Consider the following 115343-nt stretch of genomic DNA (forward strand, 5'->3'; position numbering starts at 1 on the left):
GTTGTGGTGACTTAATTATATCAAAGATGGACGATTCTTTTTTATATTTTCTGTAAAGAAAGAGGTTGCCCAAAAGTAGCTATTCAGCTACTTTTGGGACAACCTCTTTTTTATAATTTTGTTTCAATTCCTTTTACAGAGCACTATTTTTTATCCATTCGGATTTACTCAATATATAATGGTTATAAATTTGATTTTCTATCGTCTGTTGACCCAAATAAGTAAATCTACATTTTTCAATAACTTTATTTGATGCTACATTGTTAATTAAAGCAATTGCGTTAAGGAGATCTACATTCGTTTTTTCAAACAAATAGTTAATCAGTCCTTTCGTTGCTTTCGTTGCATAACCATTGTTATGATATTCACTTGAAACTGCATACATAATTTCTCTGTTCGGTGCAGGGAGTTCATCTTTCATACCTGTGCAGCACCATCCAATAAATTCATTTGTGGTTTTCTTAAATATTCCTAGTTTTAATATGTGATTATCTATGTTAGTCGTAGTTCTCACTGCATGAAGAAACGCTTTATTTTCTGGTATTTCATAATTTGTAACCCAATTAACTCGTTGTTCTTTTGTTGATTTCCAGTCTGGCAAAAACTTTTCTATTTCCGGTTGATTGGATATGTTATAAATACTCTCTGCATCTGTAATCGTAAACTCTTGCAGGTAAATATCTCCACAATCTATTCTAAATAACTTAGGCAAACTCCCTTTTCCCATGTTAATCACCCTTACTTACATTAAAGCTCCTTAATCTGCTTCGTAAGTTCCATAAACCGTTCATCCAGTTCTTTATATTCTTTGTCTTTAGAAGTTAAAAAGCTTAATTTACCTAATACTTCTTGTCTCTCTGTTTCTAATGTTAAACGTAGCTCTTCAATTTCATCTCTTGTTTTCGTAGGTTCTTCAAGCTGCTTTTGTATTGTATTGTTTACAAACACAAGTTTTGTATTAGTTGTTTTCTCCAGGAAATATCGATCGTGAGAAACGATAACAAGCGTTCCATTATACTCAGCTAAAGTATTTTCAAGCTGTTCACGTGAAGGAAGATCAAGGTGATTCGTCGGTTCATCTAAAATAAGTACATCTTTTTCATCTAAAATATAAGCCATTAGCTTACATTTCACTCGTTCACCCATACTCATATATCGAATCGGCTCTTTCCATTGGGAAGATTCAAACCCTAAATGTTTCATTAAATTTTGGACTTTTCCTCTTTCTTCAAATGTCTCTTTATAAAATAAATCTTCTGGTGTTTTATCAAGTGGTAAATCAAATACTTCTTGTGTTAAATAACCGATGTTTACTGATGGTGAAATCCATACTTCTCCTTCAGCAGTTTCCGCTCCCATAATCATCTTTAGTAATGTTGTTTTCCCGCTACCGTTTGGGCCAACAATCGCAATCTTCTCACCGTGCTGAATTGTAAAATTAACGTTTTCAAATAATATCCGATTATTAAATTCTTTCCGTAATTGTTTTACTTCTAAAAAACGTTTCCCTACTTTTTTATTCGCTTGAATAGAAAATTCAACCGAATAATCTTCTTTCACACGTTCAACTTTCGTTTTCTCAAGCTCTTTTTCAAGACGTTTTCGTTTCGATTTTACTTGCGCATCCATTCGCTTCGCCTTTACACGATAAAACTCTTTCACACCTTCTTGTTTTGTGGACTGCGCATGTGCCTTTTGTGACCATGAGCTTAATTCTTTTATATGAGTTTCTACTTGTTCTATCTTCTTTTGTTGTTTTTCATATTCACGCTGCTGCGTCATTCTTTTATGCTCACGTGCTTTCATATAACTCGTATAATTCCCGCTATGATCAATTAATTTCTTATCCTCAATTGACCATATTCTAGTCGCGACAACATCTAAAAAATATCGATCATGCGATACGACGATAACTGTACCTTTCATATTTTTTATTTGTTTAATAAGAAATTCCGTACTCATCTCATCTAGATGATTTGTCGGTTCGTCTAATATTAAGACATTAGGATTTTTAGCAAATCCTTTTGCTAATCGAACTTTTAGCTTTTCACCACCACTTAAAGTAAGAAAATCATTCGTTGGTACGCCCCATTTCGCAAGAAGTTCTGCTTCTTTTGCAATTATATCCTTACTAACAAAAAATTCTTTTTCTTGTTCAACATATGCTGTTGTCATATTCATTTGCAGCCATTCAACAGTACCTTTTGAAGGTTCAATCTTCCCATTTATTAATTGAAGTAACGTTGATTTACCAGCACCGTTTTTACCAATTAATCCGATAACATCCCCTTGTTTTACTGTCACATTCATTTTCTCTAACAACATATTTTCTTTTATTTCAACATAAACATCATTTAATTTTAAAATTTCTTTCATAAATACCGATCCCTTTCATTAAGGGAGAATAAAAAAAATCCTCCCAAATAAATTTGGCAGGATTAGTCGTTAAAATATTTATACCCAAATAAGCTATTGCGCAACATAAATAGCAATACCGTTGTATGGAAATTGGGCAGACTAATCCTATTTTTTAGAAATTGAAATGTATTGAATTTCAACATTTAAAAATAAGATTAGTTAATCATCGTCCACCCATCATTCCTTTCCGTCATTAGTAACCATATTGTACCATACTAGTACTGTATGAGTAAATGTAATTATATGTGCTGTTAAAAAGATTGCTTTCTTTTAGATTTATTTATCATTCCTTAACTTCATGTTGAATAAGCACAAATTACATTGATTGTAATACGTCCTTTAGGTTTCCCCAGTAATAAATTTTATATAAAAACAAAATCTTATTCGTTATCCAATAATCACTTATTGTTTTTCGATAAATTTTTATTGATTATTCCCTTGCAATAAGCTATTATATAGTTGCAAAAAATATTAATGTAAGGATTGAATTTATGGACAGGACATTAAAAATTACAAAGTTAAATATGTTTTTAAGGATTTTCCTCATCCCGATTATAGTAGGGATACTTGTTGGTATACTAACTAAATTAGGTCAAGGTATACTTCCAGGAAATTGGCATTCATTAGCTAACTTAGGAAGCGTTTGGTTAGTTCCATCCTTTTTTCTGGCTAGCTTCAGTTATTCTAAGCGTACAGCTATGCTTTCTGGTATCCTTGCACTACTCGGTATGGTATTAGGCTATTATGGTTATGCAATAGTTATTAAAAATGTAGCTCACTCTATTTATTTTATATCTGTATGGATTGTATGTGCATGTATAGGAGGAACAATCTTTGGAATTGCAGGTTTTCTATGGAAAGATACTACAAATCCACTTCATAAATTCGGAAGCGCACTTTTAAGTGGAGTTTTTGTAACGGACGGAATTCACATTCTATTAAACTTTGAAGATTACAGTCACATGTTACCTGTTGGATATACGGAAGTGATAGTCGGAATCATCTTGATTCTTGTATTAGAACGCTCTAATGCTTACCGTGTGTCTTCTTTCTTAATGATGATTCCTATCACTATTTTAGGATTAATTGGGTATAAATTATTAAGTTTGTTTACTTAATTACAATACTGTATCATGAAAAAACAAAAGACTAATTGTATTATAGTCCACAAAACATATCACGTATTCGAACATTATACTTATACATAGGATAGGATCCATGAAGCTATCTCTTTCAAAGGGGTGGCTTTTTTCTTACAAAAATATTTATCAGCTTTTTATTAAATCCTTCAAATTTAACAATCGTATTTATTAGTGCATCATTATACATACTAATATGACGTTTTACCATTTCATATAACCGCTAAAAAAAAGACTAAAAAACTTATTTCCAAAGCTCTTTAGCCTAGATCACTTATTTATACATTATAAAATTTAATTCGTACAACCGTACCTTTACCAACTTCTGAATGGATTTCTACACTATGTCCTAATTGCTTCGTAATTTCATATACGAGATATAGCCCCATTCCAGTTGATTCTTTAAAATCTCTACCATTTTCTCCTGTAAAGAAAGGTTTAAACACTCTTGGCAAATCTTGCTTCGGTATGCCTACACCGTTATCAGCAATTTCAAGTATAACATTATTACCTTCCTTACAAGCTTTCACTTTAATCTTCTCTCGACTACCAGATGAATATTTAATCGCATTTGATAGTATTTGTCCAATTAAAAATTGTAACCATTTCGCATCACTTTCTACTGTAATGTCCTTATCAATTTTAAGCTCTGGATATACAAAATTCCGGATAAAGAAGCGTTTATGTTCATGCACAGAATCATTCACTATTTTATGTAATTGTACTCTTTCCACATAAAAATCTTGTGTAAATGCTTCTAAACGTGCGACATACAGTGCCATCTCTAGCCCCTTTTTCAGCCTATCTGTTTCCTCATTTATACTTTCAAAACGTGGATCCACTTCATCCTGTGTAATTAATTCTATTACAGATAAAGGTGTTTTCATTTGATGAATCCACTGATTCATAAAAGTTAAATGATCATTATTTTTTCTCTCTTGTATGTGGAGTTGATTTTGATAATGGCGATATTGTACCTCAAGCAAGTCTTGAAGAGCAGCAGATATAGCTGCAAAATCAGATTTTTGAACAGATTCATCTAAAGATTGCATCGGGTTTGCTAATCGTTCATAGAAAGTACGATGAGTAAAGTAACGAAATACTAAATAGCCTACCATAAAAAAGGCACCTAAAAACATTGCATACAATGCCGTCGCGATATGCTTATGCCCATCAAACCAATATACGAGAAATATGGATAATAGTTGGATGACTGTAAAACAAATAAGAGGTATATGATCACGAATAAACAATCTTATCATTTTTCCATACCAGTATCCCAAGTAATATGCAATCTATATCCAACACTACGAATCGTTTCAATCGCATCCTCAATATGTAACGTTTTTAACTTTTTTCGAACACGTGTCGTATTTACACTTAATGTATTATCATCAACATAGGATTCGCTATCCCATAATTTATTTAATAGCACTTCTCTACTCACAACACGCGGATAATTTTTCATTAACATTTCTAATAAAATAGCTTCATTTCTCGTTACATCAATTTCTTGATTCTTAAGCTTCAATACAAGCCTTTCAGGATATAAACAAAGACCATGTTGCTCAACCATCCGTTCTTCTACTTTCGGTGCATAATCTCCGTAAGCACGCCTTAAATGACTTCGAATTTTAGCCATTACAACTTCGTAATGGAATGGCTTTGAAATGAAATCATCGCCGCCGTTTTCTAGCGCCATGACTTGATCCATCGTACCTTCACGAGCTGAAATAAATAATATCGGACATGTAGAAACTCCGCGAATTTGACGACACCAATAGTACCCATCAAAACTCGGTAAATTAATATCTAATAAAACTAACTCTGGTTGTTCTGCTAAAAAAATATTTAATACATTATGAAAATCCGATACAATAATTCCTTCATACCCATATTTCGCAACATGTGTTGATAATAGTTCTGCAATTTTCATATCGTCTTCTACAATCATAATTTTAACCATGTGTTTACTCCTTTTTCGATCCACAATCTTATATGCAATTATATAAATAATACCTTTTTTTATTTAATCCGTAAATTTAAAAAGGATACTTTTATACAAAAGCACCCTTCTTCTATTATTCTTACTTAATATGAAATTTACTCAAATTAAAACCTAGCTTCTCCACATAGTCCATACTTAGTTCCATTCGTGCCGTTTTAAGCGGGTCCACAACTTGACAAACTTTTAAATCGCCGGCTGCTGATAATAAAAGCGTGGCATCAGCTTTAGACATTTCTAATTCTTCATGTAAAAATGTCACCATATTACGTACAGCTCGATTCGCTGCATCATCTAGCAATTTCTCTGAAGCAATCGTCATTACTTTTTCTTTTTGAATAGCCATTGGCAATGGCCATTTCTTTCCTTTTATAATCTGAACTGTTACCGTCACCTCACCAGCAACTTCTACTCCACTAACCCCAATTTCACCATCGCCCATCGCTGCGTGTAAATCACCTAATGCTAATAGAGCACCAGTAACATTTACAGGTAATAATAATGTTGTCCCTTCTTTTATCTCTTTACAGTCCATATTTCCGCCGTGATCATGCGGTGTGCCACATGAAATACTCTCTTCTTTCGGTGCAGTACCAATTACACCGATCATTGGATTAATTGGGATTTGTAGTTCATTCGAAAACAATACATGTTTATTATGTATTGGGACAATTTTCACTGTATTTTCATGTAGCTCTTCACCCATTACACCAAGATTCGTACCTGTAGTTAAAACACCTTGCTCTTCAATTTTTATCTTTTCAATCGTTACAACTAATATGTCACCAGGTTCTGCACCATTAATATATACTGGACCAGTCGCTGGATTAATCCGGTTCCAATCTAATTCTTGGAACACAACATCTTCAGAATCAATTTGATTTTCAAAGCAATCATATGTTTCAAATATAAGGCGACTCCCAATTTCCACTTCCATACATGGTTTATTTTCGGGTGACATTGCGTAAATGATATGTTCTTTCTGAATTCGAAACATTTTATCTCTCCCCTTTTATATTGACCTACAATTACTAATTAGCTTTCTTCGTAAAAGCTCCTGTTAAAAATTAATAAATTTACATATAGAAAAGCACCTAGCTTATTTTCATACATACACTCTTTACTATAACAGGTAAAGAAAGGTGGTATCACTATGCCCCTTATTCCATATAACGAAAGCGATGTTGATTTACTAGCTCGTTTAATGCGTGCTGAAGCTGAAGGCGAAGGTCGACAAGGTGAACAACTTGTTGGCTGCGTAGTAGTAAATCGTGTATTTTGTGATTGTTTAGACTTTAAACAACTCCGTACCGTACGTGATGCAGTGTATCAAAGCCCAGGTGGATTTGAAGCTGTACAATACGGATATTTTTATCAACGTGCTCGTGAATCAGAAAAAGAAATCGCACGAAAAGTTTTACAAGGTGAGTGGCGCTGGCCAGCAAGATGGGCTCTTTGGTATTTCCGTCCAGTTGGAGCTTGTCCGCCCCAATGGTATAACCAGCCGTTTGTAGGACAGTTTAAAAGTCATTGTTTTTATGAACCTAGTGGCGACGAATGTCCGAAATTGTATTCACGGTAGTAAAATTTGCAACGCAAGTACTTAGAACTGTGGGTATTTGCGTTACTTTTAACTTTGTTTTAGCACTCTAATAATGCAATGGTTTTTTCTATACCTACCACATGTATTAATAATGGTATACGAGGACCATTTGATTGATTCATAATGAGTTTATATATAATAGTGAATAATTGTTTTTGATTTTCTTTCATTATTTTTTTATTTTCATGATGACAAATCGAATAAAATTGCTCCATTATGTTTGAATAATCTTTATTTGAACGCAGTATTTTACAAACTTCTACTAGCCATTTTTTTTGCCTTTCCTCTAATGTGTTATAAAACTCTGTATTTTTCTCCTGATTTACCGCCATTAATTTTTCAGGTTGAAAGTTTCTTATCCAATGCTCTGCACGATTACTTATCGCTCTCATTTCATCTAACGCATAGCTCCTATCTATTTTCTCTAATATCTCCTGTAAAATAAGTGAGTCAAAATTTAATAACGGCAACGTTCCTGCTACTTGATTAAATTTCGGATATTCTTTAAATCCGCTATCTACTCTAGAAAGCTTAATTGCATCAAATAAATCTTCATTTTTGAGCGTTTTATTCTCATAACTATCTTTCAATCGTTCATATTCTGTATAATTGCGAATTACATCTTCATCAAGACCGATATGAAACGCTGCGTCTGGCCTATATTTTGCAAACATAAATAGAATCACTTCGGGCAAATACACTTTTAGCAACTCGCTAGGTGTAATACTATTCCCTGAGGAACTAGACATTTTTTCATGATGCCCTTTAATTCCAATAAAATCGTAAGCAATGTAATAAGGCGCTTCACGATTGAATATTTTTCTCGCAATTTCTTTTGATACATTATAACTACCCGTTTCTGATGAATGATCTCTTCCGCCCGGCTCAAAAACAACATCCTCTATCATCCATCTCATCGGCCAATCGATTTTCCAATTCAGTTTCATTTCATTTGTATTTAATACCGATAATTCAGTTTGATTTCCGCATTCACATTCATACCGAACTGTTTTTAATACTTCATCAAAATGTGTAATCGTTGTCGCATCTTTCCCGCATTTCTCACAATATAATGTAACCGGATAAAAGCCCTCTCGCTCTTCTTCACTACACTCTCCCGTTTTAAAACTCATTAAAATATCATATATTTCTTTTCTTTTATATAAAGCCTCCAATATGTTTTTGTTATATCTTCCACTTCTATATTCAGCATGTTGATATATGAATTCCACTTCAATCCCAAATACTTGAAGCGATTCCTCAAACTCTTTTTCAAAATGCTCGGCATATGAATTATGACATCCATACGGATCTGGTATATCACAGTATGACATACCAATATACTTTACAAAAGATGAATCAACATTTTTAGGGACTTTTCTAAATCTGTCGTAATCATCCCATGAAAATATAAAACGAGTCTTTTTCCCTAAATCTTGAAGCGCCCTTACAACAAAATAAGTCGTTACGATTTCACGAAAGTTCCCAATATGAACAGAACCTGATGGACTAATTCCAGATGCGCAAACAAAAGTTTCTCTGTTTGGATGTTTTCTGATTAATTCGTGTGCTACTTCATACGCCCAATGCATATACTACTCACCTCAATTATATTTTTGTTCTCACATTTTCATTTTTTTGCACTAAAAAAACTCCCACCCCCAAGATTATTCATCTTGAGGACGAGAGTTATTAGCTTCGTGGTACCACCTCAGTTTGTTAATATGTCGCCATATTAACCTCTTCAGGTACGGCAAAATATGCTTATACCCTATCTCTATAACGGGAGATCCCGTCGCACCATCCCTAAATAAATTAGTTCCTTGCGCAGCTCCAAGTCTTTTTTCATTAAGATGTATACTGCTCTTTCTCAGCTACCAGAGCTCTCTGTACGTATTCTTTCTTAACTACTCTTCTCTTCCATGCCATTTTACATATTAGTTTTTTCATATGATAATTTAAAAAAGTTTTATTGTCAAACTTTTCCGAATCAAAAACGTATACTTATCTAAAAAAATTCTTTATCGCCTCTAATTGAATTTTATGACTACACTCATCACAACAATATACCCCTTTTGGTTTCTCTTTAAATCGCTTATATTTTTCACTGCCTTCATAAACACGAAATATATTTTTACAAGAAAAACAAACAATTTCATAAAACATCATATGCATTTTCCTCTCCAGGTATATACATTTTTTTAATCACTTAAGAAAAGCAAATTTCTATAGTACAAATCTTAATATCCTCTGACTAAAAGGTTTATCTTCATTCTTATCGAATTATATAAATATCTTATAAAGCGAGGTGAACATCTTGGACAGTAATATAGAATTAGTTGTAGATGCGAAAGCAATTTTAGCCGAAGGACCATGTTGGGATGAAAAAAAGCAACTTTTATACTGGGTTGATATTGTGGAGAAACAATTATGCATATTTAGTCCTACCGCTAATACAAACCGAGTAATTGCTCTCGATCAACAAATTGGCTGTGTTGTTCCATTAGATGACGTACTACTCCTAGCTATGGAAAATGGCTTTTATTCTATTAATATAAAAACAGAAAAACTGACACATATTTTTGACCCTGAACCACATTTATTTGATAATCGTTTTAACGATGGAAAATGCGATCCAGCAGACGGTTGTCCTACATATAAATTTTACAATAAAAATATTGGAGCTGAAACAATATGAATCGTCTCAATTACATAAGACAAGAAGAAAAGAAATATCATGACCTTTGCTATGAACAATATAAACTATTTGAAACTGGTTCTTGGCTGTACAAGCCGGTTAAAACAGTTATGGATTTAATGGATTACTTTGAAGGACAAAACAACTTGCAAGTACTTGATCTCGGCTCTGGCGTTGGAAGAAATAGTATTCCCATTGCCCAAAAGATTCAAAATGCGAGTGGTACTGTTACATGTGTGGATTTACTTGATTCTGCTTTAACAAAATTACAAACTTATAGTAAAGAATATGGTGTAATTAATAATATTAAAATAGAACAAGCAGCAATCGAAAACTACTATATCCAACCTAATACTTATGATTATATCGTTGCAGTATCCAGTTTAGAGCATGTTCAATCAGAAGAAGATTTAAAAAACGTGCTCCATTCTATGAAAGAAGGTACAAAAAGCGACGGTATGAATTGTTTAATTATTAATTCGAACATACAAGAAATTGACTTACATACAAATGAAGAATTAGATGCTTTAATTGAAATTAACTTTCCTACTGAAGATATGATACATCTATTAAAAACTATTTATAAGGAATGGAAAGAAATTAAAGTTGAAATAAAAGAATTAGTTTATAATATTGTTCGCGATGAAAGGCATATTCAATTAAAAACAAATGCTATTACGTTTGTTGTTCAGAAATAAAACTATAAAAGGTAAGGTTTTTCCCTCATATATTCAGAGAAACACCCTTACCTTTCAATTATAAATTCTTCAAAAAATTGCTTCGTTATTACTTCATCTAAAACATTATTTTTATTAGAAATACTATTCAGCTAGTAATTGAATTCATTCATTTATTAATAATTGCTTGTCGAGCTTTTTCTTTATCATCAAAATGAATAGTTGAATCTTTTAAAATTTGATACGTTTCATGCCCTTTCCCTGCAATCAAAACAATATCATTAGAAGATGCCATGTTTATTGCGTGATTTATTGCAAGTTCACGATCTACTTCTACTTTATAATTCAAATTATTATTTTGCAAAAATCCTTTTTCAATATCTTTCATTATTGCCTGCGGATCTTCCGAACGTGGATTGTCAGAAGTAATAAAAACAAAATCGCTATAACTTCCAGCAATTCCACCCATTATAGATCGTTTTTTTGCGTCTCTATCCCCACCACAACCGAAAACAGTAATAACTTTACCTTTTGCAAACTCGCTAATTGTAGAGAGAACATTTTCTAACGCATCCGGTGTATGAGCATAGTCCACTATTACAAGAAAATCTTGATTTTCATCTATAATTTCCATTCTACCTTCAATACTATTTAAGTTAGATAAGCTATCACAAATGTTTGTAAGCGGAATACCTTCAACCATTGCAACTGTTATTGCTGCTAATGCATTATAAACATTAAAACGACCTACAAGATTAAGGTTAACCTCTATTTCTCCATTAAAGGACGAAACTAAAAAACGAATTCCTTTTGGGCTTAAAGTTATGTTCTTCGCTTGAACATCTGCTCCATTATGTATTCCATATGTGATAACCTCGGCTGAAGTAATTTTTTTAAAGTATTCTACCGACGGATCATCTGCATTCAAAACAGCTATTTTTTTATCTATAGTAGATAAATCATTTCCTAATCTCGCAAAAAGAAGACTTTTTACATGCTTATATTCATGAAATGTTCCATGATAATCCAAATGATCTTGCGTTAAATTTGTAAAAACAGCTATTTTAAAGTTACATCCTTTCACTCTTTCCATATGTAAACCTTGTGACGTAACTTCCATAACACAATAATCTGCATTTTGATTTTTCATCATTTGCAAATTCCGTTGAAGTGTTGGAGGTTCTTGCGTATTAATATCAGTAGGGTACCATTTTGAACCAACCTTCACTCCGTTATTCCCCATGAGCCCCGTGTGATATCCATAATCACTTAAAATTTTTTCAAGTAAATAGGAAGTAGTTGTTTTCCCATTTGTCCCTGTAATTCCAATTAACTTCATTTTATTAGATGGATAACCATAGAAATGTGACGCAATAACTGCCATAGCATACCTAGCATCTTTAACAATTATTTTAGGTATCTCAATATTTACATCTCTTTCTACAATTAGTGCTACAGCACCATTTTTCACTGCATCTTCAACAAATTGATGTCGATCTTCAAGAAAACCATCGATACCTGATACACATATAAATAGATCTCCATCAGTTATCTTTCTAGAATCCATTTCTAACCCTGTAATTTCTACATCCATATTGCCAATAGTTTCTTTAATCAATAACAAATTCGCCAGCTCTTTTAGTTTCAAATCTCCCGCCCCCTTAAACATTTCCCCTATTTATTTTACCACTTTATATAAAATAATGGCTTAAAATCCCATACGGGTTTAAAGAAATTTATTCATCTTAAATAAACAAAAAATAAAAGAGCACTTGTTTCCGCAAGTGCTCTTTTGGGGATTTTGAGATACCCTATTAACGAAAGTTACGGTTACTTAAAGTTAATAGGTATTTCTATTATATGCTTGTCCTTTTTATTTGTGCATAATCAATATCTAAGAATTTATATTAACACTAAATAATTTTATTAATTACTGTTTTAGAATAAAGGTTATTCAACTCATTGCAAATAGCCTAAAAAAGATAAGCCAAAACTATTTTTAAAATATAAAATTATATGCAAACAATCAAAATTAACCTAAAATATATAAAGGGTATACCATTCTAACAGTTAAATGCTTAGATTTGTCCTTTTCCATAATTAACAAGGATAGAGTAACATGAAAATAGAGAACTAGTACCGTTACTAATCACATGCAGGTTCTATGAAAATTACATTTTCATACTATAAACATAAATAAAAGGGGTACATATGAAATGAATGGTTTAATGGAAAATAATTTAAGAACTTTGTTCCTTCTCTTTGTAAGTATAATTGTCCTAGTATTTCAAATTATTGTTTTTGTAAGAATAGTAAGAAACTGGTTCAAAACCAAAAATATAGATAAATTAAAAGAAGATACACAGTATATTAAGAAGCTAACTATAATATACATAGGAATTATGATAATAGGCGCTATTACAAACTTACCTTTATTCGGATTTATATTATTAGGTTTTATGTCTAATACTATTATATTAATGTCTTTAAAGATAGAATTGTCTAATACAAAATCAAATCAGTTGAAAACTGTGAAGAACTCAAAGCTCATGTTATGGTTTGTAATGAACACTGTACACTTAGTACTTTTCTTTGTTGAGGGGATAAAACTCATTAAAAGTATTTAAAGCGATACTTTGAGATAACGATACATCACTTAATTGCATTACATTGACAAATTTATAGAAGCGATCGTATCTTTTAAAAGAAACAGTCGCTTCTATAAACATATATGTATTAAGATTTATATTTTTTTACTGTACAAGGAATAGTTACGATATACAAATCTATAGCATAGATTGTAACCCAAATCCCTTTCCCTTCAGCTTTTAACTTTTTATTTAGTTGAGATAAATGCTCTGAAACTTTTCTTTTCCCCCACCTTCTAGGAAACCATTGAAAAACTTTAGGGACATTATGTTTCTTATTATACCAAGCATTCAATCTCCAGAAAGCGAAAAAAAACAAGACAATACTTATAATACAAAAAATATCAAAATATGAAATCCCTAAAATCATATTTTCTCCTCTTCTTCTTTTTCTGACATTAAAACTCCACAAAAAATATTAAACACATTTTGTTTCTAATTTTATCACTGTATTTCCCCGTATTTTAAGCGCTATCTAATCTTGTTTCTCTAGATTTATCTTTATTCAGACTTCTAGTTCATTTATAATTCCTAGTATGTTTGCCTTTATTATTTATGCAGAATATACAATTAATATATACTAATTTTTCACAGGTCTTTTCTACATTTTATCATTAAGAAATTAATTGCAGGTTTATTTGCCATGTTTTTATTTGGTTCATCAATTTCCGAAACTTGTACTAATCCATATTTTTCAAAACCTTGTTTTATAGATTCAGAATCATAGAAGAACATTTTTACGCCTTCCATTATCTCATAATAGTCTTGCTCCAACTGTTTTCCTTTTCCGTACATTGGAGCTTCTTTAGAAACAGTTGTAAAAACCATATATCCACCAGGTTTTAACTGATTATAACAATCTTTAATAAATTTCACTCTTTCCTGCTCACTTAACAAATGAAGAAGAGCATGACTAAATATCCCATCATAAGATTTATTATCAAAAGGCATTTCGTTTACCGAGCCGTGATATATACTAATATCTTCTAATCCGTTTTGTTTCGCTAAATCAATAGCTGTTTTTGAAATTTCAATCCCTGTTACATTTATATCATTATCGATAAACACCTTTGCGTTTCTGCCATATCCAATACCCGGAATTAATATATCCTTAACATTCTTTTCTAGAAAAAAATCTTTTGTCAAAATTGCAGATTCTGTAGGTTCAAACCCCCACATCGTTTGTTTCTCAATAAAACTTGATTCCCAAAATTCCATTATATTTCTATCTCCTTATTTTTATCTCATGTTTAATATCACATGAAAGACCTATTCATTTTAACGCTGCTTTTTTCACCACATGCACTATAGGTCCATTGAATATATCATATTAATAAGCCTATATCTAATTTAAAGATTGGCTGAATATCTATTCTAAATATTAACTTTTACATTTAGAAAAATAAAAAATGCCAATACTTCAATTGTATATTGGCATTTCACATAAGAAATTATCTTTTTATATTGTACTGATCTATTACTTTTTCTAACACTTCTAAAGTGATTGGCTGAGCTTTCTCTATTAATTGGTAACCAATCCGCCCATTTGGTTCAGCTGTAACTTGCTGTAAACTTTTTAAATCATGAATCCCTTTTTCTCTTAGTTGCATATATAGTTGTTGTTCCGACATTTTCGCCTTCATCAAATTCTCTTTTACAATCTCTCCATTTTCTACTATTATAATGCTACTGCCATTTAGGAATTGTTCCATCTTCTTTGATTTCAATTCAAAGAAATGAATGATAAGAAGTACGCACGCAAATATTGCAGCTGCAAATATAGATGGGACTACTTTCCTACTTAATACCGGTTCTACAATAATACGTGCAATTGATACTACTATAATGATTTCAGCTCTTGTCATTTGGCTAACAGATTTACTACCTGTCATTTTTAATGCAATAATTCCAGTTAAAATTAAAATAATGCTTTCAAAAATCATATTCATAATAGCCCAACCCTTTAATGGTGAATGTTACTAGCATTCCCATTTCATATAGCATTCTAAATGTATTTTAATTAAACTTTTTTGTAAAAATCAAACTTACATATACTGAAAAAGAACCTATTTTAATCAACCTTTTTTCAATAAGGATTTGATAATCCATCTTCCATTGTCAAAAAAATAAAAAGCACCCGAATGGATGCATATAGATTAAACTTATTCATTATTACTTTCTACACTTTCATCATCAACTGATTTGGAGTCTAACATGCTGCCTATATCAGGCGGTAAAGCTAACTCTATTCCAGCTACTGGTTGATTATCTTCATTAAACCATTGTTTCTTAAATTTAATCAATTCTTCATTTTTCTTTTTTTCATCCATATTACCCCGCCTTTTATGTACATGATATGAAACATTTTACTTAATATGTACATTAAGAAAGATAATATACTATATATACTATTTGTACATATTGGAAAAGCAAAACCTCTTCTTTGTTTACACAACTCGTTGTACCTGGTCATTTATCGATCTGTTTTGTGTTTGACATAATTATGAACGTATTCCCCGCTCTTTTTGTAAAGACGTTATAAGTGATATTGTAATCGATTTAGATAACGACTATATTTATTTACCTAATAGATAAGCCTATCCTTGTCCTTTGCCTTTATTTATTGTACATTTCTGCCCAGCATTTAATAAAACAATTAACCATACATTACGATTACTATTCTGATAACATTTTCAAAAAAGTTGTTGCCGCCCAAATGAAATACGCAAGTTGCGTCACGATATACATCGTAATTTCAAAACCTGTAAGTTTTCTTTCCCTTTTTATTTTCTTTAAATATCTATAAAAACAAAATGAACATAAGATTAGTAAAACAATAGACATTTGATATAGATTTTCCACTAAAAGAACTGCCATTCATTTCATCACCTTTCCAATAAAAAAGTATATAGTTCAAGCATATCATGTTAATGGAATTAATTACCATAATTTTCAAATCAAATGATTTTCCTAAGTAAAAGAAGTCACTTTTTTTAAATGTTTCAATACAATATTATGTAATTCACTACGCTCTATATACTTTTTCTTTTAATGTACATGCTTAGGAGGAAGTTTTACATGCAATTGATTCATAACATAAAAAAAGCGTTTCATAACTTATTTGACTACGATACGGCAAATCTAATATCCGCTATTCAATCATTAAATATTACACTTCATAAAATATCTCCTTTTATTACTTCACCACTTAACCTTGAATACGGAAGAAATGTTATCTATAAGTCTGAATTTGTGGAGATTTTAGTATTAAATTTCCCTAGCAAAGCAAAGACTCTTATTCATGATCATGGAATATCTATAGGATGTATATTAATAGTCAATGGTACGCTACAAAATATTACGTACGAAAAAAATAGCGAACGGATTGAAGAGTTTACAGAGGGAAATATTTTCACCGTAAAAAAAGATACTGTGCATAAAATGTATAATGGTACAGATTCAACAGCAATAACATTCCACGTATATTCACCACCATTAAAAGATGTACAAATATATGAGTAGTCTTTAAAAGGAGGAAATATGCAAAATTTAAAGGATCACTATATAAAGAGCTTACAAGATGGTCGAAATGTTTGGCTCTATGGAAAAAAAGTAGATGTAACTACAGACAACAATTTTGCGGGGACACTATGTACCATTTCTAATTTATTTTCGTTATTTGATGATCCCAAACAGAGAGATTCTATTGGATATGTGAGCCCAAAAACGAAAGACTTTGTTCATAAATCATTTTTAGTTCCCAATTCCTATAATGAATTATTAATGAGAAGAACTGCATTTGAAACATGGAGTTATGCTACAGACGGTGTAATGAGTAGACTATCTGATTACGCAAGATCGAGACTTACTGGCTGGTACGTATCAAGAGATTTTTATAAAAAGTTCGATGCACAGTTTCCAAATAAAATCGCATCTTATTACGAAAAAGCTAGGGATAATCACTTGTTTTTAAGTGTAGTCCAACGTGATCCACAAATAAATCGCTCAACAGAATCAATGTTAAATGCAAATGACTTAGGGTTGCTAAGAGTTACAAAGGAAACTTCTGATGGAATTTATTTAAGTGGTGCGAAAATGATAGGAACTGCTTCTCCTTATTCAAATGATTTATTAATCTACCCATTAACAAAACTGACTGACGCTCAAAAAGATTTAGCTCACTTTCTTATCGTGGCAGCCAATTCTCCAGGATTACATATGGTTTGTAGAGAACCATATGCGAATACAACTTCAAGCACAGTTGATTCCCCTATTAGCTCACAGTATGATGAAATGGATGCACTATTAATCTTCGATAATGTATTTGTCCCTTGGGAACGTGTTTTACTTTATAACAATCCAGAAGCAATTTGGGCTATAAAATCAGATACAGCTTCTAGTAGTTTAGCTTATCATCAAGCTATAGTACGATTACTAATAAAGCTAGAATTTATAACTGCGATTGCTTTTGAAATTGCTGAAGCAATTGGAGCCCACACTTATTTGCATATTCAAGAAAAACTTGGAGAATTAATTATGCAAATCGAAACAATTCGCGCACTTTTAATTGCTGCAGAAGTTGAAGGTACTACAAATGAAACAAAAACTTATTTACCAAACTTTAAATATATCGAGACTGCAAGGAATCTTGGTTCTAAATACTATCCCCGTGCAATAGAAATTTTACAATTAATTGGAGCAGGTGGCTTCATTCAACTTCCTTCAAGCTCGATTGATTTCCAGAGTCCAATAGCTGATTTATTAAAAAAGCACTTTAAAGGAACAAATATAGATGCCGAACAACGCACAAAATTATTTAAGTTAGCCTGGGATATTATTGGAAGCCCATTAGGATCAAGACACGAATTATACGAAAGATTTTACGCGGGAGATCCCATACGAAATACAGCTACACAATATGTAAATTATGATAAAAATCACTTTAAAAAGATGCTAAGTAAATATTTATGATGAAAAAGAGCACCCTTTGCTAAGAGTGCTCTTAAAAAATATATAATTATCCAGTTATATATATAATTGCTCCGGCCACAACTGCTACTTTTCTCCGTAATGGTTTCATCTTATTCACCTTTATGTTTCTAATTAAGCTTTAAACTTTTGGTATATGCTTCCTATCATATTTCTTCGTATAGGTTTCTCCATCTGGAGTAACGAATTGTAATACAATCTCACCACAAACTCCATCTAGTATTTCAAATTCACCTACTGCATTTGAAATACTGCGTTCCTTACCTTTAATAGAACCTTCATAAATTTTCACATTAAATATAGGTTCGTTATTTTGACCTATGATAATACCTCTTGAATACTTACCAACGGCAATGCATTTCTTTTTTATAATAATTAGTCACAACTATAGCTCAAATTATTACAACGGTACACACAAACAAGAGAATTATTTTACGCCTCACAACAAACCTCCTTATTCATTTTATTCTTTTTTAAATTGAAAATTTAGACGTTCCACTTGTTTGATTTCCTCCACTACTTTACGAATTCCTTCCTCAATCCTATCTTCCTTTACATTCGATACGTTTAACTTTAATAGTCTTTGTTTCGGAAAACCTCTCACATAATTTTTATCAATCGAATCAATACTGATTTGTATTTCACTTAGTCTTTGTATCAACATGTCCGAAATACTTGTTTTATGTACTTCTAAACAAGTATGGATTCCAATTGTATTTTGCTTTTTATATGTGAATAAAAGCGGGTTTTCACTATGCATTCTTTCTAATGCTTCTGCTAGTTTTTTAGATCTGTTATTATAGGAAGATTGAATTTTATTTTTATGGCGTTCGAACATGCCACTCTTTATATAAATTTCTAAAGCAGCTTGGGATATCATTGGGCTATCTATATCTAAAATTTTTTTATATGTATGGAAAGCACTCGAAATAACCGGTGGAATAACTGCTACACCAACTCGTAAACCCGGAAAAATAATTTTAGAATAACTTTTCAAATATATGACATGATTACTATGATCCAAGCTATATAACGGATCGGCTTTTGAATCTGTTTCTAAATCTGCTAAATAATCATCTTCTACTATAAATACATTGTATTTCTTAGCTAATAGTACGATTTTTTCTTTCTCATCTTTAGAATAAGAGGTTCCAAGTGGATGATGATATCTCGGTATTGTATAAAAGAATTTTATTTTACCAGTTCGAAAAATACGCTCCAATTCTGTTAAATCAATACCTTCATTCGTACGTTTAATACCGATTACAGGAACTTTATTTATTTCTAGATATTCTATATATAAATGATACGTTGGCTGTTCAACTAATATTGTTTCATTTTCATTTGAAAATGGTATAGAAGTTAATATTGCAAGTGCCTGCTGCACACCTGACGTTATAAAAATATTGTCTTCTTTCGTGAACACTTGATAATTTGCCAACTGTTTTTGAATGACTGGAATTAAAGATGGTAACCCTTTCGGTGTTCCGTATACGAACAAATCATTTTTATAAGTATCGATTGCCTTATTCATACAATGCTGAAAATCTAAATACGGGAAAACATCAGGATCTGGTGCTGAAGAAGCGAAATCAATTATCTCTTTATTTTCTATAGTACTCCCAGATTTCTTAACAACGTAGTATCCACTTTGAGGGACAGAATATATAATGTGACGCTTTTCTAATTCATGAAGCGCACGTATAACTGTTGCCTTATTACATTCATATTGTGTAACAAGCGATCGTATAGACGGTAATTTCTTTCCTTCTTTTATTTCTCCATGTTGAATCATGTTTTCTATATCATTAAAAATACGTAAATACTTATACATTTTACACCTCCTTCAGCAATTTTGTATTTAATTACATCGATTTTTCATCCATATAGCATTCATTCCTCAATTAGTTAATTTTTCGATTATCTATATCGTAAATCCCAATAGCATATGAATCATTTTCAATCCATTTCTTTACTGCTTCTGTTTTAAGTACACCTTCAATCTCTTTTTCTATTTTCTGCCCAAGTTCCCTCGTTCTTACTTCATCATCGCTAATCTTAGTTTTTATATCAATGGTAACAGGTTGATTCTTTTTATAATTTATTTGCTGAATCCCAAACCCTTCATATCCATTTTTTCTGAATACGTCATCAAATATCTGTCCAAAAACTAACTCCCATCTATGCTCTGCATTTACAATCTCCTTGTTTCTTTGAGATATATTTACTTTATAAGACATAATGCCTTGAATTTGCAATCTTTTATTAATTTCTTTTTTTATTTCATTAGCATTTTCGCTATCAGCAATCTCTAAATCTACTATTCTTGCTTTTTCATCCCATTTAACAGCACTAAAAAAAGATTCCTTCTTTACCGCTGCTGTAGCAATATCCATAACTATAGAATCTTCACTTTTGGATTCTTCCATTTCAGGCTCACAAGCACACAATAAAGCAATTGAAAATAAAAATACAATCAACTTCTTTCCTCTGTTCATTGCACTTCCCTCCGTAAATTTTCATTTACGATAACCTTTTACTTTCACATATAAATACCTTCTATAATTTTTAAATTTAACATTATTTCACATTTTCTCCTCTTAAAAAGGAAATTACAATTAATAAATAGAATATCTCCATGAATAAATAAAAAGTGAGGGATATGTCATGCAGCACTTAAATACGATTGATATTAGTAATGTACTAGAATTAGAAAATGCTCTTTCTACTTTATTAAATGAAGAGATTTCTTCAAAACTAGAGCTTGAAAACTGGTTAAAAAAGCAATCTACAGTCATTTGGGAAATTGAAGAACAATTAAGATCGCACTATATCGCCTTTCAATGTAATACGGATAATAAAAAAATAAAAGATACTTTTGAATATGATCAGCAATTTGTAAGACCTCTTTTGAAACGTTATCAAAATTCATTTGATAATAAATATTTAGAGTCTCCTTTTCGAATGGAACTTGATCCAAAAACGTATAGCTTACTAGATAAAAAAATTAAGAATGCGCAAACATTATTTTGTGAAAAGAACATTGATTTAGAAATAAGCGAAGACAAATTAGTAACCGAATACTTCGAAATTACAGGTGGTTTAACTGCATTATGGGACGGTGAAGAGAAAACAATTACTGAACTACAGTCTTACTTACAAGATCCGGATCGTCATATGCGAAAAAAGGCAAAAACGCTTATTTCCGAAAAGTTTTTATCTGTTGAAAATAAATTACAACATATATTAAATGAATTAATTGCAATCCGTCACCAAAAGGCGAAAAACATTCAATTAGATAATTATCGTGATTATATGTTTAAAAAACATGAACGATTTGATTATACGCCTGAAGATTGCTATGAGCTTGCCGAATCTATTCGTAAATACGTAGTACCACTTATCGATAAAATATATAATAAGAAAAAATCTGAACTTCAAGTAGAAAGTCTTCGTCCATGGGATTTAAAAGCAACCGCACCAAATCAAAAAGTATTAAAACCTATTGAAAAAGCGAGTGATTTAATCGAAAAAAGTTCTCATATTTTACACAAACTTGACCATGAATTTTCCGCATTACTGGAACGTATGCATAAAAATAATTGCTTAGATTTAGAAAGTCGTAAAGGAAAAGGACCAGGAGGATTTTGCGAATATTTACCTGCTTCTCAATTATCTTTTATTTTCATGAATCTCAATCATACACATTATGATGTTACTACTTTCCTCCATGAAATGGGCCATAGTATTCATAATGATTGTATGAAGCAGTTAGAACTTCAAAAGTATTTAGAAATCCCTTCAGAATCAGCTGAACTAGCTAGTATGACAATGGAATTGTTTTCGATGGAGTATTGGGATACTTTTTATGAAAATAAAGAAGAATTTATAGAAGTAAAATTAGAGTTCTTTAAAGATATTGTTAAATATTTGCCACAAATGCTTATAGTTGATCAATTCCAACATTGGATGTATGAAAATCCTAATCATACAGCTAAAGAAAGAAATGAAAAATATTTAGAATTACATAACACTTACCAATCGAATGTAGTAAATATTGAGGGGTATGAAAATTGGGTTGCAACTGGCTGGTTACCTGTGCTACATATATTCGAAATACCATTCTATTACATCGAATATGCAATTGCACAATTTGGTGCGCTGCAAATGTATAAACAATATAAAGAAAATCCTAAACAAGCACTTGAAAATTATAAAAAAGCCTTATCATTAGGTAGCTCTAAATCTTTAACGGAAGTATATGAAGCAGCTGGAATTCGTTTTGATTTTTCTGGCGAAATAATTAAAGAACTAATGTTATTTGTAGAGGGAGAATTAGAGTTACTTGAACAATTGTAAAAAGAAAGCTGTTCCTATATTTTAGGTTCAGCTTTCTTCTTTATTTTATTAATCAGCTCTATGTACTGAGAATCCCCATATCCGATTGTTGGAAATAGCTGAAACAACTTTGTTAATAATTCTTGAGTTGATAAATCTTTATTTTTAGAGAGAAATTTCATTACAGTATTATCTTCTGTTAGCATTTCTAAATATAAATCTATAGCCTGATACATTACAGGTGGTACCTTATAGAAAGTCTTTTTATGATTTACTAATACTTCATTGTATACCGAAGAATAATTTCCTAATTCAAGTTCAATTTGATTTACTTTAAATTCATCTTCTCTGAAGCTATTTAAGTATACCTTCCCTTCATAAAACGACTGTTCAAGATAAGTAAGTATGGTAAGTAAGTTCATTTGGCAGAACATATCTTCACCAAACCATAAAACAATACATTTATACTCTTTCGTAAAAAGTTTCTTTAATGGATCTATAACCTTTTTTGTGTAACTTTCTACTGAACTGTTATGTCCTGCTGCCCTTGTCTTAATAAATTCTTCATCAAAAACTAGTGTAGTAACTCGGTTTACACACATCGCTTCATTAAATGGTGCATAATCAGAATCACCCATTAGCTTTTCGTTTTTAAATTCTTCATACATAAGTTGACCATTTAATATGTTAAGTACCTCTTTATCAAATAGCTCACTCTTCCTATTTCGCAACTGTTCAACCTCTAATTTTCTAGAAATATTCATATTAAACGCCCCTTCTTTATTTAAATTTAGTTTAACAAATGATTGAATAGGCATTTTGCTAAGTTGGTATTCTTTGGGATTCATTCCAAAAACATTTTTGAAAGCTCTACTATAAGCTTCTTGGGAAGAGTAATCGTAATCCAATGCGATCTCAATTATTTTCCTACCAGTCTTTAAATCTTCTGTAGATAAATACAACCTTCTAAGAAGAATATAATGTCTAATACTGAAACCCGTTACTTGATGAAATTTAAAAGAGCAATAATAAGGAGAATACCCCATATAACGAGATAATTCATCTAATGAAAATCCCTTTTTCAAATTGCGCTCAATCCAATCAATCATCTGCTGTATATGTTCATTCATTTCCTTCACTCCTTATATAAAAGTATAAGAGAAGTGCGTTTCATTCTTTTGATATTTCTTGTGTTTTAAAACATGAGCCATTCTATAAAATCTATATATGAGTATTAGTTTTATATTTTTTACCTATCTTATTTTGACATACCTTCTATTCATTTTTCAATTTAGTGTTAATTCGTATGCTGGCAAGACCTAACTAATTATTAAAGGTCAATTTACATCATATTTCATTTTAAAGGATTTCAAAAATGAAACTAGAATTTTGTAAAATAAGATTCTTTTAATTCTCTAATTAAAAAATAAAAGTTTAGAAAGGACGTTACAATGAACAAACTAGAAAAAGAAAAACTTCAATTCATAAATGAACTATATCCGCTGAATTTTATTAACATTAAACCAATAACAAATGAGATGTATGAATGTCTCACAGATCAAGGAACATACTTCATTAGAATTACAAACTACAAAACATATGAAGAACAATTAGAAGAAGTTACATATACGAATTTTTTATACGAAAACGGTTTAGATGTTCCACCAATACTCCCTTCTTTACAAGGGAATCTTGTAGAAAAATTAACATTAGACAAGGAGCTTTTTACAGTATTATATAAAGCTGCTCCTGGTATACATTTACCAAGGTGCGAATGGAATTCTACTATATTTAAAAAACTTGGTCAACAAATCGGAAAATTGCATCGTATATCTAAAATCTTTGAAAAAGCTAAACCGGTTAAATATATTAACGACTGGTATGAGAATGAGGAATATAATTTCCTTAAGTATATTCCTCAAGAAGAAACTACTATTAGGGAAATTGCATCTAAAGTTTTAAATTCTATAAAAGAGCTACAAAAATCCACTTCAAATTACGGCTTAATTCACGGAGATTTATGGCTAGAAAATATTTTAGTTGAAAACAATTCAACCATAACAATGATTGATTTTCAAGATTGCGAAAAACATTTTTACCTATTCGATTTAGCTGTTCCTATTTATAGTGCTTTAGAATATTCATTTGCTGGAAATGGGAATATCATTGACTATGAGCATTCTATTACAAAAGCTCTATTTGAAGGGTATCAAGAGGAAAATGAACTACCTAAAGAGATGATCGAGAAGTTTCCATTGTTTATTAAATTAAAGGAGATTTTTGAATATAGCTTAATGCACATGTATTGGGATAAGGAAGAATTAACTGAGGAACAAGTACGGATAATGAATCTTTATAGGATGAAGATTGAAAATAAATATACGTATATCAAAATTTAAAAATGCTGTTGTTTAACTAAGTTTCCTTGTAGTTAAACAGCAGCAATTATTAATTATCTACTAGACAACCTTTTTTACAACTTATAAATACTGATTCAAAAGTTTGCTCAAATACACTTCATTTTGCGGCGATACTTTCTCGGTAAATCTAGCTACGCTAATAATAGGAGCCCATTGAAAGATCTCCCCTCTTGTTAGGTCGGTATTACGGCAATATATTTGTAAATACATTTCTGCTAATTCTATATGAGACTGCGCATATAATAAATATGTACGAAACACATCTGCACGAATATCACCTGAACAAGCATCTACCCAGTCTATAATACTTACATTCTTTTCACTTAAAATTAGATTAAATGGATGGAAATCGCCATGGCATAATCTAGAATCAAATTTGATTGAATGTAACTTATTCAATATATTTTCCTTTTGTTTTTCATCCAATTTATGTACAGATTTAATTTGACGCTCTAACCTTTCCTCCATTGCTTCCATTTCACCCGTATTCACACGTATAGCGTGAATCTTTTTTTGTTCATTCACACAAATATTTATATAATACTCTGCCTCATTTAGATTATTAAGCAGGAGATCACCTATACTGTCCCCTTTTACGTATTCCATAATAATTGCCTGTCTATTTTGTATCTTAGTCACTTCAAATACGTTTGGAACTGATAACCCGCATGAATACGCATATTTTTGTTTTTTTGCTTCATTCATAGACTCTGTATTTGGGAGGTAATCTTTAAATAATTTCATAATCTTATTATCATACAGATAAATTTCCGCTGTGTTCCCTTTTGCTATCGGATTTTCTAAATTCAATTCATTTCTCTCCTTACAGTAAAATAAGCTAGCACCTTATACTCCTTTATAAATTCAGTGTAATAAAGCTAAAACCCTTCTCCATGAAAATACAAAAAACTTACCACTTTCCATCCTTAAATAGAAAGTGGTAAGTTTAATTTACTAGGAATATTCGAAGGAAAATGTGGTGTATGCACTATTGAAAATGCATATCCTTGCTCAATAAATGATACTTCATTATGTTTACATTGAAATGGTACACAATTTCTCTTAAAGTTAATTTGGATTTGCTGTAAAAATGCAGGATCTGATGTTCCGAAAGAAACATGCACTTTCGGTGGTAAAGCTTTCATCTCAATCGGGATCCATGGTCTCTGCCACCAAGTTGCAACAATATATGCAGTGCCACCTATAACAAAGTTAAAAATATCCCCATCTTCCATCGTTTTCATATTTAGATTTGATTTTAACCATTTCGTAAAAACAGGTACACTTTGAACGGGAAGACCGATTTCTCTTACATATAAAACGTTTAATGGTGAATGCGGTATTAGTACATCTTCTTTAACATAACTATGTGCGATAATTTCGAGTAGATTTCCATCACCATCTCTGAAATATAAGTTGAATCGGCCGCTCTCTTCATCAATTGTATGACCATCTTTCCATTTCACAATGAGTAATCCAGACTTTTCAAGCCATCTTGCAGTTTCATGAAATTTTGAATATGGAATCTCAAAAGCAAAGTGCGCAGGTGCGATTGGTTCGTATACTTCTTGAAAACTAATTGTTGTGTATGGTGTTACTTCAAATTGAATAAAAGATGCCGTTTCTTTTTTTATTGGAAAAGATAATATGTCCTTATATACTTGTTTTACCCCTTCTATGGAAACCGTTTGTAATTTTATATCTGATATATGTGTAATCACGTTACATTCCCCCTTGTTTCTTATTATCTATTCGTATTGTATTACAATTATAAATAGATAAAATCAAACGGAAGGATTGATTTTTCAAATAAACACTACAACTTTAGTATGATTATATTAGCTTCTTTCATTGTTAATATAGTATTGTTTCCATACAAAAAAGCTGCCTTTCCTTAAATGAAAAGCAACTTTACATTAAAACACATTATGATTTTACAGCAATAATCATAAACCTTTTTGAATTTGTACGAATCCCTTTTTCAGAACTATTTGCATCAATGAACTTTTGTAAAATAGTAAAATCCTCTTCTTCTTCTCCAAATCTAGGAATAATAGGTGTATGTTTTAATAAGAAAATGAGATCTTCAGGAGTGCTATAATAATCAGTAACATCATATTCACGTACTTGCACGAGTTCAAATCCTGCATTTATAAGTTCACCCATATACTTTTCTTTTAGAGTTCCATCTCTTTCGTCTAAGCATTGTCCTCTTCCAAAAGCCTCTTTCAGGTTCAATTTATCATGTTCGCTAACTTGTTGCGTTAAAAACAAAGCACCTTTTTTCATTACTGTTGCTAATTCGGATGCTATAAATGGCGCGTGACAACTAGAAACAATATCAAAATGCGCATGTGGAAACGTTAAAGCTTCAGAATCCATTTGAAGAAACTCAATATTTTGTACATCTGCTTTTCTCAAATTGGAATGTGCTTTTTCAATCATACCGTTAGAATTATCTATCCCAACTAAAAATTTAGCCGAAGATGCTATATGAAGTACATTTTCTCCTCCGCCTGTACCAACATCTAGTAAAACATGTGATGGCTTGCATCTTTCTTTTACCTCTCTATAAAAGTCCCATGAATCTCCTACAGTTTCACATTTTATTTTACTAAAATCCCATCCATTTAATCTTCCTACTTTATCATAAAAGTTTTTGTATTCTAATTCGTTCATTTTATGTGTTCCCCTTTGTTGATACATATAAATTAAAATGAATATTGATTATTTATTCTATATTTGTAAGCCAAGCTTCATAAAACGCTTGAACAGTGCGATATCTTTTACTTTTTTCTTTATACAGCGCTTTTTTACATATATTATATAATTCTTGTGTGCTTTCCCATTTTTCATAGCTTTTATCATTTTTTCCGCCGATAAAAGCAAAAGCAATTCCGGCTAACACATACACATTCGTTTCGCTTGTAATTTGTGCATGCAGTTCATATTCCTCCGGTGCTTTAAAGCGAGTTGTTCCCCAAAAATCCTCCCCAATTTCATTGAATACAGGTGTTTTTTGAAAGAAATCAATATCACAAATCGTCAGTTTTGATTGTTCAAAATTATATAAAATACTACCGTCATAAAAATCAACCATGACATATTCTAATGACTCCACGTAAGTTGCAAACTCTAAAATTTGTGTCAATATGTTAAGTCTCTCCGTCACGGATAATTGTCTTAACTTTACAAAAGGTGAATTTGGTGAATGGTGCTTTTCAAACGGCGTAAAGTCCCAATGGTTGTGCATGCACTCCCCATCAATCCAATGAAACTTTAAACAAAATCCATTTTGCATTGGAATGGAATTAATATATGGAATTAGTAAAGGATGTTGAATTTGTTCATACACTTCTTTTGCTTTCATTAATCGCTGGATTGCATCCTCTATATTACCTTTGTACTCTAAATTGCGTGCACCAGCATACTTCAAAAAATAACGTTTTCCATTTTCAATAATACCAAAACTAATATTCCCTGAATCTTGCTGATCAAAAACAGTAAACACTTCTACATCCTTTAGCCAATCAAAATTATGATCCTCAGCCAATGTTATAGGGTATTGATTTTTTCCAATTTTAATATTTATCATGAATTGCTCCTAGCTTTGAGCAAACGTAGTTTATAGAGGTATGATACGCATACTCAAATTATTTTTACCTCATTTTTTATTGTCTTTTGTTTGTTCATAAAACATCACTCCTTTCAACTAAAGTCCCTTTATTCAACAACTACCAAAATCTTCTTAATTTCTATTATATATTATAAAATACAAATTATAAGGAAAATATATTTCATACACACATTTAGTTTACATAATATTTTTATAGTTTATTTATATGTATAATCTACATCTCCCCCCAACCACACATACTATCTAAAACAGTACAAACTGTTTTTACATTCTTCATTTTCTCGTTAAAATACATCTGAAAAGTAGGATTCACCGAAAAATTACAGAATTCTATATATAACAAGTATAGGACGGATGATTTTCAAATTCCTCTATAATAAAGGTGGTATAAATAGTGTGAAACTTAAACAAGAACAAAGACTTACCGTAAAGACAACTTTCTCTAAAGAATACAAGATTTTTATTTTCGGTTTACTCATTTCAAGAATTGGGGATTCACTATACACATTTGCGTTGCCTTGGATTGCCTATCAATTAACCGGTTCAGCTGTAATTATGAGTTCTTTATTTGCTATTAACATATTGCCAATCGTTTTATTTGGCCCTTTAGTTGGTGTAATAATTGATCGTTATGATCGAAAAAAGTTACTGTTGGTAGCGGATATTACTAATATTATTTTAGTAAGTCTTGTTCCAATACTACATTCATTACATCTATTAGAAATCTGGCATTTATACATAATTACTTTTATGTTAGCAGTTATGTCCATGCTTTTTGATGTAACAACTGTTACAGTCATTCCGCAAATTGCTGGAGCATCCTTAACGAAGGCCAATTCTTTTTATCAAATGGTTAATCAATTGGCTAGTTTATTTGGTCCAATGATAGCTGGGGTTTTCATTTCTTTTATTGGCGGCTTTCAGATGCTTTGGATTAATGTTCTTTCATTTATTGCAACATTAGTTGCTGTGATGTTATTACCGTCTATGAAAATCACAAATAAAAAATGTGAAGATAAAAATACACTTCAAAATGTACTATCTGATTTGGTTAATGGATGTAAATGGCTCAAAAATGACCGTTTAAATTTAGCTTTATCTTTTCAAGCTATGATTGGAAACTTTGGAGCAAGTGCGGTTTTAGGTGTGTTCATGTATTATTTACTATCCACATTGCAACTTACGCCGGAACAAAGTGGCTTTAATTATTCACTAATTGGAATAGGCGGGCTCTTAGGAAGTTTGATTGCAGTTCCTTTAGAAAAGAGATTGCAGCGCGGCATACTAATCCCTTTACTCTTATTTGTTGGGGCAATTAGCTTAACTTTTGCGCTTTGGAGCACATATTGGCTCGCTCCCGGAATTGCTTTCGGTGTTGCAATGACTTGTAATATTGCATGGAATACAATTGTAGCCACAATTCGTCAGGAAACAGTTCCATCAAATATGCAAGGAAGAGTTTTAGGATTTTCACGTGTACTTACACGATTAGCTATGCCACTCGGGGCATTAGTAGGAGGCATTATTTCAGCTTATAATCCTGTCTTTGTATTTGCTTTAGCTGCTTTTACTAAATTAATTGAAGTCTTTATTGCTTTATATAGTCCGATACGAAAACTATAATAGTAGGAAAGATAATTATGATTGGTTAATTGCAATTACGGATAAGTTTATAAAGAAAAAAGGCATATTATAATGCCTTTTTTCTTTACAATCATTTAACTGGATAACAAACTTCTGTAACCCACTTATTAGGATCCGACTCCATTCCTGGACTCACATGATAAATATTAAACATCGGGCCTGCTAATTCGTAACCTTCTGTCTCAATCCATTTTGCCGCAGCTTCATTTACAGCTGTCATTTGTTCATAACCTCCATTAACCGTTATAGAAGCTACATTAGTTGATTCCATATTTTTAAATGTAACGTCTTTTGTATTTTCGTGCTTTCCTAGAATACTTAGCTGTATTTCTATATCTACATCATTTTCTTTGTATTCACGATCATGGAAAACCGCAATATTATAACTCGGATGGTCAATACTAATATTCTCCATTTGAATTTCTTGCATTAATATACTCCATAAATCACCTTCGCAATTATACGATGGAATAATCTTTCTAACACTAGCTACAGTTCTTTCTGGAATTTCTTTTATTGAAACATGATAATTCATCTCAACAACATCCTCTCTCATCGTTTTCATTGAGTCTTCGAGGAGACGTAATTGTTTTTTGAGGTTAGTCATGTCTTTTTTAATTTGAGCACTACGATTTAAAAACTGCTCCTTAATACCATCTATATTATCGCATTCTATTATTTCTTTAATGGTAGCGATATTAAACCCCATACCTTTTAATGTTTGAATTTGATTTACTTTTTTTAATTGGTCTGCTGAATAAAATCGATATCCACTCAGCTCATCGACTTTTACTGGTTGTAATAATTCCACTTTGTCGTAGTGCCTCAACATACGAATACTAATGGAAGATAGTTTTGAAAAATCCCCAATTTTAAACATATTTTCCTCCTATAAATTACATCTACTTCGAAGCTCAACTTTATCTTAAACAATGACATCGTGTGAGAGTCAACTGTTTATAACACTTGAATTATATTTCTTCAATTATTTACTCGTATACCCTCTTTCGTCTTAAACCTATGAAGATTGATAATAATCCGTTCACAGCTAATAAAATTACTATAATACTTGTAAGTAAACCTATATCTGCCGCAAATATTTTTATCGTACGCCATGGTGAACTTGTACTATAAGTAAGAAGTGGGATGAAAATAATAGATAATAGTAGGGATAGACTCCCTATGAATAACCAAATTAGCTTTTTTACGCTTTTCATATGTTTATACTTTTTAATTAACATAATTGATATTATGAAAAGTATAAGTGTAACTAGCAACAAAACAATTTGTATTAATGGGATGTTTTTAGGGATATCAACCGGTTCTTCTCCATTCAAAATACTAATAATCCCCTTTTTCAATTCTGATAGTGCGGTTTCTTCTAATACATGATTTTTATTTGTTAAAATCACACCACTCCAGCCACTTTTATTTAAAGTAAATATTTCTGCACGAGCATCGGGCGTTGATCCTGAATGCCAAATCATCGTTTCGCTTTCATTTATATTTGTTGTTCTTAATCCAAAACCATAACTTTTTTCTGAATTTATTTTATAAAGTGGTGAAAGATAAAGATCCATGTTTTCTTGCTTTAAAAATTGAGGATTTTCTTGGCGATTCAAAAACATAATGAATTGAATCATATCTTCCAAATTCGCGGTAATATAGCCATATGGTGCCCCGGCATTATCATAGGACACTACACTTTTTCTTGGTATGCCAAACCACGACTGATAACCTGTTAAATAGCCTTTTTCATATGCAATTTCTTTACTTGCTGCCGCACCATTCATATTTAATAGCCGAAAAACATGTTTTTGCATATATGAGGAATATGTATCATTTGTAACTTCTTCAATAAGTGCACCTAAAACCATATAATTCACATTACTATATTGATATTTTTCACTTGGTGGAGCAGTTATTTTTACATTTGAAAGCTTCATTACATTTTCTTTTAATGCTGTAGAACTTTTGGATTGCTTATCTGATAATAATAAGCCCTCATATGTGCTTATTCCACTTGTATGAGTTAGTAGATGTTGGATTGTTATAGTTGAGGATATTTGAGAATCTTTTAGTTTAAACCAGGGGAGGTATCGTTGAACAGGATCCTCTAATTTTATTTTTTTATCTTCTATTAATTTCACGATAGCTAAAGCTGTTAAAGATTTACTTATTGAGCCGATTGCAAATGGAGTTTTACTAGTTACCTTTTTTTCAGATTCTCCAGTAATCCCCATCGTTTTTGTGAAGAATACATCTTTATTATGTACAATTGCAACAGCAACTCCTGGAATATTCTGTTCATTTATAAATTCTTCAATATACTTATCTAAATTAGCTTTAATATTGTGCTGAGCATACACTTTTGGATGAACGATACATAATACTAATACATTACAAAGAATACATATTTGGAATAATTTATAGATAGTTTTCTTCATTATACTTTAGATAGCTTTCTTTTTTTATAATTTACTAAACTAATAAATACTACTACAGAGATTGTAAAACTACTCATTATTAATAATGAGTTCCACCATTGATTCTCTGATATACGATATAAAATATTATAATCAAATATATCTTTACTATTAGGTTGGTTAAATGATTCAGTTAAAAATATTGAAAATGTAGTTTGCGAGATGAGGTAAGTAATAAATGCGATGAATATGCCACGTAAGACAAATGTATTGTATTTTCCTTTTTCATTTTGAATTTGTTTCATTTTAACTTGTAAATCAATTTCATTTATTTCTATAAAATCTTGAACAAATAATTGAGGGGTACCTAAATCATCTATACTGTCTTCACCATGTTCACGACATTCTTGAATATGTTCGAATATTTGTCGCTTAATATTTTCCCTTTCTTCTAAACTAATATCGTATTGCTTTAATTCCTTTAGTACGTCTGTTAAAAATTGCTTTTCTTTACCTATCAATCTATTCCTCATTTCAGAAGGTCTCCTTTCAAACCGCTTTTTAATAATGTTTGAATATCCGATTGCAATTCTAACCACTCATTAATTTTCTTCTCAAGACGTATTTTACCGTTTTCATTAATTTCATAATAAATTCTAACTTTACCACTGTCTGTTACTTCTTGATAAGTATTAACCCACTCTTGATTTTTTAACTTAGTTAAAATTGGATAAATACTTCCTACTCCTTTCAACTTTAAATTGTGTACTTCTAACTCTTTCATAATCTCATAACCATAACTTTTCTTTTTTGACAAAATAGATAATACACACATTTCTAAATGCCCTTTAATTAAACTCGTTCTATCCATAGGATAAATTTAACAGAAATATATACTTCATTCAAGTATATATTTCTGTTAAATGCAAAAAAACAGACAATAAAACGAAAAGATTAACAAACAACAATACCACTTATCAACTGTTTTTAATCTTAATAATCACTTTTATAATATAATAATTACACAATGAATATAACCTTTAAGGTAATTATCCTCTTACTTCAATAACCTTATCTTTATATATTTCAAACCATTGTTGCCATTCATCTTTAGAAAATTCTTTTTCTTCTCCTTCTAGAACGGCAGAAAAAAGATCTAAACAAATATGCCAACCAGCTATATCTTTCGGTGTATGATCAGTTAATTCGTGAATATATTCTTTGAGAAGTAAAAGGGTACCATTATCCTCTTTATGTATTTCAAATCGGACCCGATCTTTATTCCAAGTAAATTCAAGCACTGAATTTACTTGACACTCTATAATATCAATATTTATAAATGAACCATCCATCATGTCGAACTTTATTACACCATTTGTTTTAAGGCTTTCAATATGCAAATTGGACATCCATTTTTTTAACTTACTGTTTTCTGTTAAAACTGACCAAACCTCTTCAATCGTATATGCAAATTGACGTTCAAATTTTACAATATATCCATCACTTAGTTTCTCAATTTCAGCTATCATATTGATTGCCTCCCTATACAGAATGTATGTTCTTAATTTATTTTACACGAATATAAATATAAAATAAATCTTTATGCCAACGAAGTATTAATTTAAAGTTAATAGTGCTGAGAAAAACTTGAATTATTTCTAAATTGAGTTATATAATCTAGAGAATTAAATATCATGTATGTACATTTTCCCATTAAATATAGACTTACGTACAAATAAAAAGAGTCGCATTTGCGACTCATGAAATTATAGAATTAGCCCTTATTTTTATTGATTGCTTTACCTTTTAATCGCATCAACAATTAACGATGGAAAACCAAGTTTATCCCCTTTATTTCTAGAATCATACTTTTTCGAACGGAAAATAACACCGTCGTTCGCATCCCATTCCTTGTAATAAAACTGCCCATTTTCATCACAATATTCAAGTAAAACTACCTCAAATCCAGCACTTTCAAACATTTTCGTTAAGGTTTTATAATTATGAACAATTTTATGACTTGCTGCTGGGTGATCTTTTGGGCCAGGTCCACCTATTTGAACTATATTTTGGTACGCTTCATCTCGGAAAAATGCATCAGGAACACCGCACCGAATGTGCCCTGTTGGCTTTAAAAATTTACAACAAATTCCAGCTGCTCTTACACCTTCTTCAAACGTAAGGTGTTCCCAGACATGCTCTGCTAAAATAACTGAAATAGAGTTGTATTCAAATCTTTCTTCCCACGTAGCTTTATCTAGTAGGTTAAGTTCATCTTCTTGCGTTTGAATCCAGCCTGGATTATTATTAAACACTCCAGCTCCGACAACTACTTTAATTTCGTCTTGTTTTATTGCTATCACCTTCACTTCGTAAACATTTTAATTATTAATATATTCTATGTTTACTATTATTCTACCTTCTAAAATAAATTAAGAAAAAATGGTGATTGCTTTAACAAAAATGAGTTATGGAAACAATTCATGATGCACAATTATTTTTGTACTCTATTCTTCAAACGAATAAGCTGTACTATCTACTTTTATATTTTTCTAAATTTGCGAACTAAAGTGAACACTATACCTGCAAAAACCATCCATAAGCCCATTGTTGTACTATTAGTTGTACTGCCCCCCGTGTTTGGAAGCTCTTTATATGTAGATTCTTTTTTATTGGAATTACTGTTGTTTTGGATATTATCGTTATTACTGTTATTAGTACTACCTTTAGCTTTGCTAGCGTCTGTATCCTTCACTAATACTTTTTGTATTGCATGTACCTTATTACCTACAGAATCTGTGACACTATATATTATTTCAAAAGTACCAACTTTAGTGGTATCTCCAATATCTTTATATACTACTTTAGAAGTAAGATCACCGTCTTCTTTATCCGTAGCTGATACACCTACCATTGGATTGAATTCATCTCCCTTAGTAATTGTAGTTGTAGCAGGTACTTTTAGTATTGGTATGTCATTCTTAACTTCTTCTCTACCTGTGACTGTTACAGTTTGTTTCGCAATTTCTTCATGGCCTTTAGAATTTATAACTGTATACGTTACTATGTAAGTACCGACTTTAGAGGTATCTACTTCCCCCTCAACTTTTACTTTAGAAGTAAGATCGCCGTCTTCTTTATCAATAGCTTTTACTTTTGCCATCGGATCGAATGATTCTCCTACAGTAATTGTCGTTGCAATAGGAACTGTCAATGTAGGTTTTAGATCTGATGTTTCTCCATCTCCCTCTACAATTACAGTCCGTGTTACCGTTGCTTTCCCACCTTGAGAATCAACGACAGTGTACTCCACAATGCATTTGCCTGGTTTAGAAGTGTCTACATCACCTTTATGTTCTACTCGATTTGTTAAATCACCATCTTCTTTATCAATAGCTTTTACATTGCTCATCGGGTCAAACTTATCACCGACACGTAGTGTAATTGTTGGCGGTACTGTTAGCTCTGGGACTTGGTTTGCCTCAGTTTTTTCGTTTTCTTTCACTGTTCCTTTAATTTTTGCTGCATCAAAAGCTTTTTGGACCGTTTCAACCTCAATGGAATTTGCCCCATATTTATTTGTTGCAACTTTAAGACACGCTAATCTTAATTCAGAGAAATTAGAAGTCATATTCAATTCATCAGTATTTGCATAATAGAAAATATCAAACATTTTATCTTCACCAATACCATTTACAGTTACACCGTTATGAGTGCCACCTTGTGCAATTAAATACGCGACTTTATTAATAATACTTGAGTTGAAATGAACGCCCTCATTATCCTCTCCGTTTAAATCACTGTATTTGCTATAATCATCTGGATACGGTACTCCATTAAAGAATTTGACTGAAGATGGATTTTTCATATTACGGAGAACTGATCCACTTTGTTCTCCTATTGTCCAATTAAATTCCCCATTATTTATATATTTCTCAATAGCCGTTCCCATAATATCAGATAACGCCTCGTTAATTGCTCCAGATTCTCCAAAAAATTCAAGATTAGATTCACTAGATGTAACCGCATGTGTAAATTCATGACCCGCTATGTCAAACGATCTAACCATTGGATCACCATATATAAGCATACTAACATTGTTAATATTAGCGCTAAATGCATTCCCCCAATTTTTAGGATCATTTGTTTCTCCAGAATCCCATGCATGTACAACTGAAACTACTTTTTTCCCTTTATTATCAAAACTATTACGCTTATATTTGTCTTTATAAAAATCATATACGTTTGTCGCTAAGAAATGAGCACTTACCGCTTTTGGGTCATTGAATGTTGTTGATGTGCTAGTTGTTAATATACCAGGATAATATTTTTCTTCAAAAGTAATATCTCTATAATTTACATCATACGTCTCAATTCCTTGCCCTCTTGTATAATCAGCAAGCGCATATTTCCCGTTACTTTGTTCAGAAATACCGAATGTACGAGTTATTCCTAAATCATCTTTTCCAGTCCCAGTTAATGATTTAAAATTACTTTTTTTATTCTCCTGAATAGCTTCAACACGCTCTTCATTTACTTTTAAATCTGACTCTTGCACCATATTTTTCAACATATCACCACTATGAGCATCCACTAAATAAGTTCCAGATACATAGTTTGGTGTGGCAGCTGCAAATGTAACTTGATATGCATTTGTAGCTTGCCCACGATTTTCATCAACAAAAATAACTTCCTTAACTTCTGCCTCAGAAATAAATTGAATATCATTTCCGTACTTCGTATAAATATATTGTTTTGCTTCTTCTTTTGATAAATTAATAGGATTCTTTAAATCTTCTTTTTCTAAGTTTTGTGCACTTTCCCCTGAAACACTTTTAATAATACCCTTTTTATCTACATGAGCAGTCAATTGGTGTCCGTATACTTCTTTACCTTCATATATTTGTTGCATACGAACAAGTGTAGTCCCATCATAAGAACCACGTTTTTGAACAACTTCGTAATCTACCCCTTTGTCTCCACTCACTTGTTTTGGTGACAAAGCATGTTCCGTCTTTTCCTTAAGTGCATCTTTCACTACGTTCTCTGGCGTTTTTTGTGATGGTTTTGTAAGTTCACCTGTACGGAACGAATCCTCTTGAATATCAACTTGCATTTGATCCGTTTCCTCAGCATAACCTATCTCGTATGGTACTATGCTTGTTAAAGCTAATCCTGTTGTTAATGCAACTATAGCTATTTCTTTTTTATTTTTCATGTTATTTCCCTCTTATGATTTCCTAAAATATGAAATTACTAAAATTTATACAATCTATTTCTAATGTAAAAAGATGACTTCTGTAATCAACAAAAGTCACCTCTTCAATATGTAATATCCCTAATATATTTTTAATGCATAATTTCTATATAAAACAGAAAAAGCATTCATTAACGAGCATTTTGCATTACTTTTATTAGGTCATTTATATTTTCAACTTTCTGCTGAAACTGATCAAATCTACTATGTAACAATGAAGGATTCTTATCTTCAGTTGAAATAACTTTTTTTAACTCCTGTTCTAATATATCATATGTATCAAAGAAATTATCAAATTCTACACTTACAAGCTCTTCATTTTCACGATAAAATCTTTTTGTTTCTATATAAGTCATGTATGATTTATTTAAAAAACCTAATGAAATTAAATATTTAGAAGTGTTTTCTTGATAAATAGCAATATCACATGCTATTTTCATATCAGAATAAGTTCTTTGAACGAAAGAATGCAATTCAAAAATCTTAAACTTTAATCCATTATTCATTTCATCCCCTCCCATCCTATCTATTCTACATAAAAAAAGAATATTATACAAAGTAAAATATCAATATAGTACAAAAATAAAAAGCGAAAGAATAAATTCTCCCGCTTATTATATCAATAAATACATTTCATATTGTGCTAAAGAATTCTTTTCAAATCCAGTTTTCTTTACAAACCCTTCCAGTAAACTGTTGTTTGGAAAACTAATTAACAAGCTTTCAAAATTCAACTCATCTCTTACTACTTGTAATAATTTTGATCCAATACCACGATTTCTATACTCTTTGTCTATGAAAATAAAACTAATTTTACCTTGTTCATTCATACATATAGAACCTTTTAAATCATTATCGACATATGCACCATAAAATGTATGATTTGTTTTTTCGATATAATCCATATCATTTTGCCAGTTTATATGGAAGTGTAACCATTTCTGAATTTCAACTTTAAAAGCTGCAAATTCTAATTGTTTTACTTCAATTCCTTTACATTCTTTAAGCATTATTTTAGTCATATCTTTTAAATTATAATAAGATAGATCGTACACTTTTTCATAGCCTAATTTATTATAAAAACGAATCGCCCGGTCATTACCTACAATGACTTCAAGAAAAAGTTGCTTACACCCGTTTTGAATCGCTTCATCTTTATGCAGTTCAAATAACTTTTGACTCACACCAATACCACGGTAATTGGGATGAACTGCTAATGTTCCGCAGCGCATTGTTTTTATGTTTTCATAATCCTTTATCCCACCAAGTATTACACCAGCTGGCTTGTCACCATCTAAAGCAAGAAACGAGTGTTCTAACGAATTCCCTTCAGCTCCAAAAAATCTTTTTATAAAATCTTCTTTTGAAACTTCCATCTTAATAATATAATCTGAAAACCCATCCCTAAAAGCTTCATACACTAAATCTATATTTACTTCACTACATCTTTTGTATTGAATCATATAAAATTATCCCCCACTTACTCGTGTTAAACTTAACATACAAATACATAAAATGTACTAGCTCCACTCTACCCATCATTCTTTAATTTTTAATTCTACCATTTAATTTGAAATAAACGGGCACTTCCCTACATATCTGTCACTATTAATTTGTTTTATAACAAATGGTGCAATATCACTATTTTGAATTTTGATTCCTGGCATATCTACTAAACTCTCGTTTATACGTCCAATACCATTTCCCTCTATAACAAATGGTAATCTAACAATTGTCCAATCTACTTTACTACTTTGGATAATTTGTAATTCTTTATATTTATCTTGCATCATTTTTGATAAAAAAACTTTAAATAAGGTAGCTCCAATTTTATTTACAATTCCCTTTTGATCTCCTGTAACATTTAAAAAGCCTCCGGAAATTACAATATATCTTTTTATTTCAAACTCCTTCATTGCTTCTAAAATATGCTTCGTTACTGTGCTAAAAATATAAGATTCATTTTTCGGTTGACCTACTGCATTAATTACAGCTCCACACCCTTTAAGTAATTTGCGTATTGAAGCAAAATCACGTGCATCTCCATTAATGATCTCTATATTTTCATTTGTTATTTTGATATTATTAGAATTTCTTGTTAATATTTTTACTTGATATCCCTTATCTAGCGCTTCTTTTACAAGGAATTTCCCCGCTTTTCCGTTTGCACCCAAAATAGCTATTTTATTTGTACTTTCCAATATTAACCCCTCTTACTATCTATGATTTACTACATTAATCTCATATACACGTAAAAAAGCAATTAAATGCTCACACGCTCGTTCACATGCTAACATTTTAAAGATTTTTTGTTCCTCTTTCGTTTTATCATTCGCTTGATCTGAAGCAGCTTTTAAACATAGAAAAGGTTTGTTATTGATTTGGCACACATAAGCAAAAGCTGCCACTTCTTGATCAACCGCTAATGCTCCATATACAGTATGGAGTAAATATCTCATTTCTGAACTACGGATACGTTGATCTCCAGATAAAAATGTACCGAAATGAATCGGATCATAAGATCGTATTTTTTTTATTCTTCTTACAAGCGATTTTGTTGTTTCGATAGGTGCTGTTCTACCATTATATAAGTTAAAAACATCTTCACCCGAACCAGCAGCAGTGACATCGTGTTGTATTGCGCTCAGTGCCACTACAATATGACCATTTTTCACCTTATGTGATAAACTCCCGCATATCCCTGTCATAAACAACTCATCCGGCTGAAACTCACTAATTAATAATTGTACACAACTAGCACAACTTACCTTCCCAACACCAGTTATAACTGAAATAATTTCCAGGTCATTTATAGTATGAAAATGAAATTCCCAAGCGGCTCTTTTTTCAATGCGTTCACTTGGATAATATTGATGTAAATACGTGAGTTCTGGTTCCCATGCAGATACGATTGCAATACGTTTCATAACACGCTTCACTTCCCCTATTGTTATCATGTAAATACTTTATCTATACTTTCTCGTTCATAATCTGGAATCCAATCTTTATATTTCTCATATAAATTTCGTATTGTTTCTTTATTCTTCGCAATTACTTCACATCCTCTATCATCATAAATAAACATGATAATATCTTTTGTTGCATTAATAAGAAATACATCTGGGTCAACTACCCCCACTGAAATGAATCGTTTCAGTGGGGGCTTGAGTTCGAACGCTAGGTCTTTTCGTCTATCGCTAGACAGTTTGACGCTCTAGCATTCATGCCACCTTACGGTAACACCCCAAGTATGTTTTTGGTTGGTACTGGCAACGAAAGATTGTTTTCCCACTTGCACCACCCTTTCGAAAAAGAGCAGTTCTTCCTTATGAAAGAAGCCACCACTCAGATGACTCCGGCGTGTACTACAAGCCCCGACAAGTCGAGTACACATGGATGGTTGACGCACCCACTAAGCTATGCGCGTGGCAACAGCCTTACGTTTTTGCACTTCTAATAGAATCGGCGTTTTCACTTTCAGACTTTCCTCCAATTCTACAACTTTTGATTTTTTCAAGGTATTCAGCGCACCATTAATATCAGCATGGATACATGTTCCTGCTTTACTTTGGTACAGACCACGAGTCATTCGTTTGCCACTAAAGCGATAATACGTCTTATCATCCTTCGTCCAAACTGGAACCAAATCTTTATCAAGAAAACTAGCTTTAGAGGTATAGCTTTCTTCTTGTTTCAAAAATCGGATGCCTTCTTTTTTGCATTTATTCTCAATTGCTGCAATCAGTTTATGAAATGGGATTTGAACAAATTTTTGATTATTCTTTTTTCCCATATCAGATTTTTGTTTCCAACCAGCGTTATATCCTACTACAACCGTGTCTATGCCAAATGCTTTCACTTTTTTGAACACCAGACCTACCGTTTGTGAAATGTAACCATTTATTTGTCGTTCTCGGTTATGCCAAAGTGCAGCCATTCTATTCGTTACAACTCGTTTTGAAATTCCGTTTTCAATATTTTTCTGCTGGAGATTACGTATCATTTTGTTGAAGTACTGATTAATAGATTTTAGTTTTTTTCCATCAATTAAGAAAGTATCACCTGTATTCGTTACGCAACTTACTAATCTATCTACACCTAAATCGCAACTCAAAGCGTTACTCGTAGTCGTGGGTGATTTCTTCATTTGAGAAACGTGCATCTCATATGTGTAATGCACCTCAAAGAACCGACCTTTTTGCTTCGGTACAATCTCAATGTAGGAGATTTTTTTATGTCGTAAGTTTTTCGGCATACGTATTTTAATGGAACCGAATTTTTGCCTGAATGCAACACTCATCGGAATCATCCAAAACCCGTTCTCATCCACTTTTGGAACTTGATAGATTTCAATGATTCGTTTGTCAGTGGAACGAGAATAATTCGGAAACTTAGGGCGACCTGTAAACTTCTCAGGATGTTTCTTCCACTGTTCCAAGGCTTTAAAAAAGCTCTTTACTTCTGCATACAAGGCTCTACGAATGGCTTGAACAGAGTTTGATTGCATGCCCCAGTAGTTCATATCGGCTTGCATGGCAGTGTCCACTTCTTTTACAGTAGCCATCCTGTTATTATTCAGGTAACTTTGTTTCATCGTATACAATCCAACATTTCGCAACGCTTTTGAACTATGTGACATGCGTTGCAGTAAGCGAAATTCTTTTGCGGTAAGACAAGCTCGTCCGATATTTTGTTTCTGCGTGAATCGTTGCATGTTTTCTCTTTTCTTTTGTTTCCGTAATACTTTCACTGCTTTCTTTTTAACCATTGTTTTCACCACCTTTCTCAGATAGTTCATTAAAATTATTTCTTTCCTAAGATAATATTTGAAACGAAACGGAACAAAATGTGAATATAGTCTTCATCGTAATTCCTTTTGGCTCAAGTAACCGAATGATTATGATTATTCAATTTCGTTTTCTTACGATCTATTCCCTTCTTATTTAAGGGTAGATTGTATCGTAAGACAAAAAGAAACAAAAAAGTTCAGCCTTATTGACTCACGGCAATTCATCTCCACCTGAATTGTTGGGTTTCACCCGTAACACAAATCAGATGGAGTCTTCTTGCCGAAAAGGATAAAAAATTTCTTTTATTCCGTCCAAAACGAGGATAAAGGCCCGGAAAATCTTCATGATTTGCAGCTTGAATAAGCTGTTTATACTTTATATCGCTAGCAAAACATTTTAACGAAAATTGGTATGTACAATATAAATCAGCTTCTTCATCTTCAAATAAAAAAGGTATTGTTTCTTGCCTTATATGATACTTTAATTCTCTATTATGAATAAAACGTCTATATAGATTAATTTTCTGCGGATTTTTTACATTTTCCTTTTTAAATCGATAAACATTTGTTACTAAAAAGACTTCATCTTCTTTTGAAAATATATCTTCAAATAAGTATTTATTATATGTATAAAGTTGAGTGAAGTATTCCCTATTTATAGCGTCGGTTCTTTCTACATATAGGTCTTTCCCTTTCCCAAAATGAAAATGCAAATGATTTTCCCATTGAAAGTATATATGTGGTACTAATGTAACCCCAGGAAATGTTTGATTCATATATTCTTTTAATTGCATTCTTATACCCTTTCTACTCTACAATTTCTTTTAACTGCCAATATGATTCTTCTAGCCAAGGATGTAAAACTTTCAACTTATCTTTTCTATCCCACAAATATGAAATATATGCAAAAGCAGCATGTTCTAAAGATTTTTCTAATCCTTTTTTAACTTCTGCTAAATATGGTGGCGCTCCATTTTGATCCCATTCTATTTTATCAGCAACAAATAACACTAAATCCATTTTCGTTGCATGTTTACGCAGTGTAGTATGACAACTAATGGCATTTAAAATTTCTTCATCTTCCACTTTAAATATCTCTTTTGCAATTATTCTCGACAGCTTTTGATGAATAATCATCGGGAATTCTCGTTCCTCTTGTAATATCTCTATTCCAAATTCTTCAGCAACTTCAACCCGCTCTTCATTCGGAAAGATTGCACTAATATCATGTAAATATGCTGCCATTGCTGCCTTTTCCTCGTTTTCATGATACTTAATCGCAATTTTTCGCGCTTCATTTGCCACCCGAATTGAATGTTTGTATGTAAGTTCTTTTTTGTATTTTAATAGAAAAACTTTTATATCATTTTCAATTTTTCCAGTCGGAGTAAATGAATAAATATCTTTATATAACATCTTAAGTCCCCCTTCTTCCAAACTTTCAATATAACGTTTCATTTAGATATCCTTTTTATTTGTATTCGTTATGAATGTTTTAATCCCTTTTTATACGTTACATGAAATTTTATGTGGAATCATTGCTACAAAACACATAAATGTTTGATATTATAGTAATGTTAATGATTTGTAAGGAAAGGAACTACATAATGAATAAAAATATATTAATTATTGATGACGATAAAGAAATTGTTGAATTACTTGCTGTTTATTTGCGAAATGAAGGCTATAACATTTATAAAGCATACGATGGCGATGAAGCATTGCAAATGATTTCTACATATGAAGTTGACCTTATGATTTTGGATATTATGATGCCAAAACGAAACGGATTAGAAGTTTGCCAAGAGGTTCGTGAGAATAATACTGTACCTATTCTTATGTTGAGTGCAAAGGCAGAAGATATGGATAAAATATTAGGTCTTATGACAGGTGCAGATGATTATATGATTAAGCCCTTCAATCCATTAGAATTAGTAGCTAGAGTAAAAGCTTTGTTACGAAGATCATCTTTCCAAAATGCCACTTCCTCCAAAAATGAAGATGGTATTATCCGTATTCGTTCTGCTGAAATACACAAACATAATCATACAGTTAAAGTCAATGGAGAATATATTAAGCTTACATCTATTGAATTTGATATTTTATATTTACTTGCGAGTAATACGGGGAGAGTATTTAGTTCCGAAGAAATTTTTGAACGCGTTTGGAATGAAGATGGTTATGGTTCAAATAAAACTGTAATGGTTCACATTAGTAATTTACGGGATAAACTTGAAACAGGAATGAATGAAGAGAAGTTTATTCATACTGTTTGGGGAGTAGGCTATAAAATTGAGAAATGAAGCATTTGATATATTAAAAGATATCCCAAAGTGGAAGTTAATTTTTTGGTTCATGTTAGCTATCACACTTACCCCTATTACTGAATTAATTATATATCGCCTCGTTACAAGTGTAATTGAAAGTTCACTTACATTAAGTGAACTTGGCAAAGAATTCATTAGAATTTTTGGTTATGAAAAATATAAAGGAATAAAGGAATCTCTTTGGATGATGATCGTCTCTTATTTATTTTTATTTTCGATTTTCTCATCTTACCTATACATTTTTTACCGTCATGAAAGAAAGCTTTACTATGAAGCTTGTATTAAAAAAATGATAGAGGAAATTCGTTATATTGCAAATGGAAACTTCAATCATAAAGTTTCTATCGTAAACCATAATCATTTAGAAGAGTTAGCAAGCGGAGTTAATCACATTGTTGAACAATTGAAAGTCTCGATTGATGAAGAAAGACAGGCAGAACAAGCAAAAAGTGAATTGATTACAAATGTATCGCACGATTTACGCACTCCTCTTACCTCTATAGTTGGATACGTGAATTTAATCCACCATGATAATTATAGAGATGAAGTAGAATTACGTCATTATATACAAGTTATTTACGATAAAGTAACTCGTCTTAACGCATTAATGAATGATTTGTTTGAATATACACGTGTTCAAAATAAAGAATTAAGTTTATATTCTGTCCCTATTGATATTGTGGAGCTTCTTGGACAATTAACAGTTCAATTTCGAATACAGCTGCAAGAGGCTAATATTGATTGTCGCCCCTTTTTCCCATCAAAGAAGCTAATGGTATTAGCTGATGGAGACAAATTAGTACGCGTATTTGAAAATCTAATTATTAATGCTATCGCTTACGGTAACGATGGTGATTATATTGATATTACTGCTTATGAAAGTAATAATATGATCGCAATCGATATAACCAATTACGGCCAACCTATTCCAAGTACCGATTTACCTCATATTTTTGAACGTTTTTATCGCGTTGAGAAATCGCGTTCTACAAACACTGGTGGATCTGGACTCGGATTGGCAATTGCAAAAAGTATTGTAGAGTTGCATAAAGGAACAATTGAAGTGTATAGTGATGACAAAAAAACAACATTCACTGTAAAACTACAACCATATAAATGTTAATACAGCTTAATTTTAGGTCCAATTTCTTACGATATAAGAAATTGGACCTTTTATTTTCCAGTAACATCCAAAATTTAATAATCCTTTATAATTCTTTAGAAATTCTTTACCTTTTCTTTCTTCCTAATTAAGCATTCCTTTTTACAATATTATTATCGATGTCATAATAGGAGGATCGCTTATGCAATTCTTAAAAAAATTCGCAATTTTATTCTTATCTTTTGTTATTACAACACTTATCGTTTTATATTTTTACCTTTATGTAAATGGTCCAATTATTCAAGCTAAATCAGCTATTTTAATAGATTCTAATTCAAGTGAAGTTATTTATAAAAAAAATGAAGAAATTCCTATCCAATCAGCTACTTTATCTAAATTAATGACAGAGTATATCGTAATGGAAAAACTGAATGAAGGAAAAATACAGTTAGATGAATTAGTAAAAATAAGTAACGAAGTTTTTCGAGCAGAAACGAGTCCTATACAAGCAACTTCGAAAGATAAAACGACAGTTCGTGATTTACTTCATACACTGTTATTGACAGGAAATAATCGTTCCGCACTTGCTCTTGCAGAACATATCGCTGGAAACGAAGATAATTTCACACAGTTAATGAATGAAAAAGCAAAACAACTAAAGTTATCACAACCATCTCCGTTTCTAAACGCTACTGGAATGAATAACGATACAAATAAACTTTCAACTACAACAGCAATTGAAGTTGCTAAACTAGCAACACAATTAGTAACAGACTTTCCAGATGTACTGAACGTTACAAAACTAACCTCTTACCAGTTCACCTTCAAAGATACGAAAGTTTTCAACACCAATAAAATGATATATTCCCTTAATAAAAACATTAAACACCAAGGTGTTGATGGCTTACAAACTAGTTTTTCAACTAATGGTAATTATAGTTTTGTCAGTACAGCAAAACGAGGAGATACTAGACTTATTTCAGTAATATTAGACGCCGAAAATGAAAACAGTACTTTTATTGAAACAAAAAAGTTACTTCAGTACGGCTTTGATCCTTCTTCATACTCTGCACTCCAAGCATTTAAAGATGCTGTTACATCTTGGACTGTTTTGCTTCAGTTTAAAAATTTAATCATACAAACATTGTTGATTTTCTTCATTATTACATTTTTAATGTTTTTACATATACGCCAGAAAAAATCCGAGGATTTCAATTAGGAAATCTTCTTATATATATAAAACGGCTTGCATTTACAGTACAAGCCGTTTTTTTAACTATAGTTCTCTTCCAATTAAATTCGCTGAAACAGGCTGAAGATTTAGTTCTCTCGCCCATATAGATAGCTGACCAATGTGATGAATTTCATGTACAATTACATGTCTTAACACTTCACCGTATGTATATGTTTTATCTGTCCACGAAGCTTTTAATATTTTACATTCTAGACTAGATGACCACAACTGCAAAAAATCATCTAATTCTCGTTTATATAAATCAGATAACGCTTTCACTTTCTGGATTGATTGATACTCTTTAAACTGCGGTGCCCGATCTTCTTTTTCTTGAAGCGCATTAATCCAGCTATACTCAACATCAACAATATGAAATAATGTTTCTAAAATACTTCCAACACCACCAACACGTTTGCGGAGTAATTCTTCCTCTGAAAGTTGCTCACACCACTTAAACCAATCATCTCTTACTTGCCAATTGTATCGAAATAAAGTGTACACATTTATCTCTCCCCTACCTCGATTATCCACTTTACAGCATCTATTATATATTGCGGCTCATCTTTTTGAATACTTGAATACATTTTAAAATCATCAACTTGTACATATCCCTCTATACATTTAACCATGGACGATCACTTCTCTCCGATAAAGTTCTTCTTCAATTTGATTAATTATTTCATCTATAGATAAAGCTCCGTCCAAAACAATATCTGAATTTGGCTTTACAGTATGAAGCGCCTCCAAATAGCCTTTTCTAGTATATGTTATATAATGCTTTAAATCATTATGTATTTCACTCATTGTTTCTTCCTTAAAATCTCGCAAAATTCTTCTAGCCATTGCAATATCTAAAGGCGTATCGATAAATATAGTTACATCAATGAACTGTCGCATTTCACTATTTAAGTATGCAAAAGGATAATCTACAATAATATAATCTACCTTACTATCTCGTATAAGATGCTGAATATCCTTAATTAATGGTGTGAGTACCCATTCATCATAATTGGCTCCATCATCAATCCATTTACAAATATCAGCAGGACAGTTATCAAAGTGATAACTATCAAAATATAGCGCTTTTGAATTTATTAACTTATGAGTTAATCTTTCTGTAACAGTAGTTTTGCCTCCTCCTGAAACAGCTGCAATTGTAATGATTTTCGTCTTTTTATTCATCATTTTCCCCCAATCCCCTTTTAATTAACATAACATAATTATAGAAAACAATTATATTTTAGCTCTCCATTCATATTCTAACATACTCATTTCCCATAAATTCCAATATGTTTCCCCTACTTTTTTCGACTCTCTTAGTAAACCTTCTTTTACAAATCCTATTTTTTCATAACATGAAATAGCCAATGTATTAAAATCATAAACACCAAGCGTTACTCTATGTAGTTTTAATTCATCAAATGCAATATGGAGTACTGCTTTCATCATATGCTTTCCAATAGAACGTCCTCTCATTTTCGTATCACCAACTAGTACTTTACCAATCCTTGTAGATTTATTTATATTGTCTATTTGCCCAAGTGAAACATGACCAACTACTTCTTGAGTCTCTTCATCTATTACTTTGAATGCAAGTGTATTTTCACTTTCTATATATTTTTCTAATTGTTCTTCATTTAGGGGATATGTAAATGCATTTCCTGACCACTGTATTAAAAATTCTTCGGAATCAATCCAGTTTATTAATTGTTTGAAATCGGATCGTTTAAAAGGTTCTAATTTAATCAACTTCATTCTCCTTTCATACACCATTCTATATATCCTCAAACTTATTTCTATATATAGAATATATTTTCCTTTTATACGAAATGAAAATAAAGCCATTCATAAGAATGGCTTTACAAAAAACATAGCCTAATTATGCTACGTTTCCTATGTTAACAATGGTTCAATTGCTTCAATTTTACAAACTGAAATAATTACTGTAACTACGCCAGCACTATTAGCAAGCTTTACAACATCACAAGTGACGGAAGAAACAGTTCCTGCATAATTATTAGTTCCTGTTGTAATGCGCACTGATCTGTTTACTAACTTTCTCAGCTCATCTCTAATTCCTTGTACACAGCAACAGTCACATGCCTTATTTTGCTCTTCATGTTCTTTTTTACACTCTTCAAAAACGTCCCAACAGTCATCCTGTTTACATGAACATTTCTTTCTAGAATTACTATAACGATATCCCATAATCTCACCCCCTAATCATTTCTATTAATATAGTATGTCCACTAACTTTAAAGTGTACGAGGCAAAAACATAGAAAGGAAAAAACAAACACATGTACTAAATTATCCTATATATATAAAAACTGACCTCTAACAATTTAGAGGTCAGTTCACATTATACATGCTTTAATTTTATAATTTACTAGACTGCAACCCCTGAATAAACGGAACTACCTCAGGATTTACAAGTGACGATAAATCGCCTAATTCTTTTCCTAAATAAGCGGCTTTAATGACGCGTCGCATTACTTTAGAATTACGTGTTTTCGGTAAATCTTCTACAACGTGAATATCTTTTGGACATAATGCTTTTCCAATATGAGAGTTTACTAAACTCATTAATTCTTTCTTTAATTCACCTGAGAATGTTACATTGTCTCTTAATACTACAAAACAATGACAAACTTCACCTTTTACATCATCTGGTACACCAATCGCAGCAGCTTCTATGACATCATTATGCTTCACAAGAATAGATTCATATTCAGCAGGTCCAATGCGTTTTCCAGCAATGTTTAGCGTATCATCTGAGCGTCCTGTAATAATATATTGTTCACCATCATAAACAACCCAGTCACCATGAACCCATTTATTTTCAAAACGTGACCAATATGTGTTCACATAACGTTCATCGTCTTCCCAGAAACTTTTCGTCATACCAACCCAAGGTTTCTCTAAACATAATTCTCCAACTTCATCACGAATCGGATTGCCCTGATCATCGAGCACAACCGCTGCCATTCCTGGTAAAGAAGCGTTAAAGCTAATCGGTGCAATTGGTTTAATAAGGACGTTTCCGAAAATTCCACCAGAAATTTCAGTCCCGCCTGAATAGTTACAAATTGGTACATTACTTTTTCCAACTGTTTCAAATAGCCACATCCAAGGATCTGGATTCCAAGGCTCGCCTGTTGAGGCGAATACTTCTAAACTCTTAAGCGAATGTTTATTTACATACTCATTACCTTTTGCCATTAACGCACGAATTAATGTTGGTGATATACCGAGATGTGTAATTTCATATTTATCAACTGTTTCCCATAAACGATCTGCCTCTGGGAAATCAGGTACACCTTCGTACATAACCATTGTTGCTCCATTAATGAGAGAGCCGAATAGTAGAAATGGTCCCATCATCCAGCCCATATCAGTTACCCATAGTACGCGGTCACCTTGTTTGATATTCATTCCAAATCCTGCATCAAATGCAGCTTTTAAAGGAAAACCAGCATGTGTATGTACTGTTCCTTTCGGTTTCCCAGTTGTACCTGATGTATAAATGAGCATTAATGGATCATCACTATGCATTTCTTCAGCATGTACAAATGGCTTTTCTTTTTCTAACGTACTCCATGAGAAATCATAATTATGCGGTGTAAAATCATTTCCTGCATGACGAACGATAACAACTTTTTCAACAGTTGGACAATGTTCACAAGCTTTATCTACTTCATCTTTTAATGAAACTATTTTACCTCGGCGTGAAAAACCATCTGCAGTAATGATCATTTTAGAACCTGCCGCTTGCACACGTGTCATGACTGCATCAGACGCAAAACCTGAGAATATTGGTGAAATAATTGCTCCAATTTTCATAACAGCTAGCATTGCAACAACTGTTTCTGGAATCATCGGCATATAAATTGTTACACGGTCACCTTTTTCAATACCCGCATGTTTCAAACCGTTTGCAACGCGACTTACCCAGCTATCAAGTTCTTCATATGTAAATGATTTTGAAGTTCCATTTTCTCCCTCATACTGAAGTGCTGGTTGTGTTCTTGTTTCATCATCTGCAAGCCAGCGTGATAAAACTGATTCTACAACGTTACATGTTCCGCCATTATACCACTGTGCAAACGGCGTACCATTTTCTAAATCTAGCACTTCTGTATAAGGTTTCATCCATTGATAGCCAACTGCTTTCTCAGCTTCTCCCCAAAACCAAGCTGTTTCTTTAATAGATTGATTATAAAACGTTTCATAATCTTCATAACCCAATGATTTCATCCAACCATATAAACGCGTTTTTTCTTTATACTCTTCTGTCGGAAACCAAACTGCTTGTTTCAATGTTTTCCCCTCCTTGACTTTTTAAGCAAGAAAGCCCTAATTAGGGCTTTTAAACTGGATAAACAGGATGTTTACGATCCGTAAATACTTGATATTTACTCATATACATTTCGAATCGTCCTTTTAACTCTTCTCTTAAATTGTTTGGATGAACAATACCATCAATGACCATCTCTGATGCTAAATGGTAAATATCAATATCTTGCTTATACTCTTCGCGTTTTTCAGCAATGAAGCTATCACGCTCTTCTTCTGGTAAAGCTGCAATCTTATTTGCATATACAGCATTGACCGCGGCTTCTGGACCCATTACCGCAATAGAAGCTGTTGGTAATGCTAGGCAGCAATCTGGTTCAAAGGCTGGACCCGCCATAGCATATAAACCAGCACCATATGCTTTACGAACCACGATAGAAATTTTTGGTACAGTTGCTTCACTCATTGCAGAAATCATTTTCGCACCATGGCGAATAATACCAGCACGTTCTACTTTTGTACCAATCATAAATCCAGGTACATCTGCAAGGAACAATAACGGAATATGATATGCATCGCATAAATTAATAAACTTCGCTGCTTTATCAGCTGAATCGTGGAATAATACGCCGCCTTTCATTCGCGGTTGATTTGCAATAATACCAACTGGCTTACCATCAATACGTGCTAAACCTGTAATAAGTTCTTGAGCAAATAATTTTTTCACTTCATAGAAAGAACCTTCATCAATAACTCTATTAATAAGATCTTTCATATTGAAAGGAGCATTTTGATTTTTTGGAATGATTTGTTCTAACGTTTTATCGAATTGTTTCGGTTCTTGAGGTGTAGCCAATGGAGTCTTTTCTAAGTAGTTGTTTGGAAAATATGAAATGTATTGTCTTGCTTGTGTAATTGCATCTTCTTCTGTTTTACATAAAACATCTCCGCATCCTGATACAGAGCAATGCATACGAGCTCCGCCCATCTCTTCTAACGTTACCTTCTCACCGATAACCATCTCAGCCATACGAGGAGATCCTAAATACATAGATGCATTTCCTTCCACCATCATAACAACGTCACAAAAGGCTGGAATATATGCGCCACCAGCGGCCGAAGGTCCAAATAATAAACATACTTGCGGAACTTTACCTGATAATTTCACTTGATTATAGAAAATTCTTCCTGCACCGCGGCGCCCTGGGAACATTTCAACTTGATCAGTAATACGCGCTCCAGCAGAGTCAACTAAATAAAATAATGGAACACGTAATTTTTCTGCCGTTTCTTGAATACGTAAAATCTTTTCAACTGTACGTGCGCCCCATGACCCAGCCTTTACTGTTGAATCATTTGCCATCACGCATGCCGTACGACCATGTATTTTACCTGTTGCTGTTACAACACCATCAGCAGGTAATCCTGTTTGTTCACAATTTGCAAATAATGCATCTTCTACATATTCACCATTATCAAATAAAAGAGCTAAGCGATCTCGAACGAATAGTTTTCCTTTTGCTTTGTTTTGTTCATGATACTTTGGTGCACCACCTTGTTTAATCGTTTCAACTCGTTCTTCAAATGTATTCGATTGTTGTTTTTGGTCTAACATATTTACTCCCCCTTATACATTGGTGTGCGTTTTTCCTTGAATGCTTGTAATCCTTCTAATCTATCTTTCGTATGGATTACACCTTCATACGCTTGTTTTTCCATTTGTAATCCGGTATGTAAATCAACTTGAATACCGTTTGAAATTGCTTCTTTTGCTAATCGAACAGCAATTGGGCCATTACTCGCAATTCTCTCTGCCATTTCAATTGCTTTCTCTTCAAGTGAATGAGCTGGTACAACGAATTCTACTAGACCATATTCTTTCGCTTCTTGCGCCGAAATGCGTCTGCCTGTATAAATTAATTCTTTCGCTCTACCAACACCAATTAATCTTGGTAAACGCTGCGTACCACCTGCTCCTGGTATAATTGCAAGAGTCGTTTCAGTAAGACCAAGACTTGCAGTGTCTGAAGCAATTCTAAAATCACAAGCTAAACTTAATTCCGTACCACCACCAAGTGCGATTCCATTTATAGCAGCAATAACTGGCTGTGGTAATTGTTCAACCATTTGCATAGTAGAACGAATCATACTAACAGCATGACGAACTTCTTCTTCATTCATGCCAGCACGTTCTTTTAAATCAGCTCCGGCACAAAATGCTTTTTCACCAGCACCTGTTAGAATAACTACACGTGTATTTGACTCTTCATTTATTTGAGTTAATATGTTTTGTAACTCTTCTAATAACGCTAAAGATAATGAGTTTGCTTGTCTTTCACGATATAATGAAATCTTTACAACGTGAGGTGTTACATAATCAACTGAAATGTTTTGTAATTGTAGCATCTTCTCACCTACTTATCGTTTTATGTTGAAGCGCTCTATACACATGACTGGGTAATTGGATATTTAATTTACTTTGAATAAATTGACTCGCTCTCAATAACTTCTCTTCATCAATATTCGTTTGAACCCCTAACTTATGGAGCATATGAACTAAGTCATCAGTTGCAACATTGCCTGATGCTCCTGGTGCATATGGACAGCCACCAAGACCACCACAAGAACTATCAAATGTAGTAATACCATATTCCAATGACTTAACTACATTCGCCAGAGCCATCCCATACGTATTATGGAAGTGCATTGCAAACTGCGAAGCATCATATTTCTTTAATAAATGTTCTAATACTTTCTCTACTTGTAACGGATTCGCTACACCGATCGTGTCACCAAGAGATACTTCATAAATGCCATATGAAAATAGTTGATTACATAATTCGTCAACTGCTACGACGCTTATATCTCCTTCATAAGGACAGCCAAATACAGTAGAAACATAGCCCCTTACCTTTTTCCCTTCGAATAATGCCTGTTTTGTTATATCTTCAATTACAGCTAATGCTTCTTTAATTGATTTATTAATATTACTTTTATTATGAGATTCACTTGCTGATAAAAAAACATTCACCTCATCTACATTTTGCAAAAAAGCTCGTTCCAAACCATTCTGATTTGGAACAAGCGCTGCATATGTAACATTTGGATCCCTTTTCAGCTCAGAAAACACATCATTTGCATCTGCTAATGCAGGGACCCATTTAGGGTGAACGAATGAGGAAACTTCAACGTACGATAATCCCGACTCTGTAAGTAGTTGAATCCATTTTACTTTATCTTTTGTGCCAACAATCTTTTTTTCATTTTGTAAGCCATCACGTGGCCCGACTTCTTTAATGACAGCAAAATTAGGTAGTTTCAATTCGCTTCCCCCTATATCTCCCTATTCAATTTCTAGTAATACATCTCCTTCATTTACAAAATCGCCTTCTTGCACATTAATTTTCATAACTGTGCCAGCTTCTTCTGAAACGATTGGAATTTCCATTTTCATAGATTCCAAAATGACGACATCCTGCTCTTCCTCTACTGTATCTCCTACTCCTACAACAATCTTCCATACATTTCCTGCCATCGATGCATATACTTTCGTCATCATTTTTTCCCCCTTAATATTGTTAAATCTTATTTTTTAACAAGTTGCTTTGTTACAAAACCTGTTGTATAAATACCGCTTTTGAACACATCATCTTCTAAAACTTGAATTAACATTGGCGTGTTCGTTTTAATGCCTTCTACCTTTAATTCTTCTAAAGCATCCTGTAATTTCAAAATCGCTTCTTCACGAGTTTCACCATGAGCAATGACTTTCGCAATCATTGGATCGTAGAATGGTGTAATTGTTACTTGATTCTCCAAAAAGTGATCAATACGTACATTTGTTGGAAGCGTTAAATCTGTAATTTTCCCAGGTGATGGGAAGAAACTTTTTGGATCTTCTGCATAAATACGTGCCTCGATGGCATGACCACTACGTTTTACATCATCTTGTGTAAATGATAATTTCTCACCATATGCAATGAGAAGTTGTTGTTCTACAAGATCTAAACCAGTAATTTCTTCTGTAACTGGATGCTCTACTTGTAATCTCGTATTCATCTCTAAGAAATAGAAGTTCTTCTGATCATCTACTAGAAACTCAACTGTACCAGCATTTGTATACCCTAGAGCTTTGGCAGCTTGTACAGCAACTTCACCCATCGCTTTTCGTGTACCTTCATCTAAAAATGGTGAAGGTGCTTCTTCAATTACTTTCTGATTTCGGCGCTGTACTGAACATTCACGCTCCCATAAATACACTGTGTTACCATGTGTATCTGCTAAAAGCTGAATTTCAATATGATGTGCATCTGCAATATAGCGCTCTAAATACATTTCTCCGTTACCGAAGAAGTTTTGTGCTCTCGTTTTGTTGCTTTCAAATGCTTTGGTGAGCGTTTGCTCAGTTTCCATCAACTGCATTCCAATGCCTCCGCCGCCTGCGGATGCCTTCAACATTAATGGGTAACCAATTTGTTTAGCAATTTCAATTGCTTCTTCAGCAGTTTCAATATTTGTAGTAATACCTGGAACTACTGGGACATCTGCAGCTTGCATTGCAATACGTGATTCAATTTTACTTCCCATCTTCGTAATGATTTCTTCTGATGGACCGATAAATACGATTCCTTCTTCTTTACAGCGAACCGGAAAAGACGGATTCTCAGATAATAATCCATACCCCGGGTGGATTGCTTCAGCATTTGTCTTCTTAGCTATTTCAATAATTTTTTCAAGGTTTAAATAGCTTTCTTGGACACGTGGCCCACCTACTAAGTAAGCTTCATTTGCCATTTTTACATGCAAGGCATTTTCATCTGCCTCAGAATAAATAGCAACAGTGCGAATGCCAAGTTTTTGACAAGTTTTCATAATACGAACTGCGATTTCCCCGCGATTAGCAATTAATATTTTTTGAAACATAGTGATTCCTCCTTTTTATCTACATCCTAAATGTCTAGCAATTACGAGACGTTGAATTTCAGAAGTTCCTTCACCAATTTCTAATAGTTTTGCATCACGAATATGTCGTTCTACTTCATATTCACGCATATAGCCATATCCACCGTGAATTTGCACTGCTTGATTTGCAATACGGCTTGCTGCTTCAGATGCGAAAAGTTTTGCCATAGCCGCTTCTTTACCGAAAGGTTTATCGTTATCTTTTAACCAAGCTGCTTTATGTACTAAATTACGCGCTAGCTCTATTTCAGTTGCCATATCAGCTAATTTAAATTGAATCGCTTGGAAATTAGAAATTGATTTTCCAAATTGTTGACGTTCTTTCGCATATTGCAGTGCACGTTCAAATGCAGATTGTGCAATACCAACAGCTAATGCTGCGATTGAAATACGTCCTCCATCAAGTGTATATAAGAATTGTTTAAACCCTTTATTTACATCACCAAGTATATTTTCTTTCGGCACACGTACACCATCAAGTACGATTTCACATGTATTAGAAGCACGTACGCCCATCTTATCGTAAGGGCTTGAAATCGTTAACCCTTCACTAGTAGTCGGTACGATAAATGCAGAAATACGTTTTCTACCATTCTCTTCAACACCGTTGACAGCGGTTACAATAATTGTATTTGCATACTCTGCATTTGTAATCCAACACTTCTCACCACTAATAACATACTCGTCTCCGTCTAATATAGCTTTCGTTTGTGTGCCACCTGCATCAGATCCAGCATTCGGCTCAGTTAATCCGAAAGCACCTAAAGTTTTGCCTGATGCCATTGGAACTAAATATTTCTGTTTTTGTTCTTCTGTACCGAAATAATAAATTGGAGAAGCACCTAATGAAATTGTTGCAGCGTAACTTAATCCTGTCCCACCACAAGCACGACCAATTTCTTCAACTGCTAACGCGTACGATACTGTATCGCCACCTGAACCTCCATACTCTTCTGGGAATGGGATGCCTAATAATCCTAGTTCGCCCATTTTTTGAAATGTTTCATATGGAAACTCTGCAGTTTTGTCATAATACACAGCTTTCGGTGCGATTTCCTTTTCAGCAAAGTCACGTACCATTTCTTTAATCATTTGTTTTTCGCGAGTTAGAGTAAATTCCATTCCGCTACACACCCCTTATCGAATATTGAGTTTCGACAGCGTGCGAGTTTCTACTACAAACATTACGAATGAAAAGACAAGAACATTAGTTAGATAATTGTTATAATTCTGTCATAATTCAATTTTAAAACAGATTCTGTACTAATGCACAAAAAAATTCCTACATTGTTCTACAACAACATAGGAGTTTTCTTGTCGAATTATGTAATTTTATGTTTAATAATCTCTACCTTTACCTGAATCTGAAATCTCTACTAAAGCTTCAGGATATGGTTCGAAATATGTTTGTCTTAATAAATACTTTTCATCAAATCGAAGCGCCCATGATTTTAAAATTGCAAGTAAGCTACTAAGCGGAATTTTCTTTTCTATATACTTTTGTATTAAATTTAAAAAATGATCTTTTTCTTGTTTTTTCAGCTTTGTTTTAAAGTATCCAAAAATATGCTCACATACATTTACATTTGATGTATAGCGGGGTGTGCGCATAAATAATTCATATAAAGTCTTCTCATAATTTTCAAATACAACTTCAATCTTTTCATTTTTGTGATTTGCAATTATACGCCCTAATTCCTTTTGTTTCACCTGATTATATGCCATAAATAAATATTTATTATCCGACTGAAACGATACAAGATCTTTCATATTTTTATTATGTTTAATCATCTTGTAATATGCGATTGTAAATAGCCTTGTAAAGAAATGCTCTCTAATAATAAAATTCGACAATCTGCCTTCCTCTTCAATAGGAAGATGCGAAAATTTTTTTATTACTGCTCCGCCAAATAAGCCTGGTCCCTTTCCTTTTGCTGGCGCTTTTTCAAAACTAGAATAAATTTTCACATCACGCGTACCACAACTTGGTGAACGATTCTTTAAAATAAAACCATCCACATCCGATATCATTTGTAAAAAGTCATTTGAAAACTGCTCCATTTTTTCAGTTACATCTTCTCCTGTTGACGGTTGCACAAGTCTATTCTCACCATTTTCTTCTACAATTCGTATCGTTTCACGAGGAGTCCCTAATCCAATCTCGACTTCTGGACAAACAGGTATAAATGTAACAAATGGCTGCAAATTTCGTATTGTTACATCCGGAATCATCTCTCCATTATAACGACAAGCATCAAACTCTAAACATTTACTTACAACAATTTTCGGTTTAGCAAATTGCCGCATTTCATTACCTCCTTTGTGCTAGTCCGTATAATATAAATTGTACTAAGATTAACATTTTAAGCAAAGTTTGGTTCATTTAATTTTATGACAAATATATATCAAATAATATATTAGCAATCATTTAACTCTATTTTCTATAAATGTGCGCTCTATAATGATGGTTTAGATACTGCAAAACGAATAATATACACATACTCTGGAGAATTTAATACGTAAGAAAGGAGGGAGCTTTATGAAGAAGAAATTATCATCTATTTTAAGTGTTTTAGCACTATCTATTATGTTTTTAGGTACATCTGCACAAGCTGAATACGATGGAACTAATATGAATAGAGTTAATAACACTGACATTTCAACTCGAGTGAATGACAATAACTTAGACAGAGTTAATAATGATGTGAGAACTCGAAATGTAAATACGACAAATGATTTAAATGATAATCGTGATAGAAATAATAATTGGGCTTGGCTCGGTTTATTAGGACTAGCAGGATTATTAGGTCTTAGAAGAAGAGACAAAGAAGTACGTTAATCTAGAATGTTTTTCGTAAACAAGTACTTATTTATCAAAAATATAACAAATATAAATCGCCTTTTTAAAGGCGATTTATTATTTTACTTAAATGTAACATATGTAATTCATACTTCGACGATTAATTTCGTGGCGTTAATCCGTACAATATAAACTGAATCGTATTTTCAATTTCAGTTTTATCATCCCATTTTTCTTCAGGCAATAATAAAAACCGTGTTAATAATAAACCTAATACAGCTGATAAAGTAAGTCGTAAAACAGTAGCTGGGGGCATTTCAATAATTTCCCCTTTTTCTTGAAACTTTGCAATCAACTTTTTAAAATGTGTAAGTAACTCTGTTTCTACTAATTGTTGTATTTCATTTTTCAGTTCTGGCTGAAATGGCACTTCTTGAATTAATATTTTTATCATTGGAAAATGCTTTTTTGCAAATTCAAATCTATTATAAATCACAACTCTTAGAAGCCCTTTATATGATTCATACTCCGATTTAAATATTTCCTTTGCGAATGTTTGTACGAAAAATGGTGCAGCAAACTTCGTTAATGTCGGCATGACTACTGCTAACAATAAATCTTTTTTCGTTTTATAGTAGCGGAAGATTGTTCCTTCTGCTACACCAGCCCGTTTTGCAATTTCACTTGTTGAAGTTGAAGCATAACCTTTTTCTCCAAACATATCAACAGCCGCCTCTAATATACGCATTTGACGTTCATTTCGTTTGTCTGTATTTGTTGCGGCAATTAATTCTTCCAGCCAATCCTTCTTCATCTATAATACCCCTTTGTATCATCATTATATTTTTCGATGTTTCTTTAATGCAAATACATTCCCTACTGCAAATAATACTGAGAAAAATAGTAAAACAGTTAAATCTAATGCAATCTCTGTAAATCCTTGATTTCGAATCATCACCTGTCTCATTGCGTCAGCGCCGTATGTGAGCGGAAATAATTTCCCTAACATTTGGAGCCACTTATTCATCGATTCAATTGGAAACAAACCAGAAAAGAATATTTGTGGCACAATGACAAGCGGTATAAACTGAATCATTTGAAATTCATTATTTGCGTATGCTGATAAAAATGTCCCTAAAGTTAATGCCGTTAAAGAAAGCATACATGTAATAAGTAGCGTTAGCCATATAGAGCCAGCTACATACAAGTCTAAAATGTAAACTGAAAAACTTACGATAATAATGGATTGTATAAATGCAAAGATCCCAAAACCAATAATATATCCTACAACTATTTCCCATCTTTTAATTGGAGTTGATAATAACCTTTCTAACGTACCGCTTAAACGTTCTCTTACGAAAGACACCCCTGATAAAATAAATACAAAGAAAAATGTAAAGAAACCGATCAATACAGGGCCAAGCCCATCAAACATTGTAAAGTCTTTAGAGCCATGTAAATAATTCACTTCAGGTTTCATTATTGATATATCGTTCTTCTCTGTATTTTTTTGTAATATTTGAAGTACAGCACGATTTTTTGACGAATCACTACCTTCTAATACAATATTCATTTTTCCATTTTCTAAACGAATGACTGCATCTACCTTTTGATTTTCTAGCTCAGACATTGCCTTTTCTGTATTATATTCATAAATTGACGCTTCCTGACTTTTCATCACTTTTACTAACTGAGCGGGCATATCAACAACAGCAATATGCGGTACATAGTCCTTTTGTGTAAACACTAGCGACAATAACCAAAGTAATAACATAGGTGCCCCAAACATCATCGCTAACGAACGTTTATCTCGAAAAAATTGGCGAATAATACGAATGATTACACCGGTAACTCTCATAATTCAGCCACCTCTTCCAACAAAAAGACATCTTCAATCCTTCCTGATGATACCCGCTTTTTCAATTCTTCAGTTGTACCAGTCGCAACTAGCTTTCCTTCTCTAATTAACCCTAGGCGTTCACAAAATTCAGCTTCGTCCATAATGTGTGTTGTTACAATAATGGTAGTGCCTTTCTTTTTCAAATCATAAAATTTTTCCCAAATCGTTTTTCTAAGAAGCGGATCTATCCCCACTGTTGGCTCATCTAAAATTAATATTTCTGGTTCATGAAGGAGTGCTATTGCTAATGATAAACGCTTCTTCATCCCGCCTGAAAAATGCTGCACTTGCTTTTTCATATGTTGTGATAATTGAACAAGATCAAAAACCTTTTCAATTCTTTCTTTTTTATGCTTTCCCTTTAATCCGTACATCGTTGCCATAAAATCTGCATTTTCATATGCTGATAGTTCTTCGTATAATGCATCAGCTTGAGCCATATAACCAATTCTTTTCATTTCATTTAAATTAGGCATATTAGTATTATTAACAAGCACTTCACCTTTCGTTGCCTCATTAATACCTGCAATCATTTTAATGAGCGTTGTTTTCCCCGAGCCAGAAGGTCCAACAAAACCAAAAATTTCTGCTTTTTCAACTTGCAATGAAAGATTGTGTAACACTTCTTTTTTTCCAAAACTTTTTGATACAGTCCGTAAAATAATTGAAGGTTGTTGCACGTTTCATCCTCCTTTTCCAATAAAATGAGTGAGTACTCACTTTTATTTTACTCTTGCTTAATTATATGTCAAACTTCATTGATTAGTATGTATGTTCAATCAACGATATGAAACAATGAAACAGAGTCGACATTAGAATTTTATTTCCTAAAATCGACTCTGTTTCATTTAAACTATAAATTTTACTTTACGTTTTTAAATTCATATACTTCCTAATTCTAGCAACATCTAAAGAATATTCGATAACTAATTGCTGTAACGGTAATATAACTGTGTCGGGATATAAATGTGCATATTGTAATGTTTCTGCATATTTTTCTAATCTTTTTTCTAAATACTTTATAATTTGATCAGGATGAGTTACTAATAAACATTTACAATAATAATGTATTTGTTCCTCAATCGCCGTATACTCTTCAATTTCGTATTCTTTATGCATGTGTACACCCCTTTAAGTTTTTTACATGAATTACTTATCACACTTTTCACTCGACAAATTTTAAGTTTTTTGATTATTTACACTATAACAAACAATCAGGGTCAAATTTTGTTACTTTATGTAACGTAGAAAATTTTTAACAAAATTGTAATGTTAACTTGTATAAAATGCATATAACCTAATTTTTCTGCACAAAAAAGTCGTACAGTTCAATTTAACTGTACGACTACAAGTTCTGGCCTATTAAAAATTCTTTGCGGAATGATACTATTGCCTAATCCTCTACTCACTACCATTGATGTATTTTGTTCTACATATAAACCTGCTGTATATTTAGGTAAAACACCTTGATTTGGAGCAACTAATCCACCGATAAATGGCAATCTAACTTGCCCTCCATGAGCATGTCCCGATAAAACCAAATCCAACCTCTCATTCGTATATTCCTTTATAAATTCAGGCCTATGGGATAATAATACATTATATCTATCTGGCTGCATTTCAATTTTCGCTTTTTTAATTTCATCTATTATAATATTTCCTTCATCACGGTTTCCAGTAACAAACTCTGGATCATCAATACCTAGCAAGTTTATTTCTTGCTCACCCTTTCGAATACCTACATGTTCATTCCTTAAAACATTGACACCATATTTCTTCAACTCTTTTTCTAAACGGTTATACTTTCCAGACCATTGTTCATGGTTTCCTGTCACAAAATATACAGGATACTTCTTTACAATTTCTCGTATTAATTGCATACTAACTTCTGCATCGTATGATTTACTGCCAATTAAATCACCCGTAATCGCAATAATATCTGGGTCTATGCTTTCAATTTTTTGAATTAATACACCTTGCTTATTGCCAAATTGTTTATTGTGTAAGTCTGAAATTTGTAGAATTTTATACCCTTTAAAAGAGGAGGGTATTTTACTAGAGGTTATTTTAACCTCAGTTATACCTATTAAATTGTTCTGTAAATATAAAAAAGTAATACAAGCTACTAATATGCCAATAAACAATATGATTCTATTAATATTTCTCTTCATATTCTCTCCTTTTATTTTTATAAAACACTTATTTTATGTTAACAGAATTATATGATACATTTTGATTTTTTATTGAATATAGTACAGTACATGAAATTTCATATCGGATACGTCATATATATTTATTTTACCTTTATCCTCTTAATAATAAAAATACAAAAACGATTCTTTTCATACGAAAAAGAATCGTTTTCTAATTTTATACATCCAATAACATATGGTAAAGAACTGAAATAACTAAGAGATTATTATTTAATAGCATCAATTACAACTTCAGCCGCCTCTTTAATTAGTTGATTATCATAGGTAGCCTCTTTCTCATCTTTACTAGATAAAATTGCGATGATAATTGGTGCTTTATTTGGCGGCCAAACGATAGCGATATCATTTCGTGTCCCATAACTTCCAGCCCCTGATTTATCTGCAACTATCCAGTCGGTTGGTACACCTGCACGAATAAGTTTGTCTCCTGTAGCATTTCCTTTCATCCACTCTGTAAGAATGTTACGCTTATGATTTGGAAGTGCATTTCCGGCCGTAAAAGCTTTAAGATCCGTAGCAATTGCTTTCGCTGTACTAGTGTCACGAATGTCTCCTGGAATAGCCTCGTTTAATTCTGTTTCAAAGCGATCAGACATAGTAACACGATCACCCATCTGTCTAAGCGCTTTTTCATATCCTTTTGGTCCGCCTATTTTGTTAAATAAAATGTTCCCTGCAGTATTATCACTGTAACGAACAGCAGCCTCCGCAATTTCTCCTAGTGTCATTCCAGTATCTACATGTTTCTCTGTAACAGGTGAATAATCCACTAAGTCTTCTTTCGTATAAGTAATAACTTCATCTAATTTCATAGTAGAGTTTTGCTGCAGTAATACTCCTGCCGCGAAAGCCTTGTAAGTTGATGCAAAAGCAAACCTTTCGTTAGGTCGATAAGCGATTGTTTGTTTTGTACCAGTATTAATCGCATATACACCTAATCGAGCATCAAATTTTTTCTCAAGTTGAGAGAACTCTTTATGCGTCGCCTGATTTTTATGTTTTATTTGCCCTTTCTTTTCTTTCGCTTCAACTTGCAATGGCCCTCCTGTAAAAGCTTCGAGGCTTGTAAAACTTAAACCTAATATACTAACGCATATTCCTATTTTTAGCATCCTCTTGTTTTTCAAAATCATCATTCCTTTCAAGTTCTTAACCATTTTTTACGTACACATAATAGACAATCACCAAAACAAATTTGTTCCATAAACTTTTAAAAATTTTTAGCTAGTATGAGAGTCATTAGCAAAATAAGAGATAGCCACAATGATCGTCGCTATCTCTTATTTCCAATCTCATTTTTCTTTTATACAGACCTTTATATAAACAGTATGTCTTTCCATAAGAAAAGCGTATACGTTTTTCTAATTTTGATTCGGAACATCTGTATGAGTAGTTTCACCATTTATACGTTGCTGTTTTAAATCAAAATATACATCTAAAACTTCTTTTCCAATTATAGAATTAATTCCACTTTTATCGTTACGAAGCCACGGAACTACTACTGAGAATGCTACTTCTGGATTATCATATGGAGCATATCCAACTAACGTTAAGTTGTAGCATTCCATACGTTCTCCTTTTGCATTTCTACCAATTGGATCATCTCCACCATATACAGTTTGAGCTGTTCCTGTCTTTCCTGCTGGTTTATATGAAGCATTTTTGAAATACTTCACGCCAGTTCCATCACCTTCTTGGAATACCCATCTAAAGCCTTCTTTTATTCGATTAATATGTTCTGTCTTCATATCAATTCGATTTAATACGACAGGCTCTATTGAGCGAATAACTTTGCCAACCTCTTCTTTTATTGATTGCTCTCGTATTTCTTGTACAATTTGAGGTTGCATTCTATAACCGCCATTAGCAATTGTTGAAATATATTGCGCTAATTGCAATGGCGTATACGTATCATACTGACCGATAGAAAAATCTAGTAAAAAACCAGGCTGGCTATCTACTTTTCTAGTTTGTCCAATTATTTCATTCGGTAAATCAATACCCGTAGGAACTCCTAAGCCAAATTGCTTAAAATAATAGCGCATCGTATTAAATGCTTCTTGTTTTATATCCAATGAACCATTTGGTACGTAATTAACGCCCGCAATTTTTAAAGCTGTTTGGAACATGTATACATTCGAAGATACTTGTAGAGCTCGTAAATCATTAATATTACCAAATCCGGATACATTCCACGATTTCTTAGCTTGTGTACCTTTAAATTTCATCGGTGCATCATAAAATTGATCTCCTGGTTGTATTGCCCCTGTCTCATATCCAGTTAATAAAGTTGCACCTTTTACAGCTGATCCTAGTTCATACGAAGTTGTCATATTACCTAATGCCAAATCCTCGATTTCCATTTTCCCTTCTTTTTCTACAATCCTTTTGCCTGCCATAGATAAAATCTGTCCGTTATTCGGATTTGTCATAACAACAAAAGCTCGGTCCAATAGTGGCTCTGAACTCTTAAAAGCTCTCAAATTTTTCTCTAAACTTTCTTCCACTTTCTTTTGTAATTCCATATCAATCGTTAATGTTAAACTATTACCACTTTTTCCTTTAGAAATTATTTCTGTATTTATAATATTTCCTGATTTATCTGTAATATTTTTCACTTCTTCTTTTGTACCATGTAACACATCTTCATATCGTTGTTCAATATAACTTTTCCCTACACGATCATTACGGTTATATCCGCGTACTAAATAAAAATCTAAATTTTCTTTTGGCAGACCTTCTTCGCTACTCGTAATATTACCTAACACGGAACGAAATAAATCACCATTTACATAATTGCGCTCCCAATCAACTGTTGCATCTACCCCAGGAAACTCCGCAAGATTTTCACTGATTTGCGCATACTCTTGATTTGTTACATCTTTTTTTATAATTTGTGGTGTCAGTTGATAACCTGAATTCATTTTACTTTTAATAGCTAACACCTTTAAATCTTGTACTGTTAATTCTGCCAATTCTACTTCTGTAACTCGACTTCGTCTTAATTCTTCTATTTTTTTATCTAACTCTTTTCCCTCTATTCCCTTTTCTTTAAACTTTTCTATATCTTTTTTCGTAATCATTGCTTCCGCACGTTTCGTATTCAACTGCATCCAAAAATCTTTTTTATCGATATCTGTTAATTTGTTTATATCTTGTTCAGGCATTTCAAGTACTTTTGCCAAGTCTTGTGCTGTTTTTAAAATAGCTTCACTCGTAATTCCCTTTACCCTTGTATACGTAATTGTGCGAAGAGATTTATTATTAACAACTGTTTTTCCTTCTCGATCTAGTATTTGTCCACGTGGAACTGGGATACTAGTTGTTGTATTTTGATTGTTTTCCACTTGGTTCTTATAAGCCTCTCCCTCTACAATTTGCACTTTTCCTAGTTGAACAATAATAGCTGAGAATAGTAAAAATATGCAAAGGAACATTATATTTAATCGAATAGATATATATGCCTTCTTATTTCCTTTTTGCTTTTCCATAAATCCTCCATATATTTGCTTATATATTACGTAACGATGGCCGATTATAAATATCGTTTCGACTTTTTCAATAAACCATTGTAAGCATCCATTTCTTTTCGTTTTGCTGCGTAATTCAAAACTCTCCTTTCTTGTTTTCTCTCTATTTTTTGTCGTTTGCATTAGAAATGCTACACTGTATAACGACTCATCTTAAAAGTAAAATTTCATACTATTTATTCCTTTCTTCATGCTGTAATACTTAATAGACAACCTAAATAATTAAGTTGTTCCACATTTACAAAAAAAATAATTAACTATAATATGGAATAAGCTAAAAAGGGAGGGCTTTATGTTACATACAAAAATAAAAAGATGGAGATTTATAGCGATTCTTTCTATTGTAGGTTTTATATTAATAATTTTGTTTAAAAGTCATTTCTTTTCAATTACTATCGAAACTTCTTCAGCCGAAAGAGGACAAATACTTGATAAAAATGGTGTAATACTAGCTACAAATAAGAAAGTTAAGTCTCTATATTGCACTTTTAATGATGAAAAGATATCAAAACTAGATACATCAAACACATTAGCTTTTTTCCATCAATTTTCAAGCGAGTTTCAACATGACATTTCTGCAAAAGACATAAAATTACACTTACAACAATCTTGTAAACAGCAAACTATGAATGATATACCGTTATACTCTGACATAAATGAGAGTGAACTTACATTCGTAAATAAGAAAAAACCCAATAATGTAATAATTAAAAATGAAGTGATCCGATATTATCCCAAGCATGAAATTGGTTCACAAGTAATTGGTTATGTAGAAAATGACCTTAATTCAGAGTATATGCCTGTTGGAAAAAGCGGGGTTGAGCTGCAATATGAAAATGATTTAAAAGGAAAACCGGGTAAAACTCTTATTTTTAAAATAAATAACAAAAAGTTCTTATGGAATATTCAAAAAGTACAAAAAGGAAAAGATGTCCAATTAGCTTTAGACTCTAAGTTACAGCAAAAAACAGAGGAAGCATTAAGATCTCAAATTAAGAAAATAACTGATATTAATGCTGGTTATGTTGTGGTAACCGATGTGAAAACTGGCGCAATCTTAACTATGGCCAACTCAGCAGTGTTTAATCCAAATATATTACATACATCACCTGAAAAAGAAAACATTAAATCACTTTCGCAAAATAAAGCAATTCAAAAATTAAAGTACGGTGAATCTTGTGTAAATATGGCCTCTACTATAAAGCCACTTTCTATTTTAATTGGATTAAACGAAAAGCTCTTTCAACCTGAAGATACTTATTTAGATAAGGGTAGTTTTCAGTATGATAATCAAAATAACATTGTGAATGCACCTGGAACGCCAACTGGTGAGATTACACCGCGGCAGGCTATCATCAATTCATCTAACACATTTATGACAGCAAAAGTAGCACTACCTTTATTCAACGAAAATAATGGTAATATAGAAAAAGTAGCAAACATATGGACCGATTATTTAATGCAATTCGGTCTTCGTTCTAAAACAGGGATTGATTTACCATTTGAAGAAGACGGACAATATGAGCTTCATCCATCTAATAAATTTGAAAATGGAATCTCAGCTTTATTAAATGCCTCTTGGGGAGGAAATGAAGTACACACTCCTCTTCAACTTGCTCAATATGCAGCGACTTTAGCTAGTAAAGGTGACAAATATAAACCTCACATCGCAAGTGCTATTATTGGTCCAAATGGTAAGGAAACAAAAAAGTTTAAACCCATTTTAGAAAGTTCAAATCATTATCCGATGAACTTTTGGAATGTCGTGCAAGGTGGAATGAGTCAAAATATAGAGGAGATTAAAAAGCTGCCCTTTGACGTCGCAGGTAAAACAGGAATTACAGGTTTTCCGAATGAGCAAGCAAGAATGATTAATCATTCTCTTTTCATTGCATATGCTCCTACCAAAGATCCACAAATTGCCGTTTCTGTCGTTATTCCTGGTAGTAATTCAGAGAAAAACATCGCCGCTCTCGTTACATCAGAAATTTTAGAGTCTTGGAATACACTTCAAAAAGAGAATAAAAACAAGAGGAAGGTTCATTAAAGTGAACCTTCCTCTTTTACCATATAGAATCAATATTCGTTATTTTCCATTTACCTTCTCGATCCTTTTCGAACATGAAAGAATATTTAATATCAGTTAAAAGATACTCTTTTTGTACATATCCAGTATTACCGCCAATTGTCGATACTTTTATATATCCATCATTCTGCACTTTTTCCGGAATCCAAGCTTTTACCATTTCATTAGATACTTCATATAAAACTCGTGATTCTCGTTTTGGTTCAGCTAAAATTTTTGTTTTATTTCCAGTAATAGTTGCATATATAAAATGTGCTTGCTTTGGTTCATTACTTTCTGTCAATCCACTTGGTACTTTGTATGCTTGTTTTGTATCATTTGTAAATTCTCCCCCCATTGTAAGGGCAACTTGCAACTCATGAAAAATATCTTCATCAAACTTCAATTCATCCTTCTTATAACTCTTCCCTTTAAATAAAACTTCATCATTTAACGCTCTATTCAAGTCATTTTCGTTTTTTGCATTTGTACTTTGATATAAATCATTCATAAATTGTTTTAATGTTGGATCTTGAGCAGACTCATCTTTCGTTTTAGGCTTAATTTGAGTGCTGCTTTGGACTGGTGATTTATTATCATCAAGCCAAGGTTGTTGAACAATAACAAATAACATTGTACAAACGAAAACAACTACAATAGGCAGCGCTTTTTTACGAAACGGTCTTTTATGTTTTACAAAATCCGCTTCATTATTTTCATATATAGACTGCTTTATTTTAAAAATAAACTCTTCTTCATCTTTACGCTTCTCCATGGGACCTTTTTTTAATTTACTATACCAGTCGGGATTTTGTTTATTGTTCATCACTACTACCCTCCCCAATTAATTTTGAAACCTTACTTCTCGCTCGGCTTAATCTAGATTTTACAGTTCCAATAGATACTCCTAGTGTTTCAGCCATTTCTTCATAAGATAATTCATATTTCGCGTCTAAAATTATTATTTCACGGTGTTTTTTAGGTAGTTTTAATACAACATCCCACACTTCATTCATTTCCTCTTGATTAAAAAATTCTTTTTCTGCCGATGGGGATTGTTTATCATCACTAAAAAATCCTACTAAAGATATCCTTTTAAAATAGGAGGATTTCAAATAGTTTATTGCCGTATTTCTTGTAATTTTTAATATCCACGTTTTAATAGATGACTCCTTTCGAAATGAATTCCAATTTTTAAATACCTTTATAAATACATCCTGCGTGATATCATCTGATAAGTGTGGATCTTTCGTAATAATAAATGAATAATTCCATACATCTTGCCAATAATCGTTTATAACATATTCAAGCTCCTCATGATTACATTCTTCAATAAACTTCTGTTCCATTTCCACACCTCGAACTTATTTGAATAAACATAAAACTACCCTCGCTTTTATTATGGTTTCAATATATAGACAAGATACAAGTTGTATTTGTTCCATTAACGATGGTAACCTTTCAAAAATGAAAATAAAGACGAGGTATCAATGTTCTACAGACACAACAAAAAGCATTCTCGAGTAAGGAGAATGCTTTTTCGAAGCTTAATTATACTTTGTTTTGCATGATTTATACCTTTGTGTTAAGCAAAAAATAAATGTTGTAAAAGATTTTACTTTATAATTAATTATTATTTCCGGAAAATATGGTTTATTTTTTCACCGGGTACGTTACTCCCCCCTCTTCCTTTTACATCTTCGATCATCATGGTAACAAGCATGTCCGGCTCATTTGCATCAAAAGCTGCAAACCATCCCAGTTCTTTTCCATCTGCTTCTTTGGACTCTTTCAGTTCTGCTGTACCGGTTTTACCAGCAAGAGTTATACCATCAACCTTAGCAATTCTCCCCGCGCCATCAGGGTCATTAATGACTTTTATTAATGCACTCTTTAATATCTCTTGATTCTTTTTAGAAACCACATTTTCTTTCCAGTTCCCTTCTACTTTTGCTTCTTTTAAAAGATGAGGCGACGGAATATTCCCTTCATTTACAATCGGTGCATATGTTAATGCTAAATGAAGTGGGGTCATTAATACTTGTCCTTGTCCGTATCCCGTGTCTGCTAGTTGAATATCATTTTTTATCCCATCTCTTGCAATGATTGAAATAGGAAATTCGTATTCGATTGGTAATTTTTCATGGAATCCGTATTTCTTAAATTCATTTACATACTTATCTTTTCCCATCTTCAAGGCTTGTTGAGCAAAATAAATATTATCTGAGTACTTCATTGCCTTGTCAAAATCAATTGGACTTGCATCCTTCACACGTGTTACATAATAATTTCCCCAAGAGGAATCTTTTGTCCACTTTAGTCCTTGAATATTAAATTCTTCCTTAGGTTTTATTGTGTTTGTTTCCAAACCAATTGCACCTGTAATCGTTTTAAATAGGGAACCTGGCACAAATGCTTGTGTGAAACGATTCATCATTGGTAGTTTCAAGTCGTTATTCCATGCTTCTCGTTGGGCCTTTGATGCTCCTCTAACTATTGTATTTGGGTTATAAGCAGGGCTACTTACTAGTGCGATTGTTTCACCTGTTTTAGGATTGATCGCTGCACTAGAGCCTGCTTCATTTTTCATCTCATTATAGATTTTTTCTTGAATTGCAGCATCAATTGTTAACGTAACATTTTCCCCTGCTTTCGCTTCTTTTTTTGCTACGTTTTTAATCTCTTTCCCACTCTCATCTTCTATAAATACGCGTCCACCCTTTTCACCACGCAATTTATTTTCCAGTACTTTCTCTAAACCTGTCTTACCTATTAAATCATCAGCTTGATAACCTCTTTTTTGAAGTGATTTTAACTCCTCTGCATTCACATTTCCTATATAGCCAGTTAAGTGTGCCGCTGCTTCCCCTAATGAATACATACGAATATTTACTGGGCGAGATGATACTCCTTCTAATTCAATATAATCATTCTGTCTAGTTCCCTCTTTTAAAATACCAATTGGTACAAAGGAGTCTGGTTTTATCCATTTCGCTGTAAGCTTCTGATCGACCTCTTCTATAGACATATCCAGTAACTGTGCCACTATTTCTTTTGTTTCAGCCGCCATTTTGCCTAGTTTCTCTGGAATAATTCCAACCTCAGTCGCTTTACCATTCATTGCAAGACCTTTCCCATTTCGATCGTATATTTCTCCGCGTTTTCCATCTTCTGTTTGCATACGTACTTTGTAATCTTTTTTCATACCTGGAAAAATGAAATCTGGTGTCCAATCTACTTTCCAAGCATCTTTATCTTTCACAAGTTTTGCTTCATGGATAAATGAAGCTGTTCCTCCATCCGTATCCATCTTAACTTCAAAAAGAAAAAGTTCTTTATCTTTAGCATTCTCTCCTTTCGTTTTAATGTTTAAATTCTTAACGCCAATGCCCTCATAAATTTTTTGATATTTCTCTGTGAATTCCTTTTTAGAAATCGTTTTTTGGGCATGTTCTGATAAATGATCATACATATTTGCAAATTCTCTATCATTCCATAAATTTATATATTCTTCAAATGCTTGTTTTGGCGATTCGTTTTTATTACATCCTACCAATATAACTGCAAAACAAAAGAAAAGCAGCATCCATAATTTTTTCAATTCAATCTTCTCCCTTAGTTAAAAATGTTTATTCCTTTCTTAATAAATTAAATAAAAAATGTTGTAACGCTTAATAGACAGTATAAGTAATGAAATTGTTCCACATTTACAAAAAAATTTAATTTATGATCAAGTTACATTCGAAGGAGAAGATTTTAAGATTCTTACAAACAATAGAAGCGGATCTATTTAACACGAAAAAGGGCCCTTATTCTAAGGGTCCTTCAACAAAAAATAACTAAGTGTATACAATAAAAAAGAATTACTTAAAATTTAATTTATAGACGCTGTATATCTTCTATTCCGCATCAAAACCCATATGCTGTATGCGACTGGGGATTCGTTCACTCTAAAGCTTATTTAGAAGAGTCATGTACAGGTAAACTACTATGAATTAATTCAGCAACTTTCACATATCCTTTTGAGTTTGGATGAATTAAATCCTTAGACCAAACCGTATCATCATTAACTAAATGATGATCCCAAAAGTCAACATGATGAAGCTTATACTCTTTACTCAGTGAACGTATAACTTCGTTTGCCTCTAATAATTGTTCTTTTACTACTTGCTTTTTTTTAGATGATAAAGGAAGCCTAACTGTAAAATCTGGAAGGTTTCCTATAATAATATCAGCATCTGCTTTACTTAATATATCTATCATAAATTCCATATCGTTCTTATATTCTTGATGATTCCAACGTCCTTTTAATACATCGTTTGCACCTGCGATTAGACTTACCAAATCTGGATTAAACGTTAATGCTTTTTCCAATTGCTGCGAGCGAATTTCTTTAGTTACTAAACCACGCTTTGCAAAATTGGCATATTCCATATCAAATGCACATATTTGAACAAAATGATCTACCCAGCTTTTTAATGCAATCCTCTCAACTTCATCCCCTATGCCCTCGGTAAAACTATCACCAATCGCTACAAATCGCTTCCACATATGTATTCCCCCTTTTTGTTGTTTATATCTACACTATATAATAGTTCACAATGTATATCTATTTTCATTGTAATTTAATTGAATAATGAATCTTTTTTCATCCTGTGTAACTTTATTAAACTATCCTTGTACCAGGGTGCTTTAAATTCAAAATCAAAATAAACTCCATCCTTTTTTATATTTCTACAAAAAAGATAGCGTTTTAGGGATTATATAGATACAAATTTATTTTAGCTTAATAGCAATACAAAAAGTTCCGACGGACAAATATGAAAAAATAATGCCTTCTTCAATTCCAAGCCATCAACATAAAAATCTATAATACTTTGAAAGCTTTTATTTCAGACTATAAAATTAGCTTTTTACTATATCAAACGCACTGTCCCACATACCGCTAAAAAAAGATCCGATGTTACGCATAAAACGTGTGAACCAATTTGCTTGTTCTATATCAGATTTTGTTACAAGGTCTACTTGTAATGATTTACCTAATAAAAAACCAGGATCTGTACTATCTTTAGGCGAGATAATCATTTTACTAATTGTTACACCTTTTTTAATAGGTGCTTCTTGTTCTTCATTCAATACTTTAAATTCTTTTTTATATACGTCTTTGTTGCTCTTTGGTATTGGAAGTGAAACAGCTTGCTTCGTTTGAACAACTACATCTTTGTCTTTTGCATTTGCTACTCGCACTGTTTCATGCCCGTTTACTACTGAATCTTTTCCATAAACTTTCTTCATTTCAAAATTCGCAAATCCATAATCATATAATTTCTTCGTTTCATCAAAACGTGCTGCATGAGAGTTTGCTTTTATCACGACAGAGATTAAACGCATACCGTTTCTTTCTGCTGTACCAGTGAAACAATCCCCAGCTTCAGGGGTAGTTCCTGTTTTCAACCCATCTACACCTTCGTATTGCTTAATTAAACCTGTTAACATCCAGTTAAAGTTCGTCATATCAATTGGATACTTACCACCTTGTTGAAATGTTTTTTTAGGGATTTTTGCAGTATCTAATATTTTCGGAAAATCTTGAATAAGACGTTGTGCTAAAATCGCACAATCTCTTGCGGACATTTTATTTTTCTCGTCTGGAGTTGTCCCTTCTGGGTGATGTCCTTTTAAATCATAGTTTGTTAAACCTGTTGAGTTTACAAATTTATAATTTTTCATTCCAAACTCTTTTGACTTATCGTTCATCATTTTTACGAAATTAACTTCTTTCCCAGCAATCTCTTCAGCTAAAGCAATTGTTGCACCGTTTGCAGAATAAATTACCATTGCCTCATATAACTCTTTGACCGTATAAGAGCCTCCATTTTCTAATGGAACGTTTGATAAGGAACGATCTTGCGAAATCTTATATGCATATTCAGAGATTTTAACTTTTTGATTCCATTTAAGTTTTCCGTTCTCCACCGCTTCATGAACTAAATATTCACTCATCATTTTTGTCATACTAGCAATTGCTAATAATTCATCTGCATTTTTTTCATATAAAATTTTCCCGGAATTTGCTTCTACTAAAATTGCTGATCCTGCTTCTACTTCTATAGCAGAAACTGTTTCCGCTGATGCACTTCCAGATATAACAGTTATGCTACAAAATAGTGTAAGCACTGTTATTATTGCAATAAATCTCTTGCAAAACATACCTTTCACTTCTGTTACCTCCAATATCTTTGTACTCAAAAAAGCGTTATTCTGACATAATCCTTCAAAAATAGACAACGTTATCAAATTCTAAATATAAGACATTAGGACCACTTTCATATAGAATATTTCATCCCGCTCTTTTAGACAAACTGACACTTATTACCCACACTTTTAACACCTTTGTATTTTTCAAAATGATTCGTACTTTCATATTTTTTAGGATTACACTTAATCGACAATCTAAGTAATCCATTTGTTCCATATTTACAAAAAATAAAACCAGTGTGTCCTGATTAATTATCGAGGCAAACTGGCAGTTAAACATTTGTTTATTAGCTATTAAGGATTTTTATTATTTAATTCAGCTATTTACTATACTTATACTAGAGATGAATTTCCCTTAGTCTAGACTATTAATTTTTATAATAAAAAACTACATCCTATACAGAATGTAGTTTTTTCACAGACTTATCTATTTTTTACTTCCTTTTTATAAAAATCATATAATAGTTTAATAGATGAGCTAGATAATATAGGCATTGCCTTCTCAACTAATTCTCTATTCCAATCAAACCAACGCATTTCCATCAGCATATTCATTTCTGTATCATTAAACCGCTTCTTTATTTCCTTAGCAGGATTTCCACCAACTATTGTATACGGCGGAACATCTTTACTTACGACAGTTCCTGCTGCAACGATTGCACCTTCACCAATTGTAACGCCAGGCATTATTATAGCATTCATTCCAATCCAAGCGTCACTTTTAATGACTGTATCACCCTTCGGTTCATATGAATGTTCAATTTGCTCAGCGAATGGATATACTGTAATCCATTCTGAGTGATGATTATGATTACCACCCATTAAAATGACTACTCCACTGGCAATACAAACATAATTCCCAATAATGAGTTTATCAAGATGCCATCCCATCTGTTCAATTGGATTGAAAAGTGCTCGGGACTTAGCATCCCCCCACAAATACCTTACACAGCCATCTTCAAAATTTTGATGACCATAATAACCTGAATAATAGGAGTACTCTCCTACCTCAATGAGTGGATTTGTAACTATATCTTTTAAATACTTCGTTTCTGACCAATGATTATATAATGGATACTTCATACCTTTATTCCTCGCTTCTAAGTATTGTAGATCTTTGTAATTCACTTAGAAGCTTAATACGACTGCTACATTTTTTAGCTTTCTCAAACGACGAATCATTATATTCAAGCCTTTCTGTTATAATAAAAAAATCATAACGTGTTAAATTACATAAGTCAAATTGTAAAATGATGTACTGAAACTTAAAGTATGAATTGAAATTTAAACATTAAAACAATCGAATTTTCAAATAACAAATCCCAATTACATATGATAAAGATTTCTTAACTATACCTCTAACTTCTTTCCTGTAATAGCCGTAACTTCCTCGATATAGTCTTATTACATTTTAATTTGTCTGATAAATCAATAAATGTTAATATGATTATAGAAGATATTATCCATTAGATTTCACAGCCAGTTTTTCACAAAACGATTTCTGAATCCTTAAGTAAATAGGAGGTTTAGAACATGAAACTTTTAAGGCAATCCACAATTATTGGCGCATTGACTGTTGGAGGATTTTTATTTTCGAATACAATTGGTACGCTCCCACCTGTTTCTGCTGAATCGCAACTTATACAAAAGGAATCGCAATTTTTAGATAATTGGCGTTGGCAAAGCTATTTTTTATTACATCATAATGCAGATTTTATAGAAGAGTTAGCAGTTGGTGACTTAAAACATGGAGATACATTCGATGTTACTATATATACTGGTGGTAAAGATACTGGTATTGTAAAAATATATCAATTGAGCGGGAATGAAAATGATGAAATAAACTTACATAGATATAAAACCATTTATGACTCGGGTTTGAATCATAATTATGGTAGATTTGTAACACCTATTACTAAGGCTTATAATCCTGGAACATATGTAGCTGTTATGAAACTTGGAGAAAATTATTATTATGGAGGCAGCTTTAAAATCTCAAAATAATTAAACCTCATCAAAAAATATTAAATACTATTTTTATTAGACAAAAACCATTTTAAAAGGTCCTCTACCTTATATAAGATAGAGGACCTTTTGATTATTTTCCCTTTTTAAAGTTAAAAAAACCCTTACTTTCTTTATAAATTATATTTTTTATTCAACAACTGTTTTCACCTCATTAAGTTCTATAATCTAATATGCAATATTGCATATTCTATATGTTCACTTTTTAAAAATGCGATAATTTATCTATAAAAATATTTAAAATTAATATTGAAAGGAGAATATTACATGTCTTTCTATTCTTGGTCTCCACTTATTTTCTTAATAGTTATTGCAATTATCATTTCTATTCAAAAGACTAAGAAACAATAATTGATTATTTGGAGGTGTAAAAATGTCATTTGCAACATGGAGTGCAATTTTTATGACTTTAATCGGAGCAATTTCTGGAGCAGTCTTTGGTTCGATCTCCTCTAGAAATAAAACCAAAAATTAAATAATGACGTAAAAATGAATTTCTAATAAAACTCTATACAAAAAAGTAGCCTATAAAATTTTATAGGCTACTTTTCATTTCATCATTATTACTTAGCTAATTCTTTCGTACCCTTCATTACATCAACGAAGAATCCCCAGTTATTCACAACAGAAGAAATACTAATATGTTCATCTGGAGTGTGAACATTGAATATATCTGGACCGAATGAAATTGCATCTAATTCAGGCATCTTTTGAACGAATACACTGCATTCAATCCCTGCATGTACAGCGAAGATTTCAACATCTTTATTGTATTTTTCTTGATGCACTTTTTCAAACAAATTACGAATTTGTGAATTCGGATTGTATGGCCATTCTGGATACTCTGACTCGATTTCAAATGTTGCACCAACTAACTCGGCGATACATTTAATCTCATCTGCAACATGTTGTTTTAAACTACTTACAGAACTTCTCACTTCGTTACGTAATTTAATTTCATTTTGTAACGTTTCAATAACGCCTAAATTTGTTGAACTTTCTACAAGACCTTTAATATCCATACTCATACTTTGAATGCCGTTTGGAATTAAGAATAATGATGAAATAAGTTGCTTTTGTGTCTCTTTAGCAAATACTTTTTCTACTTTCTCATCCAATTTTGTAAGTGTAACGTGAACATCTGGATCAACAGCACGCATTTCTTCTTGTAATACTCTCGTCCAAGATTCTAGTTTTTCTTCTACTTTCTCTACATCTTCTGTACGTAATACAACTGTAGCTACACTTTCACGCGGAATTGCATTTGTTTTTAATCCGCCGTGAACTTCACTTATATCAAATTGAATATTTGCTGATAAATCGCGTAATACTCGTCCTAATACTTTGTTCGCATTACCACGTTGTTTATCAATTTCCATACCAGAATGTCCGCCTTTTAAACCACCAACATATAGACGGTATGCATCCGTATTCGCTGGCGCTTCATCCCAAATCACTGGAATTGTTTCAACAGCTTTCGCACCACCTGCGCTACTTACAAGTAATTTATGATCTTCTTCAGAATCAATATTTATAAAAATCTTACCATCAAAGTGATTTGCATCAACAGCAAAAGCCCCGCCCATTGTTGTTTCTTCTTCAGTAGTAATAACTACTTCAAGTGCTGGATGCGGAAGGTCTTGCGAATCTAATAAAGCCATCGCATACGCCACTGCAATACCATTATCAGCGCCTAAAGTCGTTTGATTTGCATATAACATGTCCCCAATGATTCGTAATTCAATTGGATCTTTTTCAAAATCATGTACTGTTGCTTGATTTTTTTCACACACCATATCCATATGACCTTGAATGATAATAGCTGGTACATTTTCATAACCAGCAGTTGCTTCTTTTTTAATAATGACATTTAATGCTTCATCTTGAATCACTTCTAAATTACGCTCTTTTGCAAAGCCAACTAAATAATCACTAATTTCCTTTTCATTACCTGATCCTCTAGGAATCTTTGAAATTTCTGCAAAATGATAAAATACAGGGTGCTTTGTTAATTGTTCTAAAGTAGAATACATTGTTAAGCTCCTCTCAAAATGACAAATAATATGTAAGTCTCTTATCATTATACCATGATTCATTATTTTCACTTTCTATTTCATACTTTAATATCCGCTCGTTAAACATTTAAATTGCATATAAAAAGAGAAAGAAAATGCACTATGCATTTTCTTTCTCTTTTTTTGCTCTCATATATTTTGAAGTACTATTATTCATTAATTTCTCTAACCGATTTATATTTTCCGTTAACGCACCTTTCACAAGAGAGAAATCTGTATTTGGTTCTTCTTTTTTTTCTTTAAAAAATGAAGACTTTTGTATATTTACTTCAGCCATCTCTTCTCCCCCTCTTCAAAAATATACAATCTTCTATTTATATTATATCGTAAATGTAAACAGCATGTACAAGTATCATTTTCTTTTTAATTCATCTTCTAATTCTTCTACTTGCTGTAATGTATCTCCTTTTATTAACGAGAAATCTGTTGTATCTTCAACTCCTACCTGGCATTCTCTCTTTTTCATTTTTGTTAATTATCATAAAATTAACAATATTAATCTACTATTTAATAATAATATTTGATATTATAAAAAGTAGATTTTATTGGAATTATAATCTAATATATTTTTGATTAAAATAATTTTTCACACATAATAGATTTAAAAACAACACACTCTATTTACACTATTATACGTCTAGATACAACAGAAAAGAATGAGGTTATTTCTAACAATGGATTCTTTGTTATTGAATTACCAAACACTCAATGGCTATTAACTCGAAATATAATAAATGATTCCTTTGATATAACGTATTTAACCAAAAATCTTTTCGAAAATGAAATAGCAAAACTAATAAAACATTAATCCTTTAAGATGGGAGTATATTTATATTGAATAAACAACAGCATTCTAGCAAAAAAAAGGAAGGCTTTTTCGAAAATAGGATATTCCCCATCATCACTGTTCTTTCAGGTGTCATTCTACTAGTGTACAAAGGGTTAGAATTTATTTCAAAGTATGTATTAATTTTAATCTTATTTACACTAATTATTGCTTCGTTATACTTATTGTTTATGAAAGAAATAGTTGGTGCTGTTATTGGACTCCTTTTTGCGGCCCTTGGGTATTATATGTATAAAATCATTTTTAAAGAAAATAGAAATAGCAGATAAGCAAATCATAAAGAGTGTATATAAAAGAGAATGCTTTTACGCATTCTCTTTTATATACTTATATGGAATTGCCTCTACAAATTTTTCTAATCGATCTACATTTTGAGTCAATGCACCTTTCACAAGAGAGAAATCTGTATTTGGTTCTTCTTTTTTTTCTTTAAAAAACAAAGACTTTTGTACATTTACTTCAGCCATCTCTTCTCCCCCTTTTCCAAAAGATACAACCTTCTATTTATATTATATCGTAAATGTAGACAGCGTGTACAAGTATCATTTTCTTTTTAATTCTTCTTCTAACTCTTCTACTTGCTGCAACGTATCTCCTTTTATTAAAGAGAAATCAGTTGTATCTTCATTATCTTCTTTAAAAAAATCATTGTCATAATCTTTTATCACTACAATCACCTCTACGTGCTAGTGTAGGAATGATTGTCCGATTTTATACAAGTTTGTCTAAATTCGCTTTACCTTTATGTATAAGTGAAAAGGACAGAAAAAAATTTCTGTCCTTATTTACTAAAATAACTATGATGTATTGTTAAATTATATACATTTTCAAAATCTCGATCTTGCAGGTTATTTTTCTTCCCATCAATAACAATGAAAACATCACTCACTATTTTTGCTGGTATAATTCCGACATTTTCTACTTGTACTGCTTTCTGCTCATTCAATTGCTCAATGTACTCTAATGAAATAATGGTACTAAATTGAGAACGGATACCGCGAAAGTTTGTATTTAATTCTTTTTCCGCTTCAAATACAACAATTTTCGCTCCAATCTTTTCCCCGTATGAATCTAAAAATGCGTTTAAACTTTTTGTATAGTCTTCTTCCATATGCCATTCCATCGTACCGAATACTGCTGGATTCACATTTTGAATAATTGTTGTGTATATTTCTCCTCTTGCTTTAGAAGCAATTAATGACCGTTTTATCGATTGAACAGTCTTGCCGATATCGCTAAATTTCGCTCCCCATATTTCTGAAATATTAGGTGTTAAAATAAATGCAATATCAACAAAAATAACCATTGCAGTGAACATTAAAAGATTTTTCCAGAGGGTTAAATCAATTCCTTTTATCATGAAATACACGGTGACTGATACTATAAACAATCCATACCAAGTCTTTCTAATTCGCTGCTTCTTCTCCTCATACAATTCTTCATTTCTCCAGTAAAAGAAAACAAGAACTAGAAAAAAGATTGCTAAAATAAATAAACCGATTCGAATGTTAGAGATCACCAATGACATCACCCTCCATTCAAAAACTACTCACGATATCATTACATGCATAAGCAGCTCTCTTTATGACAAAAGACGTGGACAAGCTTCTAAACTTAGCAATATCGCATATACATTAGAAGGTACCACGTCTTTTATCCTGAATCTACATTGTATATGTAGACAAGCATGCGTTTCAAATTTTCATGTTAAAAAGTAATATGTTTCGGAATTTCTCCTTCAGGTACTTCTCCATCCATACTTAAGTAATAATGGCGAATCGGGCGTAAATTATCGTCTAATTCATACACGAGTGGTATACTCGTTGGAATATTTAATGAAACAACACCATCACTTGAAAGGTTATCTAAGTATTTCACTAGCGAACGTATTGTATTACCGTGCGATGAAATTATCACCTTTTCACCACTTTTTAATGATGGCGCAATTTCTGAATGCCAATAATTAAGTACTCTTTTCTCCGTATCCACTAAACATTCAGTCAATGGAAACTCACCTTTTTTAAGTGCTTTATATTTTGGATCATTCATTTCATATCTAGGATCATCTTCAGTAAGAGCAGGTGGTCTTACATCAATACTTCTTCTCCAAATATGAACTTGCTCCTCACCATATTTTTTAGCTGTTTCATCTTTATTTAACCGTTGCAATGCACCGTAATGTCTTTCATTTAGCTTCCATGATTTATGTACTGGCACCCAGGCAAGATCCATCTCATGAAGTACAATCCATAACGTCCGAATTGCTCGTTTTAATACAGATGTATAAGCGACATCAAAAGTATAGCCATTTTTCTTTAATATCGCTCCTGCTTCTCTCGCTTCACTTAATCCATTCTCTGATAAATCTACATCTGTCCATCCTGTAAAGCGATTTTCAAGATTCCATAAACTTTGTCCGTGACGAATAAGTACAAGTTTTATCATAATAATTCCCCTTTCGGAAATGTGAATTTTATTGTTCCATTGCGTACACGTATAAAGTATCTAGTAATGTATCTTTTTATCCATTCACTCTATGACCAAATCATTGTTGCCAAATGTATGGATAAAATTTGTTCTTTTTCAAACGATAAAAACAGAAGTTTTTTCATTATTTTTGATCGACTGGTATTTCCCGTTTCGATATCCAAGCGTCAAAACCTGATCGGCTATTTGCCATTTCATTCATAACTTGATGCCAATTTTCTTCACACGATTCACCAAATTTTGAAAAAATAGCACCCATTTGTTGCCTTTGTACATCGCTCAGTTTTTTCTCTAAATCGGTACCTTTTTCTGTTAAAGATAACTGTTTCACACGGCGATCATGTGTAGCTTCATTACTCTCAATTAAGCCCTTTTCCACAAGTTGTCGTAATGGTCCGTGAAGAGCTTGTTTACTTATTTCTAGTAGTGATAATAACTCATTTACACTTATCCCTGGAAAGCGTGCGATAAAAAATAAAATTCGATGATGTACTCTTTGAATACCATACTCTTTTATAATTTCATCTGGCTTTTCAGTAAATGTTTTATATGCAAAGTAAAATAATGCTAATGCTTCATTCATCTGTTCTTCTTTATGTTGTGTCATCTACTTTCCCCCTGTATGTAAATTATACCACATTCTCGTAATGAATTTTTAAATCCATACTCTAGAGCTACTTTCGTTTATTACAAGACAGCAAAACAACGAGGAGATGATTCACTTGAAAACGCAATATACTGTTAGTACTTATTTATTAGACCGACTAAGCGAATTAGGAATTGAACATATTTTTGGTGTCCCTGGTGATTATAATTTGGCTTTTTTAGATGATGTAATAGCACATGAAAATGTAGAGTGGATTGGCAATTGTAATGAATTAAATGCGGCATATGCTGCTGATGGATATGCTCGTATAAAAGGAATCGCTGCTCTTATTACCACTTTCGGTGTTGGAGAATTAAGCGCCATTAACGGTATTGCTGGATCATATGCCGAAAATGTACCTGTTATAAAAATTACGGGGACACCACCAACAACAGTAATGGAAAATGGAGCACTCGTTCATCATACGTTAGGTGATGGAAAGTTCGATCATTTTTCTAATATGTATAGAGAAATCACGGTGGCACAATCAAAATTAACACCTGAGCATGCCGCTGAAGAAATTGACCGTGTGTTACGTGCATGTTGGAGTGCGAAACGCCCTGTTCATATTCAATTACCGATTGATGTGTATAATAAACCAATTAATAAACCTACGGAACCGATTTTACATAAACCAGTTGTAAGTAATAAAGATGCGCTGGATAAAATGCTTCTACATGCCACTTCAAAAATAAATAGTGCAAAGAAACCTATTATTTTAGCTGATTTTGAAGTGGATCGTTTTCATGCTAAAGAATATTTATATCAATTTGTAGAAAAAACAGGGTTTCCTATTGCAACGTTAAGTATGGGAAAAGGAATATTTCCAGAAAAACACCCTCAATTTATAGGGATTTATACTGGTGATGTAAGTTCTCCATACTTGCGTAAAAGAATTGATGAATCTGACTGTATTATTAGTATTGGTGTGAAGTTAACTGATACTATTACAGGTGGCTTCACACAAGGTTTTACGAAAGAACAAGTTATTGAAATTCATCCCTACACTGTGAAAATTACAGATAAAAAATACGGGCCAGTTGTAATGAAAGATGTTTTACAACAGTTAAGTGATGTAATTAAGCATCGAAATGAAGAAACGCTTGATATTAAGCCATTTATTTCAGAATCACTACCTATAACAGAAGAGTTCAATCCAAAAGCACAAATGGTTACACAAAAACGTTTTTGGCAACAAATATACCATTTCTTACAAGAAAACGACGTCTTACTTGCAGAGCAAGGAACACCTTTCTTTGGTAGTGCCGCTATCCCTTTACCAAACAATACTACATATGTAGTGCAACCATTATGGGGATCGATCGGCTATACGTTACCTGCTCTACTTGGTACACAGCTCGCTAATTTATCGCGGCGCAACATTTTAATTATTGGTGATGGTTCTTTCCAATTAACTGTCCAAGAATTATCGACCATGCTTCGTCAAAATTTAAAACCGATTATATTTTTAATTAATAACAATGGTTATACTGTTGAACGTGCAATTCATGGTCAAAACGAACCGTATAATGATATACAAATGTGGGAGTACACAAAACTAGCGAAAGTATTCGGAACAGAAGAAAAAAGCCTAACATGTAAAGTAGAAAATGAAACAGAGTTACAAGAAGTCTTAACTAAAATAAGTATTGATAAGGATCAGCTTACCTTTGTTGAAGTTGTAATGAGCCAAGGGGATCAACCTGAACTGCTAGCTAAACTTGGGAAGAGATTCGGCCAGCAAAATTCTTAATATAAAAAGCATAACCTAATTATATAAAAAGAAAAGGATGGAAAGTGCCACCCTTTTCCTTTTATATATACTATTTTAAGAACCTTCTCCGACTAACGTCTCGTGTGACAAGTCAAAATTCTTAATCAACCTTTAACTTTATAGCTTTTGTAGCAATAAATGTTTTAATATGCTTATCTAATATCCTTGTTCCACCAAAATCATCCTCATAAAAACCTGTTATAATAAAACCCGCTTCAATTTGGCCTTGGATTTGATCTTCTAGTGTATGCGCATATTCTATTGTTTGATTTGAATCGATGTAATCTTGAACTTCATCCTCTGGTAAATAATCCAATGTCGATGAAGGGATTGAATGTTTTACATCAAGAATACCTTTTTGTTCTTGATTATCATCAAAAATCCATAGTAACGGATTTGTAAATCCAGAAATGAGAATACCTTTATTCTTTAAAACCCTTGAAACTTCATTCCATACAAGATGTACATCTTTTACAAATAAATTAGAAACAGGATTTACAACAATATCAAAATATTCATCCTCAAAATCACTAAGGTCTGACATATCTCCTTGAACTGTTTTTAAAGTTAACCCATCCCGTTCTGCTACCTTTTTATCTTGTTCCAACTGCTTTCTTGATATATCAGTAACTGTTACATCCGCCCCAGCAGCAGCTAGAACAGGTGCTTGTTGCCCTCCACCTGACGCTAAGCAAAGTATCTTTAATCCATTTAATGACTTTGGAAACCAATCTCTAGGAACTGATTTTTCCGTAGTCACTGTAATCTCCCATTCACCTGATTTGCTTTTCTCAATAACCTCGCTACTTACAGGTTGTGTATATCTAGAACCTTCTTCAACCTTTTTATCCCATGCATTACTGTTTTGTTGAGTTGTATCCATTATAACTATTCCCCCTAGCTATCTTGTTACATTTTAAGTGTAAGATCATTTACTATTTATGTTTTTCTTTTTCTATTAACCTAACCAATAATTAATACATACTTTTCTATATTTATATTAACAGATAAAAAGTAGTAAGAAAAATAAAACATTCTAAATAGAAAAAATACAAATTTATTTTAAAAAATAAAAAGGCATTCCAAACTTGTTGACGGTTGGAACACCTTTTTATTTGTTGTTTAAATTTTTAATCTCCTAACTACAACCATTAAACAAATCAATTACAATTTATTTATTCCGCAAGCGTTAACTGCCAAGACACACCATACTTATCATTTAACCAACCAAATTTTTTACTAAACGGATAGGCACCTAAAGGCATAAGTACTGCTCCATCCTCCGCTAGTTTATTAAAAGCTGTTTCAATTTCTTCTTCCGTATTACAAGTTACATAAAGAGACATAGCTGGCGTAAATGTAAAATTATGATTTACATAACTATCTATGCACATGAACTCTTGCCCATGTAACGTAAACGTTGCATGTATGACAGTACCCTCTTTACCAGGTCCATTTTCATCGTAGCGAGAGATACTTACAATTTCTGATTGATCAAATAGTGATGTGTAAAAATTCATCGCTTCTTCAGCTTTGCCTTCAAACATTAAAAACGTAGTAATTTTTTGATTTGTGTTACTCATATAGAGACAACCCCTTGTTATGTATTTATGCAAAATATACATCAGCCAACGAAACCGAACGTATATTCCTACAATTATATTGTCAATAAAAACGATGAGTTTGTCAATTATCTACTTCCTTACTTCTTTTTAAATAATGCTGTCCAAAGAAATGATTCTCCAAACATAGTATTTGGTTGTTCAATCTGTTCCATCTTTCTAATTTCAATCACTTCAAATCCCTTAAATATCTCTCTTAATTTTTCTTCCGAATAAGCAAGACCACCTTGCAGACTCCATCCTCTATATACGTCCCAATCTGTTATTTCTGAGCCATTTCGCTCATCTAAATCGCCTGCCGCAAAACATGTTAATCCGAAATAGCCACCTAATTTCAATGAGTTTTTAATTAAATCCACATAATTTACTCTTTTATGTGGTGGAATATGATGTAAACAGCCCGAATCATATACAAAATCAAATTCATTTTGAACCTCTAAATTAAAAATTGAATTACAAATAAATTCAATTTCTACCCCTTTTGCTAAAGTCCTCTCTTTCGCCCAGTTAATACCTTCTATAGATAAATCTACTGCTGTTACATCAAACCCTTCATTTGCTAGATAAATTGCGTTTCTACCGGGACCACATCCAAGTTCTAGTACTTTTCCTTTTAAAACCCACTTTTTATTTATATACGAAACTAGGTTCTCATCTGGAACATTTTCAAAAAACGGAACATCTTTTTCTCTATTCGCATAAAATTCATTCCAAAATGGTTCTGCTGGTCTTAATAATGAATCCAGCATTTTAATAATATCTTCTTGAGTGTGCAACGTTTCATTTTCCATTTGTACCCCTCCAATTTTAATATTCAGAAAATTATTATATATCTTTCAGAACTTTAAGACAAAGAAAAAACTCCTACATTCAATAGGAGTTTTTCTCTTTAAAATCCAAGTACAGCTAACCATTTTAACAACTTCTTTTCTCGCGCTTTTAAATCATCGTTCCTAAGCTTACCTAACTGTATTTCACTAACAATTTCTCCGTCCGCCATAAAAAGAACCCTTTCTGTTTTCGCTGCTACTTTCACATCATGAGTGACTAACATAATGGTCGTTCCATCACGATTAATATTTAATAATATTTGCATTACTTCTTCTGTTGATTTTAAATTTAAAGCACCAGTCGGCTCATCTGCAAAAATAATATTTGGATTATTAATGAGCGCTCTACAAATAGAGACTCTTTGTAATTGCCCCCCAGATGCTTCGGTTATATAATGAGACGCTATATCACTTATCCCCATATTCTCCATTAGCTCTAGAGCACGTTTATTTACTATTTTCTTACTCTCACATTTCGCTAAATATGCTGACAAGATGATATTATCAAATAGGTTCAAGTTTCTAAGAAGGTTGCTCTGCTGAAAAATAAATCCTATTTCAGTAAGGCGTAATTTTGCTAACGCTTCTTCTTTCATACATGATAATTCTGTACTATCAATTTTTACACTTCCTGATGACATTTGATCCATTCCACTAATATTATATAGTAACGTCGATTTCCCAGAACCAGAAGGCCCCATGACTGATACAAATTCTCCCTCATAAATCTCTAAATCTATATTTTTTAACACGTGATAATTTGTATTTCCATCCATTGAATATGTTTTGTTTACTTGCTTTACTTCTAAAATTTTTTTCAAGTGATACACCCCTACTCCCCATTTGGCTTTACATCGTTTGTTTGCTTCATAGTAAAACTACTGAAAAGCGTTGTTGCAGTCACACATATACATAATATAGCTGGACATATTACATAAGAAACGATAGGATTCACGACAAACTTTATATGAGCAGCTCCCATAAAAGACCCTAACCAACTTACTAACATTTCACCAAACGTAGCAGCTATACATGTCCCTATCACAATGCCTAATAATACAATGACGATAGAACGTGTTATATACTGTATACGAATATCTTTACTAGAAAAACCGATATTTTTCATAATTAAAATTTGCGAAGAATCTTTTGCTAATAACATTTTAAAAAACATTGCAGTAATTAAAACTGATATCAATATCGCAATCAAAATAGCCACTTGAGTCACGAGTCTTAATTGTTTAATTGTTTCTCCTAAAGTTTGCGTTAAATAATCATCCGTATCTGTTATTTTTGCAGAACTAAATTTTTGTTTATACTCCTTCACTTTTTCTTGCAAATCAACATTAGACTTTAAATCTACATTTACTACATACCATAATATGTTTTCGTTATTATAAGAAAAGCTCGCTTTAGCTGTTTTCCCGCCATTTGTTACATCTTGATACATACCACTAATCGTTAGTGTTTTCTCTTTCCCATCAACAAATAAAACGATATGATCCCCTACATTCTTTTTTAATTCATTTGCGTTCATATAAGAAAGAGCAATTTCATTTTCATTTTTTGGTGCCCTACCTTTGATATAGTCTAATGGAAATTTAGTGAAGTCTCCCATTTCTACATTTAAGTTTTCATGTGTACCATCAGCGTTTACCATTTTAAATGTACTCGTAACAAATGTTGCATATTTTTCTACTTCTTTATCATTTTTTACATATGAAATAACACCCTTAAAACGTTTCTCTATATTTTCAGTTTGCTGTAAATCTATTCGAATATCACTTTTTCCTGTCCCCATATAATTTACAAACTTCGGTGACTGAATCGTATACAAAAAGTTAACAGGTACAACAATCATAAACACAGCTATTATTAATACGATACTTAATACGCGATATAACTTAAATCTTTTTATAACATCTTGTATACCAATAAATATATTTATATTTTTAAATTTAGATTGATTGAGTGAAAAAAAGTTTCTAATTTTTCTTTTCCCTAGTTTATCTCTTGATCGTAAAGCATCTATTGCTGTAATTCCCCTAAATTTCCGTAAAATGATACGACAGAACAAGATAACGACTAAAAATAATAGTGTTGTAATTATGAATGGCACAACATTGTGTAAAATACTTTTATCTGCCGCTCCCATATAAAGAGTGATATTCGAAGTGAATATCTTTGTAACAAATAGTGAAAGTATATATCCACATATACACCCACCAGCTGAAATAACAACATATTTTGTTACATATAGTTTTTGAATATCTTTACTTGTAATGCCGATAGCTTTCATAACACCAATTTCCCGATAATCTTCTTCCATCGAAGTAATAATCGTAAATCTAATACATAACATTGCAATTAACATTAATAATGCACTTATTATGATAAGTACTGCAGCTATTATTCCATCTGTTAATGAATTGAGTGTTTTAAATAGTGAATACGTAATAGAGGGACCTTTTTGTGGTAAGTTCGATGACTTATATAGATTTTCAAATTCATTTATTTTATTTTTGTCTGTTAGCTGGAATTCAATAAGATATTCGCTTTCTCCAAAATTTCTTTTTATTCTTTCAAAATCTTTATTGCTTATTACAAATCGTTTTGAACTAACGATTGATGGGTTCATTTGAACATCACGAACAAATGCTGAAATCGTAAATTCTAGTTCATTATTATCTTTAATAACCCATATTTTATCTCCCATACGCAAATTATATTTTTGCATATAATAAATGGGTACACCTATTTCCCCTTTCCTAACATCAACCACTTCATTATTTAAATTTAATAAAAAATCAAACTTACTATTTTGTTTAACGAAACTAATGTCCATTACACTATTATGTTCTGCTTGATTTTTCTTTTTAATAAAAATGTTAGATCCATTTATTTGAACCATCTCAGCCGTTTGCTGTTTTTTTACAAACGGATTTTTTTCTACAAAGGAATCAATTGACTTTTGATTTACTTCTCCGGCATGCATTTGTACGAAGTGCGGTGCGTTTGATACTTTAACCAATTGATCCATTGAGTTCAATAGATTTATAACGTTACTTGAAGCACTAGCCATTAAAAGACTTGATAACATGATAAACATAAATAAAATAGTAATTATCATTTTATTTTGAGAGAAATCTCTTTTTAACATTCTCCTAATCATATAAAGCTAGTTCCCTTCATTGGATAGTATTTTCTTCGTCACAACTGCTATTAATAACATTATGAAACTAATAACTAATATAGGTAAATAAATTTTCATACTGAATTCTTCAAACATAAAACCATAAACGACTTGCCCAATCGGTGCCATGCATTGGGATACCGCTGTTATAATTGCCATTACTTTTCCTAAGTTCTCATTTGGTGTTTTCTTTTGAACTACAGTAATGACATAGATGGATACAATTGTCATGATCATTGCAATTAAAATAGAAGAAAGTATAAAGAGGATAAATGGTGGATAGTGTCCTAAATTAAGAATAAATGGTGTAACTGATAGTGCCATCGGTATTACTGATAAAGCTATTAAAATCATCCAATAATACAATGTTTGCATCTGTAGCTTTTTCGCAAAAAAACCTATTGATAATGCACCTATAATAGTAGCAAAATCGATCAATCCCATTCCAATTCCATATAACGTGTGGCTACTTTCCATTGTTACTCGTATAATAATTGGAGCACCAACAACAAATAGCGGCGTCAGTATTAAATTTAGTAATGCGGCTAAAAGCATAGATTTCAAAATAAATGGTTGTTTTAAAACATATATAAACCCTTCTTTCATATCCTTTACAATTGTCGGTATGATATGGCTTTCTTGCACTCTCTTTATAAAAGGTATTGTAATAAACATTTCTAAAATCGCAGATAAAAAGAAAGCAAGACAACTTATTATCAAGAGCATTTTCAAACCAATTATGCCGTACAATATTCCTCCTAATACAGGGGCAACTATATTAGATAATGCTTGCACACCATTTACGATACCGTTCGCTTGTTCTAATTTTTTCTCTGGAACTAATTGCGGAATACTTGCCATTACAACTGGTGCGTACATTGCATTAACGATTGCTAGTAAAAACATAATTGTTCCAATCAATAGAATAGATACAGATCCAGTAAATAACAAAACTATAAAGCTTAATACAATCGCAGTATTTATAAAATCAAAAATAACCATTAAATTACGGCGATTGAAACGATCTGCTATCGCTCCGCCAAGAGGAGCTAGCAAAAACGGAATACTCGTTATCGCATATAATCCTGCGAATATATCAGCACGCCCTGTTAAATCTAGCACATATAATGACAGAGCAAAACGTAAAAGTGTTGAACCCAAAATAGTAATAATTTGCCCACTCACCATTAAATAAAAATCTTTCATCGAAGGTTTTATACTAATAGATATCATAATCACACCCTTCCTTTAATTTAGACCGACTGTCGGTCTATAATAAACAAACAGAAAAAATATTATTTCTGTTTCATTAAAACCTCCAGCATATAATTAAAGGATCCTTCTTTCGCTCCAACAGATACTTCCATCATTTTAATATAAGCTTTCACTCTCCTCATCATTTCTTCCGGCTTCCATTGGAATAACCCATCATCAAATATGACTTGCGCTGATGATAGTAATAGTTCAATCGTTTCTTGTGGGGTTCAACTTCGCAAGTTGTTACCTACATAGCACAAGCTCTGCCTACATTGACAAACCTCTCTAGGTCAAATCTATTGAGTATACACCTAACAGTATGCACAAGGAGGAGATCGAATGCTTATTAAGTTCTCCATAAAGGAATACATTGAAGACCGCTCCCTCGAGAATCTATCTAGAAGAACTCTAGAATCTTATGAGAATACACTAACAGAGTTCCGACTCTGGTTGAATGGCTGTAATGGTAATGAAGAAGAAGCCAGCTCTAGATCTATCACTCATATAGAAGATATCACGAGCCAGCACGTTAAGGGGTACATGAGGTATTGCTATCAGGAGAGACGAAACAGCCATACTACAGTAGCAGGCAAGCTCACCAATATCAAAGTGTACTTTAACTACTTAGCCAACGAGGGGTTAATTGATGAGAGAGACAATCCTATTCTCCGAGTAAAGAATCCTCAGAAAGATACTAATGTAGAGACACTTACAGAGGAACAAGTTAGGCTTATGCTCCGTCACCTCCGTAGGCGTAGACGAGTAGACGACTTCTATCACTACAGAGACTACACTCTGGTTGTCTTCCTCTTAGGTACAGGAGCTAGGCTAGGTGAGATTATGGATCTATGCTGGAAGGATATCGACCTCAAGGACGGACAAGTAGTGTTTCCTGCTACAGGTAAGGCTCGTACTCAGCAAGGACAACCACTAGGAGCTAAGCTAGTGAGCGAACTCAAGGAGTACAAGCAATACTTAGAGAACGATACTTACGGATTACCTGCCTATCTATTTACAACAAGGACTGGGAGAAAGCTCAGTAGAGAGGCCATTAAGCTGGTCTTTGTTAGGCTGGCTCAAGAATTGAAGTTCGAGTACGGTAGAGTATCAGCGCATTCTCTGAGGCACTTCTACTGTAGCTCACTTATTAAAGCTGGAGTTAGCCCTTTTGTGGTACAGAAGCTAATGAGACATTCCAAGATAGAAACAACTATGAAGTATGTAACCCTGTGGGGTCAGTCTCTACAGGAAGGCAACGAGAAGGGCAATCCCCTCAATAATTTAAATATCTAAGCATAACAAAAAAGAGTCCTGCTCTAGTTTGGCCGCCAGACAGGACTCTCTCTCACAAAATAACTATGGAGTGCATGTATAGAACAACATTACACTATGGAGTTATTTGCTCTTATTGTACTACCTATGTAGTCAATCTGCAAGTGACTCCCTCAGGAGGAATAACAATGAAGGAATTACGCAAGTATTCACAGTTTGAATCTGTAGCTGAGATGGACAAGTCTATCGAGAAGTACCTGACAGAGTACGACCTAAATGAGAGAGATCGTACAGTCCTGTGGAAGGTAGCTTGCTACTCAGTGAAATTCGTAGGGGTTTCATACTTGAAGGTGCAAACTCTAGCAGACCTAACAGGTTACGCTAAGAGGACTATTCAGCGTTCTCTAAAGTCTTTAACTGAGCTAGGTATCCTAACTCGTATTGACCAAATGCGTACTGTTCAGAGAGGTCAAGGAGCTAGTATTACTGTGATAAATCCCTTTGAGTGTCATTCCCCACAGGCACCCCTAGAGGAAGCTGTAGAGCCTACAGAGGAGTGTGTTGACGAGCCATCTCACGGGAACGAATCAATTAACTTTAAAGCTAAAACATCAATTAAAAAAGATTACGTAGAGGATATGGCTCATGAGTTAGACCAACTAGTTTCTAACGATATCCCTGTAGAGTTCGGCACACTAGCTCTCAACTATTTTGATGCTGCTAAAGTGTACAAGCTATGGAGTAAAGTACAATTAGTCATTAAGAAACATGCCTACTCGGTTACTAATCCTACTGAGTTCGCTATCTCTAGTTTGCATTCTAGTATATTGGCTAAGAAGATGAATCGTATTAGGAAAGACTTTACAGGCTATTTCTATTCAACTCTAGTGAACAAGCTGTCAGTAGCTCAAAGGCAGATCACTGGTTTCTTAAAAGATGTATTCTTGTAAGTTTAATACTTTTAAAAAATACTGTTTAGACAAAGGACGTCTCTAGCTGTGACATCGAGGTTAACTCGCTAGCATTACCTAAGTATGACCTATATTCAGAATATACGAATACTATTGGCTACCTCCTAGAGACAGCATATAATGAAAATAAACAAGGAGGAATCTAATTATGACAAACACTAAAGTATTATTCACAGAGGAAGAAATCCATCTAGCTCAGTATGTACAAATCATTAAGTCCCTAAAGATTACTGAGGCGGAGTTACCTGCAGAGATTACACTTAACCGCTCACCTAATCAGCCACCTGTGTATGCACCTATTGATGAAGCCATTGGAACAGCTGAGCAGGAGCTACTTAAGGAGTTACCAACTTTCATAGAAAGCATTCCTGATGATGTCCTACAAGAAGCTCTTATCCGTCTCCTAGAGGCAGATGACTCTAATAGTGAAGCTATCACTAAGCTAGACCTACTAGAGGAAGTAACCGAGGAGGAGGCTCATAATATTATCAAAGAGGTGTCGGTCTCTGGGGATGAGCTAGCTCAGGCGTGGGATGATTTAATTAACAAGGTAGAGGGCTATGTAGAGGACGTTCTCAAGGGTGTTACTAGATAGCTGATACTAGGAGGCGGCTATGCTCTATTGTGAGTGTAGCCTCTTTTGTCGTCCTCCAAGGGTATTTACATTGTACAGACCCTTTTCGTCGTATACTAGGTTATCTACATCTTGTAGGCGACTCCTTCATAGGTTCAACTGTAAGAGTCAATTAATTTGACTCTTTAGAAGTGTTAGCAATAGCTCTACCTAATTTAGTGTGAAGCTCTTGCTCGTAATCGATCTCGTAAGTTTTAACCTCGGTAGCTGTATTCTCCTCGATGTTTAACAACTGAGTGCGAACCTCTTTAGCTACTTCCGAGTCACGTAATAACATTCCTACTCGGAGGATTGCTCTCTTAGGGAAAAGTGCTACATTTCTATAGGTTATTTTTGTTTGTTCTCCTTTATGATGTACTATAAATCCCCCTAATTTAGACTCTACACGAGATAGACCATTTAACGGTCTATCTAAAATATCCTTAATTTCTTTTCCGTATTTCGTAATATAACCATCAGCTATTAATTCGTTTTTGTTGTTAATGATTATATTTTTAACTGTAGACATCGGAGCTTCATAGAAATCCGCAACCTGACTAGTAGTAGCCATCTCTAATTCTGGCAACAATAATAAATCCTTTACCTTATCTAAAACTTCCACTCGGTTCACTAAATTGTCACGCTCGTTAAGAGTTAATTAATTTAACTCTTAGAAAGGGAAATATTTGTCCCTCTCTCAGTAAAACAAAAAAATACCGAGAAGGCATATTCCCAGCAGTTAACCCTACCTATGTTCACCTAAGTAAAGTTAATCACCTCAGAATTGCTCTCTCGGTATCGTGTTTTCTACATATAGCTACAGACTCATGAGTGTGAGCATCATAGCAATGCCTCCAAAGATTATCAGCATGAGAGCACCTATGAGCTTGTAGTAATAATGGTACGGTCTCACAAGATGATTACATCCTTTCTAGTTCCACTCCTATTAGTCTTCCATCTATCGTGTATCTGAATTGTTTGTTATAACACTTGGTAATATCCTGTATGAGCCACTCCTCAGAGTTAGCGGTCTCAGTAGTAAACTCCGAGAGATACTCTCTACCTGAGTGTGTCCATCTCACATAACAACGGTACTTCATACTTACGTTGTCGTTACACTTCATAAGCATTCCCCCTAGTGTTATTATTGCTTATCGTTCATACCATCAAAGAGTACTGATACGTCAAACCCTGACTTGTTCTCTACGTTCCCCTTACTTAGTCGATACCTACGAGACAATCCCAACTCTTGGGCCATACGAACAGCTTCTTGGTCGAAGTTCATCTTGCTAGAGCTGCGATTGATAGCATACTCCATTCCTACAGAGTCAATCCGTCTCGTCTTAATCATTGCTACGAGGTAGCGGTCTAGCATATCCTCATCCATTTTGCTCAGAGAATATTCCTCTTTGTAGTGGCTCATGAAGTCATCATAGTATGCTTGCTCCTCCTCTGTCCAACTATTGCGGAAGTTCTTCGAGTAGATGCCATGAATATAATAATGTCCACTTCCATCAGGCTTCTTAAGGTTAGCTAGAGAGCGTTCCTTTGCTTCCTCTGAGGAATAAGTCCTCTTTTGTCCCTTCTGAGGAAGATTCGCTAACGCTCTAGCCTTTGCCTCCGGAGAGGAATATCTATGCTTCTCACCTTTCCTAGTCATATTACTTCTCCTCCTTGTCTACTGAGAATAATTCTACAGATACGCTCGTTAGGTAGATTGTCTTCTTATCATTTACCGAGATAGGAAACACTGAGCTAGACTCCTGCTCAATCCACTGAATGAAATCTGTTAGTTTACCGTCCTCTAGTTTTACATCTAACGTGCCACCTGAGTGGGTAACTATCTTTACCTTGTTAGTCATATGTTTTCCTCCTTACACTCGTAGTGATCGCTTATACTGTTGGTACATTTCTAGGTCATCCTCGTTAGTGTCCAGCTCGCTAAATAAAGTAGCTCCTTTCAATTGAGGGAATGCTACTAGGGAGACCTCTCTTAGTCTCGTAGGATTACCGCTAGAGTCTGTATAGAACGAGATAGACACCTTTTTAGCTAGTCCCTTGCGTACTCGTTCCTTAATGGAATCCTCTACAATACGTAACTTTCCGTAGAGCTTATCACCTATTACAGATACACTTTCAAGGAATCCTACTGTGTCTCTAGCTGACTCTGAGTGATCTAATTGAATAGGAATCTCATCCTCTTTGTTGAATGAGCTAGCCAAAGCCTGTAAGTCTTTAACCGTATAGTTGCGTCCTCTGTGGTTGCCTGTATAGAACAACTCAGCATCTTTCACTAAATCGTTTCCTTCCTCTGAGAAGGAGTCCACTAGCTCACCTGTATGATTAAACTTTACTAGTTTCATATTTATCACCTCTGATAGAAATAAAAAAGGAGGCAACCAATTGGCTACCTCCCTATAGGATTATTAAACTGATAACACGTTCTCGTATACGAATACTGCACCTGGATCGGTAATGTAAGCAGTAGTATAACGAGTAACACGACCAATAGTCGTTTTGTCCTCAGGTTGGTTATACGTCTCAGTAGTTAACGGTTCAGCATCAGCAATCTCACCAGCGATATTACGTTCCAATAGTAACGCTAGGTCGCTAGGGTAATTCTCATCAACGATAACGGATAAGCCTAAGAAGTCACCAATGTAACCCTCTAAGAAAGCTACGTCCTCGTTGTCTTTCTTAAGTGAATCACGAACAGATTTACTAGAGAGAAGAATAGCTTCTACATCGATACCGATTACTAACGTGTTTAACTTGTAGCCTTTCGACTTAGCTTTCTTCTTAGCATTTACGATATCAGCGATCATGTTATCCGCTCCTGTAGGTGGTACAGGTTGTCCCTCTGTAGGTGCTGTGATAGGAGCATCCCAATAGTTGCCTGATTTAACAACTCGGTTGCCTTCTCCTGCTGTAGCTGCTGCGTGAATCTTATCGTAAACTAGGTTATTCACCATAGCTACGACTGAGTTAGATAACTTACGGAATGCTCGTTCGAACTGACCATGAGTACCCCACTTTTGCATCTCATAAGAGAACGTGAACTCTAGGCCGTACTTACGAATCATCTCTAAGCGAGCTTCCTCACTAAGTCCAATACGTTTGAATCCTGCACCTTCTCCTACTTCAGGTACATCCTCATAAGAGCCATATCCCTCAGCATCCTTGAAGAACTTTACAGCTAATGAGTCGGCAGATACCTTCATTAGTAAAGCATCAGCTACAAAGCGTTTCTCTGCTAGCTCTCGTACTCGCATAGGCATTACTTTTTTTAATAAGGGATGTTGACCTAAGATTAAATCTGACATACTATATTCCTCCTGTGTGGCTACTATGTATGAGCCGATTAGTTTTATGGTAATAGCGTAGTAAGTGCTACTTAGTAGCTAAACTATTACAAAGGAAACAAAGCAGAATATAACCCTCAGGAGATCATATAAGTTTGTTCCCTTTGTAGTAGCTACGAGACAGTAACCTCCGGTAGTTTTATACCTTCAGCAGTTATCCGCCTCGTGAGTGCTACTTAATTGCTGCTAACTCGTCGTGGATACAACCCATGATGAACTGCATATGCTCACAAGCTCCTACACTAAAGTCGAACTTGTTAGCTAACCAATTTTGGAATGTACATCTGCTAAAACCAATCTTGTTAGCGAATGCAGTATTAGAACAACCTGTGAGTTGTTTATACTTCTTGTAGCGTTCTCGTGTGGCTTCATTCAAGCAAGTCTTAATTTCCTTTTCTTCGTGAGATAGTCTCATATACTATCAGCTCCTAATCAGTTAATCTATATAGGTACTAAGTTGTACCGAGTAGTTATTTAAAAAGGACTCCCTGCTCGTGAGAACAAGGAGTAAGTCCTGATTAGATGTCCCCTTAAAACATCACCTCAGGAGGTCATATAAATGGCAGAAGGCTTAACCCTCTATGTTGCTAGTAAGTCAAGAGAGAGAGGTGAGACAATGAGTATAAGCCCTCAGGAGGCATACACCTTACTAGCAACATACAAGATTAAGGTTGTACCTAGTAAGTTTTCCGTTCTCACTAGGTACTAGGGAGGAGGATGATACAATGAGTAAAACCATGGAGGAAACAATAAAGAAGCAACTCTTTTGTTTCCCTTACATATATATAGTAACAACTGTGTGACTTGTATATACAAGTGTATACCAAAAAGAGAACCAACTCCTATTGAGCTAGCTCTCTCAAGTGCTTACCTATTGTGACCATATCATCGTACCCCATTTGTCCATCTCCTCTTAGCCAATCATTGAAGACTTTCACGTTAACTCCTGTCTTCTCAGGGATGAAACTAAATGGGTCTGCTGCTAGTCCGATTGTCCCTATCAGTCTCCATGCTAGCTCTCTAGTATACTCTTCATAATCTGGAGTGATTATTCTAAAGTCCTCATATACCTTATTAGACTGGCTCACTTGCTTCTCCTGAGGTGATTCAAACACTTTGAGTACTTCTGCTGTAGTTACTTTAGGGTTAAGCGGTATAGATACACCTGCCTCCTCACAAGCACTGGCCCAGTCTCCAAAGAATCTACACGAGGCACTATACAGAGGACGATTAATTTTCTGTATAGATCCACCACCTAAGTTAACTCCTTGAGATTCTAACTCCTGTATCTTCTCAAGAATTAATTCCTTACTCCATTTGATTCTGCTCATTAGCAGTCCTCCTTAATAGTCCATCTGTAAGTTTGTACCGGTATAGGTGTAACCTGTGAGACCGCATCCTCTAGGCTTTCAAAATAGCATCTAATGGCGTTATACAAACGAGGACGGTCTCTGGAGAGTCCCTGCTCGGTGATAGGCTTATTGAAGTACTTCATCTCGGCTAATAGCTCTAGGGTAAACTGTTTAGTGTAGATCATTTAGTTTTCCTCCTCAGGGTTTGTTATTAAGATTGGCTCTAGTGGTGAGCCTATGAAGACAATGTTTAGGGGTTACTTCTCTTCTTGTATCTCTCGTTGTACTCTTTCGAGTAGTTCTGCTAGGAAGTACTTTCCGTACCTCTTGGCAATCATCTTCTCAAATAGTCGTAAGTCTCGTAGATCTTTCTTATAAGAGGGAGACCATTCAGCAATCTCTATAAGTAATTTCTTATATTCTTCTGCTATCTCTTGTCGTGTAAATTCCATTAACATTCCTCCTTAGCTTAATAAGTGGTCAATTGTTTTCTGTGATAAGTTTAACTTCTTGGGTTCGCTCTTTACATCTTCATTGGATTTCTCACTTGATTCCTTTTGAGGAGGAAACTCATTGCCGTACCTCTCAGGGCATCCACCATCGACAATCTCGACTTGTCCTTCTCCTGCATCTATAAAATATAATTGTCCACTCATATAGCTATACCTCCTGAGAATGCATCTATAGTGCGCTTGTTAAGGTTAATATAATCTTCTCCCAGCTCTCTATTGAAGAAAGAGACGGTTCTATCCATTAAGTCACCTAAGTGTACATCCTCAGGGATTTTAACTTCTTCGCTAACAGGTACAACTGCTATTCCGTCTCTATGGATATATTTCTTGTTAGGCTTTGTATTACCAAAGTAATATCTGTTAGCATACTGGTCATGTTGAACCTTTAAAAAGCCCTTCTCTTCTAACTCTGTTATATGCCTTTGGACTGTTCTCACAGAGTTACCTGTGAGGTCGGCTATCTCGTTAAATGTAATAGCTTGTCCGTTAACCACATGAGAACGCATAGCCTCAAAGGTTGCCAGCACCTTAGGTTTAACCATGAGATCGCTAAATTGGTTTTCTAACTCTTGCATTTCCATCTTAGTTATATCTTCCTCTGTTAGCTCGCCTACTTGCTTAATAAACTCGTTGTATTCAAACTCTGTAGCTAAACCTTTTAGTCCTAACTCGTTTCTCCAATTAATGAAAGTCTCCCAGTTTCTCATAGCAATTCCTCCTCAGTTGTTTTTTGTTGACGAGATAGTTATCTATGTGTTATGATTATAAGTTACCTTATTTCGTACATATATTGTATTATGTTTCAAAATAAGACACAAGATATATGTATAAATTCTTTCTTTATTTAACTTTTTTAGATTCGACAAGACATTACCCCCAAAGTCAGCCCTCATAGTTATATCTAATAAGTGCAATGTATAAAACGTACAATAACCTAAATATAGTAAACTGATAGCTACCTCTCTAAAGGCACAACAAAAAGGAGACAACCTATAATCGGCTGCCTCGTTAGTGGCTTAATAGAGGTGTCTAAAAATGTCCACCTGAAAAGAATTTTACCCTCTCAACAGCTCGAAAACCCAGTAATACCAAGGGTTCGTCCCCTTATGGGGAAATCGAACAAGAAAACTAGCTCTATGTGTACACATGCTAAAGAGAAGTACCTAGAGAGGAGTAACTTAAGAGAATACCTAATAAGGAAACCTCTAGAGAATAACTAATAGTCCTAGCTCTAGAAGAAAGAAATTAAAAGGTCTATAAGAGGAGTACTCTAGAGAATAAACTAATTAGTAATACACTGTAGAAAAGAAATAAAGGACTACAGAGGAAGATACTCTAGAGAATAACTTTAAAGATTACCCTTCTCGGTAACGAGAAAGAAAAGCCTTTAAAGAATTACTCTAGAGATGCTATCTTATTAGTCCTTTAAATTATTTAAGATCTTAAATACATAACCTAGAGAAGGATAATCTATTAGAGTATTCTATAGAGGTTATACTGCTGGTTTACCAGCTAGTTATTCTCCATTGTCCATCTCACTATAGACCTTTTTATTTCAATACCTTAGAACTACTGAGGACGCAACTCTTAGATTATTCTATCAGGGTTAGTCTTTCTCGTTACCGAGATAGGATATACTTGATAGGTTATTCTCATTAGTCTCCGTTCTCGTTATTAATTATTCAAATGACTACTAGAGCTGGGACTCTTAGTTATTCTCTATAGGCTGTCTCACTGGTATATCTTTTCTAGTGAGTAATTCTATAGAGGTTATTCTCTAGAGTCCTTTTTTTTCTTTCTCTAGTGATTACTTCTAATTTGTTAGCTATTAGTTTTACCTATCGAGTTAACTCTTTTTAGATATTGTAGAACTTGTATGACCTTTTCAGATAAATCTCATGTATTTCACTACTAGATATTAACACTTGAGGACGCCTAACAGGTAACTTAGGAGCATAATTCTACATATTACTACTTTGTCTCATCTCACTAGTTAACTTGTATGAGATAAACTACTAGGTGATACCGATTAGTGCCGGCTAAAAGTGGTGATCTACCGAGGTGGCAATCTCTCAGTTTTCTTTAGTGACAAAACGTAACCATAGAGACAGCAATCTCATTAGAATACAATTAGAGACGCCTAGGAGACCTCACAAGAGGTTTCATCCTCTGTCAGCTACATTCCTATTAGCTAACTCAATAGAACGTCTTACGGATAAAACTGAGAGGTCAAAATCTAGGAGGTTAACTTTTTTAAATTTTGTCTGATAGGTAAAACGAGATAGGCTGTCTCATTGGTAGGATACAAGGAGGATTGTCTAATGAGATGCTGACTCAACTGGTAAAACTCTAGGGGTTGCTATCTCATATATACATATATTTAAATACCTTATGAGGAGGCACTCCATAGATTGTATATAGTGGTTAATCTCCTGAGGTGCAACTTTCGGGGAAAAAATTTCTAATATATTTCGTCTACGTTTGTTAACAACCGACGTAGGTACACACCCCCCATGCGATAATACTGGAGGGGATTCTCCCACGTAGGCGCACTCACACGCATACACGAGGCAGAAACGCACTAAGGTTGTCCTTACAAGCTCCACAGTGGCTTGTACAAGGAGATAGACTGCTAGTTAGCTATAAAGGTTGCTTGGTTTGTTAGAAGCCTTACAGGGCATTCTAGAGTGTCTACCTTAATTAATGCTGACTCGTTGGGTAATGACTATCTAGTTAACATAACATTAATTATAGAACGTAACTCTAGAGGTAGCCAAACGAGGTTAAGCCTTAGAGCCACAAGGAGTTACGTACCCCCAGTAGGTATCATCTGTATATTTATCTGCATAGGATTCATGCTATCTCGTTGCATACTTATTAGACAGGAATGCTTTACTAATAGGGTTTGCCTACTCGTTTATGCATGATTGTATACACTGTGTAGAAGTACCTAACGAGGTAGCAGACTATAAGGAAAGCTACTGAGGTGAATGACCATTCATTCTAACAGGAAGATAGCTAAAAGGGATCGCATCGAGGTGGGGGTTTTACCTATTTAGTCTCCTCATCAGACACCCCTGTAGCTCACCTACTTAGCCTCTCCTACATCATCCCTACCCACGAGTCTTAACCTCTGTAGTATACTAGCTCGTCACAATATGACGACTGCTCTGTAGTTCCTATAGAAGTTATACCTTCTCAGAATAAAGCAAAAGAGATCGACTACATAGTTATCCTCCACAGATTAACTACATAATCCATCCCTCTAGTTACTTTACGTATACGAGCCGGCAGCTAATTCGGTTACCCTCGCAAGTAATCTATATGTATCGATTCTACATTGTTATTGACTTGTAGGTAGTACCTCTTATAGAATGACTACATAGGTTAAAGCTCTCTAGCTATGAACCATTGAGGTAAAACCTTTCATAGTCAAACTTGCGCTGATGATAGTAATAGTTCAATCGTTTCTTGTGGATATGAAGTCGAAAATATCCCTTCTTCAATTCCTTGTTCTAAAATTTCTGTTAATACAGGAGATAAATGAATAATAGATTGTACTAAACTTTTTTGATGCATTTCTGCATTATTCGGTTGATGAAATTGCTCAATCATTTTATCTTTTACATCCCCTGATTTTGGCGATTGCTCCATTAAAACTCGAAATAACTTTTCTAATACTGGTATATTTGGATTAGAAACGATTACTTTCGCTTTAGCAACATCTTCTTTAATAATCCTCATAATAATCTCATCCATTACTTCTTCTTTCGATTTAAAATAGTGATAAAACGTCCCCTTTGCTATTCCTATCTCTTTTAAAATGTCATTCACTGTTGTTTTCGTATAACCTTTCGTAAGAAATAATCGTTCAGCCGTTTCTAAAATTTCTTTTCTACGCTCCTCATACTCCTTAATTATTCGCATTCACGTTCTCCTTCCAACCAGACCGACTGTCGGTCTATTTTAATTATATGTTTAATTAGTAAAAAGTTTCCTATTTTATACATATACAACATCCTACTTCCAATTTCCTTTATAAATTTTTATTTCTTAACGTCCGTTCAATTTGTTTAAAACGTATCTCACGCTTCTTATCATCACCTTTCATTTTAGGAAAAAGAAGGTTTTCGTATTGGTTAACACCACAAATTACATTGATCAAACAAATACTTCTTTCTTTTGTTACAGCAGAAGCAGGTAGGTTCTTCACTTATCTGCTTTCTCTGTATATTTTTTAAGAAATCGAAAATAATACCAACAAGCTGTTTGAACTAGCAGCTTCACTCTTCTCGTAATGGGGATGCAATTTATCACAATTAGCTAACTCATTGAACTCACTGGCAGACAACCAAAATCGTTGTCTGCTTTTTGTATGAGATTTTTTGTTTTACATATACTACTTTTGAACCTGCAGACCAATACGAGCCATTTTGGTGCTTGGGAGTTCCCTTCCGGGGATAAGTATTTTTTACTTATCCCTTTTTTTGTATAGACACGTATATTTATGGCAAAACTAATTACAAGCAGATTTTCTGTTTATGCGTAGTTCTAAACAAGATTACTTTTTCTCCTATTAAAGGACGGCAGGTACGACTGCTAGTCCTTTTTTCTTATTTCGCATACTATCCTATCCCTTTTGTTAACTTCACACTGCATTATCTTCATCGTCGTAGTAAGCAATTTCCCAATAAGGATGGCAGTTGTGCATCTCGAGTTCCCATCGAACAAAACTAACAAAGTTACAAATTTCTTTTACCAAATCGGCCAATTCTTTGTTTGCAAAAGATGTTTTCATATCGTTATACCAATTGATTTTTTCATAATTCGTATCATCATCAGAGGAGCTAGTACGAATTGCTTGCTCTCGATTTTTTCCGATTAAATATTGTCCATACGTAAGTTGCACTTGTTCTTGAATTACGACATGGTTGTAGTACCCTTGTTCTACTGGTTTTGGACTATAAAATTCCCCTTATAAGTTTTAAATACGGTGAATGAAATTTTTGTTTTTTTCTTGCCATCATCCTTGTTCTATACAAACAAAAAAAGAGCCACAATATTTTGCGACTCTTTACAATTATAAATATTTAACGGCCACGTCTTTGCTGCCCTTGCTTTGTACTACCTTTTTTATTACTTGGCTTATTAAATGATCGGTTGTTTTCATTTCTTGAACTATTTCTTGAATCGTTTCTTGTGCGACCTTTAGAACCACTTCTTGAACCTTCACGGCTATCTCTTTGACGATACTCGCCTGATTTCTTCGGAGCCGGCTTTGGTACCGGTTTTCCATTTTCATCTACACGTTTTATCTTCGGTTGTTCGATTATTTCTCTTTGTATTGGTGCACCAAGCGTTTTTTCAATTTCTTCTAAATGTTTTTCATCTTTCGCTGCAACAAACGTAATTGCAAGACCTGATCCACCTGCGCGTCCTGTTCGGCCAATGCGGTGAATGTAACTCTCTACATCTTCAGGGATATCATAGTTAAATACGTGCGTTACACCATCTACATCAAGTCCACGAGCTGCTACATCCGTTGCGATTAAGTACTGAATTTTAGCTTCGCGGAAACTCTTCATAACTCTTTCACGTTTCGCTTGAGGTATATCACCATGAAGTTCAGCACAATTATAACCTAGTCCTTTTAAATTATCATAAAGCTTACTCGCTCTAACCTTTGTACGACAGAAAATAACTGCTAAAAATGGCTGATCACGATCCATAACAAAACGAAGTGCATCTGGCTTTGCACGATCTGTCGTCTCAATGACACGCTGCTCAATTGTATCTACCGTTACTTCTTCACTTTGTACTTGAATCATTTGCGGCTCATCCATATAACGCTTCGCCAATTTTTTTATATCTTTTGGCATCGTTGCTGAGAATAACATCGTTTGTTTACTACCAGGTGTCTCATCTAAAATATCTTCAATATCATATAAGAAACCGAAATAAAGCATTTGATCCGCTTCATCTAATACAATCGTTGACAGATTACTTAAATCAATTGTTTCACGTCGTATATGATCTAATAATCGTCCTGGTGTCGCAACAACTATATGTGTATTTCCTTTTAATTTTCTCAATTGCTGTGCTACATCTTGTCCACCATAAATCGCTAATACATTAATATCTTCTCTTTGAACAAGCATTTTTTTAATTTCAGTTGTAATTTGCAGCGCTAGTTCCCTTGTTGGTGCAACAATTAAAGCCTGAACATCGCTACATTCTGGATCGATTTTTTCTAAAATTGGTAACACAAATGCTAACGTTTTACCCGTTCCTGTTTTCGCCTGCCCAATAATATCTTTACCTGACAGTATAACAGGAATTGCCTGCTCTTGAATTGGGGTTGCTTCTGTAATTCCATTTTCACGTAATGTATGATTAAACGTTTCACTAATTCCTAATTCTAAAAAGTTTTTCAAATAGACCACTTCTTTTCCTTATTTTTCACATTAGCTTTCATTGTACCATTTGTTTCGCCAAATATGAAAAATAAAAAAATTCTTATCTTCTTTTTTTATATTCATCATGTACTAGTTGGACAAGTTCTTTTTGTTTTTTCTCAGAATTTATTAATGCTTCCATGTTAGTAGAAGACAAAATGAACTTCTTAACTTTTCTATTACTCCAAATTAATCTTGTATACTTTGTATCTTCGTGTAACTTTCGAAACCACTCAAATTCGCTTAATTTGGCAATATGATGTTTTAATTTCATGTCATTTCGAGGATAAAATAAAATGATATCTGCAATTACATCAAACAATAAACTCATCTTCTCCCCCCCTATACATATATATTTCAATGTTACGGAAATATAGTTATAGGGTGATAAAATTGACAACTACATTCATAAGGATCTTTTGCATATTTTACTTACTATATTTTCAATCCACCACAATTATAACGGCAAAATCTCAAACAGATGTAATCAGTGAATTCAAACATGCTTTGCTCAAAAATGATAAAGAATTAATGCAGTCATATGTAACAGAAGGAGTTAAAATACACAATTGCAATTGGTAACAAACGCTATATACAAGGAAAATATAACGTAAAGGCTTTAATTCAAATTGCAGAATCTATGAATTAAAAAAACGAGCTTTCTTATATAGAAAAGATCAGTTTTTTATTATTTTATATATTGAATCCCCCTCCATGATAGCAATAATACTTTACAGCTTTAAGGTCTTTAATTCTCTTTAAAGACTCTTCCGCTTTTTCTATATCTAAACAAAAATTCGGATTAGCTATTACTAACTCACGATTCTCATGAACAGCCGCATCTCCCGTAATTACACAATCTAAATTCGGAAAATATAATGAAATATGTCCCGAAGTATGTCCTGGGGTTGCTACTATTTGACATTCATTATTCAAAATCATTTGATCATCATGTACTTTTTCATCGACGGAAATATGTTTTATATTTTTTAACTGTTGTATAAACCATTTACCAAATTCTTTTTCTTCATTTGGCATACGTTTTAACATTTTTTCAGCTTGAGCCAACCTCTCTGATTTTATATCACCACTAATATAGTTAGATTCAATTTCACTAGCAATAATATTAATGTGAGGATATTTCACTTTGAAATCATATAAAGCCCCTAGATGATCAGCATCATAATGGGTAATAATTATATTCTTTAAGTTTTTCATCTCATACCCATGTTTTAATATTGCATTTTCAATTAAAGGTAAAAAACTTGGATATCCTGTATCGACTAACGTTAATTCATTATGTAATATAATTAAACTTGGATAAACACATTGTGTTTGCCCGTTAAATTCGAATTCAATTGGTAGTTCTATTATTTTCATTTTGCTTCCCCCATACCGCTTAATAAATGTTTAATAAATCAAATCATCTACATACATTTCTTTCAAATTCACGTTTAATGTGTACATTCTATATAACAAAGAAAAAAGCATCCGTTATGAATGCTTTCCTTATCTTACCTGTTCAACTACATAAATCAACTTGGGCCTATCCGAAACCTGATATGTATAGTCTTTATTTTTATGCATATATGTTTCTATCCTATTTATCACTTTAAACATTCTGTCTGAATTCGCACTGAAACGAGATACTGAATCACATAAAACTATTGACCCTTTCTTGTAAAAATTTATAATTTCATAAATATCTCGTTCTAAACAAACTTCTCCTACTTGCAAATCCTCTTTCGCTTCATAGTTATAAATTCCCATTCTCATCTTCCCCTCAACTTGTATTTTTTCTTACAGCATCCCCTTGTTACATAAATAATACCACGATAAAATTCTAAAACTCAAACTCATCGGCTTCATCTGAGAAAATAAAAAGCCATCACCGAAGTGACTACTTTCAAGAAGATGGGAGAAAAGAGAGGAAAAAATAATTCAAAACAAAGTAACACCTGAAATGCTAGAAGAAATACAGAATCTATAATGAAATAGAGCATTTGTGTTTTCAATGAATTTGAGCCTCTTATCAACTGTGCATTCAAAGGTTTAATGATGCAAGACCAAATGCTTTTACATCTATCAATTCAATTATACAAGTAAGAGCAGATTCGAAACTAAGTGCCGAAAAATTCCGTAATACAGAGATGATCAAGATGTTACAATGATAGAAGATGCAATGTGTGTTCAGAGGAAACAGGATTTGATGATAAAAAATCAGCCAGAGATATAGCGGCTAGAATGGCAGTAGCTGGTCTTACATCCGTCGAGAAACTCGCACCAACAGTGACTATCGGGTCATGAAAAGGATTATCTCACACCATAATTTCTAATTCACAGAATTACGCGGTGGGCGTTTAAGCTTAGGTAATCGAAAATGGAGTTCTGCTTTACAAGATGAATTAAAAAATCTTCTATCTGCTTTTGAACACGCAGGATTTTCTAAAGAAAACATTTCAGAAACTTTAGAACAACAATATAAAATGCTTGATAAACTTAAAGTAAAGTTAAGAAAGGATTGATTATTAATGAATATTCTAGAAAAATTAAATAAGGCCTTCACATTAGAAGCTTATGAATCACCAGCGAGTAAAGAGGCTATTCAAAAATTACAAAAGTTCTCATCAATAGATGTGCCATTAGATTATTTAGAAGTAATTCAACAATGTACAAATGCAGAGATTAATGTAAAAAATGAAATTTACATACGTATTTGGGGCCCTACTGATTGCATAGAGATGAATGAAGCGCATGATATTCAAAAATATATACCAAATTCACTAGCAATTGGTGATGACGAAGGCGGAATAGCATTACTATATATAGATGGAAAAGAAGGATTCGGATTATATACAGTGGGTTTTGGAAATTTAGATATTGAAGAGACCATTAAAATAGCTCCTTCATTAAAAGTTCTGTTAATAGATTGCGTCGGAGTCGAGAAATTGTTGTCATAGTTAAAAGAATAACAGTCGACGTATTGATATTGAGTTAATACTCATCATACTATCAATCTCTACAATCAAGGTGCTCTTTCATCGTATTTAAATTGAGCATCTGAAGTTGAATCAGTAGTAAAATATGCTAATCCATCAAGTTGTAAAATGAAATTAGCTGCCATTTTTAACGATGTTAATGCTCCACTAACATCTTCAATGTACTCACTTGAAAAAGCTCCTGATTGGATTATATTTTGTTTAGCACTTCTATTTGCTCTTGTGCTGTTCCAGTCAGCCAAGACAGTGACTTATTTTCCTATAAGTAAATTAAGGTCATATTTCCCGATACCAGGTACATTTTCTGTTTCTATGTATTGCCAAATATCATAAGAGTATGCTGATTTATTACCGCCATATCGCGAATACATACTATGTAACAAAACACCGCGAATCGTTACATACCCAACATTTTATTATTTTGAACAAATAATCTCCTATTTTTATGGAAATATATAATTAAGAAAGACAATAAAATTGATTAATTTCCCACTTCTTTGTCAATCCTTTTAAAAAATCTATGTTTTTGTAAAAGGAGTGTTTATATGGAAAAACAGACACTTTGGAAAAAATTCAAGAAAAGCTCAGCAAACCTCGGTAAATCTAGCGTATATGAAAGTATTATTTTATATTACATAATGAGAAAAAAAGGGTTACCTACTAAAGCGAAGTTCATCATATTAGCCGCTTTATCTTATTACGTATTAACAATCGATTTCATTCCAGATATAGCTGCTATTATTGGGATTGGCTTATTAGATGATGTTTTGGCGATCGCTATTGCGCATAAATTTGTAATGCGCCATGCAGATGCTGAAATTCGAGAAAAGAGTAAAATAAAAATGGAGTCATTATTTACTTCGGCTCAAGTATAATTAAAAAGAGCTAAGATCAATCCTCTTAGCTCCTCATTCTTAACACTATTTTAAAAAATACTATTTCACTTCATTAGCTACAAAGAATTGCTCACAAACACTGGAAATGCGCTGCAAGTCTACGTTTCCGCCAGATATAACCGCGACTACTTTTTTCCCTTTAATATATGGATCCACTTTCCCCGCAAGTAGAGCAGCAGTAGCTAATGCGCCTGCACCTTCTACAACAGCTTTCCCGCGTTGTAATAAGTCTTTCATCGCTACTTCCAGCTCTTTTTCTGATACTGTTACAATATCATCTACTAATTCTTTTACAACTTCAAAAGTTAAATTGCCTGGTATTTTTACCGCGCAACCATCTGCTATCGTAGGTGCCTCATAATGTTCTATAATTTTGCCTTTTTCATAAGATGCCTTCATCCCATGAACATTTTCTGCTTGGACACCAATTATACTAATCGACGGATTAAAAGATTTTAATGCGACAGCAATTCCAGAAATAATTCCTCCTCCACCAATTGGTACAATGACCGTATCAACATCCCACATATCATCAAGAATATCTAATCCTATTGTACCTTGACCAGCCATTACTTCTACATCGTCATATGGATGTAAGTATGTTTCACCTGTTTCTCTAATAATCTCCTCACATTTTGCCTTCGCATCATCAAAGGTTTCACCATGTAAAACCACTTCAGATCCATATCCTTTAGTCGCATCAACTTTCGCCTGCGGTGCAGAAATCGGCATAACGATTTTACTCTTAATACCAAGTAAATGAGCAGATAAAGCAATTCCTTGCGCATGATTACCAGCAGAACAAGCAATTACTCCTCTCTCTTTTTCTTGATCTGTCAGCTGTGACATTTTATTAAACGCACCACGGAATTTAAACGAACCTGTTAATTGCATATTTTCTAATTTCAAGTGAATTTCTCCACCTGTTTTACTAGTCAAATAAAATGATTTTACTAATGGAGTTTTACGAACATTTCTGTCCAAAATAGTTTGAGCTTTTTTAATATCATCTATATGCAATGGTAGTTTTTTAGTTATCATACTAACACCTCTTCCAATGTTCTCTTCCTAAGTTTTCGTAAGTCGCAGCTCCTTTATACGAAATGAAAAAGTCTTTATATATGTACCCCACTCTGTAATACATACATTTGCAAGCAATTTAACATCCTCTTCATATCACGTTCTTTATAATGATTTAAGCATGCAATTTGGATCCAATTATTCTTTCGTAAATACGCTGATTCATAATGGACAATATATCCTTGTAACGCTAACGCATCACCGACCGCTTTAGAAGAAAGCCCTCCATTTAATTGAATCGTAAGTATAATTGGCGCGGCATATTCTTTAGGTGAAACAAGTTTTAACCCTATATTAGTAATAGCTTCTTCCATATAATCATATGTCTCTTTAATTTTTGCAAATGCTTTTTCATCTTCAAATCTCTTCAACGCTTCTTGCAATGCATAAACTAAATTCCATGAATGTGAATATGGAATACTTTCATTTTCTTCATATATACCAATGTCCATATAGGTCGGTAAAGTCTCGTTTACTTTCACATTATGATTATGAAAAACGAAAGATAATCCAGTAAACGATTTAATTGCCTTTCCGCTAACACCGCTCGCAAAATATACACTCTTTAAATCTATCGGTATTGCTCCAATTGAGCTAATGCAATCTACACATAGTTTCACTTTATACTTTTCACATAATGCATTTAACTCGTCTAAATCATTTAACATTCCGGTAGATGTTTCATGGTGAACAAACCAAAGCCATTCATATTTTCCAGCTTCCATTATTTGTTCTAATTCTGTATAAATAAATGGTTGTCCCATTTCCTTTTTATACGTATCAAAATGTAATTGCGCGCGTGCTGCATGTCCAACTAATCTATTACCAAACTCCCCATTTGTTAATACTAGTCCTTTCCTGTTTAAAGAACGTAGCTGTAAAGCAATGGCATCATTCGCTAATGTCCCTGTTCCTAACATGATTTGCACACGTTCTGCTTTTGTCATTTGTAGTAAACGTTTTTTCACATTTTCCATTGTCACTTGAAATGACTTAGAACGATGCGAAATAGGCCTAGTAGAAAATGCCTTTCGAACATTTTCTTCAATATCTACTGGACCTGGTAAAAATGTGTATTCTTTCGTCATAATCCCACCAACACTCGATGCTTCAAACATAGCAGGAGTAACATACATTGGCTGGAAAGCTGCTTCTTCTGTACCAACTAACGAATGGAAAGATTTGAATCCCATTTGCTCATATAAAGGCAGTTCACGTGTTGTTGCAGAAATGAGTGCCAATTCATATCCATTTAGAAGCAAATAACGATGTAAAAAGCGAATTAACCCTAATAACGCTCTTCCATTTCGATATTCACGTTCTACTGAAAGTAAACGAATTTCATATACGTTTTCTCCATGTTCTTGCAAATAAAAATCTAAATTTGAAATTTTATTATCTAATGAGAATGGTCGTTTCCCTCGCAACGCAACCATACCTACTAACTTATCGTCATCTAAACAAATTAAATATGTATTTTCATCATGAAAACGATCAATACGAACACGCTCTTTCGTTTCTTCATGTTGCGGAATTTCTTCTACAAATGTTTTGTAATTCAATTTATGTATACGTTCAAATTCCCAAGCTTGATCAGCAACTTTATAAATTAACCCCATGCCTAATCTCCTTTATGTATTTAATAAAAATTATAAGTGGAGCTTAACTCCACTTATTAAAAATTCATTTCATTCCCGATTTACATATAAAATAAGTACAATGATAAGAGCACTTAAAATAGTCGTAACAATAGAGTAAGAATACAAAATCATGCACACCGGCAAACAAGCGATTGTAATTAACCCTGGCTTAGTAAACCCTTTAAAGATTAAATAAAATATAACGAAAACAACAACAAGAGTAAGCGCTATCAAATAATCAAATGCGATTAATCCTCCAATAAAAGTTGATATGCCTTTTCCGCCCTTGCCTTTAAATACAATTGGATAAATATGTCCAAGTAAAACAGCCAGTAAAGCTAACATTACAAATGTAGAATCTCCAAAAAGGTATTTTGCAATAGAAACTACGATTGCCCCTTTAATTGCATCACCTAAAAATGTAGCGATGAAATATCCTTTTCCATATACACGCCCCATATTTCTTGCGCCAGGGTTACCGCTTCCTTCATCCCGAATATCAACGTTATGTCTCCATTTCGTTACTATATAAGCGGTCAATATGTTTCCAAATAAATAAGAAGCGACCAAATACAAAAACTGCATACTATTAATCATGTAATCATTCACTTTCTATATGGGAATACATATACAATATTCAAGAACTATGTATATTGTACTTTTTTATCTACATCCCTTCATACATTTTAACATCATATATTTACAAATCATACAAAAATTCTCATGCAGTTATATTTTAAAATATTTATTCTTCATTAAATAATATGTTCCTTTTACTGCTAGTTCTGATTGTGGTACAAATGTAACGTCTCCCATACTTTTCTCACAGCATTTCTTAAATTCAGCATATATTTCAGGAACTAAACACAATATGCTGCCACTTACTGCAATGGAAGCTGATAAATCAAACTGCATCTTGTTATAAACATCTATTGTAATCCTTGCTAATTCCTTTCCAGCTTGCATCATAATTTCATGTGCAGCATCATTCCCATTTCTAGCTTCCCGAATAACTAATGGTGTGATTGCTGCAACTTTATCTTTTGCAGATCTATAAACTAGACTTTTTATATGAGACGATGTCAAAAGTTGAAACTCATCTTGAATTCTTAAGCTTAATGGACAAAGTGTAACCCCTTGATCCAATTGATTTACCATTCTCTTTAAAGCTTGTAATGCAATCCAATATCCGCTTCCTTCATCTCCTAAAATATGTCCCCATCCACCGCTATACTCATGTACTTCTCCTTTTCTCCCTAGACAAATCGCACCTGTGCCACCAATCGTTAAAATTCCATCCTTTCCTTCTAAAGCGGCTGCATGTGCTATCATTGCGTCATTAAAAACTTCAATTTGTATTCCATACTTCTTTTTTAGACGTAATGTTAATTCATTTATATTTGCTCCGCTTATACCTGCTAATCCTAAACAAATACAAACACAATGCTCTTTCACTACACTTATCTGGCAATGATCAATCGCTTCCATAATATGCACAAGAGCTTCTTCAAAATCTATTAATATATTTCCAAAACCACTCTTACCACTTATAATTTCCTTTCCGTCTTGATCAAAGGCGATTGCTTCTGTCTTCGTTCCCCCACCATCTACTCCAATCATATACTTCATATATGTTCACCTCATTTTCTTCATAACGGAGGGAAGGTTATATTCCCTAAAACTACAGATTGTTTTGCACCTGTTGCGCTTGGCACATTACTCGGATTACGATGATACGTTTCGTTTGCTAAAATGGCAAAGGCGATTGCTTCTTTCGCCTCTGAAGAATAGCCTATATCTTCTTGAATGAATATTGTACATTTTTCATCCTTCAATCCATACCGTATCATTTCAACAAGTGTGTTATTATAACTGCCGCCACCGCCTAAAATTACCTCATCAATTTCATAATACGGCAGAATAAACTCCTTATAATGATGAACAATTGAACTTGCTGTAAACATCGTGACAGTCGTTAATATATTTTCTTTACTATGCTTTTCATACCGCTTCAATAACTGACTTACAAACTCTTCACCAAACTGTTCTCTACCAGTTGAT

General features: G+C 33.1%; 115 protein-coding genes, 8 pseudogenes and 1 other annotated feature (1 of these 124 running past the window's edge). Of the genes and pseudogenes, 25 read left to right on the top strand and 98 right to left on the bottom strand.

Going from position 1 to position 115343, the window contains the following annotated elements; all coding sequences use genetic code 11:
• Positions 1 to 133 precede the first annotated feature (133 nt).
• Positions 134 to 727: a GNAT family N-acetyltransferase gene (locus ACTFSI_RS21145; RefSeq protein ID WP_138321949.1), complete on the bottom strand. Its 594-nt coding sequence runs from the start codon at positions 725 to 727 to the stop codon at positions 134 to 136.
• Positions 728 to 747: 20 nt separating this feature from the next.
• Positions 748 to 2376: a ribosomal protection-like ABC-F family protein gene (gene abc-f, locus ACTFSI_RS21150; protein WP_138321950.1), complete on the bottom strand. Its 1629-nt coding sequence runs from the start codon at positions 2374 to 2376 to the stop codon at positions 748 to 750.
• Positions 2377 to 2909: 533 nt separating this feature from the next.
• Here abc-f and ACTFSI_RS21155 point away from each other — a divergent pair.
• Positions 2910 to 3536 carry a DUF6518 family protein gene (locus ACTFSI_RS21155; RefSeq protein WP_138321951.1) on the top strand — a complete coding sequence of 209 codons (627 nt, stop codon included), beginning with the start codon at positions 2910 to 2912 and terminating at the stop codon, positions 3534 to 3536.
• Positions 3537 to 3835: 299 nt separating this feature from the next.
• On the opposite strand, the gene ACTFSI_RS21160 is transcribed toward ACTFSI_RS21155, so the two are convergent.
• The 3 genes from ACTFSI_RS21160 to ACTFSI_RS21170 form a co-directional block, all read right to left on the bottom strand.
• A complete protein-coding gene (locus ACTFSI_RS21160) occupies positions 3836 to 4819 on the bottom strand; it encodes a sensor histidine kinase (protein ID WP_138321952.1) in 984 nt (327 codons plus the stop codon).
• On the bottom strand, positions 4816 to 5523 hold the full coding sequence (locus ACTFSI_RS21165) for a winged helix-turn-helix domain-containing protein (protein WP_440045620.1): 708 nt from the start codon (positions 5521 to 5523) through the stop codon (positions 4816 to 4818). Before ACTFSI_RS21165 ends, ACTFSI_RS21160 begins: the two co-directional genes overlap by 4 nt.
• Positions 5524 to 5644: 121 nt before the next feature.
• Positions 5645 to 6559 carry an acetamidase/formamidase family protein gene (locus ACTFSI_RS21170; protein ID WP_138321954.1) on the bottom strand — a complete coding sequence of 305 codons (915 nt, stop codon included), beginning with the start codon at positions 6557 to 6559 and terminating at the stop codon, positions 5645 to 5647.
• A 156-nt stretch (positions 6560 to 6715) separates the two neighbouring features.
• Here ACTFSI_RS21170 and ACTFSI_RS21175 point away from each other — a divergent pair, with 156 nt between their 5' ends.
• On the top strand, positions 6716 to 7144 hold the full coding sequence (locus tag ACTFSI_RS21175) for a cell wall hydrolase (protein ID WP_001128420.1): 429 nt from the start codon (positions 6716 to 6718) through the stop codon (positions 7142 to 7144).
• A gap of 59 nt (positions 7145 to 7203) precedes the next feature.
• On the opposite strand, the gene lysS is transcribed toward ACTFSI_RS21175, so the two are convergent.
• Positions 7204 to 8757, bottom strand: coding sequence for a lysine--tRNA ligase (gene lysS, locus ACTFSI_RS21180; protein ID WP_440045621.1), 1554 nt, complete (start codon positions 8755 to 8757; stop codon positions 7204 to 7206).
• A gap of 83 nt (positions 8758 to 8840) precedes the next feature.
• Positions 8841 to 9097: a binding site (T-box leader), on the bottom strand.
• A 72-nt stretch (positions 9098 to 9169) separates the two neighbouring features.
• On the bottom strand, positions 9170 to 9340 hold the full coding sequence (locus ACTFSI_RS21185) for a DUF2197 domain-containing protein (RefSeq protein WP_000551046.1): 171 nt from the start codon (positions 9338 to 9340) through the stop codon (positions 9170 to 9172).
• A gap of 142 nt (positions 9341 to 9482) precedes the next feature.
• Between ACTFSI_RS21185 and ACTFSI_RS21190 the strand changes: the two are divergent.
• Positions 9483 to 9806 (top strand): annotated as a pseudogene (locus ACTFSI_RS21190) (SMP-30/gluconolactonase/LRE family protein); the annotation flags it as partial.
• Between the two features lie 53 nt (positions 9807 to 9859).
• Positions 9860 to 10561: a class I SAM-dependent methyltransferase gene (locus ACTFSI_RS21195; protein WP_001081006.1), complete on the top strand. Its 702-nt coding sequence runs from the start codon at positions 9860 to 9862 to the stop codon at positions 10559 to 10561.
• A 148-nt stretch (positions 10562 to 10709) separates the two neighbouring features.
• Here ACTFSI_RS21195 and ACTFSI_RS21200 read toward each other — a convergent pair whose 3' ends face one another.
• On the bottom strand, positions 10710 to 12188 hold the full coding sequence (locus tag ACTFSI_RS21200; protein WP_138321956.1) for a UDP-N-acetylmuramoyl-L-alanyl-D-glutamate--2,6-diaminopimelate ligase: 1479 nt from the start codon (positions 12186 to 12188) through the stop codon (positions 10710 to 10712).
• A 568-nt stretch (positions 12189 to 12756) separates the two neighbouring features.
• On the opposite strand from ACTFSI_RS21200, the gene ACTFSI_RS21205 reads away from it, so the two are divergent.
• Positions 12757 to 13167, top strand: a complete 411-nt coding sequence (locus ACTFSI_RS21205) for a hypothetical protein (protein ID WP_044792396.1) — start codon at positions 12757 to 12759, stop codon at positions 13165 to 13167.
• 109 nt (positions 13168 to 13276) lie between these two features.
• On the opposite strand, the gene ACTFSI_RS21210 is transcribed toward ACTFSI_RS21205, so the two are convergent.
• The 5 genes from ACTFSI_RS21210 to ACTFSI_RS21230 all read right to left on the bottom strand — a co-directional run bounded on the left by ACTFSI_RS21210 (position 13277) and on the right by ACTFSI_RS21230 (position 16065).
• Complete coding sequence (locus ACTFSI_RS21210) at positions 13277 to 13558, bottom strand: hypothetical protein (RefSeq protein WP_000600372.1); 282 nt, start codon at positions 13556 to 13558, stop codon at positions 13277 to 13279.
• Between the two features lie 218 nt (positions 13559 to 13776).
• Positions 13777 to 14406: a class I SAM-dependent methyltransferase gene (locus ACTFSI_RS21215; protein WP_138321957.1), complete on the bottom strand. Its 630-nt coding sequence runs from the start codon at positions 14404 to 14406 to the stop codon at positions 13777 to 13779.
• Between the two features lie 233 nt (positions 14407 to 14639).
• Entirely contained in the window at positions 14640 to 15137 is a 498-nt protein-coding gene (locus ACTFSI_RS21220; protein WP_001055961.1) for a DUF421 domain-containing protein, read from the bottom strand.
• A 213-nt stretch (positions 15138 to 15350) separates the two neighbouring features.
• The gene (locus ACTFSI_RS21225) at positions 15351 to 15518 is read right to left on the bottom strand and encodes a hypothetical protein (RefSeq protein WP_000343607.1); all 168 of its coding nucleotides are present in this window, start codon (positions 15516 to 15518) and stop codon (positions 15351 to 15353) included.
• Positions 15519 to 15864: 346 nt separating this feature from the next.
• Complete coding sequence (locus tag ACTFSI_RS21230; RefSeq protein ID WP_000279697.1) at positions 15865 to 16065, bottom strand: hypothetical protein; 201 nt, start codon at positions 16063 to 16065, stop codon at positions 15865 to 15867.
• Positions 16066 to 16266: 201 nt separating this feature from the next.
• Between ACTFSI_RS21230 and ACTFSI_RS21235 the strand changes: the two genes are divergently transcribed.
• Entirely contained in the window at positions 16267 to 16710 is a 444-nt protein-coding gene (locus tag ACTFSI_RS21235) for a cysteine dioxygenase (protein WP_001176001.1), read from the top strand.
• Positions 16711 to 16728: 18 nt separating this feature from the next.
• Positions 16729 to 18159, top strand: coding sequence for a 4-hydroxyphenylacetate 3-hydroxylase family protein (locus ACTFSI_RS21240; protein ID WP_138321959.1), 1431 nt, complete (start codon positions 16729 to 16731; stop codon positions 18157 to 18159).
• 139 nt (positions 18160 to 18298) lie between these two features.
• On the opposite strand, the pseudogene ACTFSI_RS21245 reads toward ACTFSI_RS21240, so the two are convergent.
• From ACTFSI_RS21245 to ACTFSI_RS21255, 3 genes and pseudogenes are all read right to left on the bottom strand, one after another.
• Positions 18299 to 18566, bottom strand: a pseudogene (locus ACTFSI_RS21245) (carboxypeptidase regulatory-like domain-containing protein).
• Between the two features lie 74 nt (positions 18567 to 18640).
• Positions 18641 to 20011: an aminotransferase-like domain-containing protein gene (locus ACTFSI_RS21250; protein WP_044792405.1), complete on the bottom strand. Its 1371-nt coding sequence runs from the start codon at positions 20009 to 20011 to the stop codon at positions 18641 to 18643.
• 70 nt (positions 20012 to 20081) lie between these two features.
• Positions 20082 to 20675: a DUF4030 domain-containing protein gene (locus ACTFSI_RS21255; RefSeq protein WP_044792407.1), complete on the bottom strand. Its 594-nt coding sequence runs from the start codon at positions 20673 to 20675 to the stop codon at positions 20082 to 20084.
• Positions 20676 to 20844: 169 nt separating this feature from the next.
• On the opposite strand from ACTFSI_RS21255, the gene ACTFSI_RS21260 reads away from it, so the two are divergent.
• The gene (locus ACTFSI_RS21260; RefSeq protein ID WP_001164188.1) at positions 20845 to 22536 is read left to right on the top strand and encodes a M3 family oligoendopeptidase; all 1692 of its coding nucleotides are present in this window, start codon (positions 20845 to 20847) and stop codon (positions 22534 to 22536) included.
• Between the two features lie 14 nt (positions 22537 to 22550).
• Here ACTFSI_RS21260 and ACTFSI_RS21265 read toward each other — a convergent pair whose 3' ends face one another.
• Complete coding sequence (locus ACTFSI_RS21265) at positions 22551 to 23645, bottom strand: helix-turn-helix domain-containing protein (protein ID WP_138321962.1); 1095 nt, start codon at positions 23643 to 23645, stop codon at positions 22551 to 22553.
• Positions 23646 to 23966: 321 nt separating this feature from the next.
• Between ACTFSI_RS21265 and ACTFSI_RS21270 the strand changes: the two genes are divergently transcribed.
• Positions 23967 to 24914 (top strand): phosphotransferase enzyme family protein, encoded by a 948-nt coding sequence (locus tag ACTFSI_RS21270; RefSeq protein WP_197225406.1) that lies wholly within the window; start codon positions 23967 to 23969, stop codon positions 24912 to 24914.
• An 81-nt stretch (positions 24915 to 24995) separates the two neighbouring features.
• Here the strand turns inward: ACTFSI_RS21270 and ACTFSI_RS21275 are convergent, their stop codons facing one another.
• The 4 genes from ACTFSI_RS21275 to ACTFSI_RS21290 form a co-directional block, all read right to left on the bottom strand.
• Positions 24996 to 25745: an aminoglycoside phosphotransferase family protein gene (locus ACTFSI_RS21275; protein ID WP_138321964.1), complete on the bottom strand. Its 750-nt coding sequence runs from the start codon at positions 25743 to 25745 to the stop codon at positions 24996 to 24998.
• Positions 25746 to 25861: 116 nt separating this feature from the next.
• Positions 25862 to 26656, bottom strand: coding sequence for a VOC family protein (locus ACTFSI_RS21280; RefSeq protein WP_138321965.1), 795 nt, complete (start codon positions 26654 to 26656; stop codon positions 25862 to 25864).
• Between the two features lie 205 nt (positions 26657 to 26861).
• Positions 26862 to 27614: a class I SAM-dependent methyltransferase gene (locus ACTFSI_RS21285; protein WP_138321966.1), complete on the bottom strand. Its 753-nt coding sequence runs from the start codon at positions 27612 to 27614 to the stop codon at positions 26862 to 26864.
• Between the two features lie 52 nt (positions 27615 to 27666).
• Positions 27667 to 28530 carry a serine/threonine-protein kinase gene (locus tag ACTFSI_RS21290; protein WP_070806089.1) on the bottom strand — a complete coding sequence of 288 codons (864 nt, stop codon included), beginning with the start codon at positions 28528 to 28530 and terminating at the stop codon, positions 27667 to 27669.
• Positions 28531 to 28968: 438 nt separating this feature from the next.
• On the opposite strand from ACTFSI_RS21290, the gene ACTFSI_RS21295 reads away from it, so the two are divergent.
• Complete coding sequence (locus tag ACTFSI_RS21295; RefSeq protein ID WP_138321967.1) at positions 28969 to 30195, top strand: MFS transporter; 1227 nt, start codon at positions 28969 to 28971, stop codon at positions 30193 to 30195.
• A gap of 91 nt (positions 30196 to 30286) precedes the next feature.
• Here ACTFSI_RS21295 and ACTFSI_RS21300 read toward each other — a convergent pair whose 3' ends face one another.
• The 15 genes from ACTFSI_RS21300 to yqeK all read right to left on the bottom strand — a co-directional run bounded on the left by ACTFSI_RS21300 (position 30287) and on the right by yqeK (position 44104).
• Complete coding sequence (locus ACTFSI_RS21300; protein ID WP_138321968.1) at positions 30287 to 31096, bottom strand: MerR family transcriptional regulator; 810 nt, start codon at positions 31094 to 31096, stop codon at positions 30287 to 30289.
• A gap of 109 nt (positions 31097 to 31205) precedes the next feature.
• Positions 31206 to 32663 (bottom strand): serine hydrolase domain-containing protein, encoded by a 1458-nt coding sequence (locus ACTFSI_RS21305; RefSeq protein ID WP_138321969.1) that lies wholly within the window; start codon positions 32661 to 32663, stop codon positions 31206 to 31208.
• On the bottom strand, positions 32663 to 33175 hold the full coding sequence (locus tag ACTFSI_RS21310) for a hypothetical protein (protein ID WP_138321970.1): 513 nt from the start codon (positions 33173 to 33175) through the stop codon (positions 32663 to 32665). Before ACTFSI_RS21310 ends, ACTFSI_RS21305 begins: the two co-directional genes overlap by 1 nt.
• Entirely contained in the window at positions 33172 to 33513 is a 342-nt protein-coding gene (locus ACTFSI_RS21315; RefSeq protein WP_016087774.1) for a PadR family transcriptional regulator, read from the bottom strand. Before ACTFSI_RS21315 ends, ACTFSI_RS21310 begins: the two co-directional genes overlap by 4 nt.
• Before the next feature lie 178 nt (positions 33514 to 33691).
• Positions 33692 to 34171, bottom strand: coding sequence for an SRPBCC family protein (locus tag ACTFSI_RS21320; RefSeq protein ID WP_138321971.1), 480 nt, complete (start codon positions 34169 to 34171; stop codon positions 33692 to 33694).
• Between the two features lie 270 nt (positions 34172 to 34441).
• On the bottom strand, positions 34442 to 35002 hold the full coding sequence (locus ACTFSI_RS21325) for a class I SAM-dependent methyltransferase (protein WP_138322603.1): 561 nt from the start codon (positions 35000 to 35002) through the stop codon (positions 34442 to 34444).
• 182 nt (positions 35003 to 35184) lie between these two features.
• Positions 35185 to 37860 carry a M4 family metallopeptidase gene (locus ACTFSI_RS21330; RefSeq protein ID WP_138321972.1) on the bottom strand — a complete coding sequence of 892 codons (2676 nt, stop codon included), beginning with the start codon at positions 37858 to 37860 and terminating at the stop codon, positions 35185 to 35187.
• Positions 37861 to 38030: 170 nt separating this feature from the next.
• Positions 38031 to 38405, bottom strand: a complete 375-nt coding sequence (locus ACTFSI_RS21335) for a hypothetical protein (protein WP_001059029.1) — start codon at positions 38403 to 38405, stop codon at positions 38031 to 38033.
• A 108-nt stretch (positions 38406 to 38513) separates the two neighbouring features.
• Positions 38514 to 39362 carry a GNAT family N-acetyltransferase gene (locus ACTFSI_RS21340; RefSeq protein ID WP_440045622.1) on the bottom strand — a complete coding sequence of 283 codons (849 nt, stop codon included), beginning with the start codon at positions 39360 to 39362 and terminating at the stop codon, positions 38514 to 38516.
• Positions 39363 to 39464: 102 nt separating this feature from the next.
• Entirely contained in the window at positions 39465 to 40100 is a 636-nt protein-coding gene (locus ACTFSI_RS21345; RefSeq protein WP_138321974.1) for an SDR family oxidoreductase, read from the bottom strand.
• A gap of 15 nt (positions 40101 to 40115) precedes the next feature.
• Positions 40116 to 40853, bottom strand: coding sequence for a 5'-methylthioadenosine/S-adenosylhomocysteine nucleosidase (gene mtnN, locus ACTFSI_RS21350; RefSeq protein WP_138322604.1), 738 nt, complete (start codon positions 40851 to 40853; stop codon positions 40116 to 40118).
• Positions 40853 to 41056: a DUF3885 domain-containing protein gene (locus tag ACTFSI_RS21355; RefSeq protein ID WP_419761938.1), complete on the bottom strand. Its 204-nt coding sequence runs from the start codon at positions 41054 to 41056 to the stop codon at positions 40853 to 40855. The genes mtnN and ACTFSI_RS21355 overlap by 1 nt, the downstream gene beginning before the upstream one ends.
• A gap of 255 nt (positions 41057 to 41311) precedes the next feature.
• A complete protein-coding gene (locus ACTFSI_RS21360) occupies positions 41312 to 42667 on the bottom strand; it encodes an RNA-guided endonuclease TnpB family protein (RefSeq protein WP_070806076.1) in 1356 nt (451 codons plus the stop codon).
• 242 nt (positions 42668 to 42909) lie between these two features.
• On the bottom strand, positions 42910 to 43482 hold the full coding sequence (locus tag ACTFSI_RS21365) for a DUF3885 domain-containing protein (RefSeq protein ID WP_241747710.1): 573 nt from the start codon (positions 43480 to 43482) through the stop codon (positions 42910 to 42912).
• A gap of 13 nt (positions 43483 to 43495) precedes the next feature.
• Positions 43496 to 44104, bottom strand: coding sequence for a bis(5'-nucleosyl)-tetraphosphatase (symmetrical) YqeK (gene yqeK / locus ACTFSI_RS21370; RefSeq protein WP_138321975.1), 609 nt, complete (start codon positions 44102 to 44104; stop codon positions 43496 to 43498).
• 191 nt (positions 44105 to 44295) lie between these two features.
• On the opposite strand from yqeK, the gene ACTFSI_RS21375 reads away from it, so the two are divergent.
• From ACTFSI_RS21375 to ACTFSI_RS21385, 3 genes are all read left to right on the top strand, one after another.
• On the top strand, positions 44296 to 44991 hold the full coding sequence (locus tag ACTFSI_RS21375) for a response regulator transcription factor (protein ID WP_001038816.1): 696 nt from the start codon (positions 44296 to 44298) through the stop codon (positions 44989 to 44991).
• The gene (locus ACTFSI_RS21380; RefSeq protein WP_138321976.1) at positions 44981 to 46138 is read left to right on the top strand and encodes a sensor histidine kinase; all 1158 of its coding nucleotides are present in this window, start codon (positions 44981 to 44983) and stop codon (positions 46136 to 46138) included. Before ACTFSI_RS21375 ends, ACTFSI_RS21380 begins: the two co-directional genes overlap by 11 nt.
• A gap of 181 nt (positions 46139 to 46319) precedes the next feature.
• Positions 46320 to 47336: a D-alanyl-D-alanine carboxypeptidase family protein gene (locus ACTFSI_RS21385; RefSeq protein ID WP_138321977.1), complete on the top strand. Its 1017-nt coding sequence runs from the start codon at positions 46320 to 46322 to the stop codon at positions 47334 to 47336.
• 57 nt (positions 47337 to 47393) lie between these two features.
• Here ACTFSI_RS21385 and ACTFSI_RS21390 read toward each other — a convergent pair whose 3' ends face one another.
• The 13 genes and pseudogenes from ACTFSI_RS21390 to ACTFSI_RS21450 all read right to left on the bottom strand — a co-directional run bounded on the left by ACTFSI_RS21390 (position 47394) and on the right by ACTFSI_RS21450 (position 58915).
• Entirely contained in the window at positions 47394 to 47852 is a 459-nt protein-coding gene (locus ACTFSI_RS21390; RefSeq protein ID WP_138321978.1) for a DinB family protein, read from the bottom strand.
• 2 nt (positions 47853 to 47854) lie between these two features.
• A pseudogene (locus tag ACTFSI_RS21395) lies at positions 47855 to 47923 on the bottom strand (alpha/beta hydrolase); the annotation flags it as partial.
• A 49-nt stretch (positions 47924 to 47972) separates the two neighbouring features.
• Entirely contained in the window at positions 47973 to 48533 is a 561-nt protein-coding gene (locus ACTFSI_RS21400) for an AAA family ATPase (RefSeq protein WP_044792459.1), read from the bottom strand.
• 51 nt (positions 48534 to 48584) lie between these two features.
• Entirely contained in the window at positions 48585 to 49124 is a 540-nt protein-coding gene (locus tag ACTFSI_RS21405; protein ID WP_041184109.1) for a GNAT family N-acetyltransferase, read from the bottom strand.
• 120 nt (positions 49125 to 49244) lie between these two features.
• On the bottom strand, positions 49245 to 49559 hold the full coding sequence (gene exsK / locus ACTFSI_RS21410) for an exosporium protein ExsK (RefSeq protein WP_000542330.1): 315 nt from the start codon (positions 49557 to 49559) through the stop codon (positions 49245 to 49247).
• 170 nt (positions 49560 to 49729) lie between these two features.
• A complete protein-coding gene (locus tag ACTFSI_RS21415; protein WP_138321979.1) occupies positions 49730 to 51670 on the bottom strand; it encodes an AMP-binding protein in 1941 nt (646 codons plus the stop codon).
• A 49-nt stretch (positions 51671 to 51719) separates the two neighbouring features.
• On the bottom strand, positions 51720 to 53261 hold the full coding sequence (locus tag ACTFSI_RS21420) for an acyl-CoA carboxylase subunit beta (protein WP_000886754.1): 1542 nt from the start codon (positions 53259 to 53261) through the stop codon (positions 51720 to 51722).
• A 2-nt stretch (positions 53262 to 53263) separates the two neighbouring features.
• Positions 53264 to 54052, bottom strand: a complete 789-nt coding sequence (locus ACTFSI_RS21425; RefSeq protein WP_138321980.1) for an enoyl-CoA hydratase — start codon at positions 54050 to 54052, stop codon at positions 53264 to 53266.
• Positions 54053 to 54056: 4 nt separating this feature from the next.
• The gene (mvaB, locus tag ACTFSI_RS21430; RefSeq protein ID WP_138321981.1) at positions 54057 to 54968 is read right to left on the bottom strand and encodes a hydroxymethylglutaryl-CoA lyase; all 912 of its coding nucleotides are present in this window, start codon (positions 54966 to 54968) and stop codon (positions 54057 to 54059) included.
• Positions 54969 to 54989: 21 nt separating this feature from the next.
• Complete coding sequence (locus ACTFSI_RS21435; RefSeq protein ID WP_001985297.1) at positions 54990 to 55205, bottom strand: acetyl-CoA carboxylase biotin carboxyl carrier protein subunit; 216 nt, start codon at positions 55203 to 55205, stop codon at positions 54990 to 54992.
• 26 nt (positions 55206 to 55231) lie between these two features.
• Entirely contained in the window at positions 55232 to 56569 is a 1338-nt protein-coding gene (locus tag ACTFSI_RS21440) for an acetyl-CoA carboxylase biotin carboxylase subunit (protein WP_440045623.1), read from the bottom strand.
• Between the two features lie 15 nt (positions 56570 to 56584).
• Positions 56585 to 57730 (bottom strand): acyl-CoA dehydrogenase, encoded by a 1146-nt coding sequence (locus ACTFSI_RS21445; RefSeq protein WP_139895431.1) that lies wholly within the window; start codon positions 57728 to 57730, stop codon positions 56585 to 56587.
• 216 nt (positions 57731 to 57946) lie between these two features.
• Positions 57947 to 58915, bottom strand: coding sequence for a YbgA family protein (locus tag ACTFSI_RS21450; RefSeq protein WP_440045624.1), 969 nt, complete (start codon positions 58913 to 58915; stop codon positions 57947 to 57949).
• A gap of 232 nt (positions 58916 to 59147) precedes the next feature.
• Here ACTFSI_RS21450 and ACTFSI_RS21455 point away from each other — a divergent pair, with 232 nt between their 5' ends.
• Entirely contained in the window at positions 59148 to 59447 is a 300-nt protein-coding gene (locus ACTFSI_RS21455; RefSeq protein WP_044792435.1) for a WGxxGxxG family protein, read from the top strand.
• A gap of 121 nt (positions 59448 to 59568) precedes the next feature.
• Here ACTFSI_RS21455 and ACTFSI_RS21460 read toward each other — a convergent pair whose 3' ends face one another.
• The 7 genes from ACTFSI_RS21460 to ACTFSI_RS21490 all read right to left on the bottom strand — a co-directional run bounded on the left by ACTFSI_RS21460 (position 59569) and on the right by ACTFSI_RS21490 (position 67012).
• Positions 59569 to 60222 carry a TetR/AcrR family transcriptional regulator gene (locus ACTFSI_RS21460; RefSeq protein ID WP_440045625.1) on the bottom strand — a complete coding sequence of 218 codons (654 nt, stop codon included), beginning with the start codon at positions 60220 to 60222 and terminating at the stop codon, positions 59569 to 59571.
• Positions 60223 to 60246: 24 nt separating this feature from the next.
• Positions 60247 to 61266, bottom strand: a complete 1020-nt coding sequence (locus ACTFSI_RS21465) for an ABC transporter permease (RefSeq protein ID WP_070806068.1) — start codon at positions 61264 to 61266, stop codon at positions 60247 to 60249.
• Positions 61263 to 61988, bottom strand: coding sequence for an ABC transporter ATP-binding protein (locus ACTFSI_RS21470; protein WP_242261038.1), 726 nt, complete (start codon positions 61986 to 61988; stop codon positions 61263 to 61265). The genes ACTFSI_RS21465 and ACTFSI_RS21470 overlap by 4 nt, the downstream gene beginning before the upstream one ends.
• A 187-nt stretch (positions 61989 to 62175) precedes the next feature.
• On the bottom strand, positions 62176 to 62427 hold the full coding sequence (locus ACTFSI_RS21475; protein ID WP_000548624.1) for a hypothetical protein: 252 nt from the start codon (positions 62425 to 62427) through the stop codon (positions 62176 to 62178).
• A gap of 209 nt (positions 62428 to 62636) precedes the next feature.
• Positions 62637 to 63479 (bottom strand): metallophosphoesterase, encoded by an 843-nt coding sequence (locus ACTFSI_RS21480; RefSeq protein ID WP_440045626.1) that lies wholly within the window; start codon positions 63477 to 63479, stop codon positions 62637 to 62639.
• A gap of 248 nt (positions 63480 to 63727) precedes the next feature.
• Positions 63728 to 64678: a class A beta-lactamase Bla1 gene (bla, locus tag ACTFSI_RS21485; RefSeq protein ID WP_440045627.1), complete on the bottom strand. Its 951-nt coding sequence runs from the start codon at positions 64676 to 64678 to the stop codon at positions 63728 to 63730.
• Positions 64679 to 64882: 204 nt separating this feature from the next.
• A complete protein-coding gene (locus tag ACTFSI_RS21490; protein WP_440045639.1) occupies positions 64883 to 67012 on the bottom strand; it encodes a peptidoglycan D,D-transpeptidase FtsI family protein in 2130 nt (709 codons plus the stop codon).
• A gap of 331 nt (positions 67013 to 67343) precedes the next feature.
• On the opposite strand from ACTFSI_RS21490, the gene ACTFSI_RS21495 reads away from it, so the two are divergent.
• Complete coding sequence (locus ACTFSI_RS21495) at positions 67344 to 69098, top strand: peptidoglycan D,D-transpeptidase FtsI family protein (RefSeq protein WP_138321990.1); 1755 nt, start codon at positions 67344 to 67346, stop codon at positions 69096 to 69098.
• A gap of 16 nt (positions 69099 to 69114) precedes the next feature.
• Here the strand turns inward: ACTFSI_RS21495 and ACTFSI_RS21500 are convergent, their stop codons facing one another.
• From ACTFSI_RS21500 to ACTFSI_RS21525, 6 genes are all read right to left on the bottom strand, one after another.
• Positions 69115 to 69942, bottom strand: a complete 828-nt coding sequence (locus ACTFSI_RS21500) for an SH3 domain-containing protein (protein ID WP_138321991.1) — start codon at positions 69940 to 69942, stop codon at positions 69115 to 69117.
• The gene (locus ACTFSI_RS21505; protein WP_044791791.1) at positions 69932 to 70465 is read right to left on the bottom strand and encodes an RNA polymerase sigma factor; all 534 of its coding nucleotides are present in this window, start codon (positions 70463 to 70465) and stop codon (positions 69932 to 69934) included. Before ACTFSI_RS21505 ends, ACTFSI_RS21500 begins: the two co-directional genes overlap by 11 nt.
• 284 nt (positions 70466 to 70749) lie before the next feature.
• Positions 70750 to 72717: a penicillin-binding transpeptidase domain-containing protein gene (locus ACTFSI_RS21510; protein ID WP_138321992.1), complete on the bottom strand. Its 1968-nt coding sequence runs from the start codon at positions 72715 to 72717 to the stop codon at positions 70750 to 70752.
• Positions 72718 to 73073: 356 nt separating this feature from the next.
• Positions 73074 to 73667 carry an SGNH/GDSL hydrolase family protein gene (locus ACTFSI_RS21515; protein ID WP_138321993.1) on the bottom strand — a complete coding sequence of 198 codons (594 nt, stop codon included), beginning with the start codon at positions 73665 to 73667 and terminating at the stop codon, positions 73074 to 73076.
• Positions 73668 to 74021: 354 nt separating this feature from the next.
• The gene (locus ACTFSI_RS21520) at positions 74022 to 75335 is read right to left on the bottom strand and encodes a D-alanyl-D-alanine carboxypeptidase family protein (protein ID WP_270365314.1); all 1314 of its coding nucleotides are present in this window, start codon (positions 75333 to 75335) and stop codon (positions 74022 to 74024) included.
• Between the two features lie 462 nt (positions 75336 to 75797).
• Positions 75798 to 76457, bottom strand: a complete 660-nt coding sequence (locus ACTFSI_RS21525; RefSeq protein ID WP_070806034.1) for a CatB-related O-acetyltransferase — start codon at positions 76455 to 76457, stop codon at positions 75798 to 75800.
• 450 nt (positions 76458 to 76907) lie between these two features.
• Here ACTFSI_RS21525 and ACTFSI_RS21530 point away from each other — a divergent pair, with 450 nt between their 5' ends.
• Entirely contained in the window at positions 76908 to 77378 is a 471-nt protein-coding gene (locus tag ACTFSI_RS21530) for a DUF5065 family protein (RefSeq protein ID WP_000771842.1), read from the top strand.
• A 584-nt stretch (positions 77379 to 77962) separates the two neighbouring features.
• Here ACTFSI_RS21530 and pepD read toward each other — a convergent pair.
• The gene (gene pepD, locus ACTFSI_RS21535; RefSeq protein ID WP_070806032.1) at positions 77963 to 79432 is read right to left on the bottom strand and encodes a beta-Ala-His dipeptidase; all 1470 of its coding nucleotides are present in this window, start codon (positions 79430 to 79432) and stop codon (positions 77963 to 77965) included.
• 142 nt (positions 79433 to 79574) lie between these two features.
• On the bottom strand, positions 79575 to 79751 hold the full coding sequence (gene spoIISB, locus ACTFSI_RS21540) for a stage II sporulation protein SB (RefSeq protein WP_076855777.1): 177 nt from the start codon (positions 79749 to 79751) through the stop codon (positions 79575 to 79577).
• Between the two features lie 557 nt (positions 79752 to 80308).
• On the opposite strand from spoIISB, the gene ACTFSI_RS21545 reads away from it, so the two are divergent.
• Entirely contained in the window at positions 80309 to 80590 is a 282-nt protein-coding gene (locus ACTFSI_RS21545) for a hypothetical protein (RefSeq protein WP_138321994.1), read from the top strand.
• Between the two features lie 36 nt (positions 80591 to 80626).
• On the opposite strand, the gene ACTFSI_RS21550 is transcribed toward ACTFSI_RS21545, so the two are convergent.
• The 5 genes from ACTFSI_RS21550 to ACTFSI_RS21570 form a co-directional block, all read right to left on the bottom strand.
• On the bottom strand, positions 80627 to 80788 hold the full coding sequence (locus tag ACTFSI_RS21550) for a hypothetical protein (RefSeq protein ID WP_167495101.1): 162 nt from the start codon (positions 80786 to 80788) through the stop codon (positions 80627 to 80629).
• Positions 80789 to 80863: 75 nt separating this feature from the next.
• Positions 80864 to 80989 (bottom strand): hypothetical protein, encoded by a 126-nt coding sequence (locus tag ACTFSI_RS21555; RefSeq protein ID WP_000588712.1) that lies wholly within the window; start codon positions 80987 to 80989, stop codon positions 80864 to 80866.
• A gap of 113 nt (positions 80990 to 81102) precedes the next feature.
• Positions 81103 to 81840: a type II toxin-antitoxin system SpoIISA family toxin gene (locus tag ACTFSI_RS21560; RefSeq protein WP_138322606.1), complete on the bottom strand. Its 738-nt coding sequence runs from the start codon at positions 81838 to 81840 to the stop codon at positions 81103 to 81105.
• Positions 81841 to 82028: 188 nt separating this feature from the next.
• On the bottom strand, positions 82029 to 82766 hold the full coding sequence (gpmA, locus tag ACTFSI_RS21565; RefSeq protein ID WP_440045628.1) for a 2,3-diphosphoglycerate-dependent phosphoglycerate mutase: 738 nt from the start codon (positions 82764 to 82766) through the stop codon (positions 82029 to 82031).
• Between the two features lie 166 nt (positions 82767 to 82932).
• Positions 82933 to 83415, bottom strand: a complete 483-nt coding sequence (locus tag ACTFSI_RS21570) for a MarR family winged helix-turn-helix transcriptional regulator (RefSeq protein ID WP_000191902.1) — start codon at positions 83413 to 83415, stop codon at positions 82933 to 82935.
• Between the two features lie 106 nt (positions 83416 to 83521).
• Between ACTFSI_RS21570 and ACTFSI_RS21575 the strand changes: the two genes are divergently transcribed.
• A complete protein-coding gene (locus ACTFSI_RS21575; RefSeq protein ID WP_138321995.1) occupies positions 83522 to 85207 on the top strand; it encodes an alpha-keto acid decarboxylase family protein in 1686 nt (561 codons plus the stop codon).
• A 121-nt stretch (positions 85208 to 85328) separates the two neighbouring features.
• Here ACTFSI_RS21575 and ACTFSI_RS21580 read toward each other — a convergent pair whose 3' ends face one another.
• The 7 genes and pseudogenes from ACTFSI_RS21580 to ACTFSI_RS21610 form a co-directional block, all read right to left on the bottom strand.
• A complete protein-coding gene (locus tag ACTFSI_RS21580) occupies positions 85329 to 86111 on the bottom strand; it encodes a class I SAM-dependent methyltransferase (RefSeq protein ID WP_138321996.1) in 783 nt (260 codons plus the stop codon).
• Between the two features lie 292 nt (positions 86112 to 86403).
• Positions 86404 to 86811: a VOC family protein gene (locus ACTFSI_RS21585; RefSeq protein ID WP_087931797.1), complete on the bottom strand. Its 408-nt coding sequence runs from the start codon at positions 86809 to 86811 to the stop codon at positions 86404 to 86406.
• A gap of 119 nt (positions 86812 to 86930) precedes the next feature.
• On the bottom strand, positions 86931 to 87641 hold the full coding sequence (locus tag ACTFSI_RS21590) for a class I SAM-dependent methyltransferase (RefSeq protein WP_000426881.1): 711 nt from the start codon (positions 87639 to 87641) through the stop codon (positions 86931 to 86933).
• 98 nt (positions 87642 to 87739) lie between these two features.
• The gene (locus ACTFSI_RS21595; RefSeq protein WP_440045629.1) at positions 87740 to 88501 is read right to left on the bottom strand and encodes an ABC transporter ATP-binding protein; all 762 of its coding nucleotides are present in this window, start codon (positions 88499 to 88501) and stop codon (positions 87740 to 87742) included.
• 11 nt (positions 88502 to 88512) lie between these two features.
• Positions 88513 to 90852, bottom strand: a complete 2340-nt coding sequence (locus ACTFSI_RS21600) for an ABC transporter permease (protein WP_440045630.1) — start codon at positions 90850 to 90852, stop codon at positions 88513 to 88515.
• Between the two features lie 6 nt (positions 90853 to 90858).
• Positions 90859 to 92106, bottom strand: coding sequence for an MFS transporter (locus ACTFSI_RS21605; protein WP_440045631.1), 1248 nt, complete (start codon positions 92104 to 92106; stop codon positions 90859 to 90861).
• A gap of 62 nt (positions 92107 to 92168) precedes the next feature.
• Positions 92169 to 92354, bottom strand: a pseudogene (locus ACTFSI_RS21610) (TetR/AcrR family transcriptional regulator); the annotation flags it as partial.
• A gap of 115 nt (positions 92355 to 92469) precedes the next feature.
• Here ACTFSI_RS21610 and ACTFSI_RS21615 point away from each other — a divergent pair.
• The 3 genes from ACTFSI_RS21615 to ACTFSI_RS21625 all read left to right on the top strand — a co-directional run bounded on the left by ACTFSI_RS21615 (position 92470) and on the right by ACTFSI_RS21625 (position 94968).
• Positions 92470 to 93423, top strand: a complete 954-nt coding sequence (locus ACTFSI_RS21615; RefSeq protein WP_000905651.1) for a tyrosine-type recombinase/integrase — start codon at positions 92470 to 92472, stop codon at positions 93421 to 93423.
• Between the two features lie 167 nt (positions 93424 to 93590).
• A complete protein-coding gene (locus ACTFSI_RS21620) occupies positions 93591 to 94352 on the top strand; it encodes a helix-turn-helix domain-containing protein (protein ID WP_440045632.1) in 762 nt (253 codons plus the stop codon).
• A gap of 169 nt (positions 94353 to 94521) precedes the next feature.
• The gene (locus ACTFSI_RS21625) at positions 94522 to 94968 is read left to right on the top strand and encodes a hypothetical protein (RefSeq protein ID WP_440045633.1); all 447 of its coding nucleotides are present in this window, start codon (positions 94522 to 94524) and stop codon (positions 94966 to 94968) included.
• A gap of 151 nt (positions 94969 to 95119) precedes the next feature.
• Here the strand turns inward: ACTFSI_RS21625 and ACTFSI_RS21630 are convergent, their stop codons facing one another.
• From ACTFSI_RS21630 to ACTFSI_RS21695, 14 genes and pseudogenes are all read right to left on the bottom strand, one after another.
• Positions 95120 to 95608 (bottom strand): hypothetical protein, encoded by a 489-nt coding sequence (locus ACTFSI_RS21630; RefSeq protein ID WP_440045634.1) that lies wholly within the window; start codon positions 95606 to 95608, stop codon positions 95120 to 95122.
• Between the two features lie 522 nt (positions 95609 to 96130).
• The gene (locus tag ACTFSI_RS21635) at positions 96131 to 96646 is read right to left on the bottom strand and encodes a hypothetical protein (protein WP_426953685.1); all 516 of its coding nucleotides are present in this window, start codon (positions 96644 to 96646) and stop codon (positions 96131 to 96133) included.
• Between the two features lies 1 nt (position 96647).
• Positions 96648 to 96848 (bottom strand): hypothetical protein, encoded by a 201-nt coding sequence (locus ACTFSI_RS21640; RefSeq protein WP_158318165.1) that lies wholly within the window; start codon positions 96846 to 96848, stop codon positions 96648 to 96650.
• A 12-nt stretch (positions 96849 to 96860) separates the two neighbouring features.
• Complete coding sequence (locus tag ACTFSI_RS21645; protein ID WP_440045635.1) at positions 96861 to 97349, bottom strand: hypothetical protein; 489 nt, start codon at positions 97347 to 97349, stop codon at positions 96861 to 96863.
• Positions 97350 to 97412: 63 nt separating this feature from the next.
• The gene (locus tag ACTFSI_RS21650) at positions 97413 to 98309 is read right to left on the bottom strand and encodes a phage major capsid protein (protein WP_440045636.1); all 897 of its coding nucleotides are present in this window, start codon (positions 98307 to 98309) and stop codon (positions 97413 to 97415) included.
• Between the two features lie 211 nt (positions 98310 to 98520).
• A complete protein-coding gene (locus tag ACTFSI_RS21655) occupies positions 98521 to 98763 on the bottom strand; it encodes a hypothetical protein (protein ID WP_001239772.1) in 243 nt (80 codons plus the stop codon).
• 427 nt (positions 98764 to 99190) lie between these two features.
• Positions 99191 to 99679: a hypothetical protein gene (locus ACTFSI_RS21660; RefSeq protein WP_440045637.1), complete on the bottom strand. Its 489-nt coding sequence runs from the start codon at positions 99677 to 99679 to the stop codon at positions 99191 to 99193.
• Between the two features lie 278 nt (positions 99680 to 99957).
• Complete coding sequence (locus ACTFSI_RS21665; RefSeq protein ID WP_127813214.1) at positions 99958 to 100152, bottom strand: hypothetical protein; 195 nt, start codon at positions 100150 to 100152, stop codon at positions 99958 to 99960.
• 12 nt (positions 100153 to 100164) lie between these two features.
• The gene (locus ACTFSI_RS21670) at positions 100165 to 100356 is read right to left on the bottom strand and encodes a hypothetical protein (protein ID WP_127813215.1); all 192 of its coding nucleotides are present in this window, start codon (positions 100354 to 100356) and stop codon (positions 100165 to 100167) included.
• Positions 100353 to 100919, bottom strand: coding sequence for a winged helix-turn-helix transcriptional regulator (locus ACTFSI_RS21675; protein ID WP_440045638.1), 567 nt, complete (start codon positions 100917 to 100919; stop codon positions 100353 to 100355). Before ACTFSI_RS21675 ends, ACTFSI_RS21670 begins: the two co-directional genes overlap by 4 nt.
• A gap of 2728 nt (positions 100920 to 103647) precedes the next feature.
• A pseudogene (locus ACTFSI_RS21680) lies at positions 103648 to 104139 on the bottom strand (TetR/AcrR family transcriptional regulator); the annotation flags it as partial.
• Positions 104140 to 104860: 721 nt separating this feature from the next.
• A complete protein-coding gene (locus tag ACTFSI_RS21685) occupies positions 104861 to 105121 on the bottom strand; it encodes a hypothetical protein (protein ID WP_070806023.1) in 261 nt (86 codons plus the stop codon).
• A gap of 181 nt (positions 105122 to 105302) precedes the next feature.
• Positions 105303 to 106655, bottom strand: a complete 1353-nt coding sequence (locus ACTFSI_RS21690; RefSeq protein ID WP_275893779.1) for a DEAD/DEAH box helicase — start codon at positions 106653 to 106655, stop codon at positions 105303 to 105305.
• A 73-nt stretch (positions 106656 to 106728) separates the two neighbouring features.
• Positions 106729 to 106998 (bottom strand): hypothetical protein, encoded by a 270-nt coding sequence (locus ACTFSI_RS21695; protein ID WP_000054528.1) that lies wholly within the window; start codon positions 106996 to 106998, stop codon positions 106729 to 106731.
• A gap of 29 nt (positions 106999 to 107027) precedes the next feature.
• Between ACTFSI_RS21695 and ACTFSI_RS21700 the strand changes: the two are divergent.
• Positions 107028 to 107231, top strand: a pseudogene (locus tag ACTFSI_RS21700) (hypothetical protein); the annotation flags it as partial.
• A gap of 129 nt (positions 107232 to 107360) precedes the next feature.
• On the opposite strand, the gene ACTFSI_RS21705 reads toward ACTFSI_RS21700, so the two are convergent.
• Both ACTFSI_RS21705 and ACTFSI_RS21710 read right to left on the bottom strand, forming a co-directional pair.
• Complete coding sequence (locus tag ACTFSI_RS21705) at positions 107361 to 108047, bottom strand: MBL fold metallo-hydrolase (protein ID WP_138322000.1); 687 nt, start codon at positions 108045 to 108047, stop codon at positions 107361 to 107363.
• Between the two features lie 129 nt (positions 108048 to 108176).
• Positions 108177 to 108437, bottom strand: coding sequence for a hypothetical protein (locus ACTFSI_RS21710; protein WP_000513518.1), 261 nt, complete (start codon positions 108435 to 108437; stop codon positions 108177 to 108179).
• A 166-nt stretch (positions 108438 to 108603) separates the two neighbouring features.
• Here ACTFSI_RS21710 and ACTFSI_RS21715 point away from each other — a divergent pair.
• A pseudogene (locus tag ACTFSI_RS21715) lies at positions 108604 to 108914 on the top strand (WXG100 family type VII secretion target); the annotation flags it as partial.
• A 284-nt stretch (positions 108915 to 109198) separates the two neighbouring features.
• Entirely contained in the window at positions 109199 to 109627 is a 429-nt protein-coding gene (locus ACTFSI_RS21720; RefSeq protein WP_044791814.1) for an SMI1/KNR4 family protein, read from the top strand.
• Positions 109628 to 109679: 52 nt separating this feature from the next.
• Here the strand turns inward: ACTFSI_RS21720 and ACTFSI_RS21725 are convergent.
• Positions 109680 to 110028, bottom strand: a pseudogene (locus tag ACTFSI_RS21725) (N-acetylmuramoyl-L-alanine amidase C-terminal domain-containing protein); the annotation flags it as partial.
• A 183-nt stretch (positions 110029 to 110211) separates the two neighbouring features.
• On the opposite strand from ACTFSI_RS21725, the gene ACTFSI_RS21730 reads away from it, so the two are divergent.
• A complete protein-coding gene (locus ACTFSI_RS21730; RefSeq protein WP_044791816.1) occupies positions 110212 to 110541 on the top strand; it encodes a YkvA family protein in 330 nt (109 codons plus the stop codon).
• A 60-nt stretch (positions 110542 to 110601) separates the two neighbouring features.
• On the opposite strand, the gene tdcB is transcribed toward ACTFSI_RS21730, so the two are convergent.
• The 5 genes from tdcB to anmK form a co-directional block, all read right to left on the bottom strand.
• Positions 110602 to 111603, bottom strand: coding sequence for a bifunctional threonine ammonia-lyase/L-serine ammonia-lyase TdcB (tdcB, locus tag ACTFSI_RS21735; protein ID WP_044791818.1), 1002 nt, complete (start codon positions 111601 to 111603; stop codon positions 110602 to 110604).
• A 74-nt stretch (positions 111604 to 111677) separates the two neighbouring features.
• A complete protein-coding gene (locus ACTFSI_RS21740) occupies positions 111678 to 113261 on the bottom strand; it encodes an aminotransferase class V-fold PLP-dependent enzyme (RefSeq protein ID WP_044791820.1) in 1584 nt (527 codons plus the stop codon).
• 69 nt (positions 113262 to 113330) lie between these two features.
• Positions 113331 to 113879, bottom strand: coding sequence for a glycerol-3-phosphate 1-O-acyltransferase PlsY (gene plsY, locus ACTFSI_RS21745; RefSeq protein WP_044791822.1), 549 nt, complete (start codon positions 113877 to 113879; stop codon positions 113331 to 113333).
• Positions 113880 to 114011: 132 nt separating this feature from the next.
• Positions 114012 to 114911 (bottom strand): BadF/BadG/BcrA/BcrD ATPase family protein, encoded by a 900-nt coding sequence (locus ACTFSI_RS21750; protein ID WP_138322001.1) that lies wholly within the window; start codon positions 114909 to 114911, stop codon positions 114012 to 114014.
• A 20-nt stretch (positions 114912 to 114931) separates the two neighbouring features.
• Positions 114932 to 115343, bottom strand: partial view of an anhydro-N-acetylmuramic acid kinase AnmK gene (gene anmK / locus ACTFSI_RS21755; RefSeq protein WP_138322002.1) — the 3' end only. Its footprint extends 737 nt past the window's final position; the window shows 412 of its 1149 coding nt (coding positions 738-1149); its start codon lies off the right edge, out of view; it ends in the stop codon at positions 114932 to 114934.

This window comes from Bacillus cereus group sp. MYBK101-2 (assembly GCF_051918845.1).
Classification (GTDB): Bacteria; Bacillota; Bacilli; order Bacillales; family Bacillaceae_G; genus Bacillus_A; species Bacillus_A paranthracis.

Excerpts from the sequence above, each read along its gene's own strand:
- ACTFSI_RS21145 (WP_138321949.1), bottom strand. The coding sequence starts at position 727 with ATGGGAAAAGGGAGTTTGCCTAAGTTATTTAGAATAGATTGTGGAGAT.
- abc-f (WP_138321950.1), bottom strand. The coding sequence starts at position 2,376 with ATGAAAGAAATTTTAAAATTAAATGATGTTTATGTTGAAATAAAAGAA.
- ACTFSI_RS21155 (WP_138321951.1), top strand. The coding sequence starts at position 2,910 with ATGGACAGGACATTAAAAATTACAAAGTTAAATATGTTTTTAAGGATT.
- ACTFSI_RS21160 (WP_138321952.1), bottom strand. The coding sequence starts at position 4,819 with ATGATAAGATTGTTTATTCGTGATCATATACCTCTTATTTGTTTTACA.
- ACTFSI_RS21165 (WP_440045620.1), bottom strand. The coding sequence starts at position 5,523 with ATGGTTAAAATTATGATTGTAGAAGACGATATGAAAATTGCAGAACTA.
- ACTFSI_RS21170 (WP_138321954.1), bottom strand. The coding sequence starts at position 6,559 with ATGTTTCGAATTCAGAAAGAACATATCATTTACGCAATGTCACCCGAA.
- ACTFSI_RS21175 (WP_001128420.1), top strand. The coding sequence starts at position 6,716 with ATGCCCCTTATTCCATATAACGAAAGCGATGTTGATTTACTAGCTCGT.
- lysS (WP_440045621.1), bottom strand. The coding sequence starts at position 8,757 with ATGCATTGGGCGTATGAAGTAGCACACGAATTAATCAGAAAACATCCA.
- ACTFSI_RS21185 (WP_000551046.1), bottom strand. The coding sequence starts at position 9,340 with ATGCATATGATGTTTTATGAAATTGTTTGTTTTTCTTGTAAAAATATA.
- ACTFSI_RS21195 (WP_001081006.1), top strand. The coding sequence starts at position 9,860 with ATGAATCGTCTCAATTACATAAGACAAGAAGAAAAGAAATATCATGAC.
- ACTFSI_RS21205 (WP_044792396.1), top strand. The coding sequence starts at position 12,757 with ATGAATGGTTTAATGGAAAATAATTTAAGAACTTTGTTCCTTCTCTTT.
- ACTFSI_RS21210 (WP_000600372.1), bottom strand. The coding sequence starts at position 13,558 with ATGATTTTAGGGATTTCATATTTTGATATTTTTTGTATTATAAGTATT.
- ACTFSI_RS21215 (WP_138321957.1), bottom strand. The coding sequence starts at position 14,406 with ATGGAATTTTGGGAATCAAGTTTTATTGAGAAACAAACGATGTGGGGG.
- ACTFSI_RS21220 (WP_001055961.1), bottom strand. The coding sequence starts at position 15,137 with ATGAATATGATTTTTGAAAGCATTATTTTAATTTTAACTGGAATTATT.
- ACTFSI_RS21225 (WP_000343607.1), bottom strand. The coding sequence starts at position 15,518 with ATGGATGAAAAAAAGAAAAATGAAGAATTGATTAAATTTAAGAAACAA.
- ACTFSI_RS21230 (WP_000279697.1), bottom strand. The coding sequence starts at position 16,065 with ATGGCAGTTCTTTTAGTGGAAAATCTATATCAAATGTCTATTGTTTTA.
- ACTFSI_RS21235 (WP_001176001.1), top strand. The coding sequence starts at position 16,267 with ATGCAATTGATTCATAACATAAAAAAAGCGTTTCATAACTTATTTGAC.
- ACTFSI_RS21240 (WP_138321959.1), top strand. The coding sequence starts at position 16,729 with ATGCAAAATTTAAAGGATCACTATATAAAGAGCTTACAAGATGGTCGA.
- ACTFSI_RS21250 (WP_044792405.1), bottom strand. The coding sequence starts at position 20,011 with ATGTATAAGTATTTACGTATTTTTAATGATATAGAAAACATGATTCAA.
- ACTFSI_RS21255 (WP_044792407.1), bottom strand. The coding sequence starts at position 20,675 with ATGAACAGAGGAAAGAAGTTGATTGTATTTTTATTTTCAATTGCTTTA.
- ACTFSI_RS21260 (WP_001164188.1), top strand. The coding sequence starts at position 20,845 with ATGCAGCACTTAAATACGATTGATATTAGTAATGTACTAGAATTAGAA.
- ACTFSI_RS21265 (WP_138321962.1), bottom strand. The coding sequence starts at position 23,645 with ATGAATGAACATATACAGCAGATGATTGATTGGATTGAGCGCAATTTG.
- ACTFSI_RS21270 (WP_197225406.1), top strand. The coding sequence starts at position 23,967 with ATGAACAAACTAGAAAAAGAAAAACTTCAATTCATAAATGAACTATAT.
- ACTFSI_RS21285 (WP_138321966.1), bottom strand. The coding sequence starts at position 27,614 with ATGAACGAATTAGAATACAAAAACTTTTATGATAAAGTAGGAAGATTA.
- ACTFSI_RS21290 (WP_070806089.1), bottom strand. The coding sequence starts at position 28,530 with ATGATAAATATTAAAATTGGAAAAAATCAATACCCTATAACATTGGCT.
- ACTFSI_RS21300 (WP_138321968.1), bottom strand. The coding sequence starts at position 31,096 with ATGTTTAAAATTGGGGATTTTTCAAAACTATCTTCCATTAGTATTCGT.
- ACTFSI_RS21305 (WP_138321969.1), bottom strand. The coding sequence starts at position 32,663 with ATGAAGAAAACTATCTATAAATTATTCCAAATATGTATTCTTTGTAAT.
- ACTFSI_RS21310 (WP_138321970.1), bottom strand. The coding sequence starts at position 33,175 with ATGAGGAATAGATTGATAGGTAAAGAAAAGCAATTTTTAACAGACGTA.
- ACTFSI_RS21315 (WP_016087774.1), bottom strand. The coding sequence starts at position 33,513 with ATGGATAGAACGAGTTTAATTAAAGGGCATTTAGAAATGTGTGTATTA.
- ACTFSI_RS21320 (WP_138321971.1), bottom strand. The coding sequence starts at position 34,171 with ATGATAGCTGAAATTGAGAAACTAAGTGATGGATATATTGTAAAATTT.
- ACTFSI_RS21330 (WP_138321972.1), bottom strand. The coding sequence starts at position 37,860 with ATGAAAAATAAAAAAGAAATAGCTATAGTTGCATTAACAACAGGATTA.
- ACTFSI_RS21335 (WP_001059029.1), bottom strand. The coding sequence starts at position 38,405 with ATGAATAATGGATTAAAGTTTAAGATTTTTGAATTGCATTCTTTCGTT.
- ACTFSI_RS21340 (WP_440045622.1), bottom strand. The coding sequence starts at position 39,362 with ATGATTCAATACAAAAGATGTAGTGAAGTAAATATAGATTTAGTGTAT.
- ACTFSI_RS21360 (WP_070806076.1), bottom strand. The coding sequence starts at position 42,667 with ATGGTTAAAAAGAAAGCAGTGAAAGTATTACGGAAACAAAAGAAAAGA.
- ACTFSI_RS21365 (WP_241747710.1), bottom strand. The coding sequence starts at position 43,482 with ATGCAATTAAAAGAATATATGAATCAAACATTTCCTGGGGTTACATTA.
- yqeK (WP_138321975.1), bottom strand. The coding sequence starts at position 44,104 with ATGTTATATAAAGATATTTATTCATTTACTCCGACTGGAAAAATTGAA.
- ACTFSI_RS21375 (WP_001038816.1), top strand. The coding sequence starts at position 44,296 with ATGAATAAAAATATATTAATTATTGATGACGATAAAGAAATTGTTGAA.
- ACTFSI_RS21385 (WP_138321977.1), top strand. The coding sequence starts at position 46,320 with ATGCAATTCTTAAAAAAATTCGCAATTTTATTCTTATCTTTTGTTATT.
- ACTFSI_RS21400 (WP_044792459.1), bottom strand. The coding sequence starts at position 48,533 with ATGAATAAAAAGACGAAAATCATTACAATTGCAGCTGTTTCAGGAGGA.
- ACTFSI_RS21405 (WP_041184109.1), bottom strand. The coding sequence starts at position 49,124 with ATGGTGTATGAAAGGAGAATGAAGTTGATTAAATTAGAACCTTTTAAA.
- exsK (WP_000542330.1), bottom strand. The coding sequence starts at position 49,559 with ATGGGATATCGTTATAGTAATTCTAGAAAGAAATGTTCATGTAAACAG.
- ACTFSI_RS21420 (WP_000886754.1), bottom strand. The coding sequence starts at position 53,261 with ATGTTAGACCAAAAACAACAATCGAATACATTTGAAGAACGAGTTGAA.
- ACTFSI_RS21425 (WP_138321980.1), bottom strand. The coding sequence starts at position 54,052 with ATGCTACAATTACAAAACATTTCAGTTGATTATGTAACACCTCACGTT.
- ACTFSI_RS21435 (WP_001985297.1), bottom strand. The coding sequence starts at position 55,205 with ATGATGACGAAAGTATATGCATCGATGGCAGGAAATGTATGGAAGATT.
- ACTFSI_RS21440 (WP_440045623.1), bottom strand. The coding sequence starts at position 56,569 with ATGTTTCAAAAAATATTAATTGCTAATCGCGGGGAAATCGCAGTTCGT.
- ACTFSI_RS21445 (WP_139895431.1), bottom strand. The coding sequence starts at position 57,730 with ATGGAATTTACTCTAACTCGCGAAAAACAAATGATTAAAGAAATGGTA.
- ACTFSI_RS21450 (WP_440045624.1), bottom strand. The coding sequence starts at position 58,915 with ATGCGGCAATTTGCTAAACCGAAAATTGTTGTAAGTAAATGTTTAGAG.
- ACTFSI_RS21455 (WP_044792435.1), top strand. The coding sequence starts at position 59,148 with ATGAAGAAGAAATTATCATCTATTTTAAGTGTTTTAGCACTATCTATT.
- ACTFSI_RS21460 (WP_440045625.1), bottom strand. The coding sequence starts at position 60,222 with ATGAAGAAGGATTGGCTGGAAGAATTAATTGCCGCAACAAATACAGAC.
- ACTFSI_RS21465 (WP_070806068.1), bottom strand. The coding sequence starts at position 61,266 with ATGAGAGTTACCGGTGTAATCATTCGTATTATTCGCCAATTTTTTCGA.
- ACTFSI_RS21475 (WP_000548624.1), bottom strand. The coding sequence starts at position 62,427 with ATGCATAAAGAATACGAAATTGAAGAGTATACGGCGATTGAGGAACAA.
- ACTFSI_RS21480 (WP_440045626.1), bottom strand. The coding sequence starts at position 63,479 with ATGAAGAGAAATATTAATAGAATCATATTGTTTATTGGCATATTAGTA.
- bla (WP_440045627.1), bottom strand. The coding sequence starts at position 64,678 with ATGGTTAAGAACTTGAAAGGAATGATGATTTTGAAAAACAAGAGGATG.
- ACTFSI_RS21490 (WP_440045639.1), bottom strand. The coding sequence starts at position 67,012 with ATGGAAAAGCAAAAAGGAAATAAGAAGGCATATATATCTATTCGATTA.
- ACTFSI_RS21495 (WP_138321990.1), top strand. The coding sequence starts at position 67,344 with ATGTTACATACAAAAATAAAAAGATGGAGATTTATAGCGATTCTTTCT.
- ACTFSI_RS21500 (WP_138321991.1), bottom strand. The coding sequence starts at position 69,942 with ATGAACAATAAACAAAATCCCGACTGGTATAGTAAATTAAAAAAAGGT.
- ACTFSI_RS21505 (WP_044791791.1), bottom strand. The coding sequence starts at position 70,465 with ATGGAACAGAAGTTTATTGAAGAATGTAATCATGAGGAGCTTGAATAT.
- ACTFSI_RS21515 (WP_138321993.1), bottom strand. The coding sequence starts at position 73,667 with ATGTGGAAGCGATTTGTAGCGATTGGTGATAGTTTTACCGAGGGCATA.
- ACTFSI_RS21525 (WP_070806034.1), bottom strand. The coding sequence starts at position 76,457 with ATGAAGTATCCATTATATAATCATTGGTCAGAAACGAAGTATTTAAAA.
- ACTFSI_RS21530 (WP_000771842.1), top strand. The coding sequence starts at position 76,908 with ATGAAACTTTTAAGGCAATCCACAATTATTGGCGCATTGACTGTTGGA.
- pepD (WP_070806032.1), bottom strand. The coding sequence starts at position 79,432 with ATGTATTCTACTTTAGAACAATTAACAAAGCACCCTGTATTTTATCAT.
- spoIISB (WP_076855777.1), bottom strand. The coding sequence starts at position 79,751 with ATGGCTGAAGTAAATATACAAAAGTCTTCATTTTTTAAAGAAAAAAAA.
- ACTFSI_RS21550 (WP_167495101.1), bottom strand. The coding sequence starts at position 80,788 with ATGGCTGAAGTAAATGTACAAAAGTCTTTGTTTTTTAAAGAAAAAAAA.
- gpmA (WP_440045628.1), bottom strand. The coding sequence starts at position 82,766 with ATGATAAAACTTGTACTTATTCGTCACGGACAAAGTTTATGGAATCTT.
- ACTFSI_RS21570 (WP_000191902.1), bottom strand. The coding sequence starts at position 83,415 with ATGACACAACATAAAGAAGAACAGATGAATGAAGCATTAGCATTATTT.
- ACTFSI_RS21575 (WP_138321995.1), top strand. The coding sequence starts at position 83,522 with ATGATTCACTTGAAAACGCAATATACTGTTAGTACTTATTTATTAGAC.
- ACTFSI_RS21580 (WP_138321996.1), bottom strand. The coding sequence starts at position 86,111 with ATGGATACAACTCAACAAAACAGTAATGCATGGGATAAAAAGGTTGAA.
- ACTFSI_RS21585 (WP_087931797.1), bottom strand. The coding sequence starts at position 86,811 with ATGAGTAACACAAATCAAAAAATTACTACGTTTTTAATGTTTGAAGGC.
- ACTFSI_RS21590 (WP_000426881.1), bottom strand. The coding sequence starts at position 87,641 with ATGGAAAATGAAACGTTGCACACTCAAGAAGATATTATTAAAATGCTG.
- ACTFSI_RS21600 (WP_440045630.1), bottom strand. The coding sequence starts at position 90,852 with ATGATTAGGAGAATGTTAAAAAGAGATTTCTCTCAAAATAAAATGATA.
- ACTFSI_RS21605 (WP_440045631.1), bottom strand. The coding sequence starts at position 92,106 with ATGATATCTATTAGTATAAAACCTTCGATGAAAGATTTTTATTTAATG.
- ACTFSI_RS21615 (WP_000905651.1), top strand. The coding sequence starts at position 92,470 with ATGCTTATTAAGTTCTCCATAAAGGAATACATTGAAGACCGCTCCCTC.
- ACTFSI_RS21620 (WP_440045632.1), top strand. The coding sequence starts at position 93,591 with ATGAAGGAATTACGCAAGTATTCACAGTTTGAATCTGTAGCTGAGATG.
- ACTFSI_RS21625 (WP_440045633.1), top strand. The coding sequence starts at position 94,522 with ATGACAAACACTAAAGTATTATTCACAGAGGAAGAAATCCATCTAGCT.
- ACTFSI_RS21635 (WP_426953685.1), bottom strand. The coding sequence starts at position 96,646 with ATGACTAGGAAAGGTGAGAAGCATAGATATTCCTCTCCGGAGGCAAAG.
- ACTFSI_RS21640 (WP_158318165.1), bottom strand. The coding sequence starts at position 96,848 with ATGACTAACAAGGTAAAGATAGTTACCCACTCAGGTGGCACGTTAGAT.
- ACTFSI_RS21645 (WP_440045635.1), bottom strand. The coding sequence starts at position 97,349 with ATGAAACTAGTAAAGTTTAATCATACAGGTGAGCTAGTGGACTCCTTC.
- ACTFSI_RS21650 (WP_440045636.1), bottom strand. The coding sequence starts at position 98,309 with ATGTCAGATTTAATCTTAGGTCAACATCCCTTATTAAAAAAAGTAATG.
- ACTFSI_RS21655 (WP_001239772.1), bottom strand. The coding sequence starts at position 98,763 with ATGAGACTATCTCACGAAGAAAAGGAAATTAAGACTTGCTTGAATGAA.
- ACTFSI_RS21660 (WP_440045637.1), bottom strand. The coding sequence starts at position 99,679 with ATGAGCAGAATCAAATGGAGTAAGGAATTAATTCTTGAGAAGATACAG.
- ACTFSI_RS21665 (WP_127813214.1), bottom strand. The coding sequence starts at position 100,152 with ATGGAATTTACACGACAAGAGATAGCAGAAGAATATAAGAAATTACTT.
- ACTFSI_RS21670 (WP_127813215.1), bottom strand. The coding sequence starts at position 100,356 with ATGAGTGGACAATTATATTTTATAGATGCAGGAGAAGGACAAGTCGAG.
- ACTFSI_RS21675 (WP_440045638.1), bottom strand. The coding sequence starts at position 100,919 with ATGAGAAACTGGGAGACTTTCATTAATTGGAGAAACGAGTTAGGACTA.
- ACTFSI_RS21695 (WP_000054528.1), bottom strand. The coding sequence starts at position 106,998 with ATGAGTTTATTGTTTGATGTAATTGCAGATATCATTTTATTTTATCCT.
- ACTFSI_RS21705 (WP_138322000.1), bottom strand. The coding sequence starts at position 108,047 with ATGAAAATAATAGAACTACCAATTGAATTCGAATTTAACGGGCAAACA.
- ACTFSI_RS21710 (WP_000513518.1), bottom strand. The coding sequence starts at position 108,437 with ATGGGAATTTATAACTATGAAGCGAAAGAGGATTTGCAAGTAGGAGAA.
- ACTFSI_RS21720 (WP_044791814.1), top strand. The coding sequence starts at position 109,199 with ATGAATATTCTAGAAAAATTAAATAAGGCCTTCACATTAGAAGCTTAT.
- ACTFSI_RS21730 (WP_044791816.1), top strand. The coding sequence starts at position 110,212 with ATGGAAAAACAGACACTTTGGAAAAAATTCAAGAAAAGCTCAGCAAAC.
- tdcB (WP_044791818.1), bottom strand. The coding sequence starts at position 111,603 with ATGATAACTAAAAAACTACCATTGCATATAGATGATATTAAAAAAGCT.
- ACTFSI_RS21740 (WP_044791820.1), bottom strand. The coding sequence starts at position 113,261 with ATGGGGTTAATTTATAAAGTTGCTGATCAAGCTTGGGAATTTGAACGT.
- plsY (WP_044791822.1), bottom strand. The coding sequence starts at position 113,879 with ATGATTAATAGTATGCAGTTTTTGTATTTGGTCGCTTCTTATTTATTT.
- ACTFSI_RS21750 (WP_138322001.1), bottom strand. The coding sequence starts at position 114,911 with ATGAAGTATATGATTGGAGTAGATGGTGGGGGAACGAAGACAGAAGCA.